94 protein-coding genes, 2 tRNA genes, 1 rRNA gene, 3 pseudogenes and 2 riboswitches (1 of these 102 running past the window's edge) are annotated in these 115,343 nt (G+C 36.4%); of the genes and pseudogenes, 21 read left to right on the top strand and 79 right to left on the bottom strand.

Annotation, left to right across the window (positions count from 1 at the left end):
* The 5 genes from ilvB to VIO64_RS08335 form a co-directional block, all read right to left on the bottom strand.
* A protein-coding gene (gene ilvB, locus VIO64_RS08355) for a biosynthetic-type acetolactate synthase large subunit (RefSeq protein ID WP_331917054.1) crosses the window boundary here: on the bottom strand, positions 1–58 show its start. Its footprint begins 1,643 nt before the window's first position; only the first 58 of its 1,701 coding nucleotides appear in the window; its start codon is at positions 56–58; the stop codon falls past the left edge of the window.
* A gap of 34 nt (positions 59–92) precedes the next feature.
* Positions 93–1,148: a chorismate synthase gene (gene aroC, locus VIO64_RS08350; RefSeq protein WP_331917052.1), complete on the bottom strand. Its 1,056-nt coding sequence runs from the start codon at positions 1,146–1,148 to the stop codon at positions 93–95.
* Positions 1,149–1,257: 109 nt separating this feature from the next.
* Positions 1,258–4,905 carry a methionine synthase gene (gene metH, locus VIO64_RS08345; protein ID WP_331917050.1) on the bottom strand — a complete coding sequence of 1,216 codons (3,648 nt, stop codon included), beginning with the start codon at positions 4,903–4,905 and terminating at the stop codon, positions 1,258–1,260.
* A gap of 228 nt (positions 4,906–5,133) precedes the next feature.
* Positions 5,134–5,337, bottom strand: a complete 204-nt coding sequence (locus VIO64_RS08340; protein ID WP_331917048.1) for a (2Fe-2S)-binding protein — start codon at positions 5,335–5,337, stop codon at positions 5,134–5,136.
* A gap of 27 nt (positions 5,338–5,364) precedes the next feature.
* Entirely contained in the window at positions 5,365–5,973 is a 609-nt protein-coding gene (locus VIO64_RS08335) for a superoxide dismutase (RefSeq protein WP_331917046.1), read from the bottom strand.
* A gap of 215 nt (positions 5,974–6,188) precedes the next feature.
* Between VIO64_RS08335 and VIO64_RS08330 the strand changes: the two genes are divergently transcribed.
* Positions 6,189–7,100 carry a VanW family protein gene (locus VIO64_RS08330; protein WP_331917044.1) on the top strand — a complete coding sequence of 304 codons (912 nt, stop codon included), beginning with the start codon at positions 6,189–6,191 and terminating at the stop codon, positions 7,098–7,100.
* A gap of 1 nt (position 7,101) precedes the next feature.
* On the opposite strand, the gene VIO64_RS08325 is transcribed toward VIO64_RS08330, so the two are convergent.
* A complete protein-coding gene (locus VIO64_RS08325; RefSeq protein WP_331917042.1) occupies positions 7,102–7,833 on the bottom strand; it encodes a PilZ domain-containing protein in 732 nt (243 codons plus the stop codon).
* 423 nt (positions 7,834–8,256) lie between these two features.
* Here VIO64_RS08325 and VIO64_RS08320 point away from each other — a divergent pair, with 423 nt between their 5' ends.
* From VIO64_RS08320 to VIO64_RS08310, 3 genes are all read left to right on the top strand, one after another.
* The gene (locus tag VIO64_RS08320) at positions 8,257–9,462 is read left to right on the top strand and encodes a 3D domain-containing protein (protein WP_331917040.1); all 1,206 of its coding nucleotides are present in this window, start codon (positions 8,257–8,259) and stop codon (positions 9,460–9,462) included.
* A gap of 376 nt (positions 9,463–9,838) precedes the next feature.
* Positions 9,839–10,888: a peptidylprolyl isomerase gene (locus VIO64_RS08315; RefSeq protein WP_331917038.1), complete on the top strand. Its 1,050-nt coding sequence runs from the start codon at positions 9,839–9,841 to the stop codon at positions 10,886–10,888.
* 85 nt (positions 10,889–10,973) lie between these two features.
* Positions 10,974–11,780, top strand: coding sequence for a histidinol-phosphatase HisJ family protein (locus VIO64_RS08310; protein WP_331917036.1), 807 nt, complete (start codon positions 10,974–10,976; stop codon positions 11,778–11,780).
* Positions 11,781–11,797: 17 nt separating this feature from the next.
* Here VIO64_RS08310 and mnmA read toward each other — a convergent pair whose 3' ends face one another.
* The 7 genes from mnmA to glyA form a co-directional block, all read right to left on the bottom strand.
* Positions 11,798–12,877 (bottom strand): tRNA 2-thiouridine(34) synthase MnmA, encoded by a 1,080-nt coding sequence (mnmA, locus tag VIO64_RS08305; RefSeq protein ID WP_331917034.1) that lies wholly within the window; start codon positions 12,875–12,877, stop codon positions 11,798–11,800.
* A 28-nt stretch (positions 12,878–12,905) separates the two neighbouring features.
* Entirely contained in the window at positions 12,906–13,364 is a 459-nt protein-coding gene (nifU, locus tag VIO64_RS08300) for a Fe-S cluster assembly scaffold protein NifU (RefSeq protein ID WP_331917032.1), read from the bottom strand.
* Positions 13,357–14,547 (bottom strand): cysteine desulfurase NifS, encoded by a 1,191-nt coding sequence (gene nifS / locus VIO64_RS08295; protein WP_331917030.1) that lies wholly within the window; start codon positions 14,545–14,547, stop codon positions 13,357–13,359. Before nifS ends, nifU begins: the two co-directional genes overlap by 8 nt.
* A gap of 87 nt (positions 14,548–14,634) precedes the next feature.
* Positions 14,635–15,084: an Rrf2 family transcriptional regulator gene (locus tag VIO64_RS08290; protein ID WP_331917028.1), complete on the bottom strand. Its 450-nt coding sequence runs from the start codon at positions 15,082–15,084 to the stop codon at positions 14,635–14,637.
* Between the two features lie 114 nt (positions 15,085–15,198).
* A complete protein-coding gene (locus VIO64_RS08285; RefSeq protein ID WP_331917026.1) occupies positions 15,199–15,375 on the bottom strand; it encodes a hypothetical protein in 177 nt (58 codons plus the stop codon).
* A gap of 1 nt (position 15,376) precedes the next feature.
* Positions 15,377–16,735, bottom strand: a complete 1,359-nt coding sequence (locus VIO64_RS08280; RefSeq protein WP_331917024.1) for a replication-associated recombination protein A — start codon at positions 16,733–16,735, stop codon at positions 15,377–15,379.
* Between the two features lie 101 nt (positions 16,736–16,836).
* Positions 16,837–18,072 (bottom strand): serine hydroxymethyltransferase, encoded by a 1,236-nt coding sequence (gene glyA / locus VIO64_RS08275; RefSeq protein WP_331917022.1) that lies wholly within the window; start codon positions 18,070–18,072, stop codon positions 16,837–16,839.
* 117 nt (positions 18,073–18,189) lie between these two features.
* Positions 18,190–18,271, bottom strand: a riboswitch (glycine riboswitch).
* A 3-nt stretch (positions 18,272–18,274) separates the two neighbouring features.
* A riboswitch (glycine riboswitch) is annotated at positions 18,275–18,384 on the bottom strand.
* A 182-nt stretch (positions 18,385–18,566) separates the two neighbouring features.
* Between glyA and VIO64_RS08270 the strand changes: the two genes are divergently transcribed.
* Positions 18,567–18,890: a YbjQ family protein gene (locus VIO64_RS08270; RefSeq protein ID WP_331917020.1), complete on the top strand. Its 324-nt coding sequence runs from the start codon at positions 18,567–18,569 to the stop codon at positions 18,888–18,890.
* Positions 18,891–18,989: 99 nt separating this feature from the next.
* Here the strand turns inward: VIO64_RS08270 and VIO64_RS08265 are convergent, their stop codons facing one another.
* From VIO64_RS08265 to VIO64_RS08255, 3 genes are all read right to left on the bottom strand, one after another.
* Entirely contained in the window at positions 18,990–19,913 is a 924-nt protein-coding gene (locus tag VIO64_RS08265; protein ID WP_331917018.1) for a hypothetical protein, read from the bottom strand.
* A 483-nt stretch (positions 19,914–20,396) separates the two neighbouring features.
* Positions 20,397–20,930 carry a copper amine oxidase N-terminal domain-containing protein gene (locus VIO64_RS08260; RefSeq protein ID WP_331917016.1) on the bottom strand — a complete coding sequence of 178 codons (534 nt, stop codon included), beginning with the start codon at positions 20,928–20,930 and terminating at the stop codon, positions 20,397–20,399.
* 106 nt (positions 20,931–21,036) lie between these two features.
* A complete protein-coding gene (locus VIO64_RS08255) occupies positions 21,037–24,096 on the bottom strand; it encodes a hypothetical protein (protein ID WP_331917014.1) in 3,060 nt (1,019 codons plus the stop codon).
* Positions 24,097–24,657: 561 nt separating this feature from the next.
* Between VIO64_RS08255 and VIO64_RS08250 the strand changes: the two genes are divergently transcribed.
* A complete protein-coding gene (locus VIO64_RS08250) occupies positions 24,658–24,789 on the top strand; it encodes a hypothetical protein (RefSeq protein WP_331917012.1) in 132 nt (43 codons plus the stop codon).
* A gap of 101 nt (positions 24,790–24,890) precedes the next feature.
* On the opposite strand, the gene VIO64_RS08245 is transcribed toward VIO64_RS08250, so the two are convergent.
* Together VIO64_RS08245 and VIO64_RS08240 are read right to left on the bottom strand one after the other, a co-directional pair.
* A complete protein-coding gene (locus VIO64_RS08245; protein WP_331917010.1) occupies positions 24,891–28,469 on the bottom strand; it encodes an S-layer homology domain-containing protein in 3,579 nt (1,192 codons plus the stop codon).
* A 381-nt stretch (positions 28,470–28,850) separates the two neighbouring features.
* Entirely contained in the window at positions 28,851–29,030 is a 180-nt protein-coding gene (locus VIO64_RS08240) for a hypothetical protein (protein ID WP_331917008.1), read from the bottom strand.
* Between the two features lie 545 nt (positions 29,031–29,575).
* On the opposite strand from VIO64_RS08240, the gene VIO64_RS08235 reads away from it, so the two are divergent.
* A complete protein-coding gene (locus tag VIO64_RS08235; RefSeq protein WP_331917063.1) occupies positions 29,576–30,766 on the top strand; it encodes a nucleoside recognition domain-containing protein in 1,191 nt (396 codons plus the stop codon).
* A gap of 107 nt (positions 30,767–30,873) precedes the next feature.
* Here VIO64_RS08235 and VIO64_RS08230 read toward each other — a convergent pair whose 3' ends face one another.
* From VIO64_RS08230 to VIO64_RS08200, 7 genes are all read right to left on the bottom strand, one after another.
* Positions 30,874–32,361, bottom strand: coding sequence for a methyl-accepting chemotaxis protein (locus VIO64_RS08230; RefSeq protein ID WP_331917006.1), 1,488 nt, complete (start codon positions 32,359–32,361; stop codon positions 30,874–30,876).
* 192 nt (positions 32,362–32,553) lie between these two features.
* Positions 32,554–32,904, bottom strand: coding sequence for a PilZ domain-containing protein (locus tag VIO64_RS08225; RefSeq protein ID WP_331917004.1), 351 nt, complete (start codon positions 32,902–32,904; stop codon positions 32,554–32,556).
* Positions 32,905–33,232: 328 nt separating this feature from the next.
* Positions 33,233–33,415, bottom strand: a complete 183-nt coding sequence (locus VIO64_RS08220; protein ID WP_331917002.1) for a hypothetical protein — start codon at positions 33,413–33,415, stop codon at positions 33,233–33,235.
* A 165-nt stretch (positions 33,416–33,580) separates the two neighbouring features.
* Positions 33,581–34,198 (bottom strand): regulatory protein RecX, encoded by a 618-nt coding sequence (locus tag VIO64_RS08215; RefSeq protein ID WP_331917000.1) that lies wholly within the window; start codon positions 34,196–34,198, stop codon positions 33,581–33,583.
* A gap of 101 nt (positions 34,199–34,299) precedes the next feature.
* Entirely contained in the window at positions 34,300–35,346 is a 1,047-nt protein-coding gene (gene recA, locus VIO64_RS08210; RefSeq protein ID WP_331916998.1) for a recombinase RecA, read from the bottom strand.
* A 145-nt stretch (positions 35,347–35,491) separates the two neighbouring features.
* Entirely contained in the window at positions 35,492–37,066 is a 1,575-nt protein-coding gene (gene murJ / locus VIO64_RS08205; RefSeq protein ID WP_331916996.1) for a murein biosynthesis integral membrane protein MurJ, read from the bottom strand.
* A 62-nt stretch (positions 37,067–37,128) separates the two neighbouring features.
* Complete coding sequence (locus tag VIO64_RS08200; RefSeq protein WP_331917061.1) at positions 37,129–38,367, bottom strand: competence/damage-inducible protein A; 1,239 nt, start codon at positions 38,365–38,367, stop codon at positions 37,129–37,131.
* Positions 38,368–38,584: 217 nt separating this feature from the next.
* Here VIO64_RS08200 and VIO64_RS08195 point away from each other — a divergent pair, with 217 nt between their 5' ends.
* From VIO64_RS08195 to VIO64_RS08165, 7 genes are all read left to right on the top strand, one after another.
* The gene (locus VIO64_RS08195) at positions 38,585–39,535 is read left to right on the top strand and encodes an L-lactate dehydrogenase (protein WP_331916994.1); all 951 of its coding nucleotides are present in this window, start codon (positions 38,585–38,587) and stop codon (positions 39,533–39,535) included.
* A 390-nt stretch (positions 39,536–39,925) separates the two neighbouring features.
* On the top strand, positions 39,926–40,876 hold the full coding sequence (locus tag VIO64_RS08190) for a MoxR family ATPase (protein ID WP_331916992.1): 951 nt from the start codon (positions 39,926–39,928) through the stop codon (positions 40,874–40,876).
* A complete protein-coding gene (locus VIO64_RS08185) occupies positions 40,869–42,068 on the top strand; it encodes a DUF58 domain-containing protein (protein WP_331916990.1) in 1,200 nt (399 codons plus the stop codon). Before VIO64_RS08190 ends, VIO64_RS08185 begins: the two co-directional genes overlap by 8 nt.
* A 2-nt stretch (positions 42,069–42,070) precedes the next feature.
* Entirely contained in the window at positions 42,071–44,875 is a 2,805-nt protein-coding gene (locus tag VIO64_RS08180; protein ID WP_331916988.1) for a transglutaminase domain-containing protein, read from the top strand.
* Between the two features lie 24 nt (positions 44,876–44,899).
* The gene (locus VIO64_RS08175) at positions 44,900–45,481 is read left to right on the top strand and encodes a TlpA disulfide reductase family protein (protein WP_331916986.1); all 582 of its coding nucleotides are present in this window, start codon (positions 44,900–44,902) and stop codon (positions 45,479–45,481) included.
* Positions 45,482–45,704: 223 nt separating this feature from the next.
* A complete protein-coding gene (locus tag VIO64_RS08170; RefSeq protein ID WP_331916984.1) occupies positions 45,705–46,784 on the top strand; it encodes an LCP family protein in 1,080 nt (359 codons plus the stop codon).
* A 17-nt stretch (positions 46,785–46,801) separates the two neighbouring features.
* Positions 46,802–47,437, top strand: coding sequence for a DedA family protein (locus VIO64_RS08165; RefSeq protein WP_331916982.1), 636 nt, complete (start codon positions 46,802–46,804; stop codon positions 47,435–47,437).
* Between the two features lie 121 nt (positions 47,438–47,558).
* Here VIO64_RS08165 and VIO64_RS08160 read toward each other — a convergent pair whose 3' ends face one another.
* Both VIO64_RS08160 and VIO64_RS08155 read right to left on the bottom strand, forming a co-directional pair.
* Positions 47,559–48,212 (bottom strand): HAD family hydrolase, encoded by a 654-nt coding sequence (locus VIO64_RS08160; protein ID WP_331916980.1) that lies wholly within the window; start codon positions 48,210–48,212, stop codon positions 47,559–47,561.
* Positions 48,213–48,224: 12 nt separating this feature from the next.
* Complete coding sequence (locus VIO64_RS08155; protein WP_331916978.1) at positions 48,225–49,652, bottom strand: aminopeptidase; 1,428 nt, start codon at positions 49,650–49,652, stop codon at positions 48,225–48,227.
* A gap of 166 nt (positions 49,653–49,818) precedes the next feature.
* Between VIO64_RS08155 and VIO64_RS08150 the strand changes: the two genes are divergently transcribed.
* A tRNA-Leu gene (locus VIO64_RS08150) sits at positions 49,819–49,901 on the top strand.
* Between the two features lie 89 nt (positions 49,902–49,990).
* On the opposite strand, the gene VIO64_RS08145 is transcribed toward VIO64_RS08150, so the two are convergent.
* The 22 genes and pseudogenes from VIO64_RS08145 to VIO64_RS08040 all read right to left on the bottom strand — a co-directional run bounded on the left by VIO64_RS08145 (position 49,991) and on the right by VIO64_RS08040 (position 73,020).
* Entirely contained in the window at positions 49,991–50,887 is an 897-nt protein-coding gene (locus tag VIO64_RS08145) for a HAMP domain-containing sensor histidine kinase (RefSeq protein ID WP_331916976.1), read from the bottom strand.
* Positions 50,888–50,946: 59 nt separating this feature from the next.
* A complete protein-coding gene (locus tag VIO64_RS08140) occupies positions 50,947–51,339 on the bottom strand; it encodes a response regulator (protein WP_331916974.1) in 393 nt (130 codons plus the stop codon).
* Between the two features lie 66 nt (positions 51,340–51,405).
* Positions 51,406–53,652, bottom strand: a complete 2,247-nt coding sequence (locus tag VIO64_RS08135) for a chemotaxis protein CheA (RefSeq protein WP_331916972.1) — start codon at positions 53,650–53,652, stop codon at positions 51,406–51,408.
* A gap of 5 nt (positions 53,653–53,657) precedes the next feature.
* Positions 53,658–54,026 (bottom strand): response regulator transcription factor, encoded by a 369-nt coding sequence (locus VIO64_RS08130; RefSeq protein ID WP_331916970.1) that lies wholly within the window; start codon positions 54,024–54,026, stop codon positions 53,658–53,660.
* A 15-nt stretch (positions 54,027–54,041) separates the two neighbouring features.
* On the bottom strand, positions 54,042–54,869 hold the full coding sequence (locus VIO64_RS08125; protein WP_331916968.1) for a protein-glutamate O-methyltransferase CheR: 828 nt from the start codon (positions 54,867–54,869) through the stop codon (positions 54,042–54,044).
* 2 nt (positions 54,870–54,871) lie between these two features.
* Positions 54,872–56,725 carry a HEAT repeat domain-containing protein gene (locus tag VIO64_RS08120; RefSeq protein ID WP_331916966.1) on the bottom strand — a complete coding sequence of 618 codons (1,854 nt, stop codon included), beginning with the start codon at positions 56,723–56,725 and terminating at the stop codon, positions 54,872–54,874.
* A gap of 43 nt (positions 56,726–56,768) precedes the next feature.
* Positions 56,769–57,188, bottom strand: a complete 420-nt coding sequence (locus tag VIO64_RS08115; RefSeq protein WP_331916964.1) for a response regulator — start codon at positions 57,186–57,188, stop codon at positions 56,769–56,771.
* Between the two features lie 4 nt (positions 57,189–57,192).
* Positions 57,193–58,623 carry an Hpt domain-containing protein gene (locus tag VIO64_RS08110; RefSeq protein WP_331916962.1) on the bottom strand — a complete coding sequence of 477 codons (1,431 nt, stop codon included), beginning with the start codon at positions 58,621–58,623 and terminating at the stop codon, positions 57,193–57,195.
* 34 nt (positions 58,624–58,657) lie between these two features.
* Positions 58,658–59,665 carry a sensor histidine kinase gene (locus VIO64_RS08105; RefSeq protein ID WP_331916960.1) on the bottom strand — a complete coding sequence of 336 codons (1,008 nt, stop codon included), beginning with the start codon at positions 59,663–59,665 and terminating at the stop codon, positions 58,658–58,660.
* Between the two features lie 10 nt (positions 59,666–59,675).
* Positions 59,676–60,716 (bottom strand): ATP-binding SpoIIE family protein phosphatase, encoded by a 1,041-nt coding sequence (locus VIO64_RS08100; RefSeq protein ID WP_331916958.1) that lies wholly within the window; start codon positions 60,714–60,716, stop codon positions 59,676–59,678.
* Positions 60,717–60,721: 5 nt separating this feature from the next.
* Positions 60,722–61,117, bottom strand: a complete 396-nt coding sequence (locus VIO64_RS08095) for an anti-sigma regulatory factor (protein ID WP_331916956.1) — start codon at positions 61,115–61,117, stop codon at positions 60,722–60,724.
* Positions 61,104–61,565, bottom strand: coding sequence for an STAS domain-containing protein (locus VIO64_RS08090; protein ID WP_331916954.1), 462 nt, complete (start codon positions 61,563–61,565; stop codon positions 61,104–61,106). The genes VIO64_RS08095 and VIO64_RS08090 overlap by 14 nt, the downstream gene beginning before the upstream one ends.
* Positions 61,566–61,584: 19 nt before the next feature.
* Positions 61,585–62,448, bottom strand: a complete 864-nt coding sequence (locus VIO64_RS08085; protein WP_331916952.1) for an STAS domain-containing protein — start codon at positions 62,446–62,448, stop codon at positions 61,585–61,587.
* Between the two features lie 16 nt (positions 62,449–62,464).
* Positions 62,465–63,535 carry a chemotaxis response regulator protein-glutamate methylesterase gene (locus VIO64_RS08080; protein ID WP_331916950.1) on the bottom strand — a complete coding sequence of 357 codons (1,071 nt, stop codon included), beginning with the start codon at positions 63,533–63,535 and terminating at the stop codon, positions 62,465–62,467.
* A 155-nt stretch (positions 63,536–63,690) separates the two neighbouring features.
* Positions 63,691–65,244, bottom strand: a complete 1,554-nt coding sequence (locus VIO64_RS08075) for a chemotaxis protein CheW (protein ID WP_331916948.1) — start codon at positions 65,242–65,244, stop codon at positions 63,691–63,693.
* An 18-nt stretch (positions 65,245–65,262) separates the two neighbouring features.
* The gene (locus VIO64_RS08070; protein ID WP_331916946.1) at positions 65,263–67,218 is read right to left on the bottom strand and encodes a methyl-accepting chemotaxis protein; all 1,956 of its coding nucleotides are present in this window, start codon (positions 67,216–67,218) and stop codon (positions 65,263–65,265) included.
* Positions 67,219–67,660: 442 nt separating this feature from the next.
* Entirely contained in the window at positions 67,661–68,254 is a 594-nt protein-coding gene (locus tag VIO64_RS08065) for a chemotaxis protein CheW (RefSeq protein WP_331916944.1), read from the bottom strand.
* 1 nt (position 68,255) lies between these two features.
* Positions 68,256–68,913 (bottom strand): annotated as a pseudogene (locus VIO64_RS08060) (ParA family protein).
* 11 nt (positions 68,914–68,924) lie between these two features.
* Positions 68,925–69,290: a Na-translocating system protein MpsC family protein gene (locus VIO64_RS08055; protein ID WP_331916942.1), complete on the bottom strand. Its 366-nt coding sequence runs from the start codon at positions 69,288–69,290 to the stop codon at positions 68,925–68,927.
* Between the two features lie 241 nt (positions 69,291–69,531).
* Positions 69,532–69,921 carry a cytochrome b5 domain-containing protein gene (locus tag VIO64_RS08050; protein ID WP_331916940.1) on the bottom strand — a complete coding sequence of 130 codons (390 nt, stop codon included), beginning with the start codon at positions 69,919–69,921 and terminating at the stop codon, positions 69,532–69,534.
* Between the two features lie 34 nt (positions 69,922–69,955).
* On the bottom strand, positions 69,956–71,299 hold the full coding sequence (locus tag VIO64_RS08045) for a hypothetical protein (protein ID WP_331916938.1): 1,344 nt from the start codon (positions 71,297–71,299) through the stop codon (positions 69,956–69,958).
* A gap of 212 nt (positions 71,300–71,511) precedes the next feature.
* Entirely contained in the window at positions 71,512–73,020 is a 1,509-nt protein-coding gene (locus VIO64_RS08040; protein ID WP_331916936.1) for an IMP dehydrogenase, read from the bottom strand.
* A gap of 251 nt (positions 73,021–73,271) precedes the next feature.
* On the opposite strand from VIO64_RS08040, the gene VIO64_RS08035 reads away from it, so the two are divergent.
* Positions 73,272–73,439, top strand: a complete 168-nt coding sequence (locus VIO64_RS08035) for a DUF3787 domain-containing protein (protein ID WP_331916934.1) — start codon at positions 73,272–73,274, stop codon at positions 73,437–73,439.
* A 75-nt stretch (positions 73,440–73,514) separates the two neighbouring features.
* Here VIO64_RS08035 and nifJ read toward each other — a convergent pair whose 3' ends face one another.
* From nifJ to VIO64_RS08010, 5 genes and pseudogenes are all read right to left on the bottom strand, one after another.
* On the bottom strand, positions 73,515–77,036 hold the full coding sequence (gene nifJ, locus VIO64_RS08030; protein WP_331916932.1) for a pyruvate:ferredoxin (flavodoxin) oxidoreductase: 3,522 nt from the start codon (positions 77,034–77,036) through the stop codon (positions 73,515–73,517).
* An 84-nt stretch (positions 77,037–77,120) separates the two neighbouring features.
* On the bottom strand, positions 77,121–78,260 hold the full coding sequence (locus tag VIO64_RS08025) for a DUF4349 domain-containing protein (protein ID WP_331916930.1): 1,140 nt from the start codon (positions 78,258–78,260) through the stop codon (positions 77,121–77,123).
* A 710-nt stretch (positions 78,261–78,970) separates the two neighbouring features.
* Positions 78,971–79,291: an electron transfer flavoprotein subunit alpha/FixB family protein gene (locus tag VIO64_RS08020; RefSeq protein ID WP_331916928.1), complete on the bottom strand. Its 321-nt coding sequence runs from the start codon at positions 79,289–79,291 to the stop codon at positions 78,971–78,973.
* 100 nt (positions 79,292–79,391) lie between these two features.
* Positions 79,392–79,655: pseudogene (locus VIO64_RS08015) on the bottom strand (IS110 family transposase).
* A gap of 133 nt (positions 79,656–79,788) precedes the next feature.
* On the bottom strand, positions 79,789–80,214 hold the full coding sequence (locus VIO64_RS08010) for an IS110 family transposase (protein ID WP_331917060.1): 426 nt from the start codon (positions 80,212–80,214) through the stop codon (positions 79,789–79,791).
* A 2-nt stretch (positions 80,215–80,216) separates the two neighbouring features.
* Here VIO64_RS08010 and VIO64_RS23070 point away from each other — a divergent pair.
* Positions 80,217–80,423 (top strand): annotated as a pseudogene (locus VIO64_RS23070) (DUF6985 domain-containing protein); the annotation flags it as partial.
* Positions 80,424–80,469: 46 nt separating this feature from the next.
* Here the strand turns inward: VIO64_RS23070 and VIO64_RS08005 are convergent.
* The 4 genes from VIO64_RS08005 to VIO64_RS07990 all read right to left on the bottom strand — a co-directional run bounded on the left by VIO64_RS08005 (position 80,470) and on the right by VIO64_RS07990 (position 85,747).
* A complete protein-coding gene (locus VIO64_RS08005) occupies positions 80,470–80,796 on the bottom strand; it encodes a hypothetical protein (RefSeq protein ID WP_331916926.1) in 327 nt (108 codons plus the stop codon).
* A 568-nt stretch (positions 80,797–81,364) separates the two neighbouring features.
* Positions 81,365–81,439: transfer RNA gene (locus VIO64_RS08000), tRNA-Pro, on the bottom strand.
* Between the two features lie 308 nt (positions 81,440–81,747).
* Positions 81,748–82,728, bottom strand: coding sequence for a glycoside hydrolase family 43 protein (locus VIO64_RS07995; RefSeq protein ID WP_331916924.1), 981 nt, complete (start codon positions 82,726–82,728; stop codon positions 81,748–81,750).
* Positions 82,729–83,086: 358 nt separating this feature from the next.
* Positions 83,087–85,747: a M6 family metalloprotease domain-containing protein gene (locus VIO64_RS07990; RefSeq protein WP_331916922.1), complete on the bottom strand. Its 2,661-nt coding sequence runs from the start codon at positions 85,745–85,747 to the stop codon at positions 83,087–83,089.
* A 288-nt stretch (positions 85,748–86,035) separates the two neighbouring features.
* Here VIO64_RS07990 and VIO64_RS07985 point away from each other — a divergent pair, with 288 nt between their 5' ends.
* Positions 86,036–86,467, top strand: a complete 432-nt coding sequence (locus VIO64_RS07985) for a VOC family protein (RefSeq protein WP_331916920.1) — start codon at positions 86,036–86,038, stop codon at positions 86,465–86,467.
* A 557-nt stretch (positions 86,468–87,024) separates the two neighbouring features.
* Here VIO64_RS07985 and VIO64_RS07980 read toward each other — a convergent pair.
* The 12 genes from VIO64_RS07980 to pgeF all read right to left on the bottom strand — a co-directional run bounded on the left by VIO64_RS07980 (position 87,025) and on the right by pgeF (position 101,868).
* Positions 87,025–88,374, bottom strand: coding sequence for an MATE family efflux transporter (locus VIO64_RS07980; protein ID WP_331917058.1), 1,350 nt, complete (start codon positions 88,372–88,374; stop codon positions 87,025–87,027).
* Position 88,375: 1 nt separating this feature from the next.
* A complete protein-coding gene (locus VIO64_RS07975) occupies positions 88,376–89,164 on the bottom strand; it encodes a dihydroorotate dehydrogenase electron transfer subunit (protein WP_331916918.1) in 789 nt (262 codons plus the stop codon).
* A gap of 104 nt (positions 89,165–89,268) precedes the next feature.
* Positions 89,269–92,484, bottom strand: coding sequence for a carbamoyl-phosphate synthase large subunit (carB, locus tag VIO64_RS07970; protein WP_331916916.1), 3,216 nt, complete (start codon positions 92,482–92,484; stop codon positions 89,269–89,271).
* Between the two features lie 32 nt (positions 92,485–92,516).
* Positions 92,517–93,590 carry a carbamoyl phosphate synthase small subunit gene (locus tag VIO64_RS07965; protein WP_331916914.1) on the bottom strand — a complete coding sequence of 358 codons (1,074 nt, stop codon included), beginning with the start codon at positions 93,588–93,590 and terminating at the stop codon, positions 92,517–92,519.
* 20 nt (positions 93,591–93,610) lie between these two features.
* On the bottom strand, positions 93,611–94,555 hold the full coding sequence (gene pyrF, locus VIO64_RS07960; RefSeq protein WP_331916912.1) for an orotidine-5'-phosphate decarboxylase: 945 nt from the start codon (positions 94,553–94,555) through the stop codon (positions 93,611–93,613).
* A gap of 11 nt (positions 94,556–94,566) precedes the next feature.
* Positions 94,567–95,853 (bottom strand): dihydroorotase, encoded by a 1,287-nt coding sequence (locus VIO64_RS07955; protein WP_331916910.1) that lies wholly within the window; start codon positions 95,851–95,853, stop codon positions 94,567–94,569.
* Positions 95,837–96,775: an aspartate carbamoyltransferase catalytic subunit gene (locus VIO64_RS07950; protein ID WP_331916908.1), complete on the bottom strand. Its 939-nt coding sequence runs from the start codon at positions 96,773–96,775 to the stop codon at positions 95,837–95,839. The genes VIO64_RS07955 and VIO64_RS07950 overlap by 17 nt, the downstream gene beginning before the upstream one ends.
* A 268-nt stretch (positions 96,776–97,043) precedes the next feature.
* Positions 97,044–97,598, bottom strand: coding sequence for a bifunctional pyr operon transcriptional regulator/uracil phosphoribosyltransferase PyrR (pyrR, locus tag VIO64_RS07945; protein WP_331916906.1), 555 nt, complete (start codon positions 97,596–97,598; stop codon positions 97,044–97,046).
* 267 nt (positions 97,599–97,865) lie between these two features.
* On the bottom strand, positions 97,866–98,783 hold the full coding sequence (locus tag VIO64_RS07940) for an RluA family pseudouridine synthase (protein ID WP_331916904.1): 918 nt from the start codon (positions 98,781–98,783) through the stop codon (positions 97,866–97,868).
* The gene (lspA, locus tag VIO64_RS07935; RefSeq protein ID WP_331916902.1) at positions 98,783–99,298 is read right to left on the bottom strand and encodes a signal peptidase II; all 516 of its coding nucleotides are present in this window, start codon (positions 99,296–99,298) and stop codon (positions 98,783–98,785) included. The genes VIO64_RS07940 and lspA overlap by 1 nt, the downstream gene beginning before the upstream one ends.
* Before the next feature lie 43 nt (positions 99,299–99,341).
* Complete coding sequence (locus tag VIO64_RS07930; RefSeq protein WP_331916900.1) at positions 99,342–101,006, bottom strand: peptide ABC transporter substrate-binding protein; 1,665 nt, start codon at positions 101,004–101,006, stop codon at positions 99,342–99,344.
* A 22-nt stretch (positions 101,007–101,028) separates the two neighbouring features.
* The gene (gene pgeF / locus VIO64_RS07925) at positions 101,029–101,868 is read right to left on the bottom strand and encodes a peptidoglycan editing factor PgeF (protein WP_331916898.1); all 840 of its coding nucleotides are present in this window, start codon (positions 101,866–101,868) and stop codon (positions 101,029–101,031) included.
* Between the two features lie 243 nt (positions 101,869–102,111).
* Here pgeF and VIO64_RS07920 point away from each other — a divergent pair, with 243 nt between their 5' ends.
* Together VIO64_RS07920 and VIO64_RS07915 are read left to right on the top strand one after the other, a co-directional pair.
* Complete coding sequence (locus VIO64_RS07920) at positions 102,112–103,926, top strand: sensor histidine kinase (RefSeq protein ID WP_331916896.1); 1,815 nt, start codon at positions 102,112–102,114, stop codon at positions 103,924–103,926.
* A complete protein-coding gene (locus tag VIO64_RS07915; protein WP_331916894.1) occupies positions 103,923–104,807 on the top strand; it encodes a response regulator transcription factor in 885 nt (294 codons plus the stop codon). Before VIO64_RS07920 ends, VIO64_RS07915 begins: the two co-directional genes overlap by 4 nt.
* 101 nt (positions 104,808–104,908) lie before the next feature.
* On the opposite strand, the gene VIO64_RS07910 is transcribed toward VIO64_RS07915, so the two are convergent.
* Both VIO64_RS07910 and VIO64_RS07905 read right to left on the bottom strand, forming a co-directional pair.
* On the bottom strand, positions 104,909–106,228 hold the full coding sequence (locus tag VIO64_RS07910) for a phenylacetate--CoA ligase family protein (protein WP_331916892.1): 1,320 nt from the start codon (positions 106,226–106,228) through the stop codon (positions 104,909–104,911).
* A 484-nt stretch (positions 106,229–106,712) separates the two neighbouring features.
* Complete coding sequence (locus VIO64_RS07905) at positions 106,713–107,096, bottom strand: VOC family protein (protein ID WP_331916890.1); 384 nt, start codon at positions 107,094–107,096, stop codon at positions 106,713–106,715.
* Between the two features lie 237 nt (positions 107,097–107,333).
* Here VIO64_RS07905 and VIO64_RS07900 point away from each other — a divergent pair, with 237 nt between their 5' ends.
* Entirely contained in the window at positions 107,334–107,507 is a 174-nt protein-coding gene (locus tag VIO64_RS07900; protein ID WP_331916888.1) for a Flp family type IVb pilin, read from the top strand.
* Between the two features lie 78 nt (positions 107,508–107,585).
* Here the strand turns inward: VIO64_RS07900 and VIO64_RS07895 are convergent, their stop codons facing one another.
* From VIO64_RS07895 to rrf, 7 genes are all read right to left on the bottom strand, one after another.
* Complete coding sequence (locus VIO64_RS07895) at positions 107,586–109,415, bottom strand: 6-hydroxymethylpterin diphosphokinase MptE-like protein (protein ID WP_331916886.1); 1,830 nt, start codon at positions 109,413–109,415, stop codon at positions 107,586–107,588.
* Between the two features lie 24 nt (positions 109,416–109,439).
* The gene (gene nrdR, locus VIO64_RS07890) at positions 109,440–109,895 is read right to left on the bottom strand and encodes a transcriptional regulator NrdR (RefSeq protein ID WP_331916884.1); all 456 of its coding nucleotides are present in this window, start codon (positions 109,893–109,895) and stop codon (positions 109,440–109,442) included.
* A gap of 136 nt (positions 109,896–110,031) precedes the next feature.
* Positions 110,032–110,805, bottom strand: a complete 774-nt coding sequence (sigG, locus tag VIO64_RS07885; protein WP_331916882.1) for an RNA polymerase sporulation sigma factor SigG — start codon at positions 110,803–110,805, stop codon at positions 110,032–110,034.
* 178 nt (positions 110,806–110,983) lie between these two features.
* On the bottom strand, positions 110,984–111,715 hold the full coding sequence (gene sigE / locus VIO64_RS07880; RefSeq protein ID WP_331916880.1) for an RNA polymerase sporulation sigma factor SigE: 732 nt from the start codon (positions 111,713–111,715) through the stop codon (positions 110,984–110,986).
* A 51-nt stretch (positions 111,716–111,766) separates the two neighbouring features.
* Complete coding sequence (gene spoIIGA / locus VIO64_RS07875; RefSeq protein WP_331916878.1) at positions 111,767–112,660, bottom strand: sigma-E processing peptidase SpoIIGA; 894 nt, start codon at positions 112,658–112,660, stop codon at positions 111,767–111,769.
* 466 nt (positions 112,661–113,126) lie between these two features.
* On the bottom strand, positions 113,127–114,608 hold the full coding sequence (locus VIO64_RS07870; RefSeq protein ID WP_331916876.1) for a PAS domain-containing sensor histidine kinase: 1,482 nt from the start codon (positions 114,606–114,608) through the stop codon (positions 113,127–113,129).
* Between the two features lie 613 nt (positions 114,609–115,221).
* Positions 115,222–115,338: ribosomal RNA gene (gene rrf / locus VIO64_RS07865) — 5S ribosomal RNA — on the bottom strand.
* Positions 115,339–115,343 lie beyond the last annotated feature (5 nt).

Raw genomic sequence — 115,343 nt, 5'->3', positions numbered from 1 at the left:
GTTTAATGAGGAGCTGGGCTCCATTTATTTTTTTAGTAACATTATTGGTATCAGCCATTTTAACCTCCAAATAGTCGTATTTAAATAATCTTTTATTCCATCATAGAAGCCTGTCGTTTATACTGGTCGGCAAGCACTATGTACACCATAGCTTCAACCACAGGTACTATTCTTGGGCATATACACGGATCATGCCTTCCCTTTGTAACAATATCTGTTTCATTTCCATTTATATCTATGGTTTTTTGCGGAACCGATATGGAAGAAGTCGGCTTCACAGCAATCCTGAAAATAATCTCCTGACCTGTGCTGATACCTCCTAAAATTCCTCCTGCATTGTTGCTGACAAATCCGTTTTTATCCATCCAGTCGTTATGCTCACTGCCAAGCATGGACACACATTCGAACCCTTTGCCAAACTCTATGCCTTTTACGGCACCTAATGATAGCATTGCCTTTGCCAGCTCTGCATCCATTTTGTCAAATACCGGTTCACCAAGACCAGCTTTGACACCTGTTATTCTACATTCTATTATCCCGCCGCAGCTGTCACCTATTTCAGCCAATTCCTCAATTCTTTTGGTCATGAGTGCTGCTGTGTCAGGGTCACAAGCCCTGACAGGATTTTGCTCTATTACGCTTTCATCAAATGTTTTGCATCTATAACCTGCTGCTTCAAGGGTGTATGCTACTACCTTCACACCCTTTTCTTTAAGCATCTTTCTGGCCACGGCACCTGCTGCAACCCTGGCTGCAGTTTCTCTTCCAGAAGCTCTGCCGCTTCCGCGATAATCGCGGATACCATATTTTTTGTCATAGGTAATATCCGCATGGCCGGGTCTATAAAGGCTCTTAATACTGTCGTACGCCTCAGGCCTTGCATCCTTATTGTAGAGTACAATAAATAACGGAGTGCCTGTGGCCTTTCCTTCAAAAATACCTGCCATGATGGAAACCTTGTCTTCCTCTTGTCTTGGAGTAGTTACAGAGGACTGTCCCGGCTTCCTTCTGTCCATTTCCTGCTGAATCTCCGATTCAGAAATCTCAAGCCCCGGTGTAACACCGTCAATGACCACACCTACAGCTCCCCCGTGGGATTCTCCGAAGGTAGTGATTCTAAAGGCTTGCCCAAAGCTGTTTCCTGCCATAATCAATCTCCTATCTATTCATATTTCTCTGTAAATAAATTAAAATAAATATTATATAATGTAAATTTAAATTACATTTTTATATTAATCTATAATAACATAAAAATCATCAGTTGCGAATCATCTTTTTTATAAAATCAACATTGCAAGATTTTCTCAAAGCATAGTCTTCAAATTGATCTTCCCCAAGCTTTCCAAGATCAAAATACCTGGATTTGGGGTGTGCAAAGTACAGACCGCATACGCTTGCTACGGGATCCATCATAAAGCTTTCTGTCAATTCCACATTTATGTTTTCCTTGACGTTTAGCAGCTTGAACAACTGGCTCTTTTCCGAGTGATCCTTTAATGATGGATAACCTATTGCGGGCCGTATACCTCTATACTTACCCTTAAAAAGATCGTTGTAACCAAAATTTTCAGAAGGCGAGTATCCCCAATACTCTTTTCTTACCTTTTCATGTAACATTTCCGCCAGTGCTTCCGCAAGTCTGTCAGCTAAAACTTTGAGCATAATGGCATTATACTCATCGCCTTGTTTTTTAAGTTCCTCATGCTTCTTTGATACTCCAAGCCCTGATGTTACTGCAAAAGCACCCATATAATCCTTAACACCTGATGCCTTTGATGCAATAAAATCACTTAAAGATAAATATTCACCTGTCTTGCTCTCTTGCTGCCTCATAAAATTGAATCTGGCTATTGGCTCAGTCCTTGCTTCATCCAAATAAACCTCTACATCGTCTCCCACTGAATTTGCCAGATAAAGCCCTATAACGGCCTTGGACTCAAGCCAGTTTTCATTTTCCATCATATCTAGAAGGGTGTTGGCATCCTTATAAAGCTTTTTGGCTTCTTCTCCATATTTGGGATGTTCTAAAATTTCCGGATATGTGTGATTCATGTCCCAGGCAACGAAGAAATATGTCCAGTCTATATATGTTCTGATATTCGATACCTTGATCCCATCAATAACCTTTGTTCCAACAAACTCCGGCACCTTAATATCTTCAGGATTAATGTCAATTTTAACAGCCTTTTCCCTGGCTTCTTCAATTGAAACAAGCTTTCTTTCCACCTTGCTGTAACTTTCCCGTATCTCCCGGTATTCAGCCTTAATTCTCTTTAAGTAAGCTTCTCTTTCACTTAAATTCATGAGATTTTTACAAATCTCTACACCCTTTGCAGCATCAAGGGAATGTATTACTCCATGGGAGTAGTTTGGATCTATCTTTACTGCAGTATGGATTTTGGAAGTTGTTGCTCCTCCAACGATAAGAGGTATGGTAAGGCCTTGCTTTTCCATCTCTGCCGCTACATGGCACATTTCCTCAAGGGACGGTGTTATAAGACCGCTAAGACCTATTATGTCAACATTCTCTTCTATTGCTCTTCTAATAATGTCCTCAGTCTGAACCATTACACCCATATCTATAACCTCAAAATTGTTGCATGCAAGCACCACTCCAACAATGTTCTTACCGATGTCGTGCACATCTCCCTTTACCGTAGCAATAAGGATTTTTCCCGCATTTTTCTGAGAGCTGCTGTTTTTCTCATTCTCTATATAAGGCAATAGGTATCCTACAGCCTTTTTCATAACCCTGGCACTTTTTACCACCTGAGGCAGAAACATCTTTCCTTCTCCGAAAAGCTCCCCTACAGTCTTCATTCCATCCATCAAAGGACCTTCAATAACATCAATTGCTTTTTCAAATTTATTTCTCGCTTCTTCAACATCCTCTTCAATATATTCTGTAATACCCTTCACCAAAGAATACGAAAGCCTTTCGGCATAAGGCTTTTCCCTCCATGCTACCTTCTTTGATACATTAGAGTCTTCTTTCTCCTTGATGCCGGTCGCAAACTCCAACAAAATCTCAGCTGCATCCTCTTTTCTGTTTAATACAACGTCTTCCACCTTTTCCAAAAGCTCAGGATCTATATTGTCATAAACCTGAATCATTCCGGGATTTACTATCCCCATATCCAACCCTGCCTTTATGGCGTGGTATAGGAATACCGAGTGCATTGCCTCCCTTATAATGTTGTTCCCCCTGAAGGAGAAGGATATATTGCTTATTCCTCCGCTTACCTTTGCATATGGAAGATTTTCCTTTATCCATCTTGTTGCATTAATAAAGTCAACTGCGTAGTTGTTGTGCTCCTGTATACCAGTCCCTATTGCAAGAACATTTGGATCAAAGATTATATCCTCCGCCGGGAAATTAACTTCATTGACCAATATTTCATAAGCCCTTTTACATATAGCAGTCCTTCTCTCGAATGTATCCGCCTGACCCTCTTCATCAAAAGCCATTACAACTACTGCCGCGTTATATTTTTTAATAAGTCCTGCCTGTTTTTTAAACTCCTCTTCCCCGGCCTTCAAACTGATTGAATTTACTATAGGTTTACCCTGTATAGCCTTTAAGCCTGTTTCAAGAACCTCCCATTTTGATGAATCAATCATAACCGGAACCCTTGCAATCTGAGGTTCACTTGATAAAAGCTTTAAAAAGAAGTCCATTTCCTTCTTTGCATCAAGCATTCCGTCGTCAAGATTGACGTCAATGACCTGAGCCCCGTTTTCAACCTGCTCCCTAGCTATTGATAATGCTTCCTCATACTTTTTCTCACGAATAAGCCTTGCAAACTTAAGAGAACCTGCAACATTGGTTCTTTCACCAATATTTATAAAATTGTTTTCCCTATTTACCTTTATGATCTCAAGTCCGCTGAAGATTGTTTCCTTACCAACCTCCTGTACCGGCTTTGGTTTAATATCCCGTACAACTTTATAAATAGCACCTATATGTGCTGGCGTGGTACCGCAGCAGCCGCCGATTATGTTAACCCTGCAGTCCTTAATCATATCCATTACAAGCTCAGCCATCTGTTCGGGAAGTTCATCGTATCCTCCCAGGCTGTTAGGAAGACCTGCGTTGGGATGAACGCTGATAAAAAGGTCCTGAATTTTTGAAAGCTGCTTAACAAAGGGCACAAGGTCCCTTGCTCCGAATGAGCAGTTAAGCCCGAAGCTAATAACATCCTGGCCCTTCAGAGAGTTAACAATCCCTTCCAAAGTCATACCCGAAAGGATTCTCCCGCTTTTATCTGCTATTGTACCTGACAGCATGATGGGTATTCTTTTTCCGGTACTGTTTGCAACATTGTCTGCTGCAAACAAGGCTGCTTTTGCATTTAACGCATCAAATATTGTCTCAATAAGAAGAAGGTCCACTCCCCCTTCAGCAAGCCCTCTGATCTGCTCTTCATAAGCATCTACCAGCTCATCAAAGGTAATGTTTCTTACCCCGGGGTTCTCCACATCAGGAGATAATGATGCCGTTTTATTGGTAGGGCCTATTGAGCCTGCCACAAATCTGGGTTTTGATGGATCCTTTTTGGTAAATTCGTCGGCAGCTTCTTTAGCCAGCCTTGCACCTTCTACATTTTGCTCATAAACAAGCCTTTCCATGGCATAATCAGCCTGCGAGATCCTGTTGGCATTAAATGTATTGGTCTCTATAATATCTGCACCGGCCTCAAGATAATCCATGTGTATTTTTTTAATCACTTCCGGCCTGACTAGGTTCAGCATCTCATTGTTACCCTTCTGGGATTTTGAGGTACCAGCAAAGCGTTCTCCTGTATAGTCAGAGGCTTCAAGCTTCAATGCCTGGATGCAGGTTCCCATAGCCCCATCCAAAACTAAAATTCTCTCTTTTAACAGTTCTCTTATATCCTTCTTCATTTATCCGCCTCCTAAATTCAATGATATTACACCTATTTTAACATTATATTAAGTCTGATTCAATAAAAAAATCACTGGTACTTAACTGCTTGTATCGTTTACCTACAGTTAATACCAGTGTCTAAGAGGCGTTTTACGAATAATTTATAATTTAAGTTTATTATAATTTAAATTTATTATAATTTAAATTTATTATAATTTAAGTCTATTTTCATTTATTTCCAATTTTCATTTTGATTCAATCAGTTCCAGTATTTTAGGAGAGCATCTTCTTCCTCCACAGGGGCCAGAACCCGCACCAGTAGCTTTTTGCACCTTTTCAAGGGTATCGGCACCTTCATTAATAACCTTCTTCATTGTAGCTCTGGTAACTACTTTACACAAACAAACCTTGGTCAATTTGTCCATTATTTCCTGGTTTATATCTGTCATTTCTAAAATCCTCCAATAGCTTTATATTTAAGATTCCTCATACATCTTCGCAACCTTCTGCCAATCTACAACATTCCACCATCCGCTGATATAGTCGGGACGCCTGTTATTGTACTTCAGATAATAAGCATGCTCCCAGACATCCAGGCCTAGAACAGGTTTAAAGCCATCAGATAAAGGGTTGTCTTGATTTGCAGTTGACACCACTTGGAACTTGCCGTCTTTATCTTCCACAAGCCATGCCCACCCGCTTCCAAAGCGGGAAACAGCAGCTTTGGAAAAAACATCCTTAAAGTTTTCGAAGCTTCCAAAGGCTTCTTCAATTTTCTTTCTCAATACTCCTTCAGGTTCGCTTCCCTGACTTTGACCCATTGTATTCCAAAACATTGTATGATTGTAATGTCCTCCTGCATTATTTCTAACTGCCCAATATACATCTTGTGGAAGTGAATCGAGGGATGTCAATAGTTCCTTAAGGGTCCTTTCCTGATATTCCGGATATTTCTCCAAGGCAGCATTCAAATTATTGACATATGCAGCATGGTGTTTTGTGTGGTGTATTGTCATGGTTTGTGAATCTATATAAGGTTCTAAAGCATCATATGAATATGGTAATTCAGGTAAAGTATGTTTCATAATTGTATCCTCCTTCTCCTACGGACATGTCATGATGATTAATAAAACGTAGGATTATATCACTTTTAATATAATAAAGTTTATACTTATATATATCCTTTAAATTAATGTCTAATCAAAATCCTGCTTATATTTTTTTGCAAATTACAAACACTATATTTATAGATTAATCACTTTTAATCTGCAAATAAAACACAAGCCGGGTGGTTATTAATTTGAAAAAAAACATTTTATTTATTGTTAAGATTTTTAGTATTTTTGTTGTAGTAGGATTTTGTTTTTTAAACATAGGGAACTTGTCATACACAAATGAGGAAATTGAAAAAACTGAGGATATAATAGTATCTCAAAACAACAATTCCCCTCTGGCATCAGGCCCAGAAACAAATCTTCCCTGGGATTTTGAGTTAGAATTTATAAAATCCAAGGAACTTAATAATACCCCCATTTTAATGGGTGCATACAGAACAGTACTGAAGGACCCGCTGCCGGGTGAGGAATTCAATGTTCACCTGGCAGCTAGAATGCTCTGCGGTACGGTTTTACAGCCTGGACAGATATTTTCTCAAAACGGAACCATAGGTCCTTATACTGAAGAAAGAGGATTTCAGAAGGGCCCCACCTATATAGGCTCCAAACTCACGACTACCATAGGCGGCGGAGTTTGCAAGATTGCCTCGACCCTTTATAATGTTTGTGTGTTAAGTAACCTTAAGATTGTAGAAAGACATAACCACAGCATGCCAGTGCCATATGTTCCCTATGGCCAGGATGCAACAGTATCTTATGGGAATAAGGATTTAAAATTCAAAAACGATTCAGACAGCAACGTGATGATTTGGGCACAGGGAATTGATAATATACTGTATATAGGCTTTTACGGAACAAAAGAGCCGCCCTCTATCAGCTGGTGCCATGAGGTATTGAAAAAAACACCGGCACAAAGGGTGTATAAGGTAAACCCCTCAATGCCTAAAGGGTATGAAAAAGTATTGATTGATGGAATGGATGGTGCCGTTATCAAGTCATCCCTTGTTATCGAACAGGAGGATGGAACAGTAACAAATAAAGAAATGGGTATAAGCAATTATTCACCCTTCCCCTGTATTATAGAAAAAGGTCCGTGATTTAATCACAGACCTTTATTCTTTCACCATTCACTAGATATTTGACCAACTTGGATCCCGTTTCGCTTTCCAGTTTTCTTATAAGAGACTCTAGAATCTTGCTATTTTCATCGTCAATGTATTTAATTTTGATACCAACCTCATTGGATAGTTCCCTATTTATTATTCTGACTATCTCAGCATCAAATTTAATGTTTTGGCCAAAACCTGCATTTAAGTTAAGATTCAGAGAATATCTGTTGCTAATTCCTTCAAGATTTTTCTTAGGAATAATGCCATATAATCCTCCAAGGCTTAAATCCTTTACATACAGCTTTATATCATTTTTAATGATGCAATTATCTTCACTTATAACCGATACTTTTGAACACATGTCAACATTATACCGCTTGGTTTCCCGTTTATTATCAAACCTAGTAAATTTATCAACAAACACCCGTAAATATGCAGGATATACAATGCTGATATTATTTATACTGCTCTCTATCAAATATTCACAGTCAATATTTTTAATCCTGCAGCAAATGGGATCACCCAACTGAATACTATAACTTTTAAATTCTTTTGGATAAGCAATATAAAGATATTTCCCATCTGTCTCCTGTACAAGACTTAAAACCGGTTCCGGAAAAATCTCATGCTTAATACTCACAACTGTGCCAGGTCTGAAAGGAAGGTCATCTTCCTTTTTTTTAAACAGTTTACTCATTCTAATATTAAAACTGCTATACATAAAGCCCCCCATTGACAACACTATGTCAATTTCAAGTTCAATCCCCAAAAATATCCCTTGAATTCTCTAATTAATCTTTAATAATTATAATTTTAGCAAAGAGTACTGATACGGTCAATAAGCTTTCTTTGTTCAGTTTTGTCCGATTTGTACAGTATTTTTTCATTATGGCCTTAAAAAATAATTCCAAGGAAAAAAATACTTTAAAAACTGGTAAATATGTTTTATAATATTTATTATATTTAAAATTTTTACAAAAGAAAACATATCCAAAAATTAAGTTTAGTCATGGTCAAAAATAACTTCCGCTATAAATTTCGCTCATATGTTGACTTAACTCGTCAACACCCGCTCAAAAACGGAAGTAATTTTTCATTCATGCCCTAATATTATTCCAACACTTAGTATTATGGAGGTTTTCGAGTGAATAAGGAATTTAGCAGTACTCATAGCAATAATAATTCAAATGCAGCCGACAGTAAAAGCACCAAATATTTATCCAGATTTATAAGCAATGAAAACATATCAAATTTAAGTTGTCCCGACGTCCTGGAGGATATACTAAAGAGTGCAGAAGAAGAAATATCGACTTCAAGTATCCTTGATAATTTTCTAAGCCGCTTGAATAATTCTACTTCTTCAATTTTAGATTATATCCATAAGCTAAAAAAGGCTGGCATTACTGTCAAAAAGAAGTGCTTCAATACAGTATCCGAAGCTACTTCCTATCTTAAAAGCATAGATCACAGGGGATTGATACCCTCTAAAATTAATTTTGGGAAGCTATCGGACTTATCTCGAAGAATATATAAAGAGGATATTGATCCGACAGTTTTACTATTGTTTGTAAAAAAACACAAATTTATTATACCTGTGCCAGTTTTTATTGTTATTGGCTCTATTGTGATATTCAATAATATTGCAACAACTACAGGTTCAGATGCAATATATACTGCTGCAGATTGCAAATCGGTTGTTTCAGTCAACTTGGATAATGAGATTGGGCCGCTGACTGAAAATAAAAAGCCTGTATTTGACAATCAAATTATGTCAGATTATAATTTTTACAGCTATTATGATATATATTCTACAAACAATGCTAAAAATAAGGTAATTGATAAAAATGCCCTGAATAACATTTTATCCTCTGAAAATAAAAAGAAAGCTGCTGACTCAAGTACTAAAACAAATAAAAACGCTGCATCAAAAGCACCAAAGAGTATTATTTCAAGGTCTGCCGAGCAAAGGGAGGATACGAGTGACATCATAAAAAGCAGCAGTACAAAAATGCAAATGGTGGCCACCGCATATGATTTATCTGTTAAAAGCTGCGGCAAAAGTCCTTCCCACCCTGCTTATGGGATTACCAAAACGGGAACGAGAGCTACAATAGGTAGAACCATTGCTGTTGACCCGAGTATTATTCCTTTAAGAAGCAAGGTATATATATCATTCCCTGAAGCTTATAAAAATTTAAACGGGATTTATATTGCAGAAGATACAGGAAGTAAAATAAAAGGAAATAAAATTGATATCTTCTTTGGGGAAGACAGCCCTGGAGATCGCACAGTTAACAGCCTTGCTAGGAAATTCGGCGTTCAGGTTGTTAATGTATATGTATTGGATTAATATGCTCTAAGGCAGAGCTAATTTTAAATATTATATAAAAAGTTATCTTTTTCTATTTCTAATTATTATTTTTTCGTTTATAATGTAACTATATTAAAAGTGTTAAGCATTTATCATTTTTAATATACAAAAAGTGTAATTAATCTTACATTTGTCGAAGCGTATGGTCTGTAAGGATTTACGACAGACAAATGTAAAGGTTGATCACTTTTATTATGTCAGGAATAAATAAAATATAGTTTTCATCATTTGTAAGCTTACAGATATTTAAAGCTTATTATTGTACAAGCTTGCAATTTCGAAATAATATTTTAATCATTCAACTGACAATATTGTGTCTATCATAGATATATAAATTTAAAAACGGGGGTAATTTATGAAGTCATCAAGAGTTTTTCTGGTTTTAATGAGTTTACTGATTGTTTTCAATCTTGCAGCATGCTCTTCAAAACTTTCTGATTCTGTTGCAGATGTTGGAAACGAAAAGGTTACATCAACTGAGTACAAGTTCTTTCTTGGACTGGTAAAGATGGATATGGAAGGTACAGGCGGTGTTGCAGATAAGGATGCAGTAGCAAAGAAGGCGTTCTGGGATGGTAAGGAAGGAAATGAACCACGTAAGACGATAGCAAAAAATAAGGCTATTGACAAGCTTCATGAGTTAAAGATACTTTTAATAAATGCAAAGAAAGAAAAGTATAAATTGGAAGAAGCTGACTTGACCCAAATAAAAGCAACTGTTGACGAGCTTATTCAGTCGGAAGGTGCCGGCAAGAGAGAGGATGCTGACAAGAAGGTAAAGGAAAAGTTCAGTGTATCCATCGATGAATACGAGGCAATTTATAAGGACTACTATCTTGCATATAACAAATATGCTGGTGATATAGTCAAAGGTATGAACGTCACTGATGAACAAATAAAGGCTCGCTATGGTAAGGACGAGCCTAAATATAACACTGAAATGAGAACAGTTAAACATGTGCTTGTCATGACTAAGGATCAAGCCACAAATCAGCCGCTTCCAGCCGATAAGCTTAAAGAAAAAGAAAAGCTTGCAAATGATATTTTGAGCAAGGCAAAAGCAGGTGAAGACTTTGATGCTCTGGTCAAGCAGTATTCGGAAGACCCGGGCTCAAAGGATAAGAACGGACAATATTCCTTTGGAAAGAATCAAATGGTTCAAGAGTTTGAAGACTTTGCGTTTAACCCCAGTGTAAAAGAAGGCGACATAGGAATGGTTAAAAGCATACATGGATACCATATTATTAAGTTTATCAAATCTGGTACCTACTTCGAAAATGAAAAGGAAAATATTAGAGCAACCCTTCAGTCAGAGAGCATAAAGGCCAAGATTGATAAGTGGAAAACCGAAAAGGAATACAGCCTTACAAAAGATCAGGCTGCCATAGATAATGTTCAAATCTAAATAACACGTTACCAAAATGGAACTACAAAACGTAGTTCCATTTTTTGATAAACTGTTTTTAGTCTTGCATAGAAAGGATTTGCTTATGAAAATGTTTGATTCACACGTTCACAGTTCATTTTCCGGTGACAGCGAAACGGATACAAATATTGCCTGCGTCACAGCTATTGACAAAGGCTTGGCAGGTATTGCCTTCACAGATCATCTTGACATAGATTATCCGAACTTCGACATCAAATTCCTAATTGATTTCGATGAGTACTCAAAGACTATGGATGGCCTTAAATCCTCATTCTCTTCCCGTTTAAAGGTGCTAAAAGGTATTGAGGTAGGCTTGCAGCCTCATGTAATTGATGCTACAGGTGAAGTGGTAAAAAAATACGACTTTGATTTTGTTATCGCTTCAATACATGTTATAGGAGGGATTGATCCTTATTACGGAGAATACTTTAGGTGCAATCCTGACAAAAAGACTGCATTTAACAGGTATCTCTCTGAAATTCTCAATGGACTGAACAACTTTGACGATTTTGACGTTATAGGGCATATCGGCTATATAAGGAGATACTGCAATTATGACGACAAATCTCTAAAATATGATGATTATAGCGACATATTGGACAGCATTTTAAAGGGAGTTATTGAAAAAGGCAAGGGAATTGAAATCAATACCTCCGGCTACCGCACATTAGGAACACCTATCCCCGACCTGGATATAATTAAAAGATATAGAGAGCTTGGAGGGGAAATTATCACAACAGGCTCTGATGCACATACACCTGAGCATATCGCTTGGAATTTCGCTGAAATAAAAAAAGCCTTATCTGATATAGGCTTTAATTATATTGCACATTATGAAAATAGAAAACCTGTATTGGAAAAAATCACATAGCGATTTTTTCCAACTTTTTATTCAATAACTCCTCCGCCAACAACTGTATCCCCATCATAGAAAACAACCGATTGGCCCGGTGTAACAGCTCTTTGGGGAGTGTCAAACAAAACCTTGACCCGTCCGCCTTCTAAAGGGCTGATTACAGCAGGTGCTTCCTTTGCTGAATACCTGATTTTTGCACTTACCCTCATCTCACCGTCAAGGCCTTCTATGGAAATAAAGTTTAGGTCAAATGCTGTAAGCGAATCTCTGAAAACCTGATTTCCCTCACCTAATATAACCTGGTTTTTGTTAGTATCAATCCCCACAACAAACATGGGCTTTCCAAATGCTATACCAAGTCCCTTCCTTTGTCCTACAGTGTAGTGGACAATCCCTTTGTGCCTCCCTAAAACATTTCCGTCAATATCCACAAAGTTCCCTGGCTTGATTTTGGTACCGTTCTTCTCTTCTATAAATCTACCGTAATCATTGTCTTCAACAAAGCATATTTCCTGGCTGTCAGGCTTTGAGGCTACAGCAAGGCCTATTTCCTTTGCCATTTCCCTGACCTGATCCTTTGTGTATTCACCTATCGGCATCAAAGTATGAGCAAGTTGATCCTGCGTCATTGTATAGAGTGCATAGGTTTGATCCTTTGCACTTGTAGCTGATTTTTTAAGAAGGTATCTCTTTCTATCTGAGTCATATTCAATCCTGGCATAGTGACCTGTTGCTATATAGTCTATTCCCATAGATTTGGCTTTCCCCAGCATTTCTTCAAACTTTACATGCCTATTGCAGGCAATACATGGGTTTGGAGTCCTTCCGCTTATGTATTCGTTTACAAAGTAGTCAATAACCTTTTTTTCAAAAACACTTTTGAAGTTCATAACATAATATGGTATTCCAAGCTTGTTTGCTACCCATCTCGCATCATCCACCGCTGATAAAGAGCAACAGCCGCCCTCGCTCTTTTGCCTGTCCTCATCCATATCAGGCCAAATTTGCATGGTAACCCCTATTACATCATATCCTTTTTCCAAAAGACAAGCGGCTGCTACAGAACTGTCAACACCGCCGCTCATACCCAACATTACCTTTTTCTTATCCATTATAGCTTATGCTGCCTTTCCCATTATATCATTCGTCGTCTTCATCGTGCTCGTGGTGATCATGATGTATATCATCACAACGCCTTCCGCAAGCAGAAGCCGAATCACATTCATCCAATAATCCGTTTTTCCTCTTATAATCTTCAATAGCAGCCCTTATTGCTTCTTCTGCCAGATTTGAACAGTGCATCTTTGCAGGCGGAAGTCCATCCAACGCTTCAGCCACAGCCTTGTTTGTGATCTGAAGGGCTTCTTCAATAGTCTTTCCTACAACAAGCTCAGTAGACATACTACTGGTTGCAACAGCAGCACCGCACCCAAATGTCTTGAATTTAGCATCTACTATCACACCATTATCTATCTTAAGATACATTTTCATTATGTCTCCGCATTTAGCATTACCTACTTGACCAACTCCGTCAGCATCTTCAATCTCCCCTACATTTCTAGGGTTCATAAAATGATCCATAACTTTATCGCTATACATTTTTATTACCTCTCTTCACATTTTCATATAATGGTGACATTTCTCTCAATCTTTCAACAATAACAGGCAGTACTTCCAGCAGCTTATCAACATCTTCATTGGTGTTTTCCTCACCATAGGTAAGTCTCAATGACCCATGTGCTATTTCATGCGGTAAACCTATAGCTAATAGGACATGGGAAGGATCTAAAGATCCGGAAGTACATGCTGAACCGCTTGAAGCCGCAATGCCTTTCATATCAAGCATCAATAAGAGTGATTCCCCCTCAATAAATTCAAATGAAAAATTCACGTTTCCAGGTAATCTCTTTTCCCTGTGTCCGTTTAATTTTACAAAAGGTATTTTTTTCATTACCTCTTCTATGGTCCTATCCCTTAATGCCATAATCTTTTTATTGTATTCATCAAGATTGGCCGTTGCAAGCTCAATTGCCTTACCAAATCCGACGATACCCGGTATGTTTTCTGTACTGGCTCTTCTTCCTCTCTCCTGGGCACCCCCATGTATAAAGGAAACAAGCTTTACTCCCTTTCTTACATAGAGTGCACCTACTCCCTTTGGCCCATAGAACTTATGGGATGAAATTGACATGAGATCAATATTCATTTCCTTTACATTTACATGTATATTACCAATGGCCTGAACAGCATCAGTGTGGAAATATATTCCCTTTTCCCTTGCAATCTTCCCTATTTCTGCAATTGGCTGCACAGTTCCGATTTCGTTATTTGCAAACATTATTGTTATAAGTATGGTGTTTGGCCGTATCGCATCGGCAACCTGCTGGGGTGTCACAAGCCCGAACTCATCAACAGGCAGATATGTTACCTCAAAGCCGTCATTTTCGAGATACTGGCATGTATGAAGAACAGCATGATGTTCAATACTTGTCGTTATAATGTGGTTTCCCCTAGCTTTATTTGCATATGCTACGCCTTTGATAGCCCAATTGTCTGCTTCGGTCCCGGATCCCGTAAAAAATATCTCTCTTGCCTGGGCACCGATTGCATCAGCCACCTTTTCTCTTGACTCTTCTATCGCCTTTTTGCTCTCTCTTCCAATTGTATATATGGAAGAAGCATTGCCGAAGCTATTAGTAAAAAATGGAGTCATAGCTTCAACTACCTCAGGTTTAACATAAGTCGTTGCAGCATGATCCATATATATAAGTTTTTCTCCCATAGCATTTTCTCCTTAACCGTTATTGTTTATGTTTTCCCAAAATAATTATTTATTAAACATCATTAATAAAAAGTGATTAATCTCTTATCAGATAAAGTACATTATATCATCATTTTTATTAAGCCTGTGGTACTCATTGATAAGGTCCTGCAAAGATATGGAATCAACTACCTCATTTACCCCATTCATCATTTTTTCCCATATCATTTTTGTGACGCAGAAGCCATACCTGTCACAAGAAGATTCATTATCCCCACTGACACAGCTTACCGGTGCAAGAGAACCTTCTAATGCCCTTAATACAGATCCTACCGATATTTTGTCAGGTTTATCTGAAAGTATGTACCCCCCTTGTGCTCCCCTTATACTTTTTACAAGCCCTGCTTTCCGAAGGGATGCAAAAAGCTGCTCAAGATAGTTTTCTGATAATTCCTGTCTCTCCGCTATGCTTTTAAGAGAAATGTTTCCTTCAGAGCTATGGAGTGCAAGATCAAGCATGGCTTTAACACCATATCTCCCCTTTGTAGATAGCTTCATATTTTAACACCCTCCAATTCCAAGTATATTACTTGGATTTCTCGTAATTAGATTAGCACTTTGGATATAATTAGTCAATACATTTATAAAATTTTACGCCTCGCAGATAAGCGATCATTCTTCTCTATCTCTTTTTTTGCTGTTAAAATCTTTTCTTAAAAGAAACCAGTATGTCAGTGCAACAATTGCATATACAGTAAGACTTTGAACCATATATAGATGAATAAAGACTATATTGACCAATAATAGAACAAATCCAGCCAGCAAAAGCCATGCAACAACTCTTTTCATTTTATAGACCCTCCCTTTTATCCTTGTTTCTGTTTTTCCATCTGTCAAGCCATTCCTTTATTCTTGCCTCATATCCATTGGCTGTCGGTTCATAATAGACCGTACCCCTCATTTCCTTCGGCAGGTATTCCTGATCAACAATATTCCCCTGATAGTCATGTGCATACCTGTAGCCTTGACCATATCCCAAATCCTTCATTCCATTAGCAGGTGCATTCCTTAAGTGCATTGGAACCTCTCCTGTCCGCTTCGTAGAAACATCACTTAATGCTTTGCCGATAGCCTTGTAACTGGAATTGGACTTAGGGCTTGTAGCAACCATGACTGCCGCATGTGCCAGGATAATTCTGGCTTCCGGCATACCGATCATTCTCACCGCCTCTGCAGCAGCAACAGCTACTTGTAGTGCAGATGGATTTGCCATTCCAACATCCTCCGATGCACATATTATTATCCTCCTTGCCAAAAACACAGGATCTTCACCTGCATATATTGCCCTTGCTAGATAAAAAACTGCCGCATCAGGGTCACTGCCCCTCATTGATTTTATAAAAGCACTTATATTGTCATAATGACTTTCGCCTGATTTATCAAATGTAATATGCTTTTTTTGCACACACTCTTCAATTGTTGCCAAACTGATGTGAATTATACCGTTTTCATCAAGCTCAGATGTAAGCACAGCCAGCTCTATGGAATTTAGTGCTGTTCTTGCATCACCGTTGCTTATTTCTGCCAGATAATCAAGTGCATCATCATCCAATTTTACATCATAATTACCCAGTCCTCGATCTTTGTCCTTAAGTGCATTTTTTATTATGCTCTTCAGGCTCTCAACGCCAAGGGGCTTAAGCATAAAGACGGAGGATCTTGATATCAAAGCTTTATTTACTTCAAAGAACGGATTTTCAGTAGTTGCACCTATAAGCACAATCGTGCCGTTTTCCACATATGGCAGCAACGCGTCCTGCTGTGATTTATTGAATCTGTGAATCTCATCTACAAACAAAACAGTCTTTCCGTTAGGATTCAATATAGGGTTTTGGGTATCTGATGCAATCCGTTTAATATCTGCCACTCCCGAGGTTACCGCATTAAGTTTTTCAAACCTGGACTTTGTGGTAGATGCGATTATCCTTGCAAGAGAAGTTTTCCCAGTGCCAGGTGGCCCGTATAGTATGATTGAAGCTATTCTGTCTGCCTTGATCATTCTGTATAGAAGCCTTCCTTGCCCTACAATTTCTTCCTGTCCGAAAAATTCGTCTATAGTCCTCGGGCACATTCTGTATGCAAGGGGTTCCTTTTTATCTCTTGAATCTTCTCTTGTATTTTCTTTTGTATCATCTTTCGAGTTTTCCATTGATATATCCCCCCTCCTTCAATCGCCGAATTTCCCCAGACGTTAACAAGACTCAGGTACTCCTCCCTGAGTCTTGAAATACATTTCTATGGATATTTATTTTAATAAAGTGGATATTTGCCGCAAAGAGTGCCAACCCTCTGAACAACCTTCTCCCTGGAGTTGTCAAAATCAGTAAGTGTCATATGAATAAGTTCTGCAATCTCCTTCATATCCTCTTCCTTCATGCCCCTTGAAGTAACAGCAGGGGTACCTATTCTTATACCGCTTGTTATGAAAGGACTCTGTGTATCAAAGGGGATTCCGTTTTTATTAACTGTTATGAACACCTCATCAAGCATAAACTGAGCTTCTTTACCTGTAACATTTATATTTCTCAAATCCATCAGCATAAGGTGGTTGTCTGTTCCGCCTGAAACTATGTTAAGTCCTTTGTCCATGAGGCTCTGTGCAAGAACCTTTGCATTCTTAACTACCTGATTCTGATAAACTTTGAATTCATCTGTCATTGCCTCTTTAAAGCTAACAGCCTTCGCAGCAATCACATGCATCAGAGGTCCACCCTGAAGACCCGGAAAAACTGCCTTGTCTATCATTTTAGCATACTCTTCCTTACAAAGAATCATACCTCCACGAGGTCCCCTTAAAGTTTTGTGGGTAGTAGTTGTAACAAAATGTGAATAAGGAACAGGGTTTGGATGGATACCCGCAGCTATTAATCCTGCTATATGAGCCATATCCACCATCAGGTATGCTCCCACCTCGTCGGCAATTTCCCTAAAAGCCTTAAAATCCAACTCTCTAGGATATGCACTTGCACCTGCAACTATGAGCTTTGGATTGTTTTCTTTTGCAAGCTTCCTTAATTCCTCATAATCTATTCTAAAGTTGTCGTTTCTAACTCCATAAGGTACTATCTTATAGTACTTACCAGATATGTTTACAGGGCTTCCATGGCTTAAGTGGCCGCCGTGAGCAAGGTTCATACCTAATACTGTATCACCTGGCTCTAAAACTGCAAAAAACACCGCCATATTGGCCTGAGCGCCTGAGTGGGGCTGAACGTTTGCATGCTCTGCTCCGAATATTTGCTTAGCCCTTTCGATTGCCAGCCTCTCTACCTCATCTACAAATTCGCAGCCTCCGTAATATCTTTTTCCAGGATATCCCTCTGCATATTTATTTGTAAGCGGTGTACCCATAGCTTGCATAACTGCATTGCTAACAAAATTTTCAGATGCAATAAGCTCTATTTTGTTCCTTTGACGGCCAACTTCGTCTTTCATAGCCTTTGCAACTTCTGGATCAATTTTTAAAACTTCATCAATATTGTACATAAAAATCCTCCTAAGCATTTATAAATAAAATGTGATTAATCAAATGTATAGATTTTATAGACATTAAAAAAAGCCAAACCCACATGATTTGACCTCTGAAATCAATTATACACCTAACTCTGTCCTTTTGCCTGAGAGATTATTCCCACATCATCTGTGGCGAACTTGCCCCTTCGGCGCCTTGACGGTCTCTCCAGAGGTGCGTCCTGTTATAGTCTTTTTACCTGAAAGTGTAGCTTCTTCGGTGTGCCTTTATATATCACTTTTACCTAAAGCTTATATATTAAAAGGCATCTCTCCCATAACACTCATCCGCAATATTTTATTAATCTTTAACAAATTAATTATAATAACAAAAATAATTTATGTCAATTAAATGCCTAAATTTTTTTATGCCAATGTTGTAAAATCCTTTTAGAATGTAAAAATCAATTGATAATGGTACTCATATGATATAGAATAAGCCTAAACAAATTCAAATTAAGGAGGATTCAATGGATCGTCGTTATATAACAACAACTTTTTCATTTGATGACAAAAAAGTAGTATCTTACCTAGGCATTGTAAGGGGCATCACTGTTCGTTCGAGAAGTATAGTAGGAAACATAGGTGCAGGAATTCAAAGTATATTTGGAGGAAACATATCTCTCTATACTGAATTATGTGAAAGAGCCAGACAGGAAGCGTTTGAAATCATGGTACAGCATGCCGATCAGATTGGTGCAAATGCCATAATCGGAATGAGATATGACGCCAATGAGGTTTCACAAGGCATAACCGAAGTTTTATGCTATGGAACGGCTGTCAGAATAGAGTAGAGACCCTAATTCCCTATATATTGAGAAAGGGGCCTTAGGCCCCCCTTATACTCAACCATATCTAAATCGGCTTATTTTTATTATAGTGATTACTAAAGTCTACATATCCTTCACTGTGGAGAAATAAGTGTCAAAATCTTGTACCATTCCTCCAAACTGGATTAATACTTCTCTTAGCTGTGTATATTCCCATTTGGAAATTTTATGGGCATTTTTTTCTATATATCCCCTAATAGCAGGTAATGCTCTTCTATCTCCATATACACCCAAAGCATTTGCTTCGATGAATTTGTAGCTGCTTTCCTTAAAATATTTCTTTAATTGGTTGTAAACAGCATCAGATTTGTTTTTTGAACCTATTCTTGCCAGACTAATTAGCAGAAATCTATAAACCTGACCTTTTTTGTCACTGCTTTCAATCGCACTTACTACTCTTTCGATAGCAGGTTCTCCGATTGCCTGTATGGCATTCATAACTGCAGTCAATGTGTTTGCATCAGTCTTTTGATCTTCCATTTGTGATACTATCTTAAATAAAGGCTCTAATAATTTTGTGTCCCCAATTATTTCTGCGGTGTGCATTACAGCCTTTTGTCCAAATTTCATGCATTTTTGCTCATCCAATTCCAAAGAATTCAACATGGCTACCAAATCATCCAAAAGTTTATCCTGACTAGCCTTTATGTGTTTGGCCAGACCATTGGGGATTATGCCTGCGTTTTCAACTTCAAAAGCAACTACCAAATCTATCACATCAGATAAATTATTTAAAATTCCGAAATACTGGAGAGGTGTCATACCGCCGATTTCCTCATAGGCGATATTTTCCCAGGAGTTCATCACATCGTATGACTCAATAACAACATCGGAAACCATTTTTGTATATACTTCGTCATAAGTATTATTTCTAATTGAAGCTTCAAGATACTCCTTATTTTCGTCCTGAAACTTTTTTGCATGCTTCTTTAATTCACCAGACAAGCTTTCAGATATAAATTTGTGCTTTTCGTTAGTAACTATCATTCCAACACCTCATTAATAAAGTTTATATTCACTTGGTTTTAAAATCATTTTTAATTATAACATATATAACCCAAATGTGCTATTAAACTAATTCGTTCAAGTTAATATTGATTTTCAAAGGCTATGTCATTGTTAGAGGTATTTTTGTGTAAAAATAGGTTTAATAATTGTACGCATTGTTAATAAGTGATAATATTTATGTGGAAGATCAACTGGAAATATCAGTTTTAGTCCTGTAATTACATTAAAGCAGATTTTCCTCTATGTATTTGTTGACTTTTAGCTTATAATTCTCAAAGGTATATTCAGGTTGGAAGTCTTTCATAAACTATGCGTTCCAGTTCTACATCTTCAAGGTTTGTATAAATATAATTGCGTCCGTCTATGACTGCAAAACTAGTCCGTGTGCGTTACCCTTTGATATGTTTTTCGTTAGTACTATTTTGGGGTAACAATTTTATGCTTCTAACAATCTTCTCCATATCAGTGTAATCTCCAGTTGTACTGATCTGTACCTGATGCAGCTTCAGGATTAGTTGAGTATATCCATCCATCTGGAATATCTAAAGATATTCTATTGAAATTAGTAGTCTGAGTGCTTTCTTGCACTTGGGTATTATTATCAGTGATCTTTGCCGTCCTTGTTTCTCCGTTCCATGATACAATTGATCCAAGACTCTCAGAGATAAATCTTAGCGGAACCAATGTCCTATTCTGTATTATCTTGGCTGGTACATCAAGCTTTTTATGAATGCCGTTTATAGTTGCATCAGTACTATCTACTTTGATATTAACCGTTCGAGTACCTTTTACTCCTATTGCTGTTCTCGTATTCGCGTTCCAGGTAACAACAGCACCGAGAGCCTCAAAGATCGCTCTTACTGGTACAAGTGTCCTTCCATTCTCTATTACCGGAAACACATCAAATTTAACTATATTGTTATTAACTATTACTGTAATAGGATTAGCTGCTTCATGTACTATAGTAAGATTCAAAGTAAATATTACAGCAAACATTGCTGAAATTAACCTTTTTTTTCAAAATAAACATATTATCGCCCCACAATTTTATTATTTTTATTCTATCAGAATATAAAACATAATTGATTAGCACAAAAATATTTTACACACTGTTTTCATCCCTTAGTTGTGACTTCTCAACAATACTTATTTTGGGGTAGCTTTCCATAGTTTGATTGAAGTGCCTTGCTACAACCATTATATCTGTGATGTTTATTACTGAATTATTATCTACATCCATATCCGCCAAATAATTAGAATCGCCTTTAGAAGTATTAAAGGCTTTTGCAAGTTGAATTATATCGGCAATATTAATGCCTCCATCTTGGGATCCAACCAAATCCCCTACCCACAACTCAATTGGCGATTCAGGCAGAGATATAGAAATATTGTTATTATCTATAATAACATCCTCTATCTTCCTCTTTAAATAGTTATCCTTACTTATCTCAATATCATACCCTTTATCTGATCTGGGGACATTTGTAATTTCAAAATACCCGTTTTCATCAGATATAGCAGAAAACTGAGTACCAGATAATGATATATTGAATCCAGCTCTTAAAGAATTCAACAAGCTATCTGTAAAGTCCGGCTTGATATACCCTGTTATTTTGGATGTGTCCTGTATCAAAGTATTGCTGATTGTAAGTGTATAATCACCCACTGACAGTATTGATTCGTTATTGACAACAATATTATATACATTATTAGCTATTAAATTACAACATAAAGTATTGTTACCAACATCCGCGTATTGAATATACATACCATATGTGTCATAAATTTTTATGATAGAATTCATATCGGTTTTTATTTTAAAATAGTACGTACCCGATGTTGGAGGAATAAATTTAAATGCATCATAATCTTCCGGATAGTTTATGGAAGCGTTAGTATCACCAATTTGTACTATGGAAGCTTCTTTCATAGTGTTACCATTGTCATCTGCATGTGGTGGATAAATACAAATATTATAAGGTTCAACGTGTTTATACGATTTTATGTCAATGAAGTAAATTTGATTTTCCTGAAGAAAATAATAAAAATTAGAGGTATCTAATTTATAATAATACTTATCAATAATATTACCTTTTTTATCATATAAATATATATCATTGCTGTCAATCTCAGGCACTGATATACAATACAAACCTTTAACGGTAGTTGTTAAATTGAATGTATCGCAATCGCCATAATAATCAACTCTGCCAGATACGGGAACTTCCTTTCCCAATGTTTTTGAAAAGCTGGGTGTATTCCCAAAGTCATCTATAATTGGTCCTTTTAAAGTAAATGAATAGCTAAATGTTGCTAGATCTACGTCATTTTTAATGTAAATATAATATGTTTTATCTTTGGCTAAAGAAAAATAAGCTTTTGAAACATTGTCAGTAGCACCGCAATCTTTGCTCACTGTATTGCCATCTGAATCCAGAATTCCTATAGCATTTCGCATATATGTATAAGGACCAATGCCGGGATTGACTTTTGTATTAATGTTATCCATGCAGTACATACCACTTATTAATGGTTTAAAGGAGAAATAATCTTCATCGCAGTTATTGATTTCTCCTTTGATCTCGGTATTCAATTGGATTTCTGTTGCTGTTTCTACTGAATTTCCATAATCGTCTTCACTTGATTCTTTAAGTTCGAATGAATATCCGAAGGATGAAGCATACGCATCATTTCTAACAATAATATAGTATGTTTCTGCTTTTTTCATCTTGAAATACGCCTTTTCACCACTATAGTTAACTCTTGCACTAAGGTTATTGGAATCAATAATTACCAAATTGCTTGAAGGATAATTACCAATATAGTATATTCCTGTATCTGAAGGCTTAAAGTAAAAGAAATCAATATCATAATGTAAATTTGCATATCCTACAATAGGACTATCCAATTGGATTTCCTTTGCTGTATCCTTTGAATTTCCTTCATCATCAATTGGTCCTTCAAGAGTAAAAGAATAATCGAATATTGAACTTTTGAAGTTATTTGAAATAGATATATAATATGTAGTGTCTTTCGTTAGATTAAAATATGCTTTTTCATGGCAATAACCAACACTTAAATCATTGCCGTATGAGTCAATAATTCTGGTGATGTCACACAATACGGGAGGAGAACTATTTCCAACTATTTTAAAGCTGTCCATGCAGAATACACCATCAGTTGAAGGTCTGAAAGAAAACCAGTCAATGTCAAAAATGTAGTTATTACTACCCTTAATTATAGTATCCAATTGAATTTCCCAGGCTAATTCTTTTGCATTTCCATAATCATCTTCAATGGGCCCTTTCATTGTGAATGAATAGGAAAATGTAGAATCAGGAAAATTACATTTTGTAGAAATATAGTATATAGTATCTTTTTCTAACCAAATGTATGGATCTGAATCTCTATAATACACTATTCTTATAATTTTTCTGTTTTGATCAAAAAGCGTAAAATTTCCATCAAAGGTGGCATACCCATTAGTTATCTTAAAGTCATCTATGTAATACATTCCTTCAACAGAAGTTCTAAAACTAAAAACGTCGCTTTCTCCAAGTAAACCTGCAATACCATTAACCTGATTATACATCTCAATTTCATATGCTGAATCGGTTGAATCCCCATAATCATCAATAAATGGCCCTTTTATCTCAAAAGAATAATTAAATGTTGAATTTACTGAGTTGTTTGATATGGAAATAAAATAAGACTTGTCATTACTCAGATTTAAACATGCCCTAGAATTGCCGTCATAATAAATATTCATATTATTACCGTCAGAATCAATCATCTGTAAAACATTTTTTATATTAGGAACCGGATTGTAGTTGCTGATATTTGATAACATAAATCCGTATATAAAATACTTCCCATTTGCTGAAGGCGTAAAACTGAAAAAGTCCCTGTCATTCAGGTAATCCATTTTGCCCATAATTTTTTTGTCCGTTTGGACTTCTTGGGCTGATTGTTGGAGTAATGGATTTATTGTGGGTGTTGGTGTACAGACAAATGTTGAATACACGCTTTCCATTACTGTTGGTTCAGGTGTCTGGTAAACAGATTGTTCGCTATTAATTGGAAAACCTATATTGAAATTCGCAATTAATACAGAAAGTACAGCCAAAAAGCTTAACATCTTTTTTATTCCACTAGTAATCATTTCTTTCTCCCCTTTTTAAATTTAACTCATAAGTATTTCCTAGCATATAAAAAATTTTATATTATTTAATAAATAAATCTTATCATTTGTATACTTAATTATCAACAAAGGGTTAATTTGATTAACAAAGATTAAAATAATGAAATAAGTGAAGATACATAAATCAATTGAGTATCTTTCGAAAAATGGCCTTCACGCCCACAGGGAAAAAGGTTGGAGGTCATTATTATTATTATTAAAATTCAACTATTAAAATTTTACATAAGATTCCAATGATTCAAATTGTATATTATAACACTGATATGAATTATTGAATTAGATGGACATTCAGCTATTATATACATAAAGTTTAAAGTTTTTTATATTTTTCATACCTTTTGTACTATTATTTTCAAACCCGGTAAAATACTCTTATTAGATTTCTAATCATAATTAATTTTCAACAGAATAAAAACTCAAACTCTTACAAATTCTATATACGACTTTCATTAAAGAGCTTTCAAGGTAAAACATTAGTTTTTAACATTTAACTATCTATTTATAAAGAAAGGAGTCTAACAAATGAACAAGAGCAAGAAACCTAGAACAACTATTACACCAAACTCTCAAAACAAGACTGAACAGGTGATAACTCAAAATGCAGCAAATCCTGAATTTAAGAATAAAGCAAAGGGTAAGCTAATTGATAAATAAATAATAAATAAAAAGTAGTTGTACAGTATTATATGTATTATATAAACACCGCAACTACTTTCTGTCTATTTTTACTCAAGCAAACTCATTAGGCAACCCCTTTATTTATTGTCCACTGTTACATTAATTAACTTTACTGAACGATTTATCATTACAAAGGACTCCGCCCTCGTTACTTCCTTTTCTGGATAAAACATATTTCCAGGATATCCTTTAATAATATTCATTTCAACTGCTTTTGCCACATACTCCAAAGCCCAAGTATGAATGTTCCCTGAATCAGTAAAACTCAATTCTGTGCTTTGAGCCTTTCCAAAAGCAAATGCTCTAATTAAAACAGCAGCCGCTTCCTCACGGGTAATATATTTGGAAGCCTTAAATGAGCTATCATCATACCCAATCATAAGCTTATTCTCAAGAGCTGTTTCGATATATGGTTTTGCCCATTCAGCAAACTCTCCTGCATCTTTGTACTGGATGGAACCTGTATTGACTATCTTAAGCTTAAGCACTGATACAATAAGCTTAGCCATTTCAGCTCTTGTAATTTTAGAATCTGGCTTAATAGTATTGTCATCATATCCACTCACAATTTTGTCTTTCATAAGTTCCGAAATATCTGTCTCCGCCCAATGTCCTTTTATGTCCTGGTAGCCTGAAAATGCTTCAGGTATTTTTTCTTCCGGAACAGTAACTATAGTCGGTGTTGTAGGAGTATTAATATTGTTTGTAGATGTATTAGCATTTGAAACTATTGTTGGGTAATTCACCCTCACCACACGAACCTTGTATGTTTTTTGCGTTTTTTGATCTTGGGCAATTACAGTGAAACTTAAGTCGTTATCACCGATTTTCAGATCAAGTACTCTTGTGTTTCCGCCTGCAATAGATGCACCTGCATCATATACACTTGCAGCTACTGAAATACTTTGCGTGCTGCTAGATACATTTATCTGGTATTGGGTTTTTGATGGTGAAAACGCGGGTGTCAGTTTTCCTTCACTCGAAGTAATGCTTTTTAAATCCGCATTGTCGGATAATACATTGACGGTTCGGATGCTTGGAACTGCCGCGTTTCCCGCTGAATCATACACTGAGTAGGTTACTGAATAACAACCTGGAACCAATGTATCTACATTGTTTTGCACAAGAATTTGTTCATCCTTTATAATGTCAAAATTGTCTGTTGCACTTGCTCCTGGGTCTATGTATTCACTCCCTACAACAATGCTTGTGATGCTGTCACCATTAATATTAATGCTAGGGTTTGTTTTGTCAAAATAAACCGAAGATGTCACACTTAAAGGTTGCCCCACAAAGTTTTTTCCATCTGCATTTTTTTCAATTGACGAATAATCGCTTATAGTAACCGGAATATAGCCTTCGGTATTATCATCGCTCATTTTATAAACCGCTGACCATACACCTTCTTGTTTGGTTACCTCCGCTTCACTTCCGCCGATCATTACCTTAGGTGCTGTAATAGCTTCACTTGGTGTTATTGTTAAAGTGATTGTATCTCCTATCTTTGCAAATCCATTATTCCTGTTACTGGATGTCACAAAGTAATTTTTGATACTGACTTCCGGGGAGCCAACCTTTTCCCAGGAAGAATATGCAGTCGTACTTTGGTTGTAGGGCAAGCCTTCCCCGTCATCAGTGCATGTTATTTTAACACGGATATACTCATCCCTATCATCTGAAGTCAATTTATATGAGTCCTTTGTTGCACCAGCTATATCTGTTACATTCAAGGCCTCTAAGCCTGAAGTTCTTTGCCATTGATACGAATACGCCAGATTCCCTGATTTTAAATCAGTGTTATCATTCCACATACCTGTTGTTGCATTCAAGGTTTGACCCACCCAATAACTTCCTGATACAGCAGGTTTCGTTGTGTTGCTTGGCGGATCATTGATGGGCTTTATTGTTATGTTAATTTTTGTTTCAATGACTTGACCATCACCATTGTCTTGGTTAAGTACCACCAGGTCCGTTCCACTGTAATTTAATACTGGTGTATATATTACAACCCACTTTCCATCTCGTATTCCAGTATTGGCAGTACCATGTGAAGGATTTGTCTTAATGCTGTAGCTGGTACTTGAGCCATTCCCTTGTGGCAAAAGGATAAGATTATCTTTACTATCCTCATCAAAGGAGGAATCCAGCATGATTGTGTAATTTAACTTTACATTAGCTGAATAATCATAATCTTCAACTACAATTTGTTTGAAGCCTGCACTGTAATTTTGAGGATTCCAATAATCAACACCCCTTAAAGTATAAGTCTCAAACCCTTTTGTATAGTTCTTAGGGTTCCAATAAGCTTCATCCTTAAGTACATAAGGTGTAAAAGCCCTAGTATAGTTTTCAGGGGACCAGTATGTTTCATCTTTAATTTTATAGGATTGAAATAAATTATTTGCTGTATTTGATGGAGCCCAATATGCTTCATTTTTTATTGCATAAGGCTTCCAATGGGAGGAAGTTGCACCTATTTCATTGATATTTGCATTGGTATACCTTGAAGCAAGTATACTTGAACCGTAGATAGTATATCCCCTACCATTTGAATCTTCCCTGGAACATAAATAATAATTGTTTGTCTGTTTGCAATATACAATATCTCCCATATGAGGGCTCATATCAAAAAAGTCGTTAATGATTACGAAGTTATAGTCTTGGGTTACCTTATAGTATGAGCCTTTATCCGAGAAATAATCTCCGGCAGCATGCTTTCCGCTTATGACACCAATTGTCCCTTGTGGTGTATACGATCCAGTGCATTCATAGTAACCACCGTTAAAAGAAACTTTATCTCCAGTATTATATGTCTTTTCTACCTTCCATTCAGGAACTGTTTCCAAATATGGAGTATGAGCTGTTTTTACCTCATAGTAATTGTTGTTGTATCTGATGATATCTCCTGTTTTATATGTACTTGTTATATTCCAATTAAAGACTTTATCTGCTTCAGGCGTATGCTCTTCTGTTACCTGATAGTATTTCCCATTTCTCTCAACAATATCTCCTACTTTGTATGTGTTCCACATTTGCCATATTGTATATGCATCCAAGGTGGGAGTATGTGGGCTATTAACTTTATAAGCAGCTCCACCATATGAAACAATATCTCCTATATTGTAGGTTTTTCCTACTTGCCAGGGCATTGCCTGATCTATTATGATACTGTGGTTACTGATGCATTCATAGTGTTTGCCATCATATAGTAGCACCTGTCCCTTTGTGTAAGCTGCACCGTTTGCACCATCCCAAGATTTGCACGGGTCCATGGCAGGATACAATCGCACATTGTTAACATCCTTATCGTTTAGTTTTCCATCATAGTTTAATATGACAAAATCGCGTTTTTTGAGGTTGGTTCCTGTCACCTTATAATGGTTACCTGTCTTCAACAGATTTGTCCCTGTCAAACTTCCTTGTCCATCAAAATCAAATTCCAAAACGAAATTATCAATGGTATTGTTATGTACAACATCATCATAATCGTTTGTAAATTTAATCTGAAGCTTGGCATTTTCGTTCACCGATTCAATTCCCAAAATTACACCGCTCGATGTAATATCTACTTTTGTAGAATCGGCAAAAACTCCACAAACAGGAGATACCACCACAACCATAGATAAAATTAAAGATAATACCCTTCTTTTAAACATTCTTCCTACTCCTTTTTATTTATTTCCTCCAATGGACTGATAGCATTTAAATTTTAGCCCGGAGGCTGGAATTAAACAGCACCCTCTCGGTCCCAAGCCAAGCACTCTTCATTGAAAATGATTCAATTACTGGCTTAAAGATACATAAAAAATCATTTGTCGCCAAGCATATGCAGTGTTTTTAGTCATGATTAATTTACCATGCCAATGATCAATTTTTGTTTGCTGACGCTTGCATATCCATTTAAAGCAATGCTGTGCCAATTTTATCAACACTTCATTCAACTTCTCTTTTAGATCAAAGGTAGCATAGCATACGTATTCTTATTATAAATGTACTAATAAATCCTGAAATGCTCATAACACTAATGGGAAATATATTTATCTTCCCCTAGCTCCATCTATAACGCCTGCTATAAACGCCAAAATAGGTATACTTGCTAAAAAAGTAGCAGTAATAATGCCAGACAATTTTAATATCCTGCTCTTTTCCTTGTTACCTATAAAAATTAATAATATAGATACTATCAAACTTATTATATATACAGCATATGTTTCCAAGTATGATTCCTCCTATAAATTATTACTACTGTTGCCATAGGCTCTATCTATCACTATTTTTAGTATATCATTTCCAAATTAACATTAAAAGTACTTTATAAGTGCTCAATAATCTGTTAAACAAATAATTGATCGAATAATTGTTCGTCTGGCTTTGTCCAAGGGTAAGCTGAACTATAGGTTGTCCAACAAAGTTCACTGCACCAACTCCTTCATAAAATGCACGTAATACAATAGGAATAGGACCTAAATTCAACTCTTTGAAGTATCTCATCAAACAGATTATGAATATACTCAACTGAAAAATCACCAAACTGCAGATTGTAGCCATAATAAATGGTTACAGTAAATTTTGATATATTTTTAATATTTTACTTATTTTTTAATAGAATACTAGAGGATACTTTTTAAATAGGGTAAAAACTTTGACTACAATTATTTTAATTTCAATAATAATAGTACTTGCATTACTATTACTTTATAAACCTGTTAAAACAATTTATCTAAGACCCCTGATTCTTCCGATACTATGTATTATCTTCATAATGTCCATTGTTTTGTTTCCAAAAACCTCGGTATCAGCTGCATTAAAAGGCATCAATATATGTTTGAATATTGTATTCCCTTCTTTATTTCCTTTTTTAGCTGCATCAGAGATTCTGAACAGAACAAGTTTTACAAAGGCAGCAGGCATACTCCTAGAACCCATTATGAGGCCGCTTTTTAACGTCCCCGGCTGCGGTTCTTTCGCGGTTGCCATGGGTATAACAAGTGGTTATCCTGTGGGTGCAAAAATCACCGTTGACCTGAGAAATTCAGGTCAAATCTCCAAGTATGAAGGAGAGAGACTTCTGGCATTCACAAACAACTCGGGGCCTCTCTTTATCGTGGGGGCGGTTGCTACAGGAATGTATGCAATGCCTCGCCTGGGTTTTTTTCTTTTACTGTGCCATATACTATCGGGACTTACTGTTGGCCTATTATTTAAGTATTACTGTTTTGGAAAAACTAAACCTAGGGACAGTAAAAACTCAGCTGCAAATAAAAATTTCCCGAGTAAAGTTCCAAATAATACTTTGGATCGCCTTAAACAGGAAATACTTAAAAACAAAAATTCCAAGGGTTCATTCGGTGCAATTTTTGGAGATGCCATAAAAAATTCTGTATCCGTTATGCTCCTTATAGGAGGTTTCATAACCTTCTTTTCTGTACTTATCAATCTTCTGATAGACATTGGCGTTATAGAAATAATATCACTACCCTTTACATTTATATTATCGTTTGCAGGTTTTACAAGCGAGGCAGTTTATTCTTTGATATGCGGTTTTTTTGAAATAACTACAGGATCAAATATGATTGCCAGCACCGGAAACATTCCCTTTGCATTGAAGCTTTCTCTAGCAAGCATGATAATAGGCTGGGCAGGCTTATCTGTGCACTCACAGGTATTGGGAATTGTATCACAATCAGATCTTAGCATAAGACCTTATCTTGCAGGAAAATCTCTGCATGGCTTAATTGCTTCAGTATATACTTATGTGTTATTTAAGTTGGCAGGGCACTATTTTGATTTTGAAAGCCAGGTTATAGCATCTTTCGAAGGGATTACAGAGTACAATTGGCTCGAATCGTTTTTATATTCCTGCAAAGTATTGGTTTTTGCTTTTATATTTATGATTGTTATATTGGGTATAATAAAATTTGTTCACCTTGCAAAGGGCTTAATCTACAGATAAATATTATGGTGTAGCATACACTATAATTTCTCACGACATAAAAAACAACCAACTGCTAAACCCCGCCTAACAGGTCATTTAGCAGTTGATTATTTTTTGATCATGACTTATATACTTTTTTCATATATTTTCTTCAGTTGATTTCCCAGATTCTCCAGTTCCATAAACGATTCATTAATTGAATTTAGTATCCCATTCTGCTTTTCCAATGAAGTAAGCACCTCCTGGGTAGATGCCGCACTCTCCTCAGATATACTGGCTACTGATTCTATTCTGTTATACATCATCCCAAAGCCGCTTCTTACACCGTCAAAGCTCATGCCTGCGTTAAATATTTCCTTTTGTGAGTTTTCCGCATCTTTTCTATAAAATTCAAAGTACCCCTTTATGTCTTCAATAATCTTATTTCCTTCACCAACCGCTTGAAATCCCTTTTCTGCCTCTGTATATGCAGTGGAGATCTTCCCACCAATATTCCCAAGTTTGGATGCTATTTCTTTTGCTGCATTATCACTTTGTATTGCAAGCTTCCTTATTTCATCAGCTACAACAGCAAACCCCCGGCCGCTTTCTCCTGCCCTCGCAGCCTCAATTGCAGCATTTAAAGCAAGGAGGTTGGTCTGTTCAGCTATGCCGCTTATAAGTTCAAGAAACCCTGTTATATCTTTCATACTGTCTCTAAGTACACTTACTGCCGAGAGGGACTCTGATACAGCAGAATCCAAAGTATGCATTTGCGAGTACATCATCTCTACTTTTGTTGTTCCGCTTCCAACCCTTTCAAGCATTCCGTCAGATATTTTATTTATATTTTGGGAAGCTGCACCTGCCTGATTAACATTTTCAGAAATATCAAAAGCTTTATGCATAATTTTATTTATATCATCTGCTTGTTGCTGTATTCCCTTTGCCATTTCATGCATTGCTCTCTGAATGTTGGTGCTGGACTCAAGCATACTGTTTAGATCATTCTTTGAGACGTTTATTTTATAAAACAGCTCCTTTAAATTACTTTCCATGTGGGTTACTGTTTCTTTAAATTTATTTGCAGCTATATTTGATCTCTCCGCATTGTCCTTGGAAATTACAATTGCTTCATTTCCCCACCTGGACAAATAGTATAAGGCTGCCATGATGCCATTAAAAAACACAAATACCAGCAAAAACTCACCAAGCCCGTGGTTAGCTCCAATCAGTTTGTCAGGTATAAAAATGTATTCCAATATTAATAATATATTAGCCAGTGTACCATTTATCAAAATAATTTCTTTTGTGAAAAACACAGCTGTCAATGTAATTGATGCCACCAAAATATAGTGTTTGTCAAGTGAGTAGCCTCTAAAGTAAAAAAGTGCCAGGGGAACAATCAATGTTATCATCCCAACAAATAAACCTTTTAATTGGAATCTTACTTTAAAAAGCATTAGAGCAGTAGTTACAACTGCAACTGGGAGGGTTTTTAGCAAGCTATCTGATATAGACTCTTTTCCAAATAAAATTGATTCTACTAAATACATTGCAACTAAGACCAGTACAAACACTAGTGTAAATCTTTCTACCTTTTTTTCATCATAACCCTTCCTGCTTTCTTTCATACCAGCACCCCCAAGGCATAAGCTAATAAGATGGTACAATATTGACTTAAACTTTATCGTCAATTTCTCTAATTCTATTAATAGATAAAAAGTTATTAATCTTTTACATTTATTAATGACAAATCACGATAAAACCCGCCTTAGAACAGTCTTTGATTTAACAATCATTGTACCAATATTTAGCAATATGTCTTAGATAATATCTTTACTATTTATTAGTGCATCATGTATACATAATGAATTATCCTCTTCGTTATATAATTTTTCAAACCTTACTCCATACTCACAAATACCTACATCTGTTGCGGAGTATCTGCTCCACATAATGTCGCATTTGACAAAGTAACTCCCTATCACCTTGACAAATGGCCTTGGTAGCTCAAGATACAAACTGTCACAAGGATAATAATTGCTGGATTTTATCATGGCTCCGCTTCCCGATATATTTACCAGACTAGCCTTTTCCCAATTTGTTTCATTATTGGATATTAGAATTGGATAATCAAACATATTGTACCTTATACTTTTTCTTCTTTCACACATAAATAATCACCCTTAACTATTAATTTATTTTTACTCCTAAAATTACAACAAAAACATTTATTCAAATAAACTAACAGCAAGATACAGAATGTTAAAAATATATTTAGTAAATCCTATATTTATTTCGTAACATTTATCTAATAACTTAATAATGTTTATAATATTTTTATGGAATTTATACTGATTTTTATAGAGAAGCAGAACACGGCATAGAATATGCAGAAATTTTCCAGATATAAATCAAACCTGTTAATTACCTAAAAGTAACTAACAGGCTATTGTCAGCTGTTTTATAAATAACGAATGTCTATTGTTGGCACATATAACATTACGGTATATTTTCAAAATGTTTATTATTTGGACTTTTTCTTGAATCATCCTCTATAAATTGGCCATACTTAAAAAAGTTATCATAGCCGCTTGTGTTTTCAGAATCCATCTTCAATCTTAACAGAACATCTTTGTCATGTTGACTTAACCTTACGTACTTACTTTTTTTTGGTTTAATCATAATTTTGCACCTGCTTCTAAATTTACTATTGTTGGTATACCTGTTTATTCATCACCTGTTAAAAGGATTACTGTTCTACCACCTCCAATCAGTAAGTTACACATGTTTATATTATATAGTATGTCAAATAAGAAAATATATATTATTTTATATTGATATTTATTTTCAAGTAAAGTTGTCTTGTTTGAAATTCTTAAGCACACTTTCTATTATTTCTGAACTATAGCCCCTATGCCTTAGAAAATAATATACTTTTTTAATTATCTTTTCATCATTAAAATCATATTTACCAAATTTTTTTCTCACCAGGCCTTCTGCAATTGCACTTTCGTCTATATCCACCTTATCTAGGACTTCTTCAATAATAGAATCGGATATACCTTTGTTTCTGAGCTCAAACCTTAGCATTTTCAAGGATTTGGGCTTTAGTTTACACCTGTCTTGAACAAATTTTCCGGCATACAGTAAGTCATTAATATATCCCATTGTCGTTAATTCCTCAATAACTTTAAGGACTGTTCCCTCATCAAATCCTTCATCTCTAAGGCGGTTGTATATCTCCTTTTCACTCCTCATCTTCAATGATACAAACCTGATTGCCATAGACTTAGCATTCCTGAAATTTATTTTATGATTTATGTAATCAAATTCTTCCTTTGTGATTTCTTCCTTTTCATAAAGGTTTAACCTGAAATAATCATCTTCAGAGATTACTAAAGAATAATTCCCCTCTATATCCACTATAACAGTGTCCTTGTCTCTTTTAATATTTGTTATTAACATTTCATCACCTGTTTGTATCCTTAAAAAATATTAAACAAAAAGGGGCTACCTTATAAGGGTAAAGCCCCGCAGCGGAAGTAATCTTTCATTCATGCCTAATCTTATACATCATCTTCAAACATTTCATCGTCATCTGTTTCTATATGGTTCTCTTTATTCTTGCTTACCGTTATGCTTAAGCTTTCTCTAATCTTTGCTTCAATCTCATTTAAAAGCTCTCTGTTCTCTTTCAGGAACTGCTTTGCGTTTTCCCTGCCCTGACCTATTCTCTGCCCATTGTAAGAAAACCATGCTCCGCTCTTGCTTACGATATCCAAGTTTACTCCAACATCAAGGATATTACCTTCTTTTGATATACCTTCACCGTAAACTATATCGAACTCAGCTTCTTTAAATGGCGGTGCCACCTTATTTTTAACAACCTTTACTCTGGTCCTGTTTCCAACCATATCACTGCCCTGTTTTATAGTCTCAATCTTTCTTACATCCATTCTAACTGATGCATAGAATTTCAAAGCCCTACCGCCAGGAGTTGTCTCAGGGTTTCCAAACATAATACCCACTTTTTCTCTTAACTGGTTTATAAAAATTGCTGTGGTCTTGGATTTGCTGATAACACCAGCCAGCTTTCTAAGTGCTTGAGACATAAGTCTTGCCTGCAGACCTACGTGTGCATCTCCCATCTCACCGTCTATTTCAGCCTTAGGAACCAACGCAGCAACCGAGTCGATAACTATAACATCAATAGCACCACTTCTTACAAGTGCTTCAGCTATTTCCAAGGCTTGTTCTCCCGTATCAGGCTGAGATACAATAAGGTTATCTATATCAACACCTAATTTCTTCGCATAAACCGGGTCCAGGGCATGTTCAGCGTCTATAAAAGCAGCTTCTCCTCCAGCTTTTTGAGCCTCTGCAACAATATGAAGTGCAACAGTCGTTTTACCGGAAGACTCTGGTCCATATACCTCAACAATTCTTCCACGTGGAACTCCTCCAACACCTAAAGCTATATCAAGTCCCAATGCACCGGTCGGTATCACTTCCACACTCAAGTGAGTACTTTCACCCAACTTCATTACAGCACCCTTACCGAATTGTTTTTCTATTTGGCCTAAGGCCATCTCCAAAGCTTTTTTCTTTTCCATTAATTATTCCTCCTTGCAGAACATGTCGAACATCCGTTCTAGTTTATTATATATCAATATTTCTGCTCCGTCAATAAAGATTGTTATTTTTAACTTCAATATATTTTCAATGTCTAGGAAATTATGGTGCCTCACAGGACTTAATCTAGAATTTAAAAATCTTCTTCATCCTTATTCTTATAGTGCTTACAGCATTCTGTGCCTCATCGATTTTTAGTATTAATGCTGCTCCAAAATAAACAGCTACTCCAACAATAATGTATACAGCTAATAAAATAAACTGAATTACCTTGGAAAAATCTGAAAACTTTACAAAGCTGTTAATTGCGAAAAGAACAGCACCCATTAAAAGTGCAGATGGAACAACCTTTAAAGTAAATATCATCAATTTCTTTATGTAAATACCTTTCATTTTTCTGTTGAGAATCAAAATAAGCAAACATGCATTCAGCGTGCTAGCCGCCGAATAAGCAAGTGCCATTCCTGCCACACCTAATGATGTGTGCCTCAAAAGATAGCTTAGCAAAATATTTAGCAAAATAGTGGTAACCCCTATAAAAAGAGGAGTCTTTGCATCGTTGTCTGCGTAAAAAGCCCTGTTTAGCACAGTAACTACGGACTGGGTAATGAGTGCTATGGAAAAAAACATCAATATATTTCCCGCGTTTACAGCAGCAGCATCGCCAAACTTTTTGGACAGCTTGAAAATTGAAATAACGGGATAATTCAGCACCACTAGCGCAACCGCAGAGGGTACTGTCAGAAGCAATACAGTCTTCAATCCCTTTAAAAGAGTGTTTTTATATTGGTCTATTTCTCCTACTGCAAGATTGGCGGACAACATGGGAAGCATCGCTATCCCCATACCCTGTGCAAAAACTCCGTAGGGCATCTGCCATATTCTGTCTGCTGTTTGAAATGCAGTAACGTTTCCTGTGCCAAAAAAAGGAACAAAAAAAGTGGTGATAATAATATTTATTTGTACAATTGATGATGAAGCCAAAGACGGAACAGAAAGGGAGAACATCTTTTTAAAACCGACATGATTCCAAAAAAATGCAGGGCGATAGAACCTCATGTTCTTAAGGCCAAATGACAGTTGAAACAAAAAGTACAATATTGAGCTTGCCATAACCCCAACTGCAACAGCCTCAACCCCAAACCTTGAGAATATAAGTATGCTTAATGCACTGCCTATATTATAAATAGAGGGCCCATAAGTGGCAGCCGCAAACTTGTTATATGAGTTTAAAATGCCGTTAGTAATACCTGCCAGCATCAAAAATGCTACCGACGGAAAGAGTATCCTTGTAAGTCTGACAGCTAAATCTAAGGATTTCAGCTTCATATCAAAGACATCATTTGAAAAGCTAACAATCTGTGGTGCAAATATGACGCCTAAAACACAGGTAAATACCATTAATATTAAAACACTATTTATAAATGTACTCACAGCCTTCCAGCCTTCCTCTTCCTCATCCCGTGCCAAATAGCCAGATAATACAGGAATCAAAGCGGCAGCTATGGCACCACCCACAAGAAGATCATACATCAGGCCAGTAATTCTAAAGGCTATTACATATGCATCCCCAACTTCATTGGTTCCAAGAATGTTGGGGATGAGAATCTCCCTTATAAAGCCCGTTATCCTGCTCAATACAATTGACAGCATAACGATAAAGGCTGTTTTTGTTAATTTTTTCTTTTGTACAGGACTCAAATCAGTATCCTCCCAAAGCTATATTAAAATTGTTAATGACCTTACATTTCTCAGTCTCATTATCAATATTTTTTCAAAATATATCTTCTTATAATGTCAAGTGCATTTAAAACAGTATTATTCCTAATTCTGTTCCTGTTTCCCCATAGGTTTAACCTTGTGCACTCCACTCCATTTTCATCCGCTAAAGCAATATAAACAAGTCCTACAGGCTTATCATCAGCACCGCCGTCAGGTCCTGCAATGCCTGTTATAGATAGCCCAAGCTTTGTATTCATAACTTTTCTTATATTAACCGCCATTTCTTCAGCGGTATAGCTGCTAACCGCACCATATGTATTAAGGGTTTCCTCCTTTACACCAAGGTTGTTGGCCTTTATGTCATTGCTGTATGTTACCATACTTCCAGCAAGCACTGCCGATATCCCAGGTATCTCGGTAATCCTGGCGGATAATAGTCCTCCGGTGCAGGATTCTGCAAAGGAAATAGATATGTTATTTTTAATAAGAAGCTCTCCTGCAACCTCTTCCATGTTTTTATTATCAACAGAATAAACTGCTTCTCCGAGCCTGTTTTTTATCTCCTCAATAACAGGCTTAATAAGTGTATCACCTTCCTCTTCATTTTGGCATCTTGCAGTAACTCTAAGGGTTACTTCACCATCCTTGGCGTAAGGTGCAATAGTAGGGTTTGTTTGATTGTCAATAAGATCAATAATCCGCTCCTCCATAGCTGCCTCACCAATACCGAATATCCTTAAAAACTTTGAAACTAACTTAAAGCTTGCCTTTTTGGAAAAGTAAGCAAGAACCGTTTCATCAAACATAGGTTTCATTTCCTTTGGAGGTCCTGGCAGCATAACAACTACCTTTGACCCATCCTCAATAATGCATCCGGGAGCGGTTCCGTTGTTATTTTCAATAATCAGTGAGCCCTCAGGCAAAAACGCCTGCTTTTTATTACTTTCTGTCATAGTTCTTTGTATTTTGTCAAAGAATTCTTTTATTTTATCAAGACTTTCCTGATGCAATACCAATTCCCTTCCAAAAGCTTCAGCTACTGTCTCCTTTGTAAGGTCATCCTTTGTAGGCCCTAGTCCGCCTGTCATAATAACTATATCAGACCTTTTCAATGCCAAATCGAGACAGTCCTTAAGTCTTGAAGGATTATCCCCCACCACGGTATGGTAATACACCCCAACACCTACTTCCGGCAGCCTCCCTGATATGTACTGTGCATTTGTATTTGCAATCTGCCCCATAAGAAGCTCTGTTCCAACTGCAAGTATTTCAGCTTTTATAAACTCACTCATAGTATAATCCTCTCATTTTCTTTATATTTTAACTCTTTAATCATTCCTCACTTAATATAACTCTATGCTCATTATAGCCAAAACATTTTAAAAACTCAAACACCTGTTTAAGAAACAATTTCAGGAGGTATAATATTAATAATTGGTATAACTAATGTTGAGTTGAACTGTATTACAATTAAGATCGCAAATGGAGGTGGCTTTTATGAATAAAGAAAGGATAATAAAGGTAGCTGTTGTGGGAGCAGGATATGTAGGCTCGACAACTGCATATACTCTAATGGTAAGCGGTCTTATATCGGAGCTTGTTTTAATTGATATAAATAAAGACAAGGCAGAAGGCGAAGTTATGGATATGAACCACGGTATGCCCTTTGTAAGGCCTGTTGATTTGTATATGGGCGATTATAAAGATTGTGCAGGAGCAGATATTGTTATATTGACTGCAGGTGCAAATCAAAAACCGGGTGAAACCAGGATCGATCTTGTTAAAAAAAACACAGAGATATTCAAGGGGATAATAAGCCAGGTATTAAAGTACAATTCCGATTGCATACTGCTTGTTGTAACAAACCCTGTTGACATACTTGCTTATGTAACCTATAAGATTTCCGGCTTTCCTAAAAATAGAGTTATAGGCTCGGGCACGGTACTTGACACTTCCAGATTCAGGTACCTTATCGGGCAAAAGGTAGATATAGACCCTAGAAATGTTCATGCTTACATTATAGGCGAGCATGGTGATACCGAGGTTCCCACCTGGAGTCTTGCAAATATAGCGGGAATACAGATGGACGAATACTGTAAAGGTCTTGATTTGTGTCTTGGAGAAGCTACAAGAAAAGAAATATTTGAAAATGTTAAGAATGCAGCGTATCAAATAATAAACAAAAAAGGAGCTACCTATTACGCAGTAGCATTGGCTGTAAGGCGTATTGTAGAGGCAATTGTAAGAAATGAAAACTCCATTCTCACTGTTTCAAGCCTAATGGAAGGCCAGTACGGCATTAATGATATCTGTCTCAGCCTTCCGTCGTTGGTAAACAGAAAAGGGATTGAAAAGGTTCTAGATATACCCCTTAACAGTGAAGAAATGATGCTTCTTTCGAAATCTGCAGCGGCATTAAAGGAAGCCGCAGGCACATTGGAATTATGACATAATTGTAAATTTTATCATAAGAATACATGTTCAATTCTCAAAAAAGTGTTATCGGTCTTTTATTTAAAAGTGCTGGCACCCTTTATTTCCAAGGGATTTGCAGCATACAAATTTTAAGACTGATAACTTTTTTATTTATACTCCATATCTGTGCATGACAGTTTTTCTTATTTTCTCTCTTCAATATCTAACTATTTTATAATATAATGATTTATATTAGAGATACAACTTAAAGCGGCTTAGGCACGATCAAAAAATAACTTCCTCTATAAATTTGGCTCATGTGTTGACTTAACTCGTCAACACCCACTCAAAAGCGGAAGTAATTTTTAAATCATACCTTAGTAAAATTGAAAACTCATCATTAGACAGAAAAAGGAGAAAATAATGGAGAATTCAGTTAAGGTACTAAATAGCATTGTTGAAAATGTAGAAAAGGTAATTGTTGGCAAAAGAAAATCTGTAGAACTGGCACTAATATCTCTCATATGCAACGGACATGTGCTTATCGAGGATGTTCCGGGGGTAGGCAAAACGAGTCTCATTTCATCTCTAGCAAGATCAATAAATGCTTCTTTTAAAAGAATTCAATTTACCCCTGATATATTACCGTCAGACATAACAGGTTTTTCAATGTACAATCAGAAAACAGGCGATTTTGAATATCGTCCAGGTGCAGTTATGAGCCAGATAATATTGGCTGATGAGATAAACAGAACTTCACCCAAAACTCAGGCAAGCCTTCTTGAAGTTATGGAGGAGAGTCAGGTTACAGTTGATGGAGTAACCCATAAAGTACCAAAACCCTTTATGGTACTTGCAACCCAAAACCCCATCGAATATCTAGGCACATTTCCTCTTCCCGAAGCTCAACTAGACAGATTCTTTATGAAAATATCCATAGGTTATCCCACTCCAGGAGAGGAAAGCTACATATTAAACAGATTCCGGCAGAACAATCCCATAGAGTCCCTAGATAAAGTAGCCTCTGGTGAAGATATAATCAAAATACAGGAGGAAATAAAGGAAGTACATGTTGATAAAACCCTTAATGATTATATTGTTGATATAGTTGCAAGCACAAGAAACCACAACGATGTAATACTCGGTTCAAGCCCCAGGGGATCAATGTCTCTGTTTAAGGCTGCTCAGGCATGGGCTTTCTACAATAAAAGAAATTTTGTTATGCCTGAGGATATTAAATATATGGTGGTACCGGTTCTTTCTCATAGAATAGTTCTTAAACAGGAAGCCAAATTAAAGAAAACAAACGCAGCTGATATTTTAGGATCTATCCTGGAAAAAACCAAGGTTCCTGTGGTGGACTACAATGTTTAAAAACAGGGTTTTATATGCATGCATTTTTCTATCTGCTTTGATATTTGCTTATTTCTTTGGCGGCAAGGTTCCTTACGGATTTCTTTATGTCGTTATTTTGATGCCTATAATTTCATTCCTGTACACTATAGTTATACTTATTAGGTTCAAATATACCGAAAGCCTTGATAAAAACTTTATAACAAAGGGTGATATTGTAAATTACAATTTAAGTATACACAATGAGGATTTTTTCCTCTATCCTTATATGAGGATTAACTTTTGCGGTGATGACTCCATATTTAAAGACCAGTTTCGCTCAAAAAACCTGTCCCTATTGCCATTTAAAGATAAAAAATACACCTTTGAGTTGGAATGCAAATACAGGGGCAACTACGGCATCGGTATAAAGTCTGTCCAGATCGAGGATTTTTTCGGACTGTTCAGACTTACATACAAAAATGCAGTAGCAAAGCACATTACAGTTTATCCTAGAATTGTATTTCTGGAAAGATTCAATTTGAAAACAAACTATATATGTGAAACCAACAGTACTTTAAACAACAGGTTTGAAGACATGACTACCGTATCCGACATCAGAAAGTATGCATATGGTGACAGCTTAAAAAAAATACATTGGAAGCTTACTGCCAAAACAAGGGATATGATGGTCAAAAATTTTCAAAGTACTACCCAGACAAGCAGCGTTATTTTCCTTGACCTTCTTAAAAGTCCTTATTCTCATGAAGTAAATACCATAATAGAAGATAAGGTACTGGAGTCATGCATATCTGTAATTTATTATTGCCTAAACAACTGGGTCCCAATAAATCTTGTTTATTTCAAGAGCGAAATAATAAACCGTACAGCCAGTTCGCCTCTGGACTTTAATGAAATTTACGACACTCTTACAACTATCAGCTTTATAGAAAAGATAGGATTAAAAGATCTGATGAAAGTCCACCTGATGGATAATATAACCAACTCCAACTTGGTTTTATGTACATCAAACATGAGCTATGAGCTTTACAATGAAATTTACAATGCAAATTATTCCGGATATGACCTGAGCATAATTTATATATCCCCTTCCGAACTAACCGGCAGCGTCGACAGTGATGCTGATACAATTTTATCAAACCTTACAGAAGCAGGGGTGGATGTTTACAAACTTAACATATCCGATGATATCAAATATATATTGGAGAGATAGCTATGTTCACTAATAAACAAACGCAAAACTATCTTATAAATTTTATACTGACTGTGCTTATGAGTTTTTGCTTTTCATATGCACTTACTACTACGTTAAACTTAAAATATCCGGCCTATATGCTAATATTGGCGATATCTGCCGTTACACTGTTTTATTCTGCAATTACAGTCAATAAGATTGTCTTAAAAATATCCCTTTTATCGATGCTTGTACTTGTCATAGGTATAGTAGGGTTTCTCTTTTATAAGTTGGGATTTAGTGAGATATATGTGAATATTGAGTACTTCTGCAATTGGCTTTATGACTATGTTTCAAGCTTCAAAGTCAAACTTGTCCCTGTATACGGCATCATAATAGCATCATTTTTTGTACTCGTAACCACATTATTTACCTTTATCTTTACAATTAAAAGATATAACTTCATTGTTATACTTATAAGCGGATCATTGCTGTTTGCGGTTCAGTTTGTAAACAAATATCTAATGACGATAAACACTTTTTATCTATTTCTATTCCTTATGGTCATTTACTACATGAAGCATATATTTATAAAGAATTCGTCGAGAGATACAAATGAGTATATAAGTCACTCCTCATTTTTGATCTTTATTGTACCGTTATGTGCTGTCATACTGTTCGTTACCTATATGATCCCTGTCCGTCCAAAGCCTTTGGAGTGGAAATGGATGGATAGCAAACTCAAGATATTCTATAACAACTACTTTAAAAGCGGTGTCCCGAGTAAATTTGATTATTTTTCCCTTACAGAAACAGGTTTTGGAACCGATTCCAGTAATCTTGGCGGTAAAATCAACAAAAACAAGAAACTGGTCCTTCGAGTAAAATCCCCTAGGCCTATTTACTTGAAAGGTTCCATAAAGGATGCTTATACCGGCCGATCATGGTTAAGCACTGATCATTCAACAAAAATGCTTGCAGATAAAAGCAGCAATCTCCCTATAGACTACAACGAAACCTTAAAATACTTAAGCACCGATAATATAAATCCCTATAGATTTGAAAATAACAGTCTATTGATTAATTATCTTGAGCTTTTAGTCGGTATGAGAATTCTTACAAATGATGAAGATGTGATAAGAAGGTACTTCACAAGAGACAAGATAGATATAACATTCCAAAACTTATCCACTAAGACTCTTTTCCTGCCGGAAAACGCTTACCAGCTAAATGTACCCAATATGGATGTCATGCTTGGAGCAAACGGGGATTTGACAACATCAGAACATATGACTAAAAATTTTAAATACAGCCTAAACTCTCTGAACTTTGTCATCAACAAAAAGACGGAGGACTTACTTCGTAAAAGCAACGAAGATCTATTTAAGGAATACTACAACTACATGGACTATGTTTTAAATATTAACAGTCAGATGATGGAAAAATCAAATAATGTTTTGCAAGCATACTCCGAGAATACCGATACCCCCACAGAATTAGTTGATATTGATGGATTTAAGCTAATTGTGTTCGCATTGGGTAAAAATGTTCTCCAATCCCCTAATGTGACTAACCAAGATAAATTCAGCAGCGTTCCCCAACTTGATTTTAGCAATGCTCCACAAAAAGTCCTGGATATGGTGGTACAGCATAGTAACAACAAAGGATCTGTTTTGTTAAATTCCTCCATTTTTAACATCAGTGAATCGGATAACGCATATAGCTATGTGGTCATACTTAACCAAGAGCTTCAAAAAGCTCCACCTGAAAATTCGTATTTCAACCTGCAGGATTTCCAATTACCAATAAATCTTTTTAGCAGAAATACATTGGAGCTCTTGAGATCCAACTCAAATGAAGCATACTCAAAATACCTGCTGCTTCCGCCTGATCTTCCTGAAAGGATAAAGAACCTTGCCAAATCCATCACAGATAATAAGTCTAATCGGTATGACAAGGTTAAATCAATTGAAAGATATCTTTCAAAAAACTACAAATATACCCTGACCCCGGATGATACTCCTACTGGAAGAGACTTCGTAGATTACTTCCTCTTTGACCTAAAGAAAGGGTATTGCACATATTATGCAACCTCAATGGTTGTTATGCTAAGGACTCTGGGGATCCCAGCCAGATATGTGGAGGGCTATATTGTTACTTCGGGTTCTAAAAAGGGCGATGAGTACCAAATCACCAATGAAAAGGCACATGCATGGGTTGAGGCATACTTCGAGGGATTTGGTTGGATCAAATTCGAACCTACGGCTGCATATGCCAGCAATGATCCTCAAAATAACCGGAATTCATCTGACGATGACAGCCGAACCGGCAGCAGGCCATCATGGATTGAAAACCAAAACAATTCAAACCCCGGCAACATGCAGGTTAATCAGCTTCCTGATAATGTAAATAAGCCTTTGATCATTTTGGGTGCTGTTATACTAGCAATATTTTTAAGCTTATTAGCCCTTGCAGCCTTAATACTTATCAATTATATAAAAGGCAGAAGGAAGCTTAGGATACTTTCTCAAATGGACCCTCGCGAAAGCATAGTATCAGTTTATAAGCAGATCTTGCACCACATGTCCATACTCGGTTATAATAAGCTTGATAAAGAAACTCCCAAGGATTTTGCAAACAGGTTGGGTAGTTCCATTGCTGCCAGCCGTACCAATCTTAATGCAGTAACCGATGTCTTTATTACTGCACGATACAGTAAAAACTTTGTTACTGATAAGGATAAGGCTTACGTACTGGACAGCTTCTACAACCTTACCTTATATACAAGGCAAAGCATGGGAAAATTCAAGCACTTTGTGCTGAAATACCTAAAAGGAAAAATTTGAAATTTAAGAAAGAGAGTGTTGATTATGAAAAAAGGTATTATTATGGTTTTATGTGTACTACTTGCAGTAGCTCTTGTTGTTATTGGAGTCATAAGCTTTAAGGATGACAGTAATAAAAACACTGATATCACATCTGATGTCACTTCTTCTCCTGAAAGCAGTGCCGCTGTTTCCCCCGAACCTGACAGCGGAACACTAAAGATGGCTGATGATTTTACATTGACAGATCTTAACGGTAATCAGGTAACATTAAGTGAACTTAAAGGAAAAAATGTATTCCTAAACTTCTTTGCAACCTGGTGTTCTCCATGCAAAAGAGAGCTTCCGGACATCCAAAAAATAGAGGAGGAATATAAGGATAAGGACTTGTTGGTATACCTGGTAGATTTAGGTGAAGATGAAAATACCGTTAAAGAATTCTTGAAAAAGAACAACTATACATTTAACGTTCTTATGGATATAAACAGTGATGCAGGAAATCTCTACAGAACCACTGAGATACCCACATCCTTCTTCATAAATAAAGAAGGTAGAATAGTCGTCAGACATACAAGCATTATGACTTATGAGCAGATGAAAAATAACGTTGAAAAATTGTACAAGTAGGTATATTAAAAGTGCCAATAATATTGCAAAATTGCATTTATAAAAATTGACTATAATATAATCATAGTATATACTAATTCTGCGGTAATTGTTTTTTGGAAAACACTGATTTGTACATTATGTAAACTCAGTTACATGCCGATATATTAAACATTCTGAGAGAATTATTTTCTGATGGCAGGCTGGTTTTATGCTTTCGGAAAATAAACATAGGTGTAATGAAATGAATATACGTAAATTTTATTTAATAATGACAACTACAATAACAATTTTTCTTTTTTCATCGGGTATATGGCTGCTCTTATTGATAAATACAACATCTGCAGCACATGATACTGGCAACGCAAAAAATTCGAACAGCCTTATAAATAGTATTATAAAGCCTTTCGTAGCCGATAAAAATCCCGTAAACATACTAGTCTTAGGCGGTGACAAGGTTGCTGGCAATACCGATACTATGATGCTTGTCAACTTCACCCCGGGCACAGGCAAAATCAGTATTTTATCCACTCCTCGTGACTCAAGGGTAAAAATCCGGGGACTTGGTTACACCAAAATCAATGCAGCATACCCAAGAGGCGGGGCGGAACTTGCAGTTGAGACCCTTTCCAATTTTCTCGGTGTAAGAATCAAGTATTATGCTTATGTAGATACCGCTGCATTTAGAAAAATAATAGATTTATTAGATGGGGTAGATTTTTATGTGCCTGCGGATCTCAAATATGACGACCCCATACAAAATCTTCATATCAACCTTAAAAAGGGTCAGCAGCATCTAAACGGTAAGCAAGCCGAGCAGTTTATGCGGTTCAGAAAGCCTACCCGGTATACAAAGGAAGTACAGGAATTCTATGACGGCAGCGACTTAAAAAGGATAGAAGCACAGCAGAACTTTATGCGAGAGTTGATTAGACAGAAGACCAATATCAAATATATATCCAAGGCAAACGATCTGATTGATGTCATACTTGATAGCATAGAGACAAATATAACAATGAGTGATGCATTAAAGCTTGCTCAGAATATAAGCAATATAGATACGGCAGGTATGAAGACCTTCATGGTTCCGGGAGATAGTGCTTATATCAACCAAATCTGGTATTATATTCCTGACCGTAAGGCCACAGAACTTATAGTTGATGAGAATTTTCACTCTGATTTAGGGGCTATACCGGCATATTATACAAATGAGGAAGACAGGGCTTCTATTAGAAGCAGCAAAACTCCAACAAGGCCTAAAGCAACAAAAAATCCGTCTAACTCTGATACGTCAATAAAGGGGTCAAAAACTCCTAAACCATAAAAAGGAGACAACACTAAATGGAAATACTAACACAATTGATTGACTTTGTACTGCACATTGATAAGCACCTGGCAGAGATAATTAAGAATTACGGCACATGGACCTATCTCATACTATTTATGATTATATTTTGTGAAACGGGATTGGTTGTAACACCTTTTCTTCCTGGCGATTCATTCCTTTTTGCACTTGGAGCACTTGGAGACAGCCTAAATTTGAAGCTTGCATATATCCTTTTAGTTGTTGCTGCCATATTAGGAAACACAACCAATTACCTTATAGGAAAATTTATTGGAGACAAGATTATTTCATTTAAAAAGTTTAGACTTGTAAAACCTGAACATTTAGAAAAAACACATGCCTTCTATGAAAAACATGGGGGTAAGGCTATTATTCTATCGAGGTTTTTCCCTATCATTCGTACATTTGCACCATTTGTTGCAGGCGTAGGCAAAATGAATTTTGTAAAGTTTTCCATATTCAATATGATCGGAGGAGTCTCCTGGATTACATCATTCATCCTTATGGGAGTTTTCTTCGGCAAAATCCCCGCGGTTAAAGAGAATTTTACTTTTGTTATAGTTGGCATTGTTGTAGTAACGTTTTTACCTGCTGCCATAACCTTTATCAAAAGCCGCACATCCAAAAAATAAGCATAAATATTGAAAAACATATTTTAAAAGATGCAAAAAACGAACTGATGTAGCGTATCAGTTCGTTTTCTTGTTGTCTGGGATATTATTGTGCATGCTATAGCACAATTTTTCTATCCCTTTATCGCTTAAGCAAATCTTTTAGTACATCAATAAATTCCGCCGGTTTCGTGAAACAATAGTCGGGATTATTCTCTTTTAGCTTCTCGTCCTTTGATGAAGACCAAAGGGCCAGCACCGACTTTACCCCAGCTGCCTTACTTGCCAGTATGTCTACATCAAAATCTCCCACATAAAAACTGGATTCTTTGGCCGCCGACAGAATATCCAATGCCATTAATATACCATCAGGATCAGGCTTTGGTTTCTTTGTGTCATCACCCGGTATCAAAACATCAAACATTCCCGAAAAACCTAACTTCTCGATGATTATGTTTGTAGCCCTCCTGCTCCTGCCGGTAAAAAGCCCAAGCTTTATTCCGTTAGATCTTATAAAATTAAGGAGAATATCCACTCCTTCAATAGGCTTTACATAATCGTTAAAATTGCTTTCAAAATGCTTCATATAAACATCGGGTGCTACATCATCCTTCTTATATTTCAAAAGCTTTTTTATTATTTCGGTGTCTATTGGCCCGAATTCTCTAAGAATTTCCTCATCACTATATTCTATATCGGAAAGCTCCATAACAGCCATTTTAAGTGCATGAACAGTAAGCGGGATAGTATCTGCCAGGGTGCCATCAAGATCAAAGATTACTGCATCAACTTTCATAATTCCTCCAATTTAAATCTCCTTGTAGAACACCTTATATGCTTTATTCATTGTATAAATATCTATTTTGCTTGTTATTTCAAAAGGAGAGTGCATGGATAAAACCGCTATTCCGCAATCAATAACCTCTACTCCCAGGTTTGCCAAAAATTGGGCTATTGTACCTCCCCCGCCAAGGTCAACCTTACCGATCTCCCCTGTCTGCCATATTATATGGTTGTCATTAAAGATTTTCCTGAGCTTTGCTATAAACTCAGGATTTGCTTCGCTTCCTCCAACCTTTCCTCTTGCTCCGGTATACTTCTGAAGCACGAGCCCCTTGCCCATAAAGGATGCGTTTCTCTTATCCTGAACACCTTCATAGTTGGGGTCCACACCTGAATTTACATCCGCTGAAAGCATCATTGAATTGGAAAGGCACGCCCTTAAAATGATGTCATAGTACTTATCAATACTTAGGAAACAAAGCTCTGCCAGGAAGTTTTCGAAGAATATGGACTGGGCTCCGGTGTTACCCATGCTACCTATCTCTTCCTTGTCGGTCAGGAGGCATACAGCTGTTTTTTCCACCTCTGTAATTCCCAATATAGCGTCTAGTGCTGCGTATGAGCATACCCTGTCATCTTGACCGTATGCTCCGACGAAGCTTCTATCTAGGCCTACATCACTTGCTTTAAAAGCAGGCACAATCTCCAATTCTGCCGATACAAAATCCTCTTCAGTCATATCATACTTTTCATTTAGGAGCTTTAATATGTTTAGCTTTACCCTGTCCTTAACCTTGTCATCTTCATGGGGTATGGACCCAAAAAGCACATTGAGGCCCTCGCCTGTAATAGCCTCACTCATTTTCTTTTGCATCTGATCCTGAGCTAAGTGGGGCAGCAAATCAGTTATGGTAAAGACCGGATCGGAATCCTCTTCCCCAATATTTACCTCAACTATCTCCCCGCTTGTTTTCACCACAACTCCGTGCAATGCCAGAGGAATTGTAACCCACTGGTATTTTTTTATCCCTCCATAATAATGAGTTTTAAGGAGCACCATGCTTGTGTCCTCATATAGAGGATTTTGCTTGAGATCGATTCTTGGAGAGTCTATATGTGCTCCTACAACATTTACACCATTCTCCATCCCTTTGTTTCCTATAACAGCAAGAGCAATAGCTTTATTCCTGTTAACCCGATATACTTTCATTCCCGGTTTTAGCTTCCCGTTATCAAAACTGTCCAAAGACACAAACCCATTCTCCTCAGCCAACTTTACAGCTTCAGCTGCAAACTCTCTCTCAGTCTTGGCCTTGTTTAAAAACTGCTTATACCTTTCCGAAAACGTAAATGCCAATTCCCTTTCTTTTTCATCGGATTTCTCCCATATATTTTTGCTGCTGTAAGTAAGTTTCTCATTCAATAGCTGTCCGCTTGTTTTGTTATCGTCCATAAGTGCCTCCGGAAATTATTATAAATAAAGTTTTATCAATGTTATTATATACCCATTTTCTATTAAAATAAATAAAGTTTTCTATATGAAATTTTTTTAAAAAATGTGTTGACAGGACGATCATATGCTAGTATAATAAATTTGCTGCTTGAGACAGCGACCACTTGCGGGAGTGGCGGAACTGGCAGACGCGCACGTTTGAGGGGCGTGTGGGCGACCGTACGGGTTCAAGTCCCGTCTTCCGCACCAACTGTATCCGTACTCACGGATATAATAAAAGAGCCTTATTAAAATAATAGGGCTCTTTTTAATTCTATTCAGAAATAGTGGCATTTGCACTAATTACCAACCGGCAAGTAAATTGTAAAACAGCTTCCCTCTCCTTCTTTACTTTCAACTTCTATACAACCCCCAAGTAATTCTACCAGTTGCTTAACATTGCAGAGGCTCATTTCCATGCTTATTGCTCTTTTGCTTATATAGCTTTTATCATTGAACATAAGAAACTCATCAAAAATAAAATCCAGCTCTTCCTTAGTCATTCCATTACCCTCATCCTGGATCCTTATGCAATAGTTTGATTCTTTTATGTCTAGCATTAGCCTTATTGTTCCTTGTGAAGCATTTTGGATTGAATAAGATAACACATCCGTCAAAATTCTCCTGAACTTCAAACGGTCACTATATATAGGAATACTTTCTTCAGAATAGAGAATCCGTTCAAAACTTAAATTCTTTTTTAAAATTGTATTCATTAGGCCACTTACTATTTCATCAACTACCTCTATAATATTAAATAGGTCCTTTTTTGGCTCTACTTTAAAATTTTCAGTTTTTACAACTAAGTTTGCGTTACCTATAGCACCAAGTAATTCCTTTGATTCAGCTCTTATTTTTAATAATCTTTTTACTTCTTCACTTGACAATACATTCCAATTTTCTTTTAGAAGATTGGATGTATAGCGAATGATTGAATTTAAATAAATACCAATATCTCCGGTAATGAATTTAGCAATATCATTCTTGAGCTGGTATAGCTCTTTTATCCTATTGTTATAGTTTTTATTTTCCTCATTATCACTATGCAGCTTTGCTTCTCTTTTGCACAAGATATCTTGTGTCATATTTAATCTGATTCTCAATGCATCTAACTCAGAATTTATTTTTATATCACCAGTTGATCTATAATCTTTACCTTTTGCTTTTTTCAATTTAATTAAGTTTAATAAGCACATAGCTATCCCCCACATCTAGCACTGAAATAGGTATATTTATATAGTATTGTAATATATAATCAAATCAATCCCAATTCCGAAAGTGCATTTAGCAATTTAGCTTTTTCTATAGGTTTTACAAGATACGCCTCACATTGCTCTCTGAATGCCTTTCTAATATTCTCAGAATCACCCAGTGCTGTAGTCATTATTATTTTCACACCATCAAGCCCAGCAATTCCTTCATTTTTTTCATATTCCCTTATTTTGCATAATACTTCCTGGCCACTCATCTCCGGCATCATTATATCTAAGCATAAAAGATCATACTGTCTTCCCTCTTCCCACGCTGCTTTAAATGCTTCAAATGCTTTACGACCGTTTGATGCAACATCGCATACGCCGCAAGGAGTAAGAAAAGCTTCTAAAATACTCTGACTCACAATGTCATCTTCTGCAATTAGTATTCTCATTGATAATCCCTCCTTTAAGCTTCATGAATACAGTATTAATATAAACTATGGGGAGTCTAAATGTCATTAGAAATTATTACTTCCCTCTATTTCAATACTTCTATCCGCCATTTTAATAATATCTGTTGGATTTAAAATCAGAACTACCTGACCGTTCCCTAAAAGTGTGGAACCTGATATACCAGGAATTGATGCCAGACAATCACTAAGAGTTTTTACAACAAACTCCTGCTCATTTTTTAGTTTATCTACAATTACTGCAACCTTTTCAATTCCATTTGATATAATCACAGAATTAAGTTCATCTTCCATTTCACCTTTTTTATTACAATTATTATCCAGCATGAATATCCTGCTTAACCATTCAACCCCAATAACTTCACCCCTAAGATGAGTAAAGTATTTCTTATTGTATTCATGAATACTGTTAATGTTTATCTTTACCGTTTCTACAATGTTTTCTATGGGAATAATATAGCTTTCCTTCATCACTTCTACCAAAAGTCCTCGTGAAACAGCAAGAGTAAGAGGAAGTTGAATAACCATTTTTGTGCCTTTATCAACTTCACTTTCAATATTTATTAAACCGTTAATCTTTGAAATATTGCTCTTGACTATATCCATTCCAACTCCACGCCCCGATACCTCAGTTACCTTTTTTGCGGTACTGAAGCCTGGAAAAAATATCAAATTCAGCGATTGGCTTCTACTCATATTATCCGCTTCAGTACTTTTTATAAAGCCCTTCTCTACAGCTTTTTGCTTCAATTCTACAGAATCAATACCTTTTCCATCATCCTCCACCTCAATAAATACATGCTTATTCCTGTTATATGCCCTTAAGATTATCGTTCCTATGTGGCTTTTTCCTTTTGTTCTTCTAGTTTCTGTATCCTCTATGCCATGATCGGCTGCATTCCTTATAATATGCACCAAAGGGTCGCTTATTTGCTCAATAATGGTTTTATCTATCTCGGTATCTTCACCCTCCGTGATCAAGTTAATCTTTTTTCCGGTTGATTGAGAAATATCCCTTATTATACGAGGCATCTTTTGAAATACATTTCTTACCTCAACCATTCTTGCCGACATTATGGTGTTTTGAAGCTCATCGGATATCCTGTTTATTGCAAAACCGATTTCCTTTACCTCCTTTGCCAGATCCGGAATGTTATATTCCACATTCAGCCTCTTTGAAACGTGCATAAAGGAGTTTTTTGTAGTAACGAGCTCTGCTATTGTATTCATCATTTTATCCAGCTTGTCCTGTCCAACCCTGATACTTTGTAACACTGTACTTTTTTGACTCAAATCCTTCGGCCTGGATTCATCTGTATAGGTATTTTCACTTATCATGCTATTTTCCCGTCCTTGATCTATATCAAGGGACTTGCTGATTTTTTCAATCAGATCTTGAATAGATATATCCACATACTGATTGCTGTGTACAGCATCAACACATGCCTTAAGATAATCTACGACCTCATAGCCTAGTGATACCATTTGTTTAGTGAAAACTAATTTCTTATCCCTAAATACCTCTAATATATTCTCAAATGAATGAGTAACAATTGATATATTTTTAACTACAGGAGAAATTGGGCTTGTGCTTTGCAGGGCACTGCTTATAATCCCGGTTCCCCCTTTTATGCTATGCATACATCTAAACAATTCGTTTATTGTGTTATGATCTTCTCCAGATTTATCAAGCTTTACGAGTAGATCTCCTTCTATCCTTTCAATATGTTCTATTGTTTCCACAACAAATTGTTCTTTAAATCCCGATGCTAGTTTATTCTTAAACTCTTCTGAATTGAGAATGTCAATATCAGGCTGACTGAACGAAGTATTAGAGGCACCGACATCCTTGTTTTCTAAAACATTTTGAATATTATTTATTACATGCTCCAGCTTATCCTCGCTAGCAAAGATTATCTCAATCTCACTATGCCCGTTTGTGCCTTCAATATCTTTTAGTCTTTCATTAATTGAATAAATAAAGCTCCCAAGGAGGTCTATGCTCTCCAATAGACAGTCTATCAACTCAGAGCTTACCTGAGTCTTCTTTTTCCTTATGCTGTCCAATGCAAACTCAATATTGTGGCTTAGCTTGGTAATACAAACAAAGCTTAGAAACGAAGATAATCCCTTAATGCTGTGAACCCTTCTGAAAATATCATTGATCAAATCACTATTTTCATCTATTGATTCAAGCTTTAAAATCTCTTTTTCCAAACCCTCAATGTATTCTGTCGATTCTTCAATAAAAGATTTTAATAACTCCAGGTCATCACCCGCAAAAGTATATCCCATAAATTTCACCCTTCATTTTTTAGAAGTAAATTTATTGTAGTAACCAGCTTTTCAGGTTCAGTAGGCTTTACCATATATGTATTGGCTCCATACCTTAACCCCTTCATTCTGTCTTTCATTTCGTCTTCCGTAGAAATTACGATAATTGGCACGGCTATTTCGTTTTCCCTTATTTTCTTTATAAACTCATATCCATCCATTTTGGGCATGTTTATATCGGTAACAATAAGATCAAAATTTTCACTCAACACCTTCTCTAATGCGATCATACCGTTTTCAGCAGTAAAAACTTGATACTTGAACATCCCAAGAATAAAACTATGGTAATTTCTAACCATTTCAGAATCGTCTACTACTAAAATATTTTTAGTCATAAGGATTCCCTCCGTTTAAGGTTTTGAATATACGATTGTTTTTCCAATCCTCTGTACATTGAATGCAGAGGAAATTCTGCCTATTGATTCAGAGTGGCCCAAGAATATATAGCCGCATGAATTTAAGCTGTTATACATGCTTTCTATAACCTTTTTTCTGGAATCATCATCAAAATAAATAAGGCAGTTTCTGCAAAATATAAAATCACAACCTGTTATGTTCCTCATCTCTTGTGATTCCATGAAGTTTAATTGTTTAAAAACAACCGACTTCCTGGCGTTTAAATTTATCAGATGCTTACCGTTTCTAGAAGTAAAGTATTTACCCAGGTATTCTTCTGGAACATCTCTTACTGATCTGCTGTCGTAAATCCCCCTCTGTGCCGTGGCTAACACCTCAGTATTTATATCTGTAGCAAGTATCTGTATGTCCCATTTATCATACTCCTCCAGCATTTCCATAAGGATAATGGATAAAGTATATGGCTCCTCTCCAGTTGAACAGGCTGCACTCCATATTTTTAATTTGTAATCTTTTTTTGATTCTTTATATTTAATATATTGGGGCAGCACTTCTTCTGCAAAATTTTCCAACTGAGGAAAATCCCTAAAAAAATATGTTTCATTGACTGTGAGATCATTAATGAGTTGATTAAATTCCGACTGGTCCGATGAGAACTTTATTAGCTGGTAATATTCTTTAAAACTTTCCAACTCCAGCTCTTCAATGCGCTTCTCGAGCCTTTTCTGGACAAAATACTTCTTAGCTGGCTCATAATAAAGCCCTGTTCTTTTGTATATTACATCTATAAATTTTATGTATAAATCATCCAAAAGAATCATGTTTATACCCCCAGTCTTTCAAGTGCTTCTTTTGTACTGTCACATATATCGGGGATATCACTACCAGTATATTTACCTAAATATCCGATTGCTCTCTTATCGCCATAATGTCCCAAAGATTCTATGGCTGCAAGTTTTAGAAGTATGTCATCACACTCCAAATATGATATCAGAATATCAAAACTTTCAGATTCTTTAAATTTATATATCTCTGATATAATCTCATACTTGTTATCACTATTTGTCTCATTTTCTAAGAGTGTTGTTAATAATTTAAATGAGCTGTGGTTTACTCTTTTACAAAGAGATTTTATAACATTTCTTCTTACAAGGTGGTCTGAGTCATTAGCAAGTATATTAATATAAAATGAGTAGGATTCATTTTCAAGTAAATCTATTATTTCAACAAGCTTTTTACGTGTACTTGCGGTATCACAATCGATTATCTGCTTTATCAAGCTCTCTGCCTTTTCATTATCCAATCTCAAAATGACCTCCAAAGCTTCAAGCCCTATTGTTTCTTTAAAGTCTTTTACTATAGCTGTAACCTCATCAAAATCCACCTTATCTTGGCTTGATATCAGCCTTTTAACAGCCATTTTTCTTATACTTCTATTCTGATGCTTCAAACACTTGATGGATAATCCATTATCAAGCTTTCCATGATTTATCAAGCCTTCAAGTGCTATTGTACTTAAATCAGTATCATTAGAAGCAGAGAACCTTTTTAAAATTTCTTCATTCATATAGCTTTCTATATCACATATAATGCGAAGTGCCTCACTCACTACCTTGATTTCATTTACATCAAGCATCTTTTCAATCTCAAGCCTTAGCCCTTCAACCTTTTTATTCCTGATTATCTTTAGAGCAAAAAATTTTATATCGGTATCGTCATCTTCAAGTAAACTTATTATAAATTCTGTTGGAATAATATTTAGCTGGCATACTATCTCTAAAAGGCTTTCTTCAAAAAATTCCATATGTTGAAACCTTTTGATAAGCCCACTTACATCCTTAAGATAAAAACTTAGTTGAATCTTTGTAGCCGCCTTAATGAATATGATTGTATCTTTTTCATTTTCATACCTTAGCTTTTCCTTGAATAAACCTTCTATTATCTCTAAGGATCTTAAACTTAAAGACACTATTTCATTTGAGTTAATGATTTCGCTTATACATCGTATAAGGGTTTCATCACTGATTTTATATTCGTTTATATAAGTATCAACAACCTTCTCCAGGTCACTTAATGTTCCAACTTTACCTAAAACTCTGACAAATGAATTCACCAGAACATTCTTCTCCAGAATATCAAAATTGCCAGTTTCAATCTTTTCCTCTACAATTGCAGCAAAGCCTTCATGCTGGAAGTTTCCAATTGCATTAATTAAAGAATCCAGTACCCATATATTCTTTTCTGTTTTAAATATTGATAAAAGTATAGGCAAAGCCTTTTTATACCTATGTATTCCAATAACTTCAACAGCTGTTTGAAGTACATTATTATCAACATCCCTCAACGCTTCCAAAACCAAGCTGCTGCTTTCTTCTGTTCTTATTTCTTTTAATACATCCAAAGCAAATTTTCTAATATTTTTATCATTATCTTTAAGTACTTCTCCAAGTATGTTTACGCTTTTTTCACCTATGTTTTGTAATATTTCAATTGCAGCATTTCTCAGATAAGCATCTTCAGATCTCAATAAGGGTATGATCTGGCTTGCAGATTGTTCCGACTTAAAACAGCTGATCTTTTCAATCAACACTTCCTGATTAAATCTGTTTTTTTCATTTTTAAGTTTTCTTATGAGTACAGGTAGACTTTTAGTATTATTTTGCTTTGAAAGGCTCATATGTTCACCCCATCCTTGGTTTTATACCTGCCAATAATAATTCTTAGATTTCTTTTACAATTCCCCTGATTGAGTCCCTCCATCTTTCCAGCTTATCTATTGACAAGTTAATTATGCTAATTACATGCTCAACACTTTTAAATGGCTTAAGAATATAATCATTAGCACCACTTTCCAATGACTTAATTGTTTTATCCATAGTCGAATAGCCCGTCATCATTATTACTTGAGCCAAAGCATCATAGGATTTAATCTCTCTTAAAAGCTCAATTCCATCCATTTTTGGCATAACTATATCAGTCAAAACAATATGGAATTTATCGTTCTTGATCCTTTCCAATGCTTCTTCTGGATCGTCAGTTGTCTCAACACGATAGCCCTCCAAAACAAGATTTTTTTTCAGGGATTCAAGTATATCCCTTTCATCATCCACAATAAGGATCTTGTAGTTTTGTTTATTCATTTGTCTAACCCTCCATTCTAAAGTGCTTTCTTCTACTACCCCAGTTAAATCCCATAATTGCTTCAACTTCTGAGTAATAGATTTTAAAAGGCTCAATATCATTTATTGAATCAAGTATATTGTAAATCCTTTTCCTGTAAATCCCATTATTAATGAGAAAAAAGCCGATATTGTCATCAGTAAGATCTCTGTTAATTGTAATAAACGTTTTTATATCTTCCGGTTCAATCATATCAATCTCACTGATGTCTATTATAATATTTTTAAAAACATTTTTATCAATGCGGCAGGTCACCTCATGAAGTGATGATATTTGAGATTTTGCATGCAACTTGATTTTTCTAAAAACAATGTTATTTTCTATCAATTCATAGATTTCTCTTATAATATCTATGTAAACTTTTTGCAATAACGCTATTGTATTGTCAGATGCATAATTGGGGTATTCCAAATAATGAGCCAGAATTTCAATTAAAACAAATATATCCTCTTTAAACTTTACAAGTCTCCTTGTATCTATATGAAATCTGAATTCTTCTAAAGTACCTTCCAGTACTTTATATAGCCATTGTATAGTTTGTGAGCTGTTCAACTCATGAAAACCCGTATCCTTTGAAAAATTAAATACCAGATTGGCAATTGCCTTAAAATTATTAAAAAATGTATCAAAAAAATTTATGTCTTTTGACTTGAATCTAATCTCACTCTCTTCTATAAATTCACCGGTAACATTTATAATCTTGATCATCTTTACATCACCAACATCAAGAAGCTGTAGCAGTTCATCTTCATTCCTGTTTGTTGATATAATACTTTGATATGTTTTATTACTATCCTCACTGCTTATGTCCACCATAACCTGGTGGGATGGACTAGAATACAAAACCGCTCCCATATCGTTTATTGCATTTAAAAGCATGAATCTTCTGACATTTAGCATGGGAGTATCCTTCTCAAATACCAGATATACAAAAAAAGTGTTGTTATATATTTCATGATCCTTATGGAAGTTCATACTTATCTCTTTATGCTCAATCTTTTCGTGCTTGTCCTTTAAAAGCTTTGATATTTCAGCTTCAATTTCTTTTGAAAAATCAGCCATATCTTTTGGCAGGCCTTCACCTGGAGAATCAGCCCTTATACAGACAAATTTTTTAGTAGTATCAAAGGCTTCAAAACAGAGATTTATAATATATTTATCCAGCTTTAAACTTCCCTTTCTTAAAAGGTCCAGCATATCCTCAGTTTTATGTGTAAGGCTTGCGATTTCATCAAATCCTACAGAAGCAGAAGAGCTTTTTAAGGAGTGAGCAGATCTGAATAACTGATTGATATCATCTTGAGAATATCCTTCCTCTAGCCTTAATAGTGCCTCCTCCGCATTTTGCAAGAAGTCAAAAGCATCTTCGAAATATATATTAATATGCTCATCCATTTTTGGTCCTCCTTCTACGTAATCCTGGAAATTCTCATAACAGGTTTTTCTCAAATAAAGGCATGGTTATAATTATTTCAGTCCCTTCATTTAACCTGCTTGACACGTCAATGGTGCCATGGTGTTCTTTTATTATTCCGTAAACGATTGAAAGCCCCAGTCCTGTCCCCCCTTCATCCAGATGCGTGGTATAAAAAGGATTAAATATCATACTTAAATTTTCTTCCTTAATGCCGCATCCATTATCCCTTACAAAAACAGATGCAAGATTATGGATTTTTGTTTTCGCCTGTACTTCAATACAGCCCTCAGATGCATTTTTCTTTGCTATCGCTTTTATAGAGTTTAGTATTAAATTTATAAAGACCTGCTCCAGTTGTTGTTTAGAACCATTTACTATATACTCACCCTTTTGTATGCTGTTTATAAATGTAATCTTATGCCTTATGACTTCGTTCCTAACTAATTTTAATGAATCATTCAAACATTCAAATAAATCAATTGGGCTGTATCCTACCTTTTCCTGTCTTGAAAAGAATTTCAGTCCATTTACGATATCCATTATTCTCTCAGTGCCCTTATACATAGACTTTAAAACTTCATCAAAGTCCTCTACCACAACTTGGACCCTTTGATCGTCTTCCATTACGATATGGTTTACTGCAATATTCCAATATTTTTGCAACAACTCTATGTTTGATCTAATAAAAGTCGTAGGATTATTGATTTCATGAGCAACACCGGCTACCAGATGTCCTAGTGAAACCATTTTATCAGCCTGCATCAATGCCTTTTCCTGTGCCTTTATTTTATCTAGCTGTTCCTTATTGGCCTTTTTCAGGTTTTCAAGAAACTTATTCTTTTCTTCATCATTTCTAATGAGGCTTTCATTGGATTTTTCAAATTCCTGAACAATCGCTAAAACTCCGGAATTAGTTTCCAAAAGCTCCTCGGTTAGCTTGTTTATTTCATCCTCAAGCCTCTTTTTTTCATCCATCATATATTTAAATAACAGATAACAACTTAAACAATCTTTTTTCATATTCATCGCCTTATATAAAAGCAACTAAAACAGTTGCATCATCATTTTCCTTGCCGAAGTCCCTCATAATAGAATTGGATAAAATAGCCGGGTTTTTTAGCAGTATTCCCGGATAGTTATCAATTCCCCACCTTGTGGAAATCCCATCCGAACAAATTACTATGGCAGCACCGCTATTGTAAATCCGCCTATGAACCTTTATACTGTTTACTTTACCGCCCAGTATACCGTTTGTAGGCATCATAATCTCAGTCCCATTCTCACCAATGTACCTTATGTCTATATTTCCTATTGAACAATATTCAAATTCTTTCTTAAACTTATCTATAATTATAATTCCCATTGTAGCTCCGCGTGTCGGTTTTAGTGCAGAATCAACAGCAAATACAATTTCAGTGAGGTTTTTGTGAATATTGTCTTCTATTATAGTTGCAGCTAATGCTGAAGCTATATGTGCTTCATGTCCGTGCCCAAGTCCGTCTATAACTGCAAAGATTTCTTTTCCCTTAAGGTTCTTCACATAATATGAGTCACCGTTGATGTTAAATCCACGATACGGCCTGCTCATTACACTTAGCTTTATCTCATCATTAAAGGGAATGATTTTGCCTGTTAACCACTTCTTCACTGTAACCACTGTACCTTCACATATTTCTTCAAAGGGGTACTTTAAATATTTATTTCTCTTAATATTCGAATAAACCTCAAATGAATCCATAAGCCTTTTAACAGCACCTAACCCAGTACCCATAGTGCCTTTTGTCGAAAATCCATCTCTTAATACTTCATCTACATCAGCTATCCCGGGACCTTTGTCTTTGGCAATGATCTCTATTCCCTTTCTACCTCCTTCGCAAAGTTCAGTAAATATTACTTTTCCATCAATAGCATTATGCTTAATTAAATTGGTGCACAGTTCGGTAACAGCAATAGAGATTTCGCCTATTTCATGCTGACTAAATCCCATATCCGTGCATTTTTGAGCTATACTCCGCCTTGCTGTTCCAATATCATACTCACCCCTGATGTCTAATATCTCTATTTTGATCACGCCCTCTACACCCATTTTTTGATTACAACTTTTGTCCCTTTTAAAACCTGAGAAGTTATTGATAAGTAATCCATAAGCCTTTTACTTCCCGGAAGCCCCAATCCCATACCCTTTCCGGTAGTATATCCTTCCCTCATAACAAGATCGATATCTTCAATTCCTGGCCCTTCGTCTATAAACGAAAACATAAGACCTTTTTGTGATCCGTTAGAGATAACTTCAATAACAACCCTCCCTTTTCCGGCATGCTCATAGATATTTCGAGAGAGCTCACTTACAGCAGTTATAATCCTGGTCTGATCCACCAAACCAAAATTCATATCTTTGGCTGCTTCTCTAGCTTTCTGCCGGGCAGTCACTATATCACGTTCCTCATTTATACAAACCTCACAAACTATCATCTTCTTCCTCTCCCGGCTGGTCATTCAGCTCGACCGCATTTTCCTCCATATACGCTGGTAAAGATGACTCATCAATTTCTTCTATGCCATGAAGTCTAATTTCTCTTTTAAGCTTCTCTATTCCTGATTCCATATCCAAGGCCGTATTGACACTTCCTATTTGAAGCCCCAGTTCAACCAGTGTGATGGCAACACAAGGCTTCATGCCTGTTATCATGATTTCAGCACCCAATAATTTTATCATCCTGGCTGTATCTGAAATAACCCTACCTAAAAATGAATCGATTATATCCAATACCGATATATCAATAAGGACCCCTACCGCTTTTGTCTTGTATATTTTACTCAAGATATCATGCTGAAGGTTTGCTACACTTTTGTCAGTCAAATCCCCTTGTAAGGATACAATAAGTATGTTATTAATTTTTAATATAGGTATCTTCTCCATTTATATCTCTCCAATATAACTAGTTCTTTCTAACTTTTACTACTCTATAATCCAGCATATCGTATGCCAATTTTATACCGTCTGCCATCAGAGCCCTAGTCACAACCCCGGACAAATCCACCCCAAGATGAACCATGGTCTGTGCAATGGCTGGGCTTATGCCAGTAATAATAATTTCTGCTCCCAATAATTTGGTGGCACTTGCTGTCTTAAGAAGGTAATTTGCAACAAGCGTATCTACAGCAGGCACTCCTGTAATATCAATAATTGCAACCATCGAACCTGTTGAAACTATCATTTCAAGAAGCTTCTCCATTATGAGCTGAGTTCTTTTACTGTCCAGTGTGCCAATAAGGGGTACTGCCAGAATCCTGTCCCACACACTTATTACTGGTGTGGACAGCTCCAACATATCCTGCTGCTGCCGCAAAATAATATTTTCCCTTTCCTTTACATAAAGGTCGAATGTAAATAACCCCATCTTGTCCAACAAATCGGACAACCTTATGATTTCTAAATTTAATGCAACAATATCATCACCGAATTTTTTTTGTAAAGCCTTAAAAACTATAGTCTTTAACGAATATATATACATGCTTATTTCAGTAGGAGTCATGCCTTTTGCTGCCGTTGTTTTGGAGTATAACTCCAACGATCTTTTTACATCATTTGAATCCATGGAACTTAATGATGCCTTTTCCTCTCTGACCAATTCGAGAAAAACGTTTGCAAGTTGTGTGCAGAAGCTTTTTACATCATTATCCGATAAAACACCCTTTTTTATAATTCTGTTTAACTTTATTTCCTTTTCCCAAAAATCTATAATATTTTCTTTTTCATGCACTAATACTTCCCATGTCTTTTCATTAATTTTAATGTCCATAACTTTCTCCATTCTCCTATCGCATTACTGCCCTTATTATTTCATTGGGAATTCTATGTGAGGGTGCAACTATCTCAGCACCTCCTCGCTCTATCGCCTCTCTAGGCATACCGAAAACAACTGCGGTTGACTCATCCTCTGCAATTGTTATGCCTCCAGCCTTTCTAATCTTAACCATAGCATCAGCCCCATCATCACCCATACCTGTCATCAAAACACCTATTACATTTTTACCTCCGTAGCATTCCAGCACAGACTCCATTGTGACATTTACAGAAGGCATAAATAATGTTTTGGGAGTACTGGTTAAGCGAATTCCCTCTTTTCTCACTACGAGGTGGTACCCTCCCGGTGCTAGAAACCCTTTACCGTTAATCACTTTGTCGCCTATTTCTGCCTCCTTAATATCAAACATGCTTGCATCGTTTATCCTCTTGGCAAAGGTTGATGTAAATGCTGGAGGCATATGCTGTACAATAATAATAGCTGCCTTAAGATCAGCAGGTATCATCGGTAGGACTTCCATAAGTGTGTTGGGCCCGCCGGTTGATATTCCAATAACCACAACCTTTGTTGCCACCGTTTTGATTGTAGTAGTTGAAGAACCTACTATAGACTTTTTGGGAACCGGTTTTATAATTTCTTTAGTTCTTGCAATCCTTCCTCTGATGGTGTTCTTCCTTGAGTATTTATAACCTGCCTTTACCTTTTCAATAATCTCTTTTCCAACTATATATATGTTTGAAGACACCGTTCCCGACGGCTTGGCAACAAAATCAAATGCACCAAGTTCAAGTGCTTCGAATGTGATGAGTGCTCCTTCCTGAGACAGTGAGCTTAAAACAATAACAGCAACATTAGGAAATTCATTAAGAATATGCTGCATAGAAGTAAGACCATCCATAAGAGGCATGTTAATGTCCATGGTAATTACATCCGGCATCAATTCTCTTGCCTTTAGAATAGCATCTTCACCATCTCTAGCAAAACCTACCACTTCCAAGCTGGAATCAGTTGAAAGTATTTCTTTTATAGCTTTTCTCATAAGTGCTGAGTCATCAACAATTAATACCTTGATTTTTACCATGAAGCTGCTCCTCCAATACATAAGATATCAATCATACTCAAATAATCACCACCTCCCCCTCCCAAAATACTTTTCAACTAACATCATTCATTTTGGGAGAGGAAAAAACCAATTGCAGTGCCTTTGCACCGGTTAATGGTGAGTTAAACCTGTAATTATACTGATGACTTCTTAGTCTTTCCTTTTACAGTCTCAGTCTTTTTTTCCGGCTCGACAATTGTATTAGGTTTTTCATTATAATTAAGAACCTTTCTAAGGCTTAGAATAAGTATCATTCTTTTACCGCTGTCAAGCTTCCCGACGCCCTCAATATACTCAGTGTCTATGCCGCTTGACAATATTTTAGGCGGAGCCTCAATAAAGCTTTTCTCAAACCTTAGCACCTCAGATACCGCATCAACTACAATACCTGTTTTTTTACCTTCCACATCCACTATAATGACCCTGGTAGAGTCCGTTTTTTCCTGATCTGAGAGGCTAAATAGTTTTCTTAAATCCAGTGCAGGTATTATATTACCCCTTAAATTCACTATACCCTCAATAAAATACGGTGCTCTGGGTATCTTTGTTATTTCCGTCATCCTGTTTATTTCCTGCACATCGGTTATTTTTATGGCAAATTCCTCATTATCTAGTTTAAATGTAACCAACTGTTCCTCATCCATAAGTTGCCTTTCAATACTTTTCATCTCTTCTTCTGAGGATGTTTCCTGATAACCCTTTATGTTGCTAATCTCATCCATTGAAAGAAGCTTTGTAGGTTCCAATAAAAGCAGCAGCCTTTTTCCATTATTCAGCTTGGCTATTCCCTTGATCTGCTCTCCGTCGGAGTTGTAAAATACAGGTGGAGGCGGTTGAATAACACTGGTTGGAATCCTAATAACCTCTGTAACCTTGTCGACCAGAACACCTGATGTGGTATTACCCATATCAACTATAAGAATTCTGGTATGGTCCGTTAGATCACCGTCTTCCATTCCAAAATACCTTCTTAGATTTACGATGGGCAGAAGATGGTTTCTTATTGATACAACTCCTTCAATATAATGCTCGCAGTTTGGTACCTTTACTATATCAGGCACTCTTATGATTTCCTTAACCTGCATTATATTTAATGCGTACTCTTCTTTCCCGATCATAAAGGAAACAAGCTGTTCCTCTTCTATCATTTCTTTGGCAGATATAGCTATTGATTCCATAGAGCCTGAAGCTGACGGCATGTTGTCTATTATTTCAGTCAACCCTTCCATATCATCCATATTCAGTATCTTTATCAGCTCTAAGAACATAATAAGTCTTTTTCCGCTGTTTAGCTTCACAACACCGCTGATATAATCGGTATCAATATTTTTAATGGCTGCAGGCGGAGGTTCTACATCAGAGGTATTAACCCTCATCACCTCAGATACCTTGTCAACAATCATGCCTGTAGCTTTGCCGTTAATATCGATAACAAGCACCCTGCTGTTTTCATCCTTCTCTTTCTTTTCCATACTGAGCCTGGATCTGCCATCAATAATAGGTAGGACGCTTCCTCTTAAGTTGCATACACCCTCTATGTATGATGGAGCATTAGGAACCTTTGTTATGTCTGTTACCCTGACAATTTCTTTGACATTCATTATATTTGCTCCAAACTCCTCATGTCCAAGATGAAAGGTAACCAGCTGTATCTCCGTAAAGCTTGATGCGTTTACCTGAGAAGCCATTGCTATCCCCCCATTCCATTACATGTTTTGTAATTCATCAGCCAAGCTTGATATTTCCTCTATGGCTTCTGCCAGCTCTTGCATACCTCTTGACTGCTCAGATGCTGCATTTGAAGCTTCATTAGAGGCCTTTGAAGCTTCCTGTGCTGCTGCCGCAATCTGATCAACACCCTTCCTTGCCTGCTCAAGTGCCACCATTGATTCACCAGCTCCCTTACCTACCTCATTTACTCCTGCGAGAATGACACTCATATTTTCTTCTACCTTGTTTAAATCAACAGTAATCTTCTTTGCTTTTTCCACTTCGGAAAATGCGGTTTTGCTTGATAATTCAATATCCGAGGATACCCGGAGGATCTGGCCCTGAATCCCTCTAACAAGGTCTTTGATCTTATCTGTATTTTCTGCCGACTCATTCGCCAGTGTTCTTATATCACCTGCAACTACTGAGAATCCTCTTCCGAATTCTCCTGCACGGGCAGCTTCTATTGAACCGTTTACAGCAAGCATGTTTGTTTGAATAGTGACATTTACAATAGCATCTACAATTTTGTCAATCTTTCTGGTTGTTTCCTCAAGGCTCTTGATGTTCTTAGCTGCTACGGTACTGGACTGTGCAGCAGATGTTATACCATCAATAAGGTTATCAACTGCTATTTTATTATCTTCTAAAAGCTTTCTAAGCTCAGTGACTTTTTCACCTGACTCTGTTGCTATTTCACTCATCTGCTTGGCTGCTACGGCAAGCCTATCAGCTAGTGACGCTGCTTTTTCAGTTAACTCACCTTGAGTGGCTGCTCCTGAAGATATCTGTGTCATAGCAGTCATTATCTGACTGGATAATGCATTTGCTTCCTCAACATTTGCTGATAGCTCTTCAGCAGCTGCTGCCAAAGTCTCTGAAGATTTCTGTGCATCGGTGGATACCTTAAGTTCTTCAGCCATCTGAGCAAGCTCCGATGCTGCCACATTCAGCTCCTCAAATGCCTTATTCTGCTCCGAAAGAGACTTATCAATCTCTTCTGCTGCACTGCTTTGCTGTTCTGCTGCTGCAGCTACCTGCTCTGCAATTCCCAAAAACTCACCAGCACCCTTATTTGCATCAACAGCATTCTGTGCAACCTCTATAACGCCATTCTGTACTACAACTACTTCCTCGTTTATCTTTATAAGGTCCGACGTTACCTTTTTTGCCTTATCAACTTCCTCATTTGCAGATTTGCCGGCTGATTCTATATCGCCAACCACAACCTTGACATTATTTTGTATGTCATTTACAAGTTCTCTTATGTCTCTGGCAGACTTTTCAGATATCTCAGCCAGATTCCTGACCTCATCAGCAACTACAGCAAACCCTCTCCCGTGTTCTCCTGCTCTTGCCGCTTCTATGGCTGCATTTAGTGCAAGAAGGTTTGTTTGATCTGCAATCCTTACTACTGCTTGTACTATGTTTCCAATCTCATCTGACTGCTTTTCCAGATCGGTAACCAGTTTCACAGACTCAAGGTTGGTATCTGCAGATTCCTTAATTCCTTTAATTAACTGCTCAATATCGTTTGATGTTGTTTTTATCAATGATTGAGCATCATCAACTTTTTGGAGGGATTCCTTTGCCCTCTTGTCAGCTACCACTGAAGCCTTATCAATCTGGTTAATAGCGGCCCTTGATTCTTCAGCAGCTGATGATGCCTCATTTGCACCTGTTGCTATCTGGCTCATTGTTGCACTCAGCTCTCTTGCAGCATTACTGGATTCTTCAATACCTGATGCAAGCTGCTCTGTAGTTACGGCAATTCTTTCCGCCATCTGCTGTTGTTTTGCAAGGGTTCTGGCCTTTACTTTCTCCTGTGCCTGCTTTTTTGCCAACTCTCTCTTCTTTTCAATATCATTATTTTGTACTGAAGTTTCAGTACACTTTTCTCCTACTGATGAAGCTCTTGATGCAGCAGCAGGCTTTGCAAGTCTTTTTTCCATAAAATTGATACCTCCAGTTTTTTGATGTTTGAAAGTATTTACCAAATTAAAATATTGCACTTAAAAGCTCCCAATACTTATATAAAACTTGATTATTTCCTCAAAATTACATTAAAAATAAAGATGGAAACAACAAGGTTGGGCCATAGAACTTGATTATTAATAATTTTTCCGCATTTGATGGTTTTACAAAAGCATCATGAGTGTCTAGACAAAAATAAAAGGCCAATACCATTAACATAATATAAATACACGCTCTTATATCATGTTAATAATATTGGCCTACATGTGACTAGCATTACTTAACCTTTCACAAAGTCAACCATATCTTAGAAATATGGCATGCATTGAACTAGCAAATTTGCCTTTTCAAAAGCACCCATTATATATTGAATTTTAAAATGTTTGAATTAAAGAAAGCAGCTTACACACTTTGTAGTAATCAGGCTACAAATCCAAATTTGCTTGCATTCAACAACAATGTGATTCTCTCGCTATTATTATGATTAACAATGCCCATCAGTAAGTTTTCATTTTTGACTTTACCGCATTGCTGAAAGCTCTTGATACTATTTGAGGGGATATTCAATACTTGAGATACTTTATTAACCAATAGTCCATACAAAATTTTATTTACAGTTATGATAATTAATCTGGAATTATCATTTGGAGTAAACTCCACTTCGTTAAGAAAATATCCTACATTAACAACTGGTATTATCTGGTCTCTCAGGTTTATAATGCCCTCAAGACACCCTTTGCTTTTGGGTATTTTTATTGCACCGGAATACCTGACGATTTCATTAACATACTTCAGTTCTATTGCATACTCTGTATTATTTATGCTAAAGTTTAAAAATTGGACGTTATGTATGTCCCACGCATCAACTATATTTTGAGTTTCATAAGAGTGTTTTATCTCTTCCACCATTTTATTTTCGGCAAGTTCCCTTTTCTTCTGAATACCCAATTTCACTTTTTCGAAATTATTTTTAAACTTATCACTCATTTTATCATTGGTAGTTCTCTTAGCCATTTTATCCGATCAGCCTTTCCACAACTAATGAAAATTGATTCGCTGCTACATTGTCAAATTCAAACACTGTCTTTCCCAGTTTTCCCGCTTCTGTAACCTTTGTCCTCCTATGGATAGGTTCAGCCAATATATCACTTTTACTAAAAAACTCCTTTAAAAACTCCAAGTTTTCTCTGCTGTCATTAGTTCTTTGATCGAACATATTAGGAATAACCAATGATATCATACCGGGATTCAATCTCAGATCAGCCAGATATTCATATATATTACCTATAGCCCTTACAGATGCTGCTTCGACCTGAACAGGAAGTATGATACTATCCACATAACAAAGAACTGCATCATTAATTTTTGTTCTTTGAGGTCCGCAGTCTATAATAATATAATCGTAGCTTATTCGCACTAAATCCTTTAGTACTTCTTTAAGCAATAAATCTATTCTGGATACCCTGTGAAATTCAGAGTTTATCTGTTCTATATGCATTGATGGTAGGAGATCAAGGTTTTGGCGGGCATTTATAACACAATCTTCTATTCTGCCCATCCAGATCTATAAGTAATACTTTAAAATCCTTTAAAGCCAAACCATGTGCTATCTGGACAGATACCGTACTTTTTCCTACCCCACCTTTATTATTAATAATTGCTATCTTTCTCATATTATACCCCATTATTTTACAATAAGTTTTTCTTCAATATTTTCTCTCATAGCGAGTATAATCATGTTTTCTCCAGTCTTAGTGCTTGTCTCATAATGTGAACTAATAACATCGCATCTAACTATTTTTACAACAAGGTCCTTTAGGTAATCTTTTGTAGCTTCAAACTGTGTAACTTTGAATTCCTTTATTTGCTTTATACCATCAATACTTTCGGCAATTTTACGATGTGCCAGGCTTACAGCATTCCCCGTACGAATAATGATAAGATCTTGAACGACAATGGTCCTTATAAACTTTGGTCCCTTCCCATATACTTCAGTTTCAAATTTACTTACCGCATCACATATTCTTGCCTCTATCTGCCTTTTTATCATCTAAATAAACCAACCTTTGGATCATATATTTCTACTTCTAAAGTACCTATCAAGTTCATTTCACTATAATCAATTACTGAGTTCTTATCGGATATTCATAAAGTATTCTTAATACTGATTTTAATTTTATGCTGTCATATTTAAAACTCTATTCTTATGTATTTACTACCATAGCTAGAATTTTCAGTTAACGCAGTCTGAACAATGAATTTTAAATTTCTTCATATGTATATCACAATTATCACTTCAGCACCCCCACTACCTTGACAAGTTCGAGTTTGGATAACCCATGAGGGGCATTCTTCATCTCTTTCGTCAAATCCCTGCCTGCACTCACCCCGTTGTGGCCTCCCGTATTCCAGTTCGGTGCATTTGTAACATCATACACCTTTCCATCCACTACAATATAAGCAGGATTTCCATTTTTACCGTCATACTTCATAAGTTCCTCTTCTGTAAACGATCTAAGATCACTTTCCCCATTTGGCGTAAAGGTTTCATCGTTTAATACGGTTTCTTTATATGCCTCAGGATCGTTTTTTTCCTCAGGGGCACTGCCGCATCCTGATAAAGCAAGCATAAAAACCAAAAGGCTTGAAACAATCATCATGTTGATATTTACTCTTTTCATACAGTACTCTCCTCGCTTCCTTATGTATCCTAAACTATATTGAAAATCTCTCAAAATGGATAAACTTGCGTTTAATGCCCATAGACTTTAGAGCCTCCAGAACATTGTCCAGCATTATCCCAGGTCCGCAAATATAGTAGCCTTGCCTCTTCATTTCAACACCATTATTTTTAAGTATTTCCTCAATTTTTTCCTTGTCAATTATCCCCCTGTACCCATCCCATGTTTCATCCTTAAACATAACAGGTACGAAAACAAAATTCTCCATATCCTTTTCCATCTTTTCAATTTCATTCTTGCAAATAATTTCATTTCGGTTATTTATACCCCAGATCAATGTTACCCTTCTATCTCTGTCATTCATATAAATATGTCTCAAAATACTTAATGCCGGAGTGATTCCAACCCCACCCGATATGAGAACAATGCCCTCTTCCCCTTTATAGTCAAGGTGGCTGAATACTCCGTACGGTCCGTCTAAAAGCACACTGTATCCAAGTTTCACATTTCTGATTGAAGCTGTATAATCCCCTAAAGTTTTAACCGTAACTGAAATATAATTTTTTTCACCCGGCTGTGACGAGAACGAAAAAGGATGCTCCTCAGGCTTTATATTATTTCCAAGTATCCTCATGTATCCAAACTGCCCTGGCTTGTAGCTGAATATACTCCCCTTTTCCGGTAGCATCTTGAGTGTGTAGACATTCTCCGCTTCATTAATAATCTCACCTATAATAAATTTTTTTCTTCTAAGTAAAAATACCCTGAGAAACCTATGATAAATATAAAATCCCATGCCTAAAGCAAAATAAAGAATATATATTCCCTTTACCATAAAGTTTGACTTTGAACCATATGTCATCATTACATGTAATAACATTAATATCAATCCTACAGCCGAAATATTGTGCAATATCACCTGGAAATTGTAGTTGGAAACCTTTAATTTTGCCAATATGCCTCTAATCTTTTGAAGAGGTTTCACTTTTTGGGCAATAATGCTTGTCATAAAAAATAATGCCAGAACAATTAAAGTCAAATAAACATAAAAAGCTATTTCACCCATTCTGCTCGTAGAAAACATTCCCATTAAACCTGTCATCATAATTTTGTGGGCGAACACCATTACTATCGAAACTACAGCCATCAAACCATGAAATCTATACAATCTGTCCATACCGAAGTACTTTTCTATGGGTTTAGGTCTCGCAATTATAACAAATTCCCATGTCAGCCATGTATAAGCTATTGACCCAAGCATCATAGGAACAAATATATTAAAATTTCCGTACCTTTCAGTATTAGAACTGTAAATAGCTGCTATTAGTATAAAAGGGCTAAAAAAATACGTTGCCAAAATAGATGCTCTTTTTATCATAAATCTATCTCCTAAAATCTTTTCAATATGGTTAATTATAATAATTTATACCCCTGATCTTATTATTGCTAACAATAGGCAACCATTTTGCAACATTAATCGTTGTCGTGAGAAAAAAGAACTTCTGTAAAACAAAACCGATAAGGTATTATTTTACAGAAGTCCATATAAAAAACTCAGTATTATGTTAACATATTTATCAACCGAAACCATTACCCATTGACAAACATGTTTTGCTCCTTAAGAATAACATCATGGGCACCGCCCTCAATTATACTTGTAGAAGATACTAGTGTGAGCCTTGCAGTCCTCTGGAACTCTTCAATTGAAGTTGATCCGCAGTTGCACATTGTAGATTTTATCTTGTGAAGGGTTATGTCAAGATTGTCCTTCAGTTTTCCAGCATAAGGAACATAGGAGTCAACACCCTCTTCAAACGAAAGCTTCTGGCTGCCTCCAAGATCATATCTTTCCCAGTTGCGTGCACGTTTTGAACCTTCACCCCAGTACTCTTTGACATAATTGTTACCTACCATAAGCTTTTGTGTAGGGCTTTCATCAAATCTTGCAAAGTATCTTCCCATCATGACAAAGTCTGCCCCCATTGCCAGAGACAATGTAATATGATAATCATGAACAATACCTCCGTCAGAGCACAACGGAACATAAATACCTGTTTTTTGGAAGTACTCATCCCTTGCTGCGGCAACCTCAATAAGAGAAGTAGCCTGTCCTCTTCCAATACCTTTTTGTTCTCTCGTAATACAAATAGAACCGCCTCCAATACCAACCTTAACAAAATCGGCACCGGATTCGACCAGGTACAAAAATCCTTCCTTATCTACAACATTTCCTCCTCCAACTTTAACTTCTCCGTTGAAGGTTTCCTTAATCCATTTTAAAGTTTCACCCTGCCATTCGGTATATCCATCCGATGAATCTATACAAAGGATATCCACGCCCGCTTCTACCAGTGCCGGAACCCTGTCTTTATAGTCCTTTGTATTTATTCCTGCTCCTACCATCAAGCTTTTATTCTTGTCCAAAAGCTCATTGGGGTTTTCCTTATGTGAATCGTAATCCTTCCTGAAAACCAGGTATACCAGGTTTTGCTTATTATCAACTATTGGAAGACAATTCAGTTTGTTTTCCCATATGATATCATTTGCTTCTTTAAGGCTGATACCGTCTTTTCCATATATCAACTGTGAAAACGGTGTCATAAATTCTTTAACCTTTTCATCAAGGCTGCATCTGCTTAATCGGTAATCCCTGCTTGTCAGAATCCCTTCGAGCTTTCCAGTTGGAGATCCGTCATGTGTAACAGCAATAGTAGAGTGCCCTGTTCTTTCTATTATTTTAAGAACTTCCCTCAAGGAACTATCAGGGGTAATATTGGCATCGCTTAAAACAAAACCCGCTTTGTATTTTTTTACTCTTCTTACCATACTGCACTGTGATTCTATTGACTGTGAGCCATAAATAAACGAAAGTCCTCCGCATCTTGCCAAAGCTACTGCAACATTATTATCAGATACCGCCTGCATTATTGCAGATACTATCGGTATGTTCATCTGGAGGCTTGGTTCTTCACCTTTTTTAAATTTTGCTATTGGAGTCTTCAGGTTAACATTTTCAGGTATGCAATCTTTTCTTGTTAGATTAGGTATGAGAAGATATTCATTAAAGGTTCTTGAAGGCTCATTATAGAAAAAAGCCATTTTCTTATCACTCCTTAGTATTTATATCAAAATCGCTTGCGATTTTGCAACCTTGATTGTGTCGCTAGAAATTGTGATGCAGGATACATCATAATTACCTGGACATTAAAAAAATAATCCCGTTAGGAATTTTTATGTGTCCCGATTAATTTTTTAATCTATTTGGATATTTTATATTACAAATCCTTTTATGTCAATACATTTGAATAAATTAATATAAATAGTAAAGAATAAGGATTGGAGGGATTTATATGGACAAAGAACTTATAAAAAGAGCCAATTTGAGACAGCCCATAGAAAAACATGATACCGCTGCTTGGGCTAATATTGAGGCGGTTAAATCCGACTCTTGCGTAACTATTCCAAGCGATATACAGGTGCGTAATTCCAAAGAACATGTTGATACAAATGAGAAATAGAGTATGACTGACAATAGCTTTTTTGTAAAAGAGCCTCAGAACATTTTAGTTCCGAGGCCTTTTATATAAACGAACCTACACTCCATGCTCCCACATTTTCTTATATCTTTCAAACCTATCCTTTGCGTGGTTCTCAGCTATATCAAACATTTCACCGGCTATATCCGGGAATACATTCATAAGCTGTGAATACCTTATTTCACTGTTTATAAACTCCTTAAACGGTTTTGTAGGTTCTTTTGAGTCAAGCACGAATGGATTCTTGCCCTCTTCCTTTAAAAGCGGATTGTATCTATAAAGATGCCAATATCCTGATTCAACAGCCCTTTTTGATTGCAGTATGCTGGTTCCCATACCTGTTTTAATACCATGGTTTACACAAGGTGCATATGCGATAACAAGAGATGGTCCTTTGTAGCTCTCCGCTTCAGCCAAGGCTTTAATTGTCTGATTCATGTTTGCTCCCATTGCTATCTGAGCTACATAAACATAGCCATAGCTCATTGCCATAAGGCCTAAATCCTTTTTCCTGATTTTCTTACCTGAAGCTGCAAACTTGGCAACTGCCGCTGTAGGTGTAGCCTTTGATGATTGCCCCCCTGTATTGGAGTAAACCTCTGTATCCATTACAAAAAGATTTACATCATCCCCTGAAGCCAGTACATGATCCACTCCTCCATAGCCAATGTCATAGGCCCAACCATCACCGCCAATCATCCAGAATGATTTCTTTATAAGATAATCTTTCTTTTCAATTATCTCTTCAATTAGCTTGTTTTGGCTTCCCTTGTAGTCTTTTATACTTTCCAACACAACTTCTGTAGCCTTCTTGGATTCCTCTCCGTCCTCCATATGCTTAAGCCATAGACTAAATCCTTCTTTTATCTTCTGTTCCAGATCAGACTCTAACCCCTGTCTCATCAAATCCCGAAGTCTCTCACGGATTTGTTTTACTCCAAGGTACATGCCATATCCAAATTCCGCATTGTCTTCAAACAGAGAGTTTGCCCAAGCCGGCCCCTTCCCTTCAGCATTGGTTGAATATGAAATGGAAGGTGAACTTGCACTCCATATAGATGAGCAGCCGGTAGCGTTTGCAATCATCATTCTGTCACCGTACAGCTGGGTTAAAAGCCTTACATAAGGCGTTTCACCACATCCCGGGCATGCACCGTTAAATTCCAGGTGTGGTCTTAAAAGCTGGCTTCCTTTAAGAGTTCTCTTATCCATAAGGTTTTCTTTTGGAGTTATAGTTGTTGCAAACTCCCAGTTTTCTGCCTCAGCTTCAATTTCCTGCTCGGCAGGCTTCATAATAATTGCTTTTTCCTTGGTAGGACATACGTCTGCACAATTTCCGCACCCGGTACAATCAAGAGGTGCAACCTGAACACGCATTTTATAGCCTTCAAGGCCTTTCCCGGAGGCATCCTTGGTTTTAAATGCAGCTGGAGCCGCTTTTTGTTCTTCCTCATTTAAAATAAAGAGTCGTATTGTGGCATGAGGGCAAACATACGAGCACTGGCCGCATTGAATACATTTGTCAATCTGCCATTCAGGTATCATGACCGCTATGCCTCTTTTTTCATAGGTTGTTGTCCCAAGAGGATATGTGCCGTCCTCCATTCCCAAAAATGCACTTACAGGAAGCTCATCTCCTTCATGCTTTTGCATCTTCCTCTGAATTCTTTTAACAAATTCGGGCTCGTCTTTTTCCACGACTTTTTCATCCTCTGCATTAGCCCAATCTTGTGGAACCTCAACCTTTAAAAGTGCATTAGCTCCTTTGTCTACAGCAGCCTTATTCATTTCAACAATCTTCTGGCCCTTTTTACCATAAGTCTTTTCAATAGATTCTTTTAAATAGTTTAGTGCATCTTCATATGGGATAACATTGGCAAGTTTAAAAAATGCCGATTGCATAATCATATTAATTCTGTTGCCCAGGCCAACTTCTCCTGCAATTTTAACTGCATCTATGACATAAAAACTTATATTGTTTTTAGATATAAATCTTTTCAAGTAAGCAGGAAGGTTTTCGTCAATTTCCTTACCTGTCCAGGGACAATTAAGCACAAATGTGCCGCCTTGCTTCAAGCCATTTAAAATGTCATAGTTATATATGAAGGCTTTATTGTGACATGCAATATAATCTGCTTGATACACAAGATAAGGCGATCTTATAGGATTTTTGCCAAACCGCAGGTGTGATACTGTTGTTCCACCTGATTTTTTACTGTCATAGGAAAAATAGCCTTGAGCATAATGGTCAGTTTTGTCACCAATAATCTTAATTGCAGTTTTATTTGCACCTACTGTACCGTCAGAGCCAAGTCCCCATATCTTACAGTTTATAGTACCTTTTCCTGATGTATCGATGTCTTCTGTTTCCTCTAAGGATGTTTTAGTAACATCATCAAGTATTCCAATTGTAAAATTGTCCATTGGGGCAGCACTTTTGAGATTCTCAAATACCGCTAGAATTTGTGAAGGCCTTGTATCCTTAGAGCCTAATCCATACCTACCGCCTACGAACAAAGGCTTTTGAGGCTTATTAGAAAAGGCTTTCACAACATCTAGATACAAGGGTTCCCCAGTCGCTCCCGGTTCTTTAGTTCTGTCAAGAACAGCAACCTTTTTAGCACTGGCTGGAAATACATTAAAAAAATGCTTAATTGAAAAAGGCCTATACAAGTGAACTCTTACTGCACCAACCTTTTCACCCTTGCTTAACAGGTAATCCACAGTTTCATCTATCGTATCACAGACTGAACCCATTGCCACTATTATATACTCGGCATCAGGAGCTCCATAGTAATCAAAGGGCTTATATTTTCTCCCTGTTATTTTTTCTATATCATTCATGCAGCTTTCTACTATATCAGGTGCTCGATCGAAGAAAGGATTCTGTACTTCTCTTCCCTGGAAGTAAACGTCAGGGTTTTGTGCGGTTCCTCTCGCAACAGGATGCTCCGGGTTTAAACTTCTCTGCCTGAACTCATTTACAGCATTCATATCAACAACCTTTGAGAGGTCCTGATAATCTATAGTGCTGATTTTCTGATACTCATGAGATGTTCTGAAGCCGTCAAAAAAGTGTATAACAGGGAGCCTCATTTTAATAGCGGATAAATGGGCCACGCACCCAAGATCCATTACTTCCTGAACATTAGAAGACGCTAAAAGCACTGACCCAGTCTGCCTGCATGCCATAACATCCTGGTGATCTCCAAATATGGACAACGCATGGGTGGCAAGTGCCCTTGCACTAACATGCAGCACTCCCGGCAGCAGCTCACCCGACATTTTATAAAGATTTGGTATCATCAATAGAAGCCCTTGTGAAGCTGTATATGTTGTTGTAAGTGCTCCTGCCTGCAAGGAGCCATGCATTGCCCCAGCAGCACCCGCTTCCGACTGCATCTCAACCACCTTCACCTGCTGCCCGAAAACGTTTTTCTTTCCGTGGGATGACCATTCATCCACACCTTCAGCCATTGGAGATGACGGTGTAATGGGATAAATTGCTGCAACCTCTGTAAAAGCATAGGATGCATAGGCTGCAGCCTGATTACCGTCCATTGTTTCAAGTTTTGGCATATTTAATTCTCCTTAAAATTTTTAATTTTATTTTTTGCCAAGGAGAAAGAAAATATTCCAATAATCATTATTTCTACACAATCACTATCCTTTATCTTCATTTGAATCTTTATTTGAATCTTTATCTAATTCTGCATCCGGCTCTTGATTTTCATCATAATATTCTCTTTTTACTTTGGTTTTTTTTGAAACAATCTTAAATTTATTCTTTAGAACTCTTTTATAAAACATAACTAGTACAATCAAAACCAGACCTAATAGAACCAAACCCGGCAGTATCTGCACTATAAACAGCAAGAGCTCACTGCAAAAGTTGATAACTCCCTTGAAGCTTTTGCTAAACCCGTCTAATAGCTTTTCCCAATATGACATCTCTTTTTTGGGCTTTGGTTGAGGTACCTTCTCACTCATTTCTACTGTTATAGTTGATAATTGAACTAAATCTGTCATTTTATTTAATGTACCTGTCAAACTCTCAATCTCATGTCTTATGTCTGTGAGTCGTCCCTCTATCTTAAATATGGTATCGGGATCGGTAGTCTTTTTCAGATACTCTTCAAGTCTGGTTTCTTCGTATTTTATAAGCCTCAATCTTGACTCGGTATCAAAAAACTTATCTGTCACATCATCGCTCTTTATATTTTCATTTAAAAGAGTGCCTAGCCCTTTCAAATCTCCCATAACACTATCAAACCTATCCTTGTCAACCCGTATTATGATAGTGCCCCTTGTTATTCTTTTTTCTCCGTCTTCAATATACACCTTATCTTTTTTAATATTTGATTCCTGAATAAAGCCATATGCCGAAATCATTGACTTTATTCTCCCGTAAGCACTGTCAAAGTTTTCTACTTCTACGGATACAAATGCATTGCGGATAATTTTCCTCTGGGACAAAATTGCATTGCTAAGAGACTCGTTTGCTGCGGCTGTCGTGGTTGTTGTAGTTATTGCATTTGACTGGCTGTCAGCTGAGGTTGCAGCCTTTACTTCTGTGCCATCTTTAGTATATTCATTATAATAAGCCTTACCTGCTCTGCCAACTTCTACCTCCTTAGCAATATCCGAACTACCAAATTCAAGATTACCTTTATAATCGCTGAGACTATGGACGTTAGGTTCTGCCGGAGCTTCGTTTGTGTGCTCACGCTTACCCCCGCACCCGGTGATTACCGAAACCATAAAAAGCAATAAAACCAAAACTGACAAAGATTTCTTTAACATTGATACGCCCCCTTTAAACGGCTATATTAAAATTGATTTTCCTTTATATAGACGGATCTAAAGTAACTTTGTTCCAATATTAAAGTATTGAAAAATACAAAGAGACTATCCGAAGACAGTCTCTCTAATAATAATTATCCCTATGTATATTAAAAGTGTCAATAATCTTACATTTGGCAGAGCAAATAACGAACGGTTCAATGGTATTTGCGACAGGCAAATGTAATAGATTAATCACTTTTAATGCAAAATAAAATCAAAGGTTCTTAAAACCCAAATATAGTATAATGACAATCATAATTAAGAAAAGCGTTGGAGCTAAAAACAAATAAGTATTGATTACCTGTTTTGCCTTGTACATTTCATACACCTCCGTAACATTGCCATAACAACCTGTTTACATAACCTTGCAATAAGTCAATTGGTGAAATAGTTTACTCTGTAGATTATTTTGTTGTTTAAGTCTGATTTTAAGTTGTAAATTCTAAGAAATAATTTGGGAATTAAGCAACTTCTTTGTTGCAATAAATGTGATTACATACATTATATACCACATTTTACATTTTGTAAATCAATCTTTCATGACTCATTACAGTTTTTTGGAAAATAAGTATAAATTAATTATATAAGGTTAGTGTTGCCACGGGCTTACATATTACCATATTTTTATATATTTATCAAGGCTAATAAATATATTACCGCCGGATTTTTTATTTTAGGCAAAGTTCAGTATTCTTAAATTCATTAGTGAAAACAGAAATTATTTTATTCAAATCTCCTATTATACCTAAATTGGATACTTTAAATATAGGTGCATCCGGATCCCTGTTTATTGAAACTATAAGTTTGGAAGATGTAATACCAGCCAAATGTTGAATAGCACCGGAAATGTCACAGGCAAAGTAAATCTTTGGCCTTACAGTTTTCCCAGTTTGCCCTATCTGGTAGCAATAGTCAATCCATCCTGCATCAACAATTGCTCTCAATCCACCTGCAGAAGCACCTAAAACATTTGCAAATTCATATATCATTTCCAGTTCTGAGGTTAAGGTTCCTACTTTAATTTACCAGACCAGGAAACAATCAAAAAGTTTAAACAAAAAGGCTACCGAGTTGTATTCATGAAGCTTCTTAAACTCTTGGTTTTTTCCCTACTAACGGCATTATTACTTTGAACAAAAATCCTCTCAGCCTTTTTCTGCCACGCTTGCTTATTGTGGTCTGTCCTTTGTGCTTCTCAGAGCTGTTTTCTATAAGGTTCAAACCTGCGTATTTCTATATTTGTCTGGCATCTTCAAACCTTGAAATATCTCCAATTTCAGCAATAATTCCTGTTGCAGTTACTAGCCCAATACCTTTGATTTCAAGGATTTCTTTTGCATTTGGAACTTGCATAAGAAGGTTTCCCGTTTCAAACTTAATCTCTTCCAATTGTTCCATATACATTTCATATTCTTTCAACAAATACTGCAACTCTTTTTGCCCCTTCTTTAGGCCTTCCATACAACCTACAGACGTTTAAGCCACTTCACAAAGCTTTTGTGCCCTCTTCTTTCCAACACCTTGCTTGATTTTCTTTTTCCATGTCTCTAGTACCTTCATTTGACCAAGTTCTACTATCATACACCGGTAATGGAAATGTCTTTAGTGTAATCATTGCCGATTTACATTCCCAGTTTCCAAAAACCGTTGCAAATTCAGGAAAGTAATTATCCAACCATTGAATTATTTTGTTTTCAACCACGCTTTTACAATCAATAACATGCTCATAAATCTTTACAATGTTTCTTAATTCTGCATAAACACTAGTTGCTACATATGTTTCAAAATACCTTCCGCCAATTACCAACTTTGCAATAGTTTTCGGATCCTTCCGATCATTCTTTGTTTGGCTATTATCATCCATTTCCTTGCTGATTTTCACATGGTAAGGATAGACTTGGAGACGATGCAGACAGTTTACTACCTATACTGTCTAAGCAAGAAGAATTATCCAAATTAGTTAAAGTGACAGACATATATATCCCAGAGACTTATGGCAAAGATATAAGAATAGTAGGTATTTTATTTAACTGCACATGGACTGATAAAGGATTAGCAGTTAAAGTTAAAGTTGAAAACGAAGAAGTAGTTAAAGTTGGGATTCAGGATATTATATTATAAAACTAAGAAGGAAATGCCATAAACAAGTGGCATTCCCTTCTTAGTTTTATACATACTTATAGCAGGTTCTTAAATACTTATCCCTATAGTCAGCCCATGGGAAAAGGGATATACAAAGCCGAATAATGGTTGAATCAAGAACTTTCAGAGTTCCCCAACTACCTGGTATTATGCCTACACCTTGATGCTTTTTTAGCTTGGCAAATGTAGCTTCAAATATGATTTTGAATACATCGATGTCTCTATCACAGTTTGAACGTGATATCTGGGGAGCACTAATGGTCCAGGTGTACTCGTGAAGTTTTTTGTCAACAGTTATTCCATCACTGATGGCTCTAAAACTTTCCTTCTGGGTTAGGTGTGCATACATCATCGTATTAAGTTGGCGAACCCATTTGATATTAACAAAGGAGCTTTCTTCTTTCTACAGGTAAATATTACAGTTGATTTTTATCAAATATTTTTATGCAACAATGATTTACCCTAAAAACTTTAGGCGGGCAATGAGCGGTATTTGTTCAAAGGCTGAAATAAAAAAATCGGGAATTCACTTGTTAAGACATAGTTTTGCAACATGATTGTTCGAAGAAAAAGTATCAGTAAAAATTATAAGCCGATTACTGGGACACAGTAAGATAGAAATAACTCTTAACACGTATGTGCACCTAACACAAGAAAATACTGTTGATGCAATCCAAGTTTTAAACAATATAAATTCACACCAAAATTCAGCTATACAAATCGCTTAAGTCGTTGATATTACTGTATTACAAGGCTAAAAATTTTACACCACAGATTACACCAAATGAATGATATTAGATAAAATTATACGGTTTTGAACGTGAAGAAACACCAAAAATAGTAAAAAGAGTACTTGATTAGATAAAAGAAAAAAGTCCCGAAACCATTTGATTCCAAGGACTTTCACATTATTTATTTAATCGGAGTGACCGGACTTGAACCGACGACCCCTTGCACCCCAAGCAAGTACTCTAGCCAAACTGAGCTACACCCCGACAACGCATATCATTCTAACATAAAAAATAGCTGTTGTAAATACCTGTTGTAAAGTTTTATAAAGAGTTGCGAGAAAAGGGTTTGTTGTAAAGTTAGTTATGCAACATTCCCTTTCCTAGCAAACCGTTCTATTTGACTTTTTCTCGGTAGCTTCCACACAGCTTACCTACCGACTGATAAACAATAATTGATGGTAGCTGCCTTGACTTGACTCCGAACACTTTACAGCCATAAGGAAATTTGTTATCCCATGTAATATAGTGGTGTATACACTTTTTACAATTTACATTTTCTATTGACATGTACTTTATTTATAAGGCTCTATTGTTTTTATTGTTCCATCATCATTATAAAAAAGTTCAGCATATTTTACGCATCTCTTATGATTAATGCCATTTGACAAGGAGCAGTCATGATAGAAAAGATACCATTTCTCTCCGATTTGTACTATGGAATGATGTGTTGTCCAGCCTATAACAGGCTCAAGTATCCTTCCCTTATATACAAAAGGACCTTTCGGATTCTTGCTTATCGCATATACAATGTAGTGTGTTGTACCAGTTGAATAGGAAAGATAATAATAGCCATTGTACTTATGAACCCATGGGCCTTCAAAATATCTTCTTTCCTCATCACCTGCAAGAATTGGGTTGCCATTCTCATCAACGATTGAAATCTCCTGTGGAGCTTCTTTGAAAGAAAGCATGTCATCGCTTAATTCTGCTACCCTTGGTCCTAAAGCCGGTTTATCCGGAGCAATTTCAGGCGGTTCCGGAACATACGTACCTGTCTGCCACTTTTCCAATTGACCGCCCCATAGTCCTCCAAAATATATATATGCTTTGTTATCATCATCGATCAATACCGCAGGATCTATGCTGAAGCTGCCTTTTATATACTCAGGCTGTGGTGTGAATGGACCTGAAGGAGTTTTGCTTGTAGCAACACCTATCCTGAATATGCCGTCTTTGTCTCTTGCAGGAAAATACAAGTAATAAGTATTGTTTTTAAATGCTGCATCTGGAGCCCACATCTGCTTACTTGCCCAGGGTACATTATCAATGTGCAGTGCAATACCATGATCAACAACTGGGGAATTCAAATCATTCATAGACAGTATGTGATAATCCTCCATCATGTATTGATCCCCATTGTCATTTGAGGGTATATCCAAATCTGTATCATGGGATGGGTAAATATAGATTTTTCCATCATATACATGTGCTGAAGGGTCAGCAGTATAAATATGTGTAACTAACGGCTCCTTTTGTTTTGGAATTCTCTCCATCTGGTATCTCTCCTTATTCTTTGTATTGTTGTACTGCTTTTGAAACTTTTACTGTTTTTCTATTACTAGACTAATATTACTATTTCAAATATATTAATTATATAAGCATAGTATTATTATATCTAATTTTTATTATTTGAAAACACTACTATGATATATTTCCCAAAGGTAAATAGTAAATTTTCTTTCCACTATAATATAATATCGGCTAATCCAATTATTTTACTTTATACTAATATAATAAATTATTGGTGTCAAGTATGCTGCTAATTTATAAAATCGTACCAAAAGGCACAATAGGAGGAACCCCCCCCATTGTGCCTTCCTTATTATATTATTGCTTAGATATTAGTTTTTCTTAAAGAACAACTGCATTACTGGCAGCTGATAGGTTGTCACTTGTATCAACAGCTTTTACCGTATATCTGTGTGACACATTCGGATTGTAATTAGTAATTTTGAAGGTTTTTCCCATTGATTGACCAACTAGAGTTGTTCCATCATATATATTGTAGCATTTAACTCCGAAAGTATCAGTTGATGCATTCCATGAAAGGGTAATCGATGTTGATGTTAAATTGCTGTATCCGAGGCCTGTTGGTGCCGTAGGTGCTGTTATGTCTTTTGAGTAGACAAGCCCGAGGCTTTCATCGGATACCTGAGTACCTGTCGAATTAACAGCCATAACATAGAACTCGTAAATACAGTTGTTATTTGTTGCTGCTACAACTGATGTCCCAGTAGTATATCCAAAATCAACTCTCATGTGGCTGGTACCATTATTCTCATATGCATAGATATAGTAACGGCTTGCACCTGTTAAGGCATCCCAGTTCAATGTAACATTAGTACTGGTTTTACTTGATATTCTGAGGTTTTGTGGCGGTGCCAACCTTGTTATAACAGTTAAAGGACTGCTTGCTACAGACTTATTATTTATATCACAAGCACGAACAGTAAATGTATATATAGTGTTCGGAGCAAGCCCTTTAATAGTAGCATGTGTGGTTGTTACAGTATCAATAAGAGTTGTTCCGTAATATATCTCATATTTCTTCACACCAAAATTGTCGGTTGAATTATCCCAGGCTATATCCGTCATAGTGGATGATGAACCTAATTCTCTCAATCCTGTTGGTGCTGAAGGAAGGACATTATCCGTTGAAACTACAAGTGGCTTGCTCACATTTGATTGATTACCATATGCATCAAGTGCGACAACATAGAATGTATAGATCAGATTATTTGAAAGAGTATAGTTCATTGAAGTATTTGCCGTAACACCCAAATTAATACGGTTTGTTCCAGCTCCATTATTTATATCCGCATATACATTATAGTTCTTAGTTGCAAAACCAGATGGTGCCAACCATGATAAAGTTATAGCATTTCCGCTTCTGCTGCTGATATCAAGGTTAGCAGGTGCATTCGTGATGCTTTTTAAAGGTGGTTCATATTTAAATGTCATGCAATTGCCAATTGAACCTATTTCACTTATTTTCAAACCTGATGCACTTCCATCATAAAGGTTTGAATTGGGTACTGTACTTGAATCGAATTGTGTCTTGTAACCAGCATGGAACAAGTCATTTGAGTCACCACTATCGATACCAAGTTCAAGTTCATTTAATCCATCTGCCTGTTCTACTGCTACCATATAATTAGTGCCGGAAGGGTATGCATTGTTTCCATATTCATCGATATGCCACACTAAAAGCCCTTCATCTGCTGATTCGGAATTTCTTAATCTTTTTCTCATGTTTTCAATTATAAAGTATTCATTTTGTTTATGTGTCTCATAAATATATAAATCACGAGAGTTTGAATTTGCAGTTAGAGCTGTTTTTGCAGAGTAATCATTAAGCTTTTCAGAACTGCCCCATCCTGCCAATTTGTGAGTAAAGTATGGATTAGGCCATAATGGGTTGAATCTACTTGAAGAGGACATAAGATCATAACGACCTGCTCCGCTTCCCACATCATAGTAAACATAAGTATCCGGCCATTTGCACATCATGTGACCAGTTTCATGTACTATTGTACCTATGCTTGGAGTATCAGTGATATCTGTCATTTGATATGTGTTGAAGGTCGTGCCTCCGTATGTAACGTTGCCAAGTGAGCTTTTATGTGGCCAAAGTCCAACAGCCCATGTATCAGGTCTATTACCTGAATAAAGTATATTTAGGCACATCACGTCACCTGATGGATTCTTAGTCAGCTTTGAAAAATCAAACCCTTGATTGGCCAATGCCTCAAGAGCTTCATAAACTATAGTCTGGCCTGGAGTTGTTGGTAGATTATAATAAGATCTTGGATTTTTAGCAGTATAATAAACTGGAGTTATTATATTGTCATATGTAACAGTTCCTCCAGACACCTCTCTGAAATAATCCTTGATTGATCCATTATTGCCATATTTATTATATCCCAGTTCATTAAACATATTATTAATTTCACTAGTCGGCAATATTGGCACACCATTTGATTCATCATCAGGAAATTTAACCAATATGGTAAGGCCTGTAATATATCCATTAACCGGCATTTTAGCTGTGCTGCTTACTGATTTTGAGCTGGCTTGTGTTCCTTGTGAAATTGTATTTTCAGGAGCTGAAGCAGCTTTAAACTTTACTCGACCTTCTTCAACCTTTTTCTCCAAATTTGCACCTGTAAGCTTTATTCCTTTTGAAGGCTTAGTAAATTGTGCAGGCTGTACACTATTCACTCTATAGTAGGGAACACCTGTAGAAACCAAGTCCGAAGCATCGCTGTTTAAAGTTGCATAACATAACCAACCTGTTTTAGCGTCCTTTATAAGTGTATACCCGTCCAGACTTTCGATCCTTCCATAATATTCATCGCCAAATAATTTTACCGTAAGTGATGATCCATCCGGTTGTTTAAATTTGTACTCATAACCGCTATAAGGGGCAGCCAGTGCTGTTGCGTGTAAAATAAATGCTCCGGTAACTGCAACTGCTGGTAATAACATTTTCTTTAATAAGTTGTTCTTCATAAATTTAACTCCTCCTAAGTATAATATGGTGGTGAATATTCAATAAACATCATACCTTGTAAATACTATTATAAAAATGTTACTTCTTTCATCTCTAACGTTAGAAAACTAATTTTTGGATTAGTATGACTAGATTATATAATAAGTCAAGTAACCATTGAGTGAAAAAAATTGAAAAAATAATGAAAAAAATTGAAAAAATAAGCAAAAAAATGAATAATTAGGTCTGGTTTAAAAATATAGATAGTTGGGTAATGTATAATAAAATAACAAAAGAGGAGTGATAACATGTCAATACAATCATATATTAATTTCAATGGAAACTGTCGTGAAGCAGTCTTATTTTATGCAGAGATTTTTAAGACCGAGCCGCCTAAATTTATGCTTTTTGGAGACGCACCTTCAAATCCTGACTTTCCTATGGATGAAAGCACCAAAAATCTAGTAATGCATACGAATCTGAATATTAGAGGAAGTATAGTAATGTTTTCTGATGTTTCTAAAGGTATGCCTTTTACTGTAGGCAATAACATCAGCCTTGTATATAGCAGCAATGACACAGATGAGATCAAATCTATTTTCAATAAATTAAAAGAAGGCGGTAATGTAAGCATGGAACTCCAGGAGACATTCTGGAGCAAATGTTATGGATTCGTTACTGATAAATTTGGGATAGGATGGCAACTCAGCCATGCTGATGAAAATAGTTTTTCTTCTTAATACTAAGCAGAAACTTTAATAAAACCTATAAAAAACTTAATAAAACCTATAAAAAACACAATATTTATTAATATTTTTTAGCACGAAATTAAATATTGTAATATAAACGTAATAAATTTTAACAATTTATTCACAATTTCTTAAATTTCTTCTTATATTATATTTATAACAGGTACTCCCCCTGATTATATAATAGATAAATATTCACCCCACAATAAAAGAGCCCCCCAACAAAGGCTCTTTTATTAATGTTTAGGAACTTCTCATGTCAACAATAAATACTGCAAAGTCGCAAGCAATTTTGTTCTTTCAATTTTGTAAAATATGCAGAACTTTTTCTACTGCTTCACAATATAATATAAAATAAACAGAAATTGAACACTGCTTAATCTCCTAATTTAAAATTGTTAATAATTTGTTCATAGTTTATTTAATTGTTTCAGTTATACTTTAAACATAATGAACCTAAATAGTTTGCAACCTCCTAATAGAAAAGAGCTTTCAAAAAGCTCTATTTTTTTTGGCTGTATTGGCCCTTAATATATAATAATTAGTGTTTAAAGCTTTATTTGCGTCCATTTACCCCTGGCAAATCTTAGATGCATAACTAGACTGAAAATAATAACACTGATTATTTCGGCCACCCAGACACTATTTACCCCCATACCAAGGTACTTTACAGATACAAAAGTAAGCGGCAGGAATAAAACCCATAGTCTTAAAGAAGTCAAGACCATTACTGTTATAGTATCTCCAGCACCTCTTAATGCACCTGAAACGATAAATATATAATTTAGGAAGGGCTGATCTACCCCTACCACAAACAATGCCCCTACCAATATGGCTATAACTTCAGGTTGGGGTGTAAATAAACCTGCTACAAATGATGGGAAAGCTATAAAGAATGCACCTATAAACACTCCCCAGAATATACCCATTCCAAAACACACATAACCTGTAAAATGTGCCTTCTTAGGATCTCCTTCTCCTAAAGCCTTTCCAACCAGAGTCGCTGCTGCTATAGATATTCCTATGGCAGGCATTATAGAAATCTGCTCGATGCTGAGCAAGACTCTGAAGCCAGCTTCCTGACTAGTGCCAAGAAATTCTGTGACAATAACTCCAGAAAGAAAAAAAGCAGTTTGGGTCAGAAATTGCTCCACTCCGGCTGCACTACTCAATTTCCAAAGGGGTAAAATTATTTCCTTTTTCAACTTTAATGCAAAAGCATGGATCTTTAAGTAGCTATCTCCTCTCAGCAATACAATTAAGTATATTGCTGCACCTAAAATTCTTGATATAGTTGTAGCAACAGCAGATCCTTTTATTCCCATCTCAGGAAATATACCAATACCTTTTATCAGAAGTATGTTCAGTATAATGTTAATTACATTTACAGTAGTTGTTATAAGCATTGGAGTCATAGTATTGCCGATGCCTCTTAAGGATGCTGAAGCGGCAAAGGAAAAGAACATGAAAACAAGACTAAGTGAAGTTATTCTTAGAAATGTAACTCCCATATCAAATACTTTGTTGTCAACATTAAATACACCCATAATATCTTTTGCAAAGATATAAGTCAAAAGCATTATGATAAAACCAATGATAATATTTAAAGATAAATTCTGGCATGAAGTGTCGTTGAGCCTCTTATAATTTTTCTCACCAAAACTTCGGGATATTATAGCAGTTGCCCCCACGTTGAATGAAGAAAAAATCAGTATTACAGTAAAAATTATTTGATTGGCATTCCCTGCGGCCGCCAAGGCCTCCTCACCTACAAAGAAGCTAAGCAGTATTGTATCGGATAACCCAACTAAAGTATTTAACCCCATTTCAATGATAGCGGGAAGTGATATAGTCAATATAGATAATATTAAAGCCTTGTTGTTTTTTAAAATATTCATATTAGTCAAGTATAACCTCGTCGCTCCAAAAAACCGGCCCGTCCTTACATACATGACTATACTCCCAGCCATCCTCATTTTGAGCCTTTGTTTTGCAAGCACACACAAGGCATGCTCCTATTCCGCATCCCATTCTCTGCTCCATTGAAACCTGGCATTTTGTTTTGTATTTTTTTGAAAGCTCAATCACCTTGCGTATCATAGGTGTAGGGCCGCACGCATAGATGATATCTAGTCCCTTTTCCTGAAGCTCTTTTTCCAAAAGATCAGTCACAAGTCCTTTGTAGCCTGCACTTCCATCATCAGTTGAAATATAATACTTATCCGAAGCATTTTTATACTCATTTTCCAGCACAACATGGTCTTTATTTCTGTATCCTAGGAAAGTATGCCTTTCTGCTTGAACATTTTCCTTCAGAAGGTACAAAAGCGGAAATACACCTATTCCGCCGCCTACAACAGCAATTCTCTTATAGTCCCTGGAAATGTAAAATGGATTACCCACAGGTGCAATTATATCTAAAAGCTCTCCTGAAGTTTTTCTTGTCAGATATTCAGTTCCTATCCCCTTAATCTGAAAGCAAACATCAAAAGTCCCAGCAGCCTTGTCCACATCACAAATACTTATGGGCCTTCTTAGAAGTGCGGTTATACCTTCACTGCATTTGATATTTACAAACTGACCCGGCAATGCATTCTTTGAGACATACTCCGATTTTATGGTAATCTTATAAATTTCCCAGGCAATTTTATTTATGCTCACAATCTCTTCATTAAGTAATTTAGACATTTGGTCCTCCATAAAATATATACTAATGGTCTTGAACAAAACCCCTTGGAGTTTTGTTCAAGACCATATCCTAATCATACATTAAATTCATTTAAACATCAAATTTAAACATCAAACACACTAAGATTAACAACATCCATATCATTTACACCTTTACCAAGCTTAAGACAGCTTACTACCGCCTTTGCAGTATCCAAGGATGTTATACACGGTATGGAAGATTCAACGGACTTTCTTCTGATCTTAAATCCATCCCTCTCAGGCTTTCTTCCCTTTGTTGCGGTATTTATAACCATGGAGATTTTGCCTGACTGGATTAGATCAAGAATGTTGGGTGAACCGTCATCTATCTTTTTAACCGCATTTGTTGCAATACCCTGCTTATTTAGCATGTTTGCAGTTTTCCCTGTTCCGTAAAGTTCAAATCCCAGCTTCTCAAACTCAGCTGCAAGCACTGCAAGCTCCGGCTTGTCGGTATCACGGACTGTCATAAGTATACCGCCGCCTTCTTTAGGAAGCTTGATTCCTGATGCGGTTATACCTTTATAAAGTGCTTCTGGGAAAGTCTTAGCAATACCTAAAACCTCACCCGTTGACTTCATTTCAGGCCCTAAGCTTATATCAACATCATGCAGCTTTTCAAAGGAGAATACCGGAACCTTTACAGAAACGTAATCAGCCTCCTTGTACAAACCTGTTCCATACTTGAAGTCTTTAAGCTTTTTACCCATCATAATCTTTGTAGCCAGATTAACCATTGGAATTCCGGTAACCTTGCTTATATAAGGTACAGTACGGCTTGAACGCGGATTGACCTCTATTACATAGATTGTGTTATTGTAAAGGACATATTGTATGTTTATAAGACCTACAACATGAAGTGCTTTTGCAAGCTTTCTTGTATAGTCTATTATTATTTCCTTTATTTTGTTGTCTATAGTCTGAGTAGGATAAACCGAAATACTGTCACCTGAGTGGACCCCAGCCCTTTCAAGGTGTTCCATAATTCCAGGGATTAATATGTCTTCGCCGTCACATATAGCATCAACCTCAATCTCCTTACCCATCATGTATTTATCAATAAGGATTGGGTGCTCCTGCTTAACCCTGTTTATGATCTCCATAAACTCCTCTACATCCTTATCGTTGTATGCAATTTCCATACCCTGTCCGCCTAAGACATAGGACGGTCTAACCAGAACAGGATACTGAAGCTCATTTGCCGCTTCCAATGCTTCTTCTAATGTAAATACAGTTCTTCCTTGAGGCCTTGGTATTCCTACTTCTTCCAGTATGGCATCAAATTTCTCCCTGTCTTCAGCCGCATCTACATACTTGGGCTCTGTTCCGTATATCCTTACGCCCATTTCGTTTAGTGCCTTTGTGAGCTTAATTGCTGTCTGTCCGCCGAACTGAACTATAGCTCCTTTTGGCTTTTCAGTCTCAATAATATTCTCTACGTCTTCATAGGTAAGAGGCTCAAAGTAAAGCCTGTCAGCCGTATCAAAGTCTGTACTCACCGTTTCGGGGTTGTTATTGGCAATGATGGTTTCATACCCTTCCTCATTAAGTGCCCAGACAGAGTGCACCGAACAATAGTCAAACTCAATACCCTGACCGATCCTTATAGGACCTGAACCGATAACCAATATCTTATCCTTTTCTGATTCCCTGACTTCGCATCTTTCATCATAGGTTGAGTAATAGTATGGAGTAACTGCGTCAAACTCAGCAGCACATGTGTCAACCATTTTGTAGGTAGCACATATGCCTATCTCTTTTCTTCTTCTATAGATATCCTTCCTGTCACAGCCTGTAAGCTTTGCTATTACAGTATCCGTAAAGCCCATCTTCTTTGCACTCTTGATCATATCAACTGTAAGGGAAGTCAACGTACACTTTTTAAGCTTCTCTTCCATCTCCACAATCTTCTTGAACTTGCATACAAAAAACTCATCTATCTTTGTTATGTTGCATATTTCTTCAACAGTTACGTTTCTTCTTAAAGCCTCTGCTATAACAAAAAGTCTTTCATCATTGATATCCTTAAGCTTTTCCATTATAACGGAAGTTTCCATTTTTGTGTAGATTTCCTGTTCAAGGGTAAACAGGCCAAGCTCTAATGACCTTATTGCCTTCATCAATGCAGCCTCAAAGGAGCTGCTTATTGACATTACCTCACCTGTAGCCTTCATCTGAGTTCCTAATGTTCTCTTTGCTTTAACAAACTTATCGAAAGGCCATTTGGGTATCTTAACTACAACATAGTCCAAAGTTGGCTCAAAGCAAGCGTATGTTTTGCCTGTAACTGCATTCTGTATTTCATCAAGGCCATAGCCTATTGCAATCTTTGTTGCAACCTTTGCTATAGGATAACCTGTAGCCTTTGATGCAAGTGCCGATGAACGACTAACCCTTGGGTTAACCTCTATAACGCCGTACTCAAAGCTTGTCGGATGGAGTGCAAACTGAACGTTACAGCCTCCCTGTATTCCAAGCTCGGAAATTATCTTCAACGATGCTGTTCTGAGCATCTGGTATTCCTTATCTGCAAGGGTCTGGGAAGGAGCTACAACGATACTGTCCCCTGTATGAACACCCACTGGGTCTATATTTTCCATGTTACATACGGTAATAACATTACCCTTGCCATCTCTCATTACTTCATACTCAATTTCCTTCCAGCCTGCTATACACTTTTCTATCAATACCTGTGTAACCCTTGAGAGCCTTAAACCATTTGTTGCAATTTCTGTAAGCTGTTCAACATTATCTGCTATACCTCCGCCTGTTCCTCCAAGGGTATATGCAGGACGAACTATTACAGGATATCCTATTTTATCTGCAAAGGCTAAGGCAGCTTCCACTGTAGTTACAACCTCACTTGCAATACAAGGCTCGCCAATCCTTTCCATTGTATCCTTAAAGTCCTGTCTGTCCTCCGCCATTTTTATAGCTTCTGTAGCTGTTCCAAGAAGCTTAACTCCATGTTCCTCCAAAAAACCTGTTTCAGCAATTTCCATTGCCAGGTTAAGACCGGTCTGTCCTCCAAGTGTTGGGAGGATGCTGTCAGGCTTTTCTTCAATGATGATCTTTTTTAAAACATCAAGGCAAAGCGGCTCTATATAAACCTTGTCGGCAATATTGGTATCAGTCATGATTGTTGCAGGATTGCTATTTACAAGAACTACCTCAATACCCTCTTCCTTAAGTGCCCTGCAGGCTTGAGTTCCTGCGTAGTCAAATTCAGCTGCCTGGCCTATTATTATAGGTCCTGAACCGATAACCAGGACTTTCTTTACATCTTGTCTCTTTGGCATTATATATCCTCCTTAAACATTCCTATGGGAAGCTATTCTTTAAATTTTTTCATCATATCCATGAACTCATCAAAAAGATATGCTGTGTCTCCAGGCCCTGGTGACGCCTCCGGATGGAATTGAACTGTAAATACCGGCACCCCTTTGTACCTTACGCCTTCAACGGTGTTATCGTTCATATTCCGGTGGCTTATTTCCATCAATTCTCTGTCGAGAGTTTCTTCCAGTATTGTATAGCCATGGTTTTGTGAAGTTATATAAGTCAGATCTTTATTAATATCCTTGACCGGATGATTACATCCTCTGTGACCGTATTTGAGCCTTCCTGTATTAGCATTGTTAGCCAATGCAGTAAGCTGATGACCTAAACATATTCCAAATATTGGCCTTTTGCCGATAAGATTTTTTATTGTTTCTATTACATCCGTGCAGTCCTTTGGATCCCCAGGTCCATTTGAAAGCATTATACCGTCAGGGTCTATGGCCAGTATTTCTTCTGCTTTTGTCCAAGCAGGAAATACATAAACCTCACAACCCCTGTTTAGCAATGAACGAACTATATTCTGCTTTATACCTAAATCTATAAGTGCTACCTTAAAACCCGTACCTTCATAATGGAGTACTTCTTTTGTAGTAACCTCATAAACCGGATTCTTTATTCCATAGGATTTGATTTTCTCAAGGCTGCTTTCAAAATCAAAGTTCTCATCGGTTGTCACAATACCGTTCATTGTCCCTTTGCTTCTTAATATCTTTGTAAGTGCCCTTGTATCTATGCCTTCAATGCCTATTATGTTGTGCCTCTTAAGATAATCATTAAGTGTCTCAATTGATCTCCAGTTGCTTGGAGTTTTGCAAAGCTCTCTGACAATGAAACCCTTTACCTGCGGTTTGCTGGACTCAATGTCTTCCATGTTTACTCCGTAGTTGCCTATTAAAGGATATGTCATAGTAACTATCTGTCCGCAATAAGATGGGTCGGTCAATACTTCCTGATAACCTGTCATTCCCGTGTTAAAAACTATCTCACCGATTACCTCCCCTTCTACGCCAAAGCTCTTACCTGTAAAAATTGTGCCGTCCTCCAAAGCAAGTATTGCCTTCATTTTACCACCTCATATATATTTTAATTTTGAGTTTTTATTACACTATTAATGTCATCCCTCATGCGAATTGCCTCAGCCCTTGACGCCTCAGCATACTTGTCTTCGCTGTACTGTTCTTTCCAAGTTTCAGATTGATAAGCACACATTATACTTCTCGAAGCATTTACAATAGCTCCGAGTCCGTCTCCGTTAAAGGAATGTGCAACATCCCTTGCAGTACCGCCCTGTGCTCCATATCCCGGCACCAGTATATATGCATGTTTCATTGCTTTTCTAAGAATCTTGGCCTGATTGGGATAGGTAGCTCCAACTACTGCTCCTACACTACTGTATCCATATTTTCCCCTGAGGCTTTTCCCCCAATCCTCAACCAACTCCGCTACTATCTCATATATGCTTTTGCCCTTGTCTGTTAATATATCCTGAAGCTGCCCGGATGACTTGTTTGATGTCTTTACAAGGACGAATATGCCTTTGTTGTATTTTTTACAATCATCCATAAAGGGCTTAATTCCATCAACACCAAGATAAGGATTTACTGTAAGTGCATCCACATCGAATATGGGCTGCGTAACATCCTCGCTGATAATGGTTTTGCCCAGAAAACCTGCTGAGTAGCTTTCAGCTGTGGATCCAATATCATTACGCTTTCCATCGGCGATAACTATCATGCCTTTTTCTTTTGCGTATTTAACAGTCTCATTAAAAGCAACGAGTCCTTCAATTCCATACATTTCATAATAAGCCAGCTGGGGCTTTACAGCCGGGACAATATCGTATAAAGCATCAATTAAGCCTTTGTTGAATTCAATAATAGCCTGTGAAGCTCCCTTTAAGTTCACCCCATGCTCCTTGAAGGCTTTTTGCTTTATGAACTGAGGAATGAAATCCATCTTCGGGTCCAAACCCACAACAGTCGGATTATCTTTCTCCTTAATAGAATCAATCAATAAATCAATAAACATAAAATCACTCCCTATAAAAGTACCTTTTCTCTTACGACAAATTTGCCGTTAACAATTGTATAATAAACCGCACCATTAAGCTTATACCCATTAAACGGTGAGTTCTTGCTCTTTGACTTGAACTTTGTTATATCTACCGTTACGTCCTCATCAACATCAATTATGACTATGTCAGCAGCTTTTCCTGTCTCAAGGGATCCTTTATTGAGCCCTAATATCTTTGATGGGTTAATACACATCTTTTCAACTATCTGTTCCAATGTAAGCACATTGGTTTTTAACAGATATGTAATTGCTAAAGGTAAAGCAGTCTCAAATCCAACCATTCCGTTTGCAGCAACAGCAAACTCCACATTTTTTTCATCTATGTGGTGAGGTGCATGATCTGTGGCAATTATATCTATTGTACCGTCCCTGAGGCCTTCTATTATAGCGTCAACGTCCTTTTGAGTCCTTAACGGCGGATTGACCTTAGCAAGTGTATTAAATCCGTCACAAGCCTCTTCTGTAAGAACAAAATAATGTGGGCATGTTTCACAAGTCACTTTTACCCCACGTTTTTTAGCATTACGTATAAGATCAACTGATAGCTCAGTGCTTACGTGTGCAATGTGAATAGGTGCATTTGTGTATTCAGCCAGTATAAGGTCCCTTGCAACCATTATCTCTTCTGCAGCTGAAGGAATACCCTTTAACCCCATAATGGTGGACTGATAACCTTCATTCATAAAACCTTCTTCAGCAAGCTCAAGATCTTCACAGTGTGAAATCACAGTTATATCAAACATGGATGCATACTGTAACGCCTTCTTCATAATTGAGGCTTTCTTAACAGGCCTTCCATCATCCGATATTGCTACAGCTCCTGCAAACTTCAGCTCCCCTATTTCAGAAAGCTCTTCCCCTGCCTGTCCCTTGGTGATGGCACCTATGGGATAGACATTTACAAAACCATCCTGTTTTGCTCTGGTTATAATATTTTTTACAATAGACTCATTATCGATTACAGGATTTGTATTAGGCATGCATGCGATTGATGTAAATCCTCCAACTGCAGCACTCTGTGTTCCCGTTTCAATATCTTCCTTGTACTCAAATCCTGGCTCTCTTAAATGACAGTGTGCATCAACAAGCCCCGGAATAACATATTTTCCTGCAACATCCACTATATCACCGGTAGTGAACTCCAAATCATTACCTATATCAACTATTTTCCCCTTATCTATAATGATATCAAAAACACCGTTTCTTCCGGATTTAGGATCTATTATATGTCCGCCTTTAATTAATGTTTTCACCGCTATTCCTCCTTGTCAAAAGGTATAATACCGCCATCCTCACGGCAACCCCATTAGTTACCTGCTCATTAATGCATGACTGATCTCCGTCTACAACATAGGTTGAAAGCTCTAAGCCCCTGTTTACAGGTCCCGGGTGCAGCACCAAGGCATCTTTCTTGGCAAATTTGAGCCTTTTGGTATCCAGTCCGAAGAACTTGGCATACTCCCTTGCTGTGGGGAATAATCCTTTCTTTTGCCTTTCCAGCTGAATCCTCAAGCCCATAACGACATCAGCATCAATAAGTGCCTCCTGGATTGTGCTGTACACTTTTACTCCGGTTTTCTCAATTCCCATGGGTATCAGTGTAGAAGGACCGGCCACACTCACCTCAGCTCCAAGCTTAACCATTCCCCAGATATTGCTTCTGGCAACTCTGCTGTGGAGTATATCGCCTATTATGGCAACCTTCATGCCTTTTAAACTACCTCTTTTTTCATATATTGTAAACATATCCAATAACGCCTGAGTCGGATGCTCATTCATTCCATCACCGGCATTAATAACCGATGCTTCTACATTTTTGGCAATCAAGTGAGGAGAACCGGACATGGGATGTCTTAGTATTATTACATCAGTCCCCATCATATCGATAGTTTTTGCAGTATCTATCAATGTCTCTCCCTTTGAAACGCTACTGCTTGAAGCTGAAACATTTGCAGAACTGGCACTCATATACTTTGAAGCAAGTTCAAAAGACAGGCGAGTCCTGGTGCTGTTCTCATAAAACAAGGTAACAATTGACTTTCCTTGAAGGTGTGGAGTCTTTTTGTTGTTGGTTGTGAGAATATACTTCATGGTCTTCGCTGTCTCAAGTATGTGTTCTATCTCTTCTGCCGACATATCCTTTAACCCAAGAAGATCTTTGGATTTTAAAATCATGTAGTCTCCCCTCCGCTTTCGTATAGTTTAAATTGAAATTATATAAAACCTATAATTGCTGGTTTATTAGACATAAAAATAGTAAGGGCAACTACCCTTACTATCATAAACACATTTATTTGAAATAGCTGAATAACAATAAAAGTAAATAGATAGGAAATATAGTTTAAAATCTATCGACTCTATGCACTTTTTCAGGTAACCAGCTAATCTCATTTGCATTTTGATAAATTCCTTTCCGTCTATTTCATATAGCACATTCTTATTATCAATGTGCTATTGTTTTTTCCAAATCCCCAATTATGACAATATTTTCTTTATCTATTTCTTCCAACTTAACATGTATAACTTCGCTTTTTGCAGTCGGAACATTTTTACCTATATAATCAGCCCTTATAGGAAGCTCTCTATGTCCTCTGTCGATAAGTATTGCAAGTTGAATGGCCTTTGGCCTCCCTATATCCATTACCGCACCGATTGCTGCTCTTACAGTCCTGCCGGTAAAAAGAACATCATCTATCAAAATAATTTTTTTATCATTTACCGGAAAGTCAATTTGTGTTCCATTTATCAGAGGGTGTTCAGCAAGCATGCTGAGATCATCTCTATAGAAAGTAATATCCAGTATTCCTACCGGCACATGTACTCCCTCAATTTCAAAGATTTTCTTGGCAATCCTTTGAGCCAGAGGCACTCCTCTTCTTTGTATGCCGATGAGGGCAATGTCTTTAATACCCTTGTTTTTTTCAATGATCTCGTGGGATATTCTTACAATGGCTCTGTCAATGCTGCTTTGATCCATAATTTCTGCTTTACTGACCATGTTTGCACCCTCCAGATACAAAATAATATTTTGCTTCGAACATTCATAGAAATTTAAAAAGCTTCCTGCCAAAAGGCAAGAAGCTACATATGCTAAGTAACACTAGTAAATTATACCTTTCAGCCTCTCTGGACTATTTTAAAGGTTCCATATTCAAGTTCAATTTATAATATCACAACATGAGTTTATTGTCTATAGAAATAAGAATATTTATTCATAATTTATTGAAGATGTTTTAATTCATAACAAGGTTACGAACCTTTCAATCTATAATGACTTAAACTGTTTCAGATCCAATACCTCTTTGAAGTAGTGGGGCAAGTCCACCTCGAATCGCATATTTTCACCGCTTACAGGATGTATAAACTCAAGAATTTTGGCATGAAGAACCTGTCCGTCTGTATTTATGCTTTTATTTCTTCTTCCATAGACTTCGTCCCCCATAACAGGATAACCGATATATGACATATGCACCCTGATCTGATGGGTTCTTCCCGTCTCCAGTCTGACTTCAATAAAGGTTGCATCCTCAAAACGTTCAAGCACTTTGAAGTATGTAACAGAATGCCTGCCGTTCTTGGTACTCACAGCCATCTTCTTTCTATCGACAGGATGCCTGCCTATAGGAGCATCTATTTTACCTGATTCCTCTCTTATTACTCCATCCACAACAGCATAGTAGACCCTTTTAATGTCATGAGCTTTTAACATTTCAGTCAATTTTTCATGGGCCTTGTTGTTTTTTGCAACCACCAGAAGCCCTGAAGTATCCTTATCTATTCTATGAACAATACCTGGTCGTATAACACCGTTTATATCGGATAGATCATCTCCGCAGTAATCCATCAGTCCATTTACCAAGGTACCTGAATAATTCCCCGCAGCCGGATGAACCACCATTCCCTTTGGCTTGTTTATTACAAGTATATCCTTATCCTCATAGACTATGTCCATATCAATCTTTTCAGCTTCCACATCAAGCTTTACAGGGTCAGGTACAAAAACCGTCACCTCATCATCTACTTTAAGTTTGTAGTTCGATTTGATTTTCTTACCGTTTACGAGAACCGATTCATTATCAATAAGTTTTTTTACATATGTTCTTGAATAATCACCCAGCTTTTCGCTTATCCATGAGTCAATTCTTAAATCCGCAGTATCTGCAACAAGTTTTATCTCTTCCATTAGGATTCTCCAACCTCTTTTTTCTCAATTTCGTTGTTTTCAAACTCTCTATTATGAGCTTCTTTTTTTTCAATGTCCCTTTGCATGAAAAGTATGTAGCAGACCATGAGTGCTGTTCCTATAACAACAAAGGAATCTGCAATATTAAATATCGGGAACTGGTACGATCCGAAGAAGAACTGCAGAAAGTCTACCACACTTGCCCGAAAAACCCTGTCAATAAAATTGCCCATGGCACCACCCAATATTAATGTAAGGGAGAGCTTTAAAAATTTGTTATCCGACTTCATATGAATACGGATAAGAATTGCTGACAAAACAATTGTAAAAGGTATAAAAAATATTCGTCCATTTTCAAGTATTCCCCATGCAGCTCCTGTATTTTTCCAATGAGTTATATTGAAAAAATCACTAATAACAGGTATTTGCTGGCCTAAACTAAGATTACTTATTATCAAGTACTTGCTGACCTGATCTAAGACGACTATTGCAATAGCTAGTGCTATCCATAACATATAAATTAACCTCCATATACTGTAATTTGTTAGACATTTTATACTATCTAACAGGTGCTGTAATATACCATTTTGTTACATCGTTATACTTATTCCACTGGTAAGAGCTCAAATCTCCCCTCACCCTTTTGTTAAAAAGAACAGCATGATTGTAAAAATATAACCCTATATAAGGCATTTCATCGCTTATAATACTTCTCATGTTAAAAAACATGGCCTTTTTCTTGGCATCATCATTTTCGCTTTTTATTTGCCTTAAGTACCCGTCAACCTCCGGGTTTTTATATCCTGAGGTGTTAAAAGCATAACTGTCTGATGAAAAAGCATAAGATATGTCTGAATAATCAGGTATGCTTAGTCCTAACAATGCCATATCATATGTCTTGTTGTTAATTTTCTTGAATTCTTCATCCCATTTCATTTTTTTAACTGCAACTTTAATACCGCATGCTTCTAACTGGCTCGCGATCATTTCGCCAATTCTGAATCTTACATCATTATCCTCATTTACCAATAACTCTAACTCTAATTTTCTGTAAACGCCTCCTACAGACTTATACATTATACCCGTTGTCATATCTTCCTTCCAACCATTTTGCAAAAGCAGATCCCTCGCACTCTTAACGCTGGCTGTGTATGAGAGTGCATTTGACTCATACAGCCATGTATCGGGAATGACAGGTAGATCTGCCGCTATAGCTTCACCTGGTATAATCTTATCAATTAACTTCACTTTGTCAATAGCATATGCCATAGCCTGTCTTACGACTTTGTCATTTAAAACTGCATTTTTGAGGTTTAAAGATAAATATTCGTAATTATTGCTTGGAAACTTCTTTAAATATACATCATTTCTTCCGTTAAACTTACTAAAGTCACGATTTTTCAAATAAGTCAAGTCTATTTTTTCATCCTGAAAATCATTGATGGCATCCTTGCTGCTGCGATTGAGCACTACGTCTATGCTGCTGATATATGGAAGAATTTTTTCTTTTTTGCCTGAAGCCCTCCACCAGCTTTCATTTAGCTTCAATTTTATAAGACTTTTCCCATCGGATGACAAAAACATATATGGTCCGGTGCCCATTGGAGTTTCATTTTTCTTGGATGTAACTATGCTGTCCCCGTTAAAATGTCTTTTTGATATTATAGGAAACGTCATCAACTCGGCTAAAAATGAATTTGGGTTTTTTAATATAATTTTTATAGTATTTTTGTTAACTGCTGTAAAAGCGGATATATCCTCAATATTCTTTTTATATAAAGTATTTACCTTTGGATCCTGAATATTTTTCAGGGTAAATTCAACATCTTCCGCAGTAAATGGAGTTCCATCCTGCCAAGCCACATCATTTCTGAGATAAAAAACCCATGACAGGCCGTCTTGGGAAACCTCCCATTTGTCCGCTAAAACAGGAAGCGGCCTTTGACTCTTATCAAGTCTGACCAGACTCTCAAAAATCATTTCAGAGAAATCCTTAACGTAGAGGTTCTGTGTCAAAAGCGGGTTTAAGGTATCGGGAGCTGTACTGAATATTCTTAGATTTCCTCCTCTTACAGGCCCCTTATCCATTATATCACCGCTGAATTCATTTTGGGTATTTTTTTCTTTGTTTTCTATATTTACACTATCCCTGAGGCTGCACGATGTAAGAAAAATATTAATACATAACAGCGTTGAAACTACCTTAATAACCCTACTTTTCATTTGTATTCTCCTCGCATATACATTATAAAATCTGCATTATGGCAGTAAGACTCCCGGTCCTGCCGCTGTCTCCCCTATGGGAAAAGAATATATCATTATTGCATTTTGTGCAAATTTCACTCATACAAATGTTTTCTTCCCTGACGCCTTGCCCAACCATTGTCCTTTTAATAATACCCTGCAGATCTATCTTGAGTTTTTCATCATTTAACCACTCACAAAATATGTCTATGTCATTATGCTTAGCTTTAAATTCTTCATAGACTTCCTTTCCCACCTCAAAGCAGCATTTCCCTATTGATGGCCCCACAGCAGCAACTATGTCTTGTGCCAGGCAGCCGTACTCTTTATTCATTGAAATCAAAGTCTCCTTTGCTATTTCCTTTAAGGTTCCCCGCCATCCTGAATGGGATTCTGCTATAACTTTTTTTTGGGGGTCAAAGAACAATAAAGGAACACAATCGGCATAAAATGTTACAAGGGCTACACTTCTTTCATTTGTCATTAATCCATCATAGCCCTGAATATCACTTTCCTTAAATATGCCTTTTCCCCTGTCCTGCTCTCCAACAGCTTTTATTTTACTGTCGTGAACCTGTTTGGATAAAACCATATCCCTCGAATCTATATTTAATACCTCAGCAACCCTCCGATAATTTTCCAAAACATTCTCCCTTGTGTCCTTACGGTTAAAGCCCATGTTAAGGGATGAGCACTCACCTGTACTGACTCCGCCGATCCTCGTGGTAAAGCCGTGACTTATGGTGCTTTGGTATTTCTTCAAGTTGCTAAACTGTATAAATTCAACCCCGTTTATGGAATTATAAGTTATGTTATTGTTGTTTATAAAAATTTCCTTCAAATTATTGCACCCCTTCGGCCCGATATAACTTAATTCATATCATATTATAGCTTATTATAATATGATTCTCAATATAACTTAATACCATACCATCACAGAGCAGCAAATGCAAAAACTTGGAGTGGTTTTGTAACCCTGGCAATTTTGCACAAAAATTAATTGAATAAATTATAGAAGGAGATTATTATTCTATTGTCGAATAAAATCAAGTGAATAAACTTTAACCGATGAGAGGAATTTATCGTGGGATTTAAAAGATTCAGGAAATTATATTACAGCATTTCAATAAAAAGCAAACTAAACCTTCTTATATTTATCCTCATGGCCTATTCAATTGTTTTTATCGCCTATTTTGGGTATAAAAGCTATGCTTCCGTATTCGAGGAAAAATCTACCGAAAACCTTGTAAAAAATGTTGACGTCCTCTCAACAATACTGTCTGACAGATTGGAAAATGTTATAAAAAGCTCTGCGAAGATACTTCTTGACGATAAATTATATGCGGCAAATGACCAACTAAAATCCGGCTTAAATGAGCCATATTTATCCAATCCTCAGACATTCAAATCCGACATAGAAATTTATCTTGGAAGCTATGTTGCTTCTAGCAATGAGTTTGATTTAATGGCCTTTAGATTTAACATAAGCAATAAAACCTATTTTGCCGACAACAACCTTACACTTGATAGCGAAAAGATAATCTCAGACGATAAGTTGTTTCAAATGGCAAAAAAATCTTCAGGAAATCCGGTTTGGTATTTCAAGCAGCAAAAGGGTAAACCTACTGAAATATATATTATAAGAGAAGTTTTGGACTACGCTTCAGCTAATGAATCAATAGGCACTTTAGTTTGTAAGGTAAATGAGAACTACCTTTTTGGTACCATACGTGATTTTCTGACTTATAACGTACAGAATGTTAGCATTTATAACGATAATGGGTTACTCGTTTATCAATATAATACCTTTGATGAAAAATACAAAACAGCTTGGGAAGAGCTGTTAAAAAGCTCTGAGCCCAGCGGGTTCTACAGTGCTAAACATGGTGGAGATACAATTTATTTGGCTTATAACGAAATCCCAAAATTGAAATGGAAGCTTGCAGTGTTCATATCTTCAAACCTTTTATTAGTCGATATGAAAAAGGTTCTAATTACCATTTTCATTCTTTGCCTTATTACACTTCCAATCTGGCTTATACTGATTTATACTATCTATAGGGACATAATAAACCCGGTATATCTGTTAGTTGATAGGATGGATAAAATAGAAAAAGGCAATACCGGAATAACAGTTGCTGATGACAGGCTGGACGAACTTGGTTATGTTTTCAAGACCTTTAACAGGATGTCTGAAGAAATAAACAGGCTTATAAATAAGGTATACAAGGAAAGCCTTATGATGAAGGATGCTGAAATCAAGGCACTTCAGGCTCAGATTAACCCTCATTTTCTATGCAACACATTAGAAACCATCAATTGGAAAGCAAAACTCTATGGAGTTGACGATATCAGCGAAATGGTAACGGCTTTATCATCGATAATAGATGCAAACCTTGACAGAAATAATGAAAAAATGATACCTATAAGGCGGGAGCTTGACTATATTGATAATTACAACCTGCTTATTCAAAAAAGGTTTGGTAAAAAAATTAGATTTATAAAATCAATAGATGATGATGCTTTAGATTATAAAATACCTAAGCTGCTTATTCAGCCATTGATAGAAAACTCAATCTATCACGGCCTAGAAACCAAAAAAGGCGGCGGAACAGTTGAGCTTATCATTTCAATTGAAGAGGACATGCTTCTTATTATTGTTGCGGATGATGGCAAAGGAATTGATGATGAAACTTTAAAAAAATTAAAGCAGAGTTTGGAAGAAAATGTAGAAAATCAGTATGAAAGCAGGACGAAAATTGGTATAATGAATGTACATAGAAGAATAAAACTTATTTACGGTAGCGATTTTGGCCTCAAAATTTTCAGTGAGGCTGGAAAAGGAACTACGATTATTCTCAAGCTTCCGTTTAATGAGGATCAAGGGGTAGGTATATGATAAAAGTTGTAATAATTGATGATGAAGAAATAATTCGTGAGGGTCTCCGAAAAATAATAGATTGGACCAGCATGAATTGTGAAATTATCGGGGAAGCTGAAGATGGCGAAGATGGCCTTGAGCTAATTAATTCATTGCAGCCGGACATTATTATTACGGATATAAGGATGTCTTCTAAAAGCGGTTTGGAGATGATTTCTGAGATAAAAAGTATCAAGGAAGATTGCAGAATAATAATACTTACTGGCTTCAGGGATTTTGAGTATGCTCAGGAAGCTATAAAGCTAGGTGCTTTCCGTTACCTGTTAAAACCATCCAAGGTTGACGAAATTACCCAGACAATTAAATGTGCAATAAAAGAGATAAAAAAGGTTAAAGAAAAAAAAGAACATTACAAGCTATTAGTTAAAAAAGCAAATGAAATACAAAGCTCAAAAAAGTATTACCTGCAGGATTTCTCAGATACAAACGAAAATAATTATAATATTCAAACCGGTATCAATTCAGATGGTATTAATCAAAAAGGAAACGGCTATGAAACCAGTGAATCGTCTAAAAATTCAAAATACCTTGTAAATAGAGCCCTTATTTATCTTCGTGAAAATTATTCCAAAAATATAAATTTAAAAACCCTGTCGGAGGAACTTTACATCAGCACTTGGTATTTAAGTAAATTGTTAAAGAAGGAGACAGGCAGCAATTTTATAGACATCCTGAATAACATCCGTGTCGAGGAAGCAAAAAAGCTGCTTGGAGACCCCAAGTATAAAATATATGAAATAGCAGAGGTAGTTGGTTTTTCCGATGTCACCTACTTCTACAGGCTCTTCAAAAAACTTACCGGAATGACTCCGATGGAGTATAAAAACAGTATGTTGTAAATAGCAAAAGCTTTTCATCCAGAATATGAATGAAAAGCTTTTATTTATATTAAAAGTCATAGTATATGTAAAAAATTATTTTCGAAATATCTTTATAATAGTTACACCTTCCACTTTTGGAAAAGTATATTGGTTCTATATAGTATTTTTTTGTGGAATATTTCCGCATAGCTTATACTGTTGCTATAATAAGGCATATCTTCCATATATAACTCGCTGTCCTTATATTTGATTTCGTTTTCCATTTTTAATGATTCATACCTGCTGTTTAATGATCCTTTTTCGACAAAATCAATAAATACAGGGACGCGATAATTTTCCTCAAGCCATTTTATCATTTCATCGGTTATTTGATCATCCTCAATGTGCTTTTCGATGAGAAATTTTATGCCGTTCCTGAAAGGAATAGAGAGCCACATGCCGTTTATCGGCAAGTGAGAAACCATTTCCTCCAGTATCCATATATCAAATTCTCTGTCCTCAACTACAACACTGCCCCTCTTTCTTCCGTCTATTTCCATAGACACCTTTCGACCGCAGGGACACTCCTTATGTGTAACCTTGGCTCTATCACCTGTCAAATATCTGATTAATGGAGTAGCCTTCTTGTTTAGTGTTGTTATTGCAAGGGTTCCTGCCTCTCCTGATGCAACCTCTTTGTCCAGATTCTCATCCAACACTTCAAATAAAAAATTTTCATCAAGGGGGTGGGTTTTTCTATGCTCACATTCAATCATTAAAGGCCCTACCTCTGCTGTACTGAAATAATCATAGATAGGTACTCCCCACATTCTTTCAATCAACTTTCTCTTTGAGGAAGTTAACGCCTCTCCCGCAGTATAAATGGCCCTTAAGGCAGAAAAATCAGACTTTAGATTATAACCCATCATCTGTGCAGTCTCAGCAATGAGCAACGCTTGAATAGGCATAGTCGCCAACACTGTGACATCCAGCTTCTTCATCATGTAGACAATTCTTGTAAATGGGGTTATATTATTTTTGGAGCTGGTAGGTATAACACATGCATTCTTCATCTGTGCTGCAATATGCGTAAAGTGTGCTGTTGTGGAAAGTGCATATGGGAACCTTATGAGCACTCTGTCGTCTTCATTAAATCCAATGCCTCCCGAATTTATCCTTTTGGCACAATCGATAAGCTCGCTTTTTGTAAACCAGGAAACCGATGAACCTCCCGAAAAACTAAAGGTATCGTGATATTGGTATAATTCCTTCTTCGGAACACAAATAAAACCATTTGGAGAATTATTTATTATATCATCTTTTGTAGTAAAAGGCAGACTTTTGAAATCTTCTAGCGATACTATTTTCCTGTCAGGTATTCTGTTCCTATTAAAATGTGACTTTCTGGATTGCGTAAGTGTTTCATTCAGTTTTTTTAAAACATTTTCATTCAAAAACATCCTAAACCACCCCCATATATAAGAAAAGTCAAAGAGCCATAGATAAATTGAATTAATTTAATCTTTAGTGCAGTTTATAGATTCCAATCCGATATTTAATTTCCAGTGTGTTAATAAAAGTAATTACCCTTGGAAATTAATTATATTATTTTACTTAAAAGCTGTCTATATTTTTCTGATAAGAATTTAAAAAATACTTATTTATACTCTAATTTCTTTTATTATCGTTTACAATGGAATTAATTGTTTACAGATAGCAAATAATTGTCATCTTCAGTTATAGCATACAAACAATAGCACAATTTTGTTGTTTCGACATTAAAGTATTATATTCGAGGATTTATTTACAGTCAAAGTTCTTGTTATTTGAGTACTTTTTAATTAAGGGCATTTCAAAAAATACATTGTTTAATTATTTTTTGCATATTACCCTTAATTCAGCTTTTTGAAATGCCCCATTGACCAGTTAATTATTTGATAATACCTAAACGGTAATTTCAACAATATTTCCGTCAGGATCAAGAACTACACTTTCAAAGTAACCATCCCCCGTGGTCCTTGGTAATGAAATAAGTCTATATCCATCATTTGTAATCATATCGGTCAACTCAATAACCTTCTCCTTACTTCCAACGGAGAATGCAATATGTGTATAGCCCATCGTCTCCTGATCTATGGCCCCAGTACTTACCTGAGGCCTTGTCATAATTTCGAGCCTGGCACCATCGGCAAATACCAGGAAATAGGACTGGAATTCCTTATGAGCACTTATGTATTTTTCATTTCTTCTTCCTTCGAAATACCTTTCATAGAAGGCTGCAAGCCTTTCAATATCTGCTGTCCAAACAGCTATATGCTCGATTCTCATAATAATACCTTCTCTATTAGTACTATATAAATATTAGTATTCTATCCATATTCCTATATGCTATCTAGTATTATATTACCATAAAATTGAGTACTTGCGGCATATGGAATTATTTATACAAAAATTTTATAATTAAATTATCAGGTAAGTCAAATTAAAAGCCGGCACTCACAAATCAAAAATATTGATTATCTTTATACTCCTAAAAATTCTTTAAAATTGAAAGGTGGAATCCCTATGATGAAATTTTATTATGATTATGTAAAAACTTATCTAAACAGCAAAAAGGGCCAGGGTATGGTTGAATATGGTCTGATCATCTCCCTTATAGCAGTCGCAGTTATAGCAGCCCTAGTAATACTTGGACCTAAGATAGCAAACCTCTTCAACAATGTTTCAAACGAAATGTAGCAATAAAATATATTCCGACAAAAGGTCTGATAACTTCAATAGGGGTTATTAGGCCTTTTGTTATGTTTAATAATTGCGTTAACTATGTTTTACATAACTTCTTATATTTTTGGTTTTATCCTTAACAAGTATAATCTGACGTTTCATAGCTGTTGTAAATATTTGTTTTAATTTGTCATAGTCATTGAATTCTTTTGTTGCTCTGTCAACTTCAAGCTTGATCAAATAAAAATCAATATCCACAAGATTTTTCAAAAGAATATTATAATATGCTGACTCTATGAGCATATCTGTAATTTCTGAGACCCTTTTAGCCATTTTGTTAAAAAGGTTTTTATTTTTGGATGGATGATAAATATCTTTAGCTATTGAATCCACTATACCTTCCTGCTCATCAAACAGCCTTTCAAATTTATTCATTTCTGTTATAAGTCCTTTTTTAAATTCATCAAGCTTTTTATCCACATCATAAGAAAACCTGCTCTGTCTGTGTATGTTTGCGATAAGTCCGTCAATATCCCTCTCTGTAGACCTTATAATCGGAATCAATTCGTCAAGTCTGAAGTTGTTTACGTTTTCAATGTTTAGTCCACCTTCAGTAGCATTATATAGCTCAACCCTGTCCTTAATCTTATCAAAATAGCTTTCAAACCAGTTTCTCATTGATAAAAACACTATATTTGTATAAATAGGCTGTCCAAAAATATCTTTCTCCAATACCAGGTTGGAATCAATACTTTGGTTATCATTTACAGCCTTTCCTGTAAGTGCAAGGTCCTGCCCCACTATAATAATAGGATTACAGCCCATCTTAAAAAGCAAATCCCCGCATGAGTTGGCTACTGACGGTCCGCTTAAAATATATTCACTCTTTATGTTGGAAAATTTTAAAAACTCTGATGTAAAATTATCAACTGGATAATTCATAAGAAACTTAGGTCCTTCATAGCTTTCTACAGAACCTGTTGCGATCTGATTGGTATATATAAAGTAAATGTCTTTGCTTCTAACTTTCCTGTGCAGCTCAGCCTCAGCCTCACTTGCATCTATCCCCACCATAAAATGAGGAGTTATGTCGTACTCCTCTAAGATTCTAATGGCACTGCCTGCTGCCATTATTACGGCATTATTTTTAATTTCCTTAAGTAGGTGAATGTTCTTTCTAAGTGAAGGTCCTGCTGATACCAGTACCCCCGGCACTCCATGAAACCTACCGATAAGCCCTTGAAAATTGGAAGCTTCCTTGATTTTTAATGAATTGGACAAGCTGTTGGCTGTCCACAGCTCCCCAAATACCCTCTTGGTAGAAAAATCTACATTGAAGTTTTCCGCTTGTTTAATAAATTTACTTCTTAGCTCATCCCACAAGCTTTCAAACATAAACCCATAAACTTCAAAGGGCTCACACTGAATTCCTCCCTGTTCGGTATCCCACAAAAGCAGGTTTATTCTTTCCAGAATGCTTTCGATAGGTTCATCAAGAAAAATTTCCGACTTTTTAATTATGAGTTCAAGGTTTCTTATGCTAATGATGTGATAGAACAAGTTTATGTCAGGCTCAACTATTATTACCTTTTTGTTTTTAAACCCGGTCAACAGTACCTCAAGATGATAGCCGAATCCTGTTCCGAAAACTATGTCTGCTTTATTAGTAGGGTCGATGTACTTGTCTATCCACCTGTAGGCCTCACTTATCGGGTCTTCATGGTCACAAAGTATAAAATCCTCTCCGCCGATTTTGACAAGCATATTTATAATAATGTCATCCTGTTTGGCTACCACTATTTTTTCAATTATATTATTTTGCGGCACATAACGATTATTGATATACAGCTCCAGTTTTTTAAATACACTGGGCTGGTGTCTTTCCAAAAGCTTGAGATTCTTTTGCAATACCTCATTCATCATTATCAACTCCACTTATAAGAGGTTTTATTTGTCTCTGATTATCTTCCTGAGCTCATCCATAAAGGTGTTTATATCCTTAAACTGCCTGTAAACCGATGCAAATCGTACATAAGCAACTTCATCCAGCTCTTTCAGTTTTAAAATAACCATTTCACCCAATTCATTGGATGTTACTTCCCTCTTTAGAGAATTGCAAACCTGGCTTTCAATACCATTAACAAGCTTTTCCAAATCTTCTACTGATACCGGTCTTTTTTCACAGGCCCTCATAAGCCCATTCATTAACTTTTGCCTGTCAAATATCTGACAGGTTTTGTCTTTCTTCACTACCATAATAGGCAGACTTTCAACCTTCTCATAAGTTGTAAACCTCCGAGTGCAATTGGAACACTCCCTCCTTCTCCTGATGGCAGTATTTTCATCAGTAGGCCTTGAGTCAATTACCTTGTCCTCTATAAAGCCGCAAAACGGGCACCTCACAAAATCCCCTCCCTAACTAAAACACTAGATGAACTTCTATATACCAGCGTATTTTTATTTTAAATTCTATCATAGTAAAAAAAAATTATAAAGATATTTGGAATTTATTTTATTTTTTTAGCAAAAATCAGGCATCTTAAATATATTTTTTCATGTGCATCAGGGCTGTTTTTTCAAGTCTCGAAACCTGTGCCTGTGAAATCCCGATTTCTTCAGCAACCTCCATCTGAGTTTTCCCTTCAAAAAACCTCAGATTCAAGATATGCTTTTCTCTTTCTCCAAGCCTCCTCATCGCTTCCTTCAAAGCTATTTCCTCAAGCCAGTTTTCATCCTGATTCTTTTCATCCTTCACCTGGTCCATAACATAGATTGCATCACCGCCATCATGGTAAACGGATTCAAAAAGCGAGATAGGATCCTGAATGGCATCTAATGCAAACACCACATCTTCCTTGGGAATTTGCAACTCCATGGCTATCTGATCCACTGTAGGCTCCTTAGAGTTGTTGTTAGTCATCCTTTCCTTTACCTGCAGTGCTCTATAGGCAATATCCCTTAAGGACCTGCTTACGCGAATGGAATTGTTATCCCTTAGATATCTCCTGATTTCACCTATGATCATAGGTACAGCATAAGTAGAAAACTTTACATTCTGAGAAACATCAAAATTGTCTATAGCTTTTATAAGGCCTATGCATCCTACTTGAAACAAATCATCAACATATTCTCCTCTATTATTAAACCTTTGTATTACGCTTAAAACTAGCCTAAGATTACCCTTAATAAATTCCTCTCGTGCCGTGGTGTCCCCTTTGTGCATTCTTTCAAATAAAACTTTTTTCTGTTCGTTAGATAAAACTGGTAATTTAGACGTATTTACTCCACAAATCTCTACTTTATTTATAAGCATAGAATAACCTCCCGGCAGCTAATATTTTGTCAATATCATTATTGCCTGAGAGGTTTTTTTTATACTGTAAAATACATAAATTACACTAAAGATTTTTATAAGACAAATTGAACTTATTATGTATAACTTGCCGGTTTTAATGGTATTCCGTAAAGTAGAAGTAATATTTCAGTCAGCCCTACATCATCCTGCTTATCTCCTTTTTAAGCCTGCTTATGATCCTCTTTTCAAGCCTAGAGATATATGACTGGGAAATGCCCAGCATATCGGCAACTTCCTTCTGGGTTTTTTCTATACCGCTCTCCAGCCCGAACCTCAACTCCATTATTTTCTTTTCTCTGTTCGTAAGTTTCTTAATGGCAATATTCAGGAGTTCTCTGTCCACCTCATCTTCTATGCTCCTGTGAATAAGATCGTTCTCGGTACCTAGAATATCGGATAAAAGCAGCTCATTTCCGTCCCAGTCTATGTTAAGAGGCTCATCTATGGATATTTCAGTCTTAATTCTATTATTCCTTCTCAAATACATTAATATTTCATTTTCAATACACCTTGAAGCATAAGTAGCAAGCTTGATGTTTTTAGACGGATTAAAGGTGTTTATGGCCTTTATAAGGCCTATTGTACCTATTGATATAAGGTCCTCCACTCCAATACCGGTATTTTCAAACTTTCTAGCTATGTACACCACCAGTCTTAGATTTCTCTCAATAAGTATTGTCTTTACGCCAAAATCACTGTTTTCAAGTTTGTTTAAGAGAAAGCTCTCTTCATCATTGCTAAGTGGAGGCGGCAAGGCATCACTTCCACCTATATAGTGTATTGGTGACCTCTTATATTTACCAAATTTCTTTAGAATATTAATGTACTTTATGAGTAGTATAAACTTGATCCTTTTGCCAATAAACATTCCTTCATCCCCTTTTATTTAATAAATTTTATATCGTTAGGATCAAACACCTTAAACAAGTTCCGGATTAAGAAGTGCCCTATATCTCTCGTTTCTGGACAATGTTTTGTTACATATGCCTACAACCACATCCCTTACCCCCTTCTTATCATCGTCTTTCCCTATTTCAATATAATCAGGCTTAAAACCAATCAATATTCCGTTATCCTTTCCTATTGACATGAACGGTATAAGTCTGAATCTGGAAAACCATTTTGAATTGGATATTACCCTAGATATATTGTCCAAATCATTTTCTTTGGATTCCTTAAATATATCCTGAATGTCAGTTGGCAATACATCTTTGATAGCCAGGTACTCTACAATAATGACAGGCATATTGGTCAGGGGATCATGCAGTGAATTTCCCGTGTCGACTAAAGCTGCCAATTCAATTACATTGTCCTCAAAAGATATTTTTATTGGCATAAGATACTTTTCCTTGGTTCTGCTTTGAATGATTTCAATAAGTATCTTTACAATTATTCCCACCATAATAAGGGACAGTACCAGAATAGTGAGCTTATTCTTCCAGAATACATATACAATCCCGTTTCTTACAAACCCTCCCGACTGGTTGAAATAAATAAATGCAAATGCAGCTCCTGCAAATATAAAAGTAGAGACATAAAACATTGCAAGAATCTTAAAAAAAGTTTTCAACTTTTCAGGAGTAAATGTAACAGCAATAATTCCGGCCGACAGAAGCAGCTTCGCAATAATTGTTCCATACACCTTCATACCGGGCAGCATAATCAGAACTACCACATATGATGCACCAATTGCAGCTCCAACAGCAAGCCTCAAGCTAGATACCCTTACTTTTGAAAAGATTGATGTTACATATAGTATTAAGAAATTAACTACCAAATTTTCCAAAAATAAAACATCCAAATAAATTTCCACGCTTGATACCCCGTATGTTTTTTATATTTAATGTTTATTATGATGAATGACTCCCACTGTTTATAATATACTTATATTCAGCAGGTCTTAAGTTTATGTATATTATATAACTTCTAATGAATAGTTTTTGTCAAACTGAACTGTAGAAATATGGAAACTGATTGACAAAATATCCTATAGCCTTTTTATACAACACGCCTGGGATATTTTTAATATTAATTGATAATATCAATCTTGATTTGCACCAACTTAAAACGATTCTTTAACTTGAGAATTTAGATAAGCTTAGTGTTTTACACTAACCAGATTGTACTAATATCTTACATGGAATATTTTTTATTTTTAGCTGGCTTTATTATACTAGAGGATTATCTATTTTAAAATTACCTTGCTGACGTAACATAAACAGAGCCTTACGCTTTTGGCACAAGGCTCTGATATATATCTGGCGACTACCTATTTTACATCATGAATAGATGTCAGAAAACTCAACACTGGCCATGTATAAGTATTTCCTGGACTTATTGTCTTCATTTCCGGCCTGAATGCATGAGGCTTCTGCATTGGCTGGAAGCCTTATTATAAACTCGGTATATTCCCCCAACTCACTTTCTACACTGATCTCTCCTCCATGCATATCTATAAGTGATTTCACAATTGATAATCCAATACCACTCCCCTCGCTCTCCTTGGTCAGGGATGTATTTAACTGCCTGAATCTTTCAAATATTTGGTCTTTTTTATCTTTTGGTATTCCAATCCCTGTATCTCTTATTGAAATCAATATGTTATCTCCCATATCATTGAGCCTTACAAATATACTTCCCCCAGGCCTATTGAATTTAGTTGCATTTGAAAGCAAGTTGAGCATAACTCTTTCAATCTTATTTATATCGCAAACCATATATTTTTCTTCGGTATCGGTATCAAAAGTAAGGCTCAACGATTTGCTCTCAATAAACTCAGCAACAGATAGTGTAACTCGCTCTATAACATCTACGATATTGCAGCACTGCCGGTTTAATTCAAGAAACCCCGAATCAATTTTTGTTATATCAATAATGTTATTTATTATTTTTAGGAGTCTATAGCAATTTTGCCTGATTGATGCTACATTTTTGTTTAGTTTATTTTTTATTTCATCTGGGTTTTTGTTGTCTTTGTAAGACTCGATTAATTGTACAGATCCCAGTATAACATTTAAAGGTGTGCGAAACTCATGAGATATATTAGTAAAAAATTCTGTTTTGAGCTTGTCATATTCTATTACTTCATTTAACAACCTAAGGTTTTCATCACTTGCGAGCTTAAGCTTCTCCTCAACCGTCTTCTTTTCTGTTATGTCAGTATGCGTTCCTATAATACTTAATATTTGGCCATGGCTGTTCCAAATACCCTGCCCTTTCAGGTGAATCCATAAATAGCCGTCTTCTTTAGTTTGTATTCGGCATTCGCAAGAAAGTTTGGTAATTCTTCTTTTTATATAATCATCAATGTTACTTAGAAGCATATCTATATCATCTGGATGAACGAATTCCTTCCAAATGTCCAGAGGGTCTGAAATACTATTAAACTCAGCACAAATCTTTTCTTTGAGAGTAGGTGAAATATAGATGCTGCTATTTTCCATGTTACATTCCCAAAGACCGTCGGTAGTCCCATTAATAACTAACCTGTACATTTCATCTCTTTTTCTCAATTCTTCTTCAGAAAATTTTAATTTTTTCATACTGTGTTCAATTAGGAAATATAGCATGACTCCTGTTATGGCAACAAAAAGCCATCCTTTTACCATAGATATGTATGCCATTATTGAATAATTTAATTTAAGAGATTTCAGCAAAGAATCTGAAAATAAAACCCATAATGAACTTAAAGTAATGTAAAGCAATACGATTTTACTGGATGACTTAAATAAGTTTTTGAAAACATATTTTTTAGATGGCACCTTTTTCCTCCCATTTGTGTTAACATACACTAATCTTAATCAAATGATATATTAAATTTAATCTTATAGAAAATCAAATTATGTCATTCTATTATACCAAGTTAATTCAGATTATACCATATTATAGGATTAATATATTATTATTGTAAATAAATTTGATAAGCTTAAACACTCAAAATTCCTTTATAACACAAACAAAGTCTCATGCTTTTTGCACAAGACTCTGATATAGATACGGCGACTACCTATTTTACCAAGAGGCGATCCTCTAAGTATCGACAGCACTATGAATTTTTAGGATCCGATAAAATCCTATCAAAGAAATAAATATTTACTGACAATTTTTCTATTACTAGCAATAGCTACAAGTATTTGTGTAATAGTTAGCTATGAAGGAACCATTTCCATAAGTTATGCCAACAAAATTTGGAATCTCATCTTCTGCGAATCCCATACCAATTATAATATAAAAATACAAAGTTCCCCGATCAATACATAGCCGATTCAAGTCATATATAGATCTCCAAACTTCTTCATCAATTCCTCCGTACGCGTACGCTATAAAATAAGCACAAACAAAGCCTTATGCTATTTGCATAAGGCTCTGATATAAATCTGGCGACTACCTATTTTACCAAGACGCGACCGTCTAAGTATCGTCGGCACTAAGAAGCTTAACTGCCGTGTTCGGGATGGGAACGGGTGTGACCTTCTCGTAATAACCACCAGAAAATT

Origin of the sequence: Pseudobacteroides sp. (genome assembly GCF_036567765.1) — a bacterium.
In the GTDB taxonomy this organism is placed as follows: Bacteria; Bacillota; Clostridia; order Acetivibrionales; family DSM-2933; genus Pseudobacteroides.
The sequence above is the reverse complement of the archived record's forward strand: the minus strand, read 5'-3'. Positions and strand labels throughout refer to the sequence as shown.

Bases quoted from the DNA above. Each gene is read 5' to 3' on its own strand.
- VIO64_RS08190 (WP_331916992.1), top strand. From the start codon at position 39,926: ATGGAGAATTCAGTTAAGGTACTAAATAGCATTGTTGAAAATGTAGAA.
- VIO64_RS08215 (WP_331917000.1), bottom strand. From the start codon at position 34,198: ATGTTAATAACAAATATTAAAAGAGACAAGGACACTGTTATAGTGGAT.
- VIO64_RS08165 (WP_331916982.1), top strand. From the start codon at position 46,802: ATGGAAATACTAACACAATTGATTGACTTTGTACTGCACATTGATAAG.
- mnmA (WP_331917034.1), bottom strand. From the start codon at position 12,877: ATGGATAAGAAAAAGGTAATGTTGGGTATGAGCGGCGGTGTTGACAGT.
- VIO64_RS08130 (WP_331916970.1), bottom strand. From the start codon at position 54,026: ATGACTAAAAATATTTTAGTAGTAGACGATTCTGAAATGGTTAGAAAT.
- VIO64_RS08105 (WP_331916960.1), bottom strand. From the start codon at position 59,665: ATGAAAAAAGATTGTTTAAGTTGTTATCTGTTATTTAAATATATGATG.
- nifJ (WP_331916932.1), bottom strand. From the start codon at position 77,036: ATGCCAAAACTTGAAACAATGGACGGTAATCAGGCTGCAGCCTATGCA.
- glyA (WP_331917022.1), bottom strand. From the start codon at position 18,072: ATGTACAATATTGATGAAGTTTTAAAAATTGATCCAGAAGTTGCAAAG.
- VIO64_RS08110 (WP_331916962.1), bottom strand. From the start codon at position 58,623: ATGGATGAGCATATTAATATATATTTCGAAGATGCTTTTGACTTCTTG.
- VIO64_RS07950 (WP_331916908.1), bottom strand. From the start codon at position 96,775: ATGATTTTAAAATCCAAAGATCTTCTTGGGTTAAAGGATATGTCGGCA.
- VIO64_RS08025 (WP_331916930.1), bottom strand. From the start codon at position 78,260: ATGTTAAAGAAATCTTTGTCAGTTTTGGTTTTATTGCTTTTTATGGTT.
- VIO64_RS08135 (WP_331916972.1), bottom strand. From the start codon at position 53,652: ATGGGATATACTTTTGCGGGTGATGACCTGGAGTTATTAAAATCTTTT.
- VIO64_RS08310 (WP_331917036.1), top strand. From the start codon at position 10,974: ATGAAAATGTTTGATTCACACGTTCACAGTTCATTTTCCGGTGACAGC.
- VIO64_RS07895 (WP_331916886.1), bottom strand. From the start codon at position 109,415: ATGATGAATGAGGTATTGCAAAAGAATCTCAAGCTTTTGGAAAGACAC.
- VIO64_RS08235 (WP_331917063.1), top strand. From the start codon at position 29,576: ATGTCCATTGTTTTGTTTCCAAAAACCTCGGTATCAGCTGCATTAAAA.
- VIO64_RS07990 (WP_331916922.1), bottom strand. From the start codon at position 85,747: ATGAAGAACAACTTATTAAAGAAAATGTTATTACCAGCAGTTGCAGTT.
- VIO64_RS08245 (WP_331917010.1), bottom strand. From the start codon at position 28,469: ATGTTTAAAAGAAGGGTATTATCTTTAATTTTATCTATGGTTGTGGTG.
- VIO64_RS08080 (WP_331916950.1), bottom strand. From the start codon at position 63,535: ATGGTAAAAATCAAGGTATTAATTGTTGATGACTCAGCACTTATGAGA.
- VIO64_RS08020 (WP_331916928.1), bottom strand. From the start codon at position 79,291: ATGATATATGAATTTGCAAATGTTTTAGGTGCTTCTGCAGGTGGATTG.
- VIO64_RS08145 (WP_331916976.1), bottom strand. From the start codon at position 50,887: ATGTGCTTATTAAACTTAATTAAATTGAAAAAAGCAAAAGGTAAAGAT.
- VIO64_RS08285 (WP_331917026.1), bottom strand. From the start codon at position 15,375: ATGAAAAGAGTTGTTGCATGGCTTTTGCTGGCTGGATTTGTTCTATTA.
- VIO64_RS08090 (WP_331916954.1), bottom strand. From the start codon at position 61,565: ATGGAGAAGATACCTATATTAAAAATTAATAACATACTTATTGTATCC.
- pyrF (WP_331916912.1), bottom strand. From the start codon at position 94,555: ATGTTTATTGATTTATTGATTGATTCTATTAAGGAGAAAGATAATCCG.
- VIO64_RS08225 (WP_331917004.1), bottom strand. From the start codon at position 32,904: ATGTGTGAAAGAAGAAAAAGTATAAGGTACAATATGTTTGATTATCCA.
- sigE (WP_331916880.1), bottom strand. From the start codon at position 111,715: ATGTTTATTGGCAAAAGGATCAAGTTTATACTACTCATAAAGTACATT.
- VIO64_RS08160 (WP_331916980.1), bottom strand. From the start codon at position 48,212: ATGAAAGTTGATGCAGTAATCTTTGATCTTGATGGCACCCTGGCAGAT.
- VIO64_RS08230 (WP_331917006.1), bottom strand. From the start codon at position 32,361: ATGAAAGAAAGCAGGAAGGGTTATGATGAAAAAAAGGTAGAAAGATTT.
- VIO64_RS08050 (WP_331916940.1), bottom strand. From the start codon at position 69,921: ATGAAAAGAGTAAATATCAACATGATGATTGTTTCAAGCCTTTTGGTT.
- VIO64_RS08170 (WP_331916984.1), top strand. From the start codon at position 45,705: ATGAATATACGTAAATTTTATTTAATAATGACAACTACAATAACAATT.
- VIO64_RS08280 (WP_331917024.1), bottom strand. From the start codon at position 16,735: ATGGAAAACTCGAAAGATGATACAAAAGAAAATACAAGAGAAGATTCA.
- nifS (WP_331917030.1), bottom strand. From the start codon at position 14,547: ATGGGAGAAAAACTTATATATATGGATCATGCTGCAACGACTTATGTT.
- VIO64_RS08340 (WP_331917048.1), bottom strand. From the start codon at position 5,337: ATGACAGATATAAACCAGGAAATAATGGACAAATTGACCAAGGTTTGT.
- aroC (WP_331917052.1), bottom strand. From the start codon at position 1,148: ATGGCAGGAAACAGCTTTGGGCAAGCCTTTAGAATCACTACCTTCGGA.
- pyrR (WP_331916906.1), bottom strand. From the start codon at position 97,598: ATGGTCAGTAAAGCAGAAATTATGGATCAAAGCAGCATTGACAGAGCC.
- VIO64_RS08120 (WP_331916966.1), bottom strand. From the start codon at position 56,725: ATGAGCCTTTCAAAGCAAAATAATACTAAAAGTCTACCTGTACTCATA.
- VIO64_RS07940 (WP_331916904.1), bottom strand. From the start codon at position 98,783: ATGGAAGAGATAAAACTTGTTGCAGATACTGCGGATTTAAGAATTGAC.
- VIO64_RS08290 (WP_331917028.1), bottom strand. From the start codon at position 15,084: ATGAAGCTATCTACAAAGGGGAGATATGGTGTTAAAGCCATGCTTGAT.
- VIO64_RS08070 (WP_331916946.1), bottom strand. From the start codon at position 67,218: ATGGAAAAAAGACTTGCAAAGCCTGCTGCTGCATCAAGAGCTTCATCA.
- VIO64_RS08315 (WP_331917038.1), top strand. From the start codon at position 9,839: ATGAAGTCATCAAGAGTTTTTCTGGTTTTAATGAGTTTACTGATTGTT.
- VIO64_RS07900 (WP_331916888.1), top strand. From the start codon at position 107,334: ATGATGAAATTTTATTATGATTATGTAAAAACTTATCTAAACAGCAAA.
- VIO64_RS07910 (WP_331916892.1), bottom strand. From the start codon at position 106,228: ATGTTTTTGAATGAAAATGTTTTAAAAAAACTGAATGAAACACTTACG.
- VIO64_RS07930 (WP_331916900.1), bottom strand. From the start codon at position 101,006: ATGAAAAGTAGGGTTATTAAGGTAGTTTCAACGCTGTTATGTATTAAT.
- VIO64_RS08040 (WP_331916936.1), bottom strand. From the start codon at position 73,020: ATGGCTTTTTTCTATAATGAGCCTTCAAGAACCTTTAATGAATATCTT.
- VIO64_RS08325 (WP_331917042.1), bottom strand. From the start codon at position 7,833: ATGTATAGCAGTTTTAATATTAGAATGAGTAAACTGTTTAAAAAAAAG.
- VIO64_RS07975 (WP_331916918.1), bottom strand. From the start codon at position 89,164: ATGTCTAAATTACTTAATGAAGAGATTGTGAGCATAAATAAAATTGCC.
- VIO64_RS07995 (WP_331916924.1), bottom strand. From the start codon at position 82,728: ATGGAGAGAATTCCAAAACAAAAGGAGCCGTTAGTTACACATATTTAT.
- VIO64_RS08085 (WP_331916952.1), bottom strand. From the start codon at position 62,448: ATGGACATTAAAATTAATGAAAAGACATGGGAAGTATTAGTGCATGAA.
- VIO64_RS08175 (WP_331916986.1), top strand. From the start codon at position 44,900: ATGAAAAAAGGTATTATTATGGTTTTATGTGTACTACTTGCAGTAGCT.
- VIO64_RS08155 (WP_331916978.1), bottom strand. From the start codon at position 49,652: ATGGACGATAACAAAACAAGCGGACAGCTATTGAATGAGAAACTTACT.
- VIO64_RS08065 (WP_331916944.1), bottom strand. From the start codon at position 68,254: ATGGCTAAGAGAACTACCAATGATAAAATGAGTGATAAGTTTAAAAAT.
- VIO64_RS07915 (WP_331916894.1), top strand. From the start codon at position 103,923: ATGATAAAAGTTGTAATAATTGATGATGAAGAAATAATTCGTGAGGGT.
- VIO64_RS08045 (WP_331916938.1), bottom strand. From the start codon at position 71,299: ATGATAAAAAGAGCATCTATTTTGGCAACGTATTTTTTTAGCCCTTTT.
- VIO64_RS08115 (WP_331916964.1), bottom strand. From the start codon at position 57,188: ATGAATAAACAAAACTACAAGATCCTTATTGTGGATGATGAAAGGGAT.
- VIO64_RS08270 (WP_331917020.1), top strand. From the start codon at position 18,567: ATGGATCGTCGTTATATAACAACAACTTTTTCATTTGATGACAAAAAA.
- VIO64_RS08195 (WP_331916994.1), top strand. From the start codon at position 38,585: ATGAATAAAGAAAGGATAATAAAGGTAGCTGTTGTGGGAGCAGGATAT.
- VIO64_RS07965 (WP_331916914.1), bottom strand. From the start codon at position 93,590: ATGAAGGCAATACTTGCTTTGGAGGACGGCACAATTTTTACAGGTAAG.
- carB (WP_331916916.1), bottom strand. From the start codon at position 92,484: ATGCCAAAGAGACAAGATGTAAAGAAAGTCCTGGTTATCGGTTCAGGA.
- VIO64_RS07980 (WP_331917058.1), bottom strand. From the start codon at position 88,374: ATGAATATTTTAAAAAACAACAAGGCTTTAATATTATCTATATTGACT.
- lspA (WP_331916902.1), bottom strand. From the start codon at position 99,298: ATGTTATGGATAGCACTAGCTATTGCAATAGTCGTCTTAGATCAGGTC.
- VIO64_RS08055 (WP_331916942.1), bottom strand. From the start codon at position 69,290: ATGATAAAAAGGCAGATAGAGGCAAGAATATGTGATGCGGTAAGTAAA.
- VIO64_RS08095 (WP_331916956.1), bottom strand. From the start codon at position 61,117: ATGATAGTTTGTGAGGTTTGTATAAATGAGGAACGTGATATAGTGACT.
- nifU (WP_331917032.1), bottom strand. From the start codon at position 13,364: ATGTATAGCGATAAAGTTATGGATCATTTTATGAACCCTAGAAATGTA.
- VIO64_RS08265 (WP_331917018.1), bottom strand. From the start codon at position 19,913: ATGATAGTTACTAACGAAAAGCACAAATTTATATCTGAAAGCTTGTCT.
- VIO64_RS08220 (WP_331917002.1), bottom strand. From the start codon at position 33,415: ATGATTAAACCAAAAAAAAGTAAGTACGTAAGGTTAAGTCAACATGAC.
- VIO64_RS08185 (WP_331916990.1), top strand. From the start codon at position 40,869: ATGTTTAAAAACAGGGTTTTATATGCATGCATTTTTCTATCTGCTTTG.
- VIO64_RS08250 (WP_331917012.1), top strand. From the start codon at position 24,658: ATGAACAAGAGCAAGAAACCTAGAACAACTATTACACCAAACTCTCAA.
- VIO64_RS08335 (WP_331917046.1), bottom strand. From the start codon at position 5,973: ATGAAACATACTTTACCTGAATTACCATATTCATATGATGCTTTAGAA.
- recA (WP_331916998.1), bottom strand. From the start codon at position 35,346: ATGGAAAAGAAAAAAGCTTTGGAGATGGCCTTAGGCCAAATAGAAAAA.
- VIO64_RS08260 (WP_331917016.1), bottom strand. From the start codon at position 20,930: ATGTTTGCTGTAATATTTACTTTGAATCTTACTATAGTACATGAAGCA.
- sigG (WP_331916882.1), bottom strand. From the start codon at position 110,805: ATGCTTATAAATAAAGTAGAGATTTGTGGAGTAAATACGTCTAAATTA.
- VIO64_RS08005 (WP_331916926.1), bottom strand. From the start codon at position 80,796: ATGATGTATGCACACCTAACCCAGAAGGAAAGTTTTAGAGCCATCAGT.
- VIO64_RS08255 (WP_331917014.1), bottom strand. From the start codon at position 24,096: ATGATTACTAGTGGAATAAAAAAGATGTTAAGCTTTTTGGCTGTACTT.
- metH (WP_331917050.1), bottom strand. From the start codon at position 4,905: ATGAAGAAGGATATAAGAGAACTGTTAAAAGAGAGAATTTTAGTTTTG.
- VIO64_RS07985 (WP_331916920.1), top strand. From the start codon at position 86,036: ATGTCAATACAATCATATATTAATTTCAATGGAAACTGTCGTGAAGCA.
- VIO64_RS08075 (WP_331916948.1), bottom strand. From the start codon at position 65,244: ATGGCTTCTCAGGTAAACGCATCAAGCTTTACGGAGATACAGCTGGTT.
- VIO64_RS08140 (WP_331916974.1), bottom strand. From the start codon at position 51,339: ATGAGAATACTAATTGCAGAAGATGACATTGTGAGTCAGAGTATTTTA.
- VIO64_RS07905 (WP_331916890.1), bottom strand. From the start codon at position 107,096: ATGAGAATCGAGCATATAGCTGTTTGGACAGCAGATATTGAAAGGCTT.
- VIO64_RS08180 (WP_331916988.1), top strand. From the start codon at position 42,071: ATGTTCACTAATAAACAAACGCAAAACTATCTTATAAATTTTATACTG.
- VIO64_RS08125 (WP_331916968.1), bottom strand. From the start codon at position 54,869: ATGATTCTTTTGGATGATTTATACATAAAATTTATAGATGTAATATAC.
- VIO64_RS08035 (WP_331916934.1), top strand. From the start codon at position 73,272: ATGGACAAAGAACTTATAAAAAGAGCCAATTTGAGACAGCCCATAGAA.